Origin of the sequence: Thermococcus henrietii (assembly GCF_900198835.1) — an archaeon.
Classification (GTDB): domain Archaea; phylum Methanobacteriota_B; class Thermococci; order Thermococcales; family Thermococcaceae; genus Thermococcus; species Thermococcus henrietii.
In genome coordinates, this window is record NZ_LT900021.1 from 1,322,963 (window position 1) to 1,432,956 (window position 109,994).

Genomic DNA, 109,994 nt, shown 5'->3' on the forward strand with positions numbered 1-109,994 from the left:
GACTGCGTGTGGCTGAACCCCGGAGTTGAGCTTTTTGATGGAGAACCGCTTATGCACAGCGAGGAAAAGAGCAGCAGGGAAATCAAAAGGATCAGCAGGGGGACTCGCTTCATTTTTGTCACCATATCACACTTCTAACAAAGTATGCGGCCATCTACTTAAAAATTTTTCTATTTTTATAACTTGACATTAGAAGTTAATATGTTATTGGAACATAGCGTTATAGCCACTGGCTTAATAATGGCTTTCACAATTCCCCTAAGTTCCAATTGGAGAGTTTAGCAACGGCGGATTTTCAGAGCACTGCGGGTCCCAGCATGGACACACCTCACAGGGCCATCATCCTCTCAAACAGGGCCCGAAGGTCGTGGTAAAGGTGGGGTTCGGTCTTGCAGAGCCACTCAATGAGTCTCGCACCGCCCTCGTAGAACGTAACCCTTGAGAACGGCCTTTCCCCTCCGGCGTGGTTCTCGGGGAGTCCGAAGAGCGCCCGCAGACGGTTCTCAATGAGCCTCGCAAAACCCTCCTTCCACTCCTCCCAGACCATGTACTCGAAGTCCTTCTCCGAAAGAACCTCCCGGAAGCCCGCCCTTATCTCAGGGATTCTTTCCAGTTCTCCGCCGAGCAGGGCGGAGTAGAGCTCCACAAACCGCCCGTCTTCGTAGGGGAAGGGGTGCTCAAGCTCCCACGAGTAGTCACCCCGCTCCCAGTACTCCCTCGCAATTCTGAGCCCCCTCTTGAGCTCTGTCTCGCAACACTCCGCCTGATAGCAGTGCACGAACTCGTGGAGGATGAAGACGAGCCCCTCCTCCGATGAGAGGGCGCGGCGTGACACGACCGCGGCGGTTTTCCACCCTGTCTCCTTCAGGGGGAACGCGGCGAATATCTCCTCTGGGAGCTCCGCCGGAAAACTGCCGGAGTAGCGGTAGGAACTCCCCTCCGGCTCAAAGACAAGGAGCTCTCCTCCGCTGAACACCGCCAGCGGGTAAATCCTTCTGAACAGGGGGTGCACCTCCACGGCTTTCTTTTTCATTTCAAGGAGCTTTGAGAGCCCGTTTTCAACGTCTTCCGGGAGTGACATGGTAACCACCTCACATTATAGTGGCGGGCGAAACTTAAAGGCTGCGGCGATGGTTATGGCCACCCATTCTGCCACGACGAACCAGTAGATTTTCAACGCCCGCCTTATGTCCTCGTTCTTCGGCTCCCTCCCCGGAAAGCGGTAAACGCCGGGCTTCTCAAGCCAGACTCCGAGGACGGCGCTCATAGCTGAAATCGGCTTGTCGGAGTTTATCTTGAACTTTGCAAGGCGGTAGTGCCTGAGAACCTTCAAACCGCCGAGCGGGAGGTAGAGGAGGACCGTTAATCGAGCCGGAATGAAGTTAAGGACGTCGTCCAGCCTCGCTGAGAACTTGCCGAAGAACTCGTAGCGCTCGCTCCGGTAGCCGAGCATGGCATCGAGCGTGTTCACCGCGCGGTAGAGCAGGGCTCCGGGGAGGCCGAAGAGGAGGAAGTAGAACAGCGGAGCGACTACGGAGTCGTTGAGGTTCTCGGCGAGGCTCTCTATCGAGGCGGAGTTGAGATGGGCCTCGTCGAGGTTTTTAACGTCCCTGCTCACTATCATCGAGACGGCCTTCCGTTTCTCCTTGATGTCCTCAGTTACAGTCCTCTCTATGTGCTCGTGGAGGCTCCTTACCGCGAAGGAGCTTTTCAGGAGGTAAACCGCGAGGGCGTAGTTCAGCGGGAAGGGGAGGTAACGGGGAAGGAGCGAGAGGGCTAAAGCGAAGGCAATGACGGCGAGGGCCGTTAGAGTTCCCGCGAGGAAGTCCGGGAGGGGACCTTTTCGTTTCCATCTCCTGTCGAGAAAACCGGCTATCCTCCCGAACCAGACCACGGGGTGGAGCTTCACCGGTGGTTCTCCGAGAAGGAGGTCCCAGAGGAGCGCGAGGAGAAAAACGATTAGGGCGTCCATCCCCCGAAGGCCCCCCTGATTTTAGCGTACTCGGCGAGCATCTCATCATTCGGCTCGCGGACTCCGCGACGCACGTACCAGGCCGGATGTCTCAAGTACTCCATCTCAAAGCCGAGCTCCCTCAGGGCCCTTTCGGCGGTTCTGCCGAGGGCGAAGACTGCCTTTGGCCTGAGGATTTCGAGTTCCCTCGCGAGTAGTTCGTAAGCGCCTTCCGGAACGCGGGACAGCCTGTTGTTCGGAGGGTTGCACTTCACGACGTTGGTTATGTACACGAAGTCCGGGTTGATGCCGAGGTGAAAGAGAACCTTCCTGAGTAAGCTCCCAGAGGCGTCACGGTAGAAGCACACGCCGGTTTTTCCGCAACCTCTCCTCCCCGGCGCTTCGCCCACGAGGACGACCCTGGAGCCCGTCCAGCCGTTGGCAAAGGGCAGCCCCTCGAACTCCCCTATTTCGAGCTGGTAGCGCAGGTTCTCTCTACCACAGAAGTACTCGGGGTCCGTTAGAAGGGAGCAGTAGAGGGCAGAAAGCTCTATTGCCCGGGCCTCTGAGAGCTCATCGGTTACCAAAAACCTCTCCTTCGGGTTGTAAATCGTCCGTGCGTAGGTTCCGTAGGTTTTTTCGTCTAGACTCATAAAATCGCGCCAGGTTTTCAGCGAGATTTGCCCGGTCAGCAGGTTTTGCGGATTAACGTAGACGTCGCCGACCCTCTGGAGTTCATCAATCCGAATCAGCATAATGGATAAAAGCTCCAAACCATTTATAGGCTTGGTGGTTGAATGAAGGGAGTCGCCTTTTTCTCGGGTGGCAAGGACGGCCTCTATGCGGTTCACCTTGCTGAAAGAAACGGAATCGAGGTCCCCTACCTTCTCGCGCTCAAAACGACTATAGGACTCTCGCCCCACTGGGAGAACTTCTCAGCTCTCAAAACGCTCGCCGATGCGATGGGGAAGGAACTGCTAACCTTCGACATGAGCCGGGGAAGCGAGGCACTGGCGGAATTCATAGCCTCTCTGGAAGTGGACTACCTGATAGCGGGCGACGTTCTCTTAGAGGACCACCTGAGGTGGATTGAGCGCCTCGCGGAAGAAGCCGGAGTCAAACCCCTTGAACCGCTCTGGGGGCGAAACACTAAGGAGCTCGCCGAGGAAATCCTGAATGCGGGCTTTGAGTACGCGATAATAGCCGTGAACCGCGAAAAGCTCGGTAAAGAGTGGCTCGGCTACACCTTCCGCTCGGTCGCCGACCTGGAGCTCTTCCTCGAAAGGAACCCCGGCGTTGACCCGGTCGGCGAGTTCGCGGAGTTTCACACCGTTGTTTTAGCGTCTCCCCTCTTTGAAGGACGTTTTGCCCTCGAAATCCTCTCGACAGAGGAGAGCGAGAGGTATCACTGGGTTAGGTTCGAGCTAAGAAATGAGAAAAGGTAAATAGGGACAGGGCGAAAATAATGGGGGGTGAGAGAATGGGTGAGATAGTGCTCAGGATAACCGTCCCTGAGGGCTGGAGTGAAGAGATGAGAAAAGCCCTGGAGCGAAGGCTTGTCGTGGACGTTGCGCGGGAGCTCCAGAAGAGGGTTGAAGAGGCGAAGCGGTTCGAGGAAATCGTGAGGAACATCAAGATAGAGGACGAAGAAGAGGCCAAGGCGCTTGAAGACGAGATTGCGGGGGAGATAGCCAGGCGCTACGGAGTGGTCTGAATGGAGGTCGTACTGGACTATAACGTCGTTTTTTCGGCCCTTTACAACAGAGGCGTTGCCTACAAACTTTTCATGCTGAACCACGTGACGAGGGACGTTGAATTTTTAGTTCCGGGCTACTTCTGGGAAGAAGTCGAGCGAAAAAAAGACCGTCTCGCCAGATTAACTCGCCTAACAGAGGGGGATTTCGAATTCATTCTCAGAATTATCAAGTCCCAGACGATAACGATGCCGGAGCACATCGTCAAGGCTGGCATAGAGGAAGCCCTCTCCTTGTCTCCCGACCCAAAAGACGCCCCTTACGTTGCCCTTGCTCTCGCCCTGAGTCTCCCTCTTGTTACGGGTGATTTAAAGCTGAAAAACGCCATCAAAGATAGAATTGCCGTCTATTCTCCGTCAGAACTACTAAAACTCATGGGTGGCCCGGTATGACCCCCGAAGAACTCCTCTCTAAGCTTGAATCCAAAGGGGTAACCCTCGAAAAGATGCTCGACACCGCGCTGGAGCTCTACATCGGCGACGAGCGCGAGAAGGTTCGAGAAAGGCTGAGAGAGCTAGTGTTGGGGTATCTGGGCGACATCAACGTTCAAGCTCTGCTCCTATCGGCTCTCCTGCTCGAAGAGAACTTCAAGGTTGAGGGCGACCCCGTGAACCTTGTGGCCGACGAGCTCATCGGCATAAACATCGCCGAGCTTATAGGCGGGAAGATGGCGCTCTTCAACTTCTTCTACTACGACACCAGGAAGCCCGGAATCCTTGCGGAGCTCCCACCGTTTCTCGACGATGCGATAGGTGGCTTTATAGCGGGCTGTATGACGAGGCTGTTCGAGGAGGTGTAGCGGTGCGTAATCTTTTACCCTTCTTCACGCGGATTCCGGTCAAAGGCGACTTCGAGAGGGTTAGAAATGAGCTCTGGGCACTTCCCATTCTCGCACCGGTAACTTCGGCCCTGGCGACGCTCGTTCTTTACCTGGGACTTCCTCTGGGTAACGTCTTAGCCCTCCTTGCCCTCTACCTCACGATAGGCCTCCTGCACCTCGACGGCCTGGCAGACTGGGCCGACGGGATTATGGTCAAGGGCGACCGCAAGAGGAAGGTTAAGGTGATGAAGGACTTAAACACGGGCATAGCCGGGGTCTTTGCCGTCGTTATGGTTCTCTTCCTACAGGTTTACTCCATTCCCTTCCTCCCGTTCTACGCCCTCTACCTGGCTGAGCTGAACTCCAAGTTCGCCATGCTCCTCGCCCTCGCAACGAAGAAACCCCTCGGCCAGGGCCTTGGGGCGTACTTCATGGAGGGCATGAACGGAAGGCAACTGGCCATCGGAACGGCCCTCTACCTCCTCCTGCTCCTGCCAATAGCCTATATCGAACCCTGCTCGCTCGCGTCTCTCTTCGGCCTCCTGGCTGGAGCATATGTTATCAGGCTCTCGCTAAAAAACTTCGGCGGGCTCAACGGTGACTGCATAGGCGCGGTAGCCGAGATAACGAGAGCAGGGGCGCTCCTGGGAATGGCACTGGCTTTGGGATGCTAGCTCAAAGCCCGCCCTGAAGCCATCCGGCGAGCTTCATGCTCGTGCCCTTCTCAATTTCTCCCTTCAGGTTCTCCTTCAGCACGAAGGCCCTGACCTTTCCGATGGGCTCGTTGCTGAGGAGCATCATGTAGCCGGCCCCGCAGGGCGTTTCGACTTCCTCAAGCTCAAGGACATGAGCGGTCATGACGTAGTCGTCTATAAAAGCCCCCTGAACGCTCACCGCCGCTGGAAGAAGTATCTCGGCCTCGTTGAGGTCAATGACGACCTCTTTGCCGTCGGGCAGTTTCGTGGTTTCCCTCTTGAGTTCCTCCGCCGTCCCCGTGTACACAAAGAAAGCCAGCTTAACGTTGAGCTTCTCAGAGTTTAGATAGGCTTTCTTCCTTTCGATGTAGTCGGTTGCGTAGAATGTAACCGCGGGGGAATATTCGTTTAAAACCGCCCCCGAGACGTTAGCTTCGGGCCACTTCTTCCACTCAAGGACTTCTTCAACCTCGAACTCAACCGTTACCCCCTCAAGAACAGGAAAAGCCGTGAACGGTTCCATGTCGCGCTTTACGACTCTGAGAACCAGGCCGCGGGCTAGGGGGACGTCCACAACTTCATAGGAGATCTTTTCCTTTCCGAGGAGCTTCTTCTTCTCGAACTCAACGCGCCTGGCCGGGTACTTCCCGAGAACGGCATCCTCGATAAGATTCAACCCCTCCCTCTGGGAGATGCAGACGGTGTCGAGGTGACTCCCGTGATGGATTCCGTTTATGAATTTTAACTTTTTCCTCCCACCCAAAACCATAGAATCCCACCGTTGTTAGTACAAAAGGGGATTTAAAAACCTAACGTCTCCGGGTGAGTTCAACAATCGCCTCGACGTGGGGCGTGTGCGGGAACATGTCCACGAGAACCGCTTCCTCCACGCGGTAAGCTTTTTTCAGGTGGTTCTCGTAGTCGAGCCTGAACGCCTTTGGGTTGCAGGAGACGTAAACGACCCTCCCAACTCCGCTCCGTACGAGAAGTTCTCCAGCTTCCCTCAGACCCTTCCGCGGTGGGTCCACTATCACGGTGTCGTAGTCGCCTATCGGGGCCTCCTCAGCCCTCCCAACGCGGAATTGGGCGTTTACTCCGTTCAGCTTGGCGTTTCTGTTGGCCATCTCGACCGCGAAGGGATTAACTTCGACCCCTTCAACGGCAAAGCCCCTCTTAGCCAGCCAGACACCGAAGGTGCCGACGCCGGAGTAAAGGTCGAGAACCCTTTCGCCGTCGGCGAAGTCCTCAACTGCCCTGAGGAGAAGCTCAAGGGCGTAGCTGTTGGTCTGGAAGAAGCTGTTGGGGTGGATGAGATACGTTACGTCGCCGATTCTCTCCTGTATGAATGGGTTCCCATCGACGAGCTCCGGCTCCCCGCGTGCGTCGTCTCTGTCGTCAGCCTTTAGGCTCTAGTAGAGCGAGTCCGCGAAGGAGAAGTAGTCTTGGAATGCCTCGACGATTTCTTCGGAGGGCCTGCGATGGGCTATGAGGTTCGCCATGACCTCTCCAGTGAACTTGCCCTCTCTGACCTGGAGATAGTGAACGTCGCCGGTTTTCCTCTTCAGACTCCACGGCCTAAGTCTCGTTTCCGCCAGAAAGTCGCGGAGAACGCGCAGGTATTCGGGCGTTCTCTTCGAGAAGACAGGGCACTCCGAAAGGTCCACAACGCCAAGGGGGTTTCCGTATTCCTTGAGGCCAACGCCGTTAGTCGTCACGATGAAGTTGCTGACGTTGCGGAAGCCCCAAATTTTGGGCGAGCCCTTAATTTCGGCCTTTATTCCGGTGATTCGCTCGAAGAGCTCAGCCTTGAGTTCGAGCTGGGCCTTGTAGTTCAGCCCCTGCCAGAGACAGCCACCGCACTTCCCGAAGTGCCGGCACCTCGGGAGAACCCTCCGGGAGGAAGGCTCCAGAAGCTCGAAGTCCCTCGCGATTAGCCTGCCGAAGCGCCTTCTCTTTGATTTGACCCTAACCCTATCGCCAGGATAAGCGAAGGGGACGTAAACGGTTTTGTTCCCGGCTTGAAGAACCCCGAGGCCGTCGTCACTGAGTTCGCGGATTCTTCTGGAGGGCATGTCCTTCACTTGCGGGCTTCGCTTAAGAATCCTTCGAAGCCGATAATGCACAACTCTGCACGTGTGAACAGGTGTGGTAAGGTTTATATCCCCGTCGTTCGAAGCACAACCGAGGTGTCCACGATGAGCTACCGCGAATACCGCGATAAGGTTTTGGAGTTTATTGAGGACCATGAGAACTGGAGGGCCCACACGATAAACCTCATAGCAAGCGAAAACGTGACTTCTCCGACGGTTACCAGGGCAGTCGCGAGCGGTTTCATGCACAAGTACGCCGAGGGCTGGCCGAAGCAGAGGTACTATCAGGGTTGTAAGTACGTTGACGAGGTCGAGCTCATCGGCGTCGAGCTATTCACCAAGCTCTTCGGAAGCGACTTCGCCGACCTCAGGCCGATTTCCGGAACCAACGCCAACCAGGCGGTCTTCTTCGGCCTCACCCAGCCGGGCGACAAGGCGATAGTTCTCCACACCAGCCACGGCGGGCACATAAGCCACATGCCCTTCGGAGCGGCTGGAATGAGAGGTCTCGAGGTTCACACCTGGCCCTTCGACAACGAGGAGTTCAACATCGACGTTGACAAGGCCGAGAAGCTCATTCGCGAGCTCGAGCCCAAGATAGTCGTCTTCGGCGGTTCGCTCTTCCCGTTCCCGCACCCGGTCAAGGAGCTCGCGCCCGTAGCTAAAGAGGTCGGCGCCTACGTCATGTACGACGGTGCCCACGTCCTTGGACTCATCGCCGGAAAGCAGTTCCAGGACCCGCTCCGCGAGGGTGCCGACATAATCACCGCCTCGACCCACAAGACCTTCCCCGGACCGCAGGGCGGTGTCATCATCTACAAGCGCTTCGGCGAGACAGAGGAGATAGCCAAGCTCCAGTGGGCCATCTTCCCTGGAGTTCTTAGCAACCACCACCTCCACCACATGGCCGGAAAGACCCTCACCGCGGCCGAGATGCTCGAGTACGGTGAGAAGTACGCGAAGCAGATAGTCAAGAACGCGAAAGCTCTGGCCGAGGCCTTAGCAGAGGAGGGCTTCAAGGTCATCGGTGAGGACAGGGGCTACACCGAGAGCCACCAGGTCATCGTTGACGTCAGCGACCTCCACCCCGCTGCCGGAGGCTGGGCGGCACCGCTCCTTGAAGAGGCCGGCATAATCCTCAACAAGAACCTCCTGCCCTGGGACCCGCTTGAGAAGGTCAACGAGCCGAGCGGTCTGCGCATAGGCGTCCAGGAGATGACCCGCGTTGGAATGTTCGAGGACGACATGAAGGAGATTGCCAGGTTCATCCGCCGCGTCCTCATCGACAAGGAGGACCCGGCCAAGGTCAGGCGCGACGTCTACGGCTTCCGCGCCGAGTTCCAGAAGGTCTACTACTCCTTCGACCACGGGCTTCCGCTCAGGGAGTGATTGGGCTCCCTCCAGTTTTTCCATTCTTACTTTGGTTTCTCCCCAAAGTTTCTCCAGCGACTTCGGATTTTCTTGAAGAAAAAGTTATAAGCTTCCTTCTCAAGGCGTTTCCAGCGGTGCCTGGCCTTCATTCACCGCGCACCCCCGCCGGGCACCGTGGCGTGCGCCTCAAATCAGGGGGTCAAATAAGGGGGCTAAAATCCCCGCCGCGGCCTCAAATCAAACCGCTTCAAATCATTTTGAAACGAACGAAAGCGTTAATTACTCTTGTGGTGAGTTCATCTTGGTGGTGTCCGTGAAGAGGGCGGTCCTTGCGGTTCTAATAATCGCTGGGCTGGTGGCGGGTTATTTCCTCGTTGGTTCCAGCGGCTCGGCCGAAGCGTCACAGGGAAAGAAGGCCCCGATTAATCTTTCCCTCGAGGGGGAGCGCTACTCACCGACGGACACGATGGTCCTGACAGTTACCAACAACGGCAACGAGACCGTTACCGTTGGCTATCCCTTCGAGCTCTATCGCGAGGAGAACGGAAAATGGGTCAAGGTAAACGTTGACCTAATGTTCATTCAGTCGGTTGTTCAGCTTGAACCCGGGAAGAGCTGGACCCAGAAGGTCAGCCTCTCCCAGCTGAAGCTCTCATCTGGCCATTATAAGATAGTGAAGAAAGTTTCAACTCAACAAATGACCCTCACCGTGAGCGCCGAGTTCTACATCGAGGGCTGAGGTTTCATTTATCTCCTACCGCCTCTTCTGGCAAAACTTTTTATTCTCCACCCACATACCCAACCCCCGGCTGGAGGGATGGCTATGAAGTTCTGTCCGAAGTGCGGTAACCTCATGCTCCCTGACCGGAAGAAGAAGGTCTGGGTCTGTCGCGTCTGTGGCTACGAGGAGCCCTTTGACGAGGAGAAGGACAGGGCTAAAACCAGAATAACGCAGAAGGTCGAGCACAAGCCGGACGAGGAGATAGTCGTCATTGAGCAGGATGTCAAGACCCTGCCGACCACCAAGGTCACCTGCCCCAAGTGCGGTAACGACACGGCCTACTGGTGGGAGATGCAGACGAGGGCCGGCGACGAGCCGAGCACGATATTCTACAAGTGCACCAAGTGCGGCTACGTATGGAGGGCCTACGAGTGAACGAGCTCGAGCGCGAAACCCTCGTCAGGCTCGCGAGGAAGGCCCTGAAGGAGCTTGAGGAAGCCTACCGCAGGGTTCCTGATACCGACAACGGAAAAGCTTATTTATTCCGCGGAAAAGAAAGGGTTAGGCTCATGCTTAAAATACTGGAGGGATGAAGATGCCGTTCGAGGTCGTTTTTGACGGTGCCAAGGAATTTGCCGACCTTATCGCGACAGCGAGCAACCTGATAGACGAGGCCGCCTTCAAGTTCACCGAGGAAGGCATAAGCATGCGCGCGATGGACCCGAGCAGGGTCGTTCTCATAGACCTCAACCTCCCGGAGAGCATATTCTCCAAGTACGAGGTCGAGGAGCCCGAAACCGTTGGAATCAACATGGACCAGTTCAAGAAGATACTCAAGCGCGGAAAGGCCAAGGACACGCTCATACTCAGGAAGGGCGACGAGAACTTCCTTGAGATAACCTTCGAGGGAACGGCAAAGAGAACGTTCCGCCTTCCGCTCATAGACGTTGAGGAGCTTGAGCTCGACCTTCCGGAGCTCCCGTTCACCGCTAAAGTCGTCGTCCTCGGCGAGGTTCTCAAGGAGGCCGTTAAAGATGCCTCACTCGTCAGCGACGCCATAAAGTTCATCGCCACCGAGAGCGAGTTCGTCATGAAGGCCGAGGGCGAGACCAACGAGGTCGAGATTAAGCTCACCCTTGAGGACGAAGGCTTGCTTGACCTCGAGGTCGAGGAGGAAACCAAGAGCGCCTACGGAATCAGCTACCTCAGCGACATGATAAAGGGCATCGGCAAGGCCGATGAGGTAATCCTCCGCTTCGGCAACGAGATGCCCCTCCAGATGGAGTACATGATTAGGGACGAAGGAAGGCTCGTGTTCCTCCTCGCCCCACGCGTCGAGGAGTGATTCCCCTTTCCTTTTCTCTGAGGTGGTGGCATGGACATCGTCAAGCTCAGGGAACTGCTTGAGGGGGAGCTTTCCAGTGTCGAACTGACGGAGTTAGACGACGACTTTTACAGGGAGTTCGACAGCCTAATCAAGGCCCTCAAGCTGAGCGCCGAGAGCTCCCGCGAGAGGGGCGAAAGCGTCGAAGAGAGACTCTACCTTGCCCAGCTCAAAATAGCGGAGGAGCTGATGAAGGAGATAATCAAGCTCCGCCTCCATAAGATTGTTGACCTCGCCGTCGAGGGAAGGATAGCTGAGATGACCGATGAAGAGAGGAGGATTTTCAGGATTCTCAGGGCCTTCGTTGAGCGCGAGGAGCTTCCAGATGTCGGGGAAGAGCTTCCGGAGGTCGAACCCGAGCCGGGCGAAGCTGAAACACCAACTAAAAGGCCACTGCGGGAAGCCTACATCGTCACCGCCGAGCTTCCAACGATTCTCGGGCCCGACCTGAGGGAGTACGGACCCTTCAGGGCCTGGGACATGGCGGTTCTGCCCGAGGAGATAGGAAAGGTTCTTGTCGAGAGGGACGTTGCCTTCAAGGTTAAGATTTCCCCGTGATTGCCATGCCCTTCTCCGTCTGCATGCGGGACTGCTACGATACCTGCTCGATGGTGAGCGAGCTCAGAGACGGAAGGCTCGGTGTTAGGGGCAATCGGGAACACCCGATAACGGCCGGCTTTCTCTGTCCCAAGGGCGCTCTGCTCCCGAAGTGGTTCCACTCGGAGGACAGGCTAAAGAAACCGCTAATCCGAACCGGCGAGAGGGGGAGCGGTTCCTTCAGGGAGGCGAGCTGGGACGAGGCGATAGGCCTCGTAGCGAAGAAGCTTAAAGAGACCATCGAAAAGCACGGGAGCGAGAGCGTTCTCGTTTACCAGTACGCCGGCGACAGGGGAGTTGTGAACTACGCGTTCCCGCTGAGACTCTTCCACTACCTCAACACCGCCGTGCTCGACTACGGAATCTGCGACAGGGCCGGGCAGGAGGCGTTAAAGGACGTCTACGGAACCGCCGTCGGTCTCGACCCCGAGGAGCTTAAAAACCAGCGGTTAATCGTCTACTGGGGGATAAACGCATTCTGGACGAACCTTCACGGCTTCGCCCTTGCCAAAAGGCATGGCCTTGAAATCTGGACGGTTGACGTCGTCAGAACCGAAACGGCCAAGCGCTCTCACCGGTTCTTCCAGATAAAGCCCGATACGGACGTTCTTTTGGCTTTGGGAGTTGCGAAGGTCATCATCGAGGAGGGACTTTACGATAGGGCCTTCGTCCGCGAGAACGTTTACGGCTTTGAAGAATTCAAGAATTATGTAAAAACGCTATCGCTTGATTATGTAAGCAGGGAAACCGGGTTGAGAGTTGAGGAGATAGAGACCTTCGCGCGGGAGTTCGCGGAGAAGAGGGGGGTAATCCACATCGGCTACGGATTCCAGCGCTCCATTGCCGGTGGGGAGGCGGTTAGGACGATAGCAATCCTTCCCGCCCTCGTCGGCCACCGTTTCGGCTTCATTTACGACATGAAAACGATAGACAAGTCCTACGCTGAAGGTGCGTTCCTGAGAACGAAGCCGGCAAAGAGAATCCCCCAGATGAAGCTGGCAGAATACATCGAGCGGGGTGAGATTAAGTTCCTCTACGTCTACAACTCCAACCCCCTCGCGAGCCTTCCGAACCAGAAACGGCTGAGAAAAGCCCTAAGCGAGAGCGACGTCTTCGTCGTTACGCACGACATCTTTCTCACCGACACGGCCCTCTACTCGGACGTCGTTTTGCCCGCCAATACCTTCTTCGAGAGGCTTGACATAGCGGATTCCTACTACCATCGCTACGTTGCTCTGAACGAGCCGGTCGCGAGGCTGTACGGCAAGAGCAACAGCGAGGTAACGAAACTGCTCGCAAGAGCGCTGGGTATTAAAAATCCCCACCTCTACGAGAGCGACGAGGAGGTAATTCGAAAGGTCCTTGAGCTCAACGGGCTGAGCTGGGAGGAGCTGAAGGCAAAGGGCTTCGTTAAAATCCCCGAAAAGCCGAGAAAGTGGGAAACTCCGAGCGGAAAAATCGAGTTCTTTTCGCAGAGGGCCGTTGAGAGGGGCCTGAGTCCGTTTCCCCAATACAGGAAGTTTAAAGGAAAGTATCAGCTCCGCCTGCTCACGCCAACCTACAGAATGACGATAACGAGCCAGTACCACAACACCCACGGAATGGTCGACCCCAGTCTATACATAAACCCTGCGGACGCCGATGAGCGGGGAATCCGGGACGGCGAGACGGTCGAGGTCTTCAATGACTACGGCCGGATAAAAACCCTTGCAAAGCTCAGCGACGACGTTCCGAGAGGAGTTGTCCTGCTCTACAAGGCCTTCTGGGTTAAGCTCCTCGGCTGGAACGCCAACTTCCTGACGACTGATGAGACGGTCGGGGATTACGGGAACGGCTCAGCGTACCATTCAACGTGGGTCGAGGTTAGGAAGCTTAAAGGCGAATAAACATTCCTGTTCACTGAGTTTTGACAACGGAAATTTGTGTCAGTTTACACAATGACAACCATTTTTAAGCGGGTCTGGACTTCTCCTCACTGGCTTTAAAAGGCCTTTGTTTATCCGCCAAGTTTTTGCCCAAAAACGAACCGAAAGACTTATATATTCGAACCTATGAGGTTTATAGTGAAGACGACACAGGAAAAGAAGAGGTGATGAAAGATGGTCGTCATAGGAGAAAAGTTCCCAGAGGTTGAGGTCAAGACCACCCACGGAGTGATAAAGCTCCCGGACTACTTCGCCGAGAAGGGCAAGTGGTTCATACTCTTCAGCCACCCGGCTGACTTCACCCCGGTCTGTACGACCGAGTTCTACGCCATGCAGAAGAGGCTCGACAAGTTCAGGGAGCTCGGCGTCGAGCCGATTGGACTGAGCGTTGACCAGGTCTTCAGCCACATCAAGTGGATGGAGTGGATAAAGGAGAACCTTGGCGTCGAGATTGAGTTCCCGGTCATAGCCGACGACCGCGGTGAGCTCGCCGAGAAGCTCGGCATGATTCCGAGCGGAGCAACGATAACCGCCAGGGCCGTCTTCATCGTCGACGACAAGGGCGTCATAAGGGCCATCGTCTACTACCCGGCCGAGGTCGGCAGGGACTGGGACGAGATACTCAGGCTCGTCAAAGCCCTCAAGGTCAGCGACGAGAAGGGAGTTGCCCTTCCGCACAAGTGGCCCGAGAACGAGCTCATCGGCGACAAGGTCATCATCCCGCCGGCCAGCACCATCGAGGAGAAGAAGCAGAGAGAAGAGGCCAAGGCCAAGGGCGAAATCGAGTGCTACGACTGGTGGTTCTGCTACAAGAAGCTCGAGTGAGCTTCTTTCCCTATTCTTCAATCTCTTCCAGGTATTTTAGTGTATCGACAAGTGGTTTAAACGCGGTTTCTAAGTTCTCCAATTTACACGATAGGATAAATTTTGTGAGCGTTTTGTATCCATACGTGCGGATGACGGTCATTATCTGACTTTTCAAACTTTTAACATCTGAGTATTCGAGCTTAACTTCCTCCCTTCCAAGCTCAAGGTTGATAAGTTTTCCAACCCATTCTTCAATAGCAAACTTCTCTCCCTGCACAACAATATGAACTTCAAGAGTGTTCGTACGAACAACATAAGGATTTGACCCAGTAACGACATAGTCTTTAAAGAGGTCCTTGCATATCTCGTCAAGTTTCTTCAAGTCAAAATGCTCCTTATCAATTAGAATAACGTATCTTGTGTGTCCTGTAAGCTCGTAGACTTCAGGAACCGATTTAATAACGTTCAGGCCTGTTTTCTTGGATAACGGCCTTTTTGGAAAAAGAAGGATTTTGTCTCTGCCGTTGTATCTCTTCGCAATTGCTGGAAGTACCTTCTCCTCAGTACGACCGTCTCCTGTCAAAACGAGGGCGATAATATCAGCGCCTGTGGGAGACTGTATGAGAACCCTCACGGAAGACACCTCAAATTTTAAGCTCTGTCGCGATGAGTCTTGGGTCTATATTTGACTCTAAGAGAGTTTCTATTTCGTCTGGACTGAGCTCACGGTGATAGAGAGTGTCTTGTGAGTCCTTTCTGAGAAGGATGACCTGCCCATTAAATTCCTCAATTTCTTCACTTAGGTCATTGAAGTAATACAGGACGTCTATGCTGTGAGTTGAGAGAACCACCTGCCATGGACCAAGAGCAAGCCATCTCATGAGCTCATACAACATTCCGGGGTGGAGAGCGGTGTCAAAATCATCCCATAAGACCAGTTTTGGTCGTAGGAGCTCAAGGAGCATCATGACCTTTACGCTCTTTTTAACACCGTCTCCGGCGTCCTCTATGTGAATATAGCTGGCATCACTCCTCCTGAGGTACCAGCCGTCCCTTTTGAGGACTATCTCAGTGAACTCTTCGTCAAGAACCTCGCTTATTCTCCTCGCAGTTTTAGTGTGTATTTCCTTCTTCACAATTTCGGGTTCCTTATCCTCAAGAAACTTGTTGATATGTTTCATGAAATTCGTGTCGTATGGAAGGAAAATTACTGGAGATGTCTTATGGAGGTCAATCTGAACATGTTTGTTCCCACGTAAAAACTCCCCATTATCTGCCAGCGCGTGAGTGATTGTTCCTTTTTCGGTTTCGCATGTTGTCTTGGCTCGTCCTGCGTACTTATAGATGAGCCTGTGTGCTCCATTGTGCCGGTCTCTAATGAATTCAAGAACACTCCTTCCGGTAATTGGCTCCTTATACTCTGGAACCGTTCCAAGAAGTATTGCCTCCATTAGTGTTGATTTCCCTGCGTTGTTCTTTCCGATTAGTATGTTGAACTTTTTGAATGGAATCGGGCTTGAAAGCTTTTTTATTCCCCGAAACTCTGAAATTTCTTTTATCTCACGGATGAACATGATTGTTCCCTCTATTCTCACGTATCAGGTCAGAACTTAAAAAATCATCCCTAAACCTTTCAAAAATCAGCTCGTCCACGAAGCCGTAGCCCGGAACGTGGTGGTGTTTTCTCAGCCTCCCAACGAGTTCGAAGCCGTTCTTCTCGAGGACCTTTATCGAGGCAACGTTCGGCTCGTAAACCCTCGCGTAGACCTTCCGGAGGTTGAGCCAGTTGAATGCGTAATCGAGGGCCAACTTCACCGCCTCGCTTCCATAGCCCCTCCCCCAGTGCTCCCTTCCGAGGAAGTAACCGAGCTCTGCCCTTCCGTCGCGGTGGTCTATCCTGTGGAGCCCTATGAAACCGACGAGGGAAGAGGTTGAGTTCTCCACTATCGAAAAGACCTTCTCGCGCTCCTTTGCCTTTCTAATCCTCTCGTACCACTCCATCTCGTCCTCAAAGAAGAAGACTTCCTCCGGGGCCGTTAAGAAGAGTCTCACGCTCCTGTCGTTGAACCAGAGCCACGCTTTCCTTACGTCGTCTCTCAGCGGAACGGCGAGCGAAACGAGGTTGCCTTTGAGAACGACCGGCCTCATCGGGCGCACCTTAACTTTATTAAGCCCTTACGAGTATTTAAACCCGATGGAAAGGGAGAAGCTCATCAAAACCGTTGAGGCGATACTCAGGAGCGCGGGCTACAAAACAGCCCGCCTTGAGTTTAGAGGTTCCTGCTTTGACATAGTCGCGAGCCGGTTAGTGGTTCTTCTCTTCCTCAAGGTCGTCGCGAACATAGACACCGTTACCGAGGAGCAGGCCGAGGATTTGAAGAGGCTCGCGAAGTTCTTCAACGCTTCCCCCCTCATAGTGGGCCTCCGCTCGAAGAACGCGGAGCTTGAGGAGGGAGTTGTTTACGAGCGCTTCGGAATCTACGCTTTGAGACCCGAAACGCTCTACGACGTCCTCACAAACAACGAGCTACCGGCCATCTTCGCGGAGCGCGGTGGGCTTTACGTCCGGATAAACGGCGAACTTCTCAGGGAGCTTCGCGAGAGGCACGGTTATTCGGTCAACGAGCTGGCACAGCTCCTCGGGGTTTCGAGGAAGACCCTCCTCAACTACGAGCGCGGTGAGCAGGCCGTTTCACTTGAGGTGGCGATTAGGCTCGAAGAGCTCTTCGACGAGGCCCTGGCCGAGCCGATTGACGTTCTGAACGCGAGGGTGGAAGCGAAGCTCGACGTTAAGCCAGAGAGCCCCCTTGAAAAGGAGGTCTTCGAGAGGTTGAAGCGCCTCGGTCTCGGCCTCGTGAAGGTTAAGAAGGCCCCGTTCAACGCGGTTTCAAAGGGCGACGAGTTCAGAATCCTGACGGGGATAGACGAAAGGAAGACCCGCTCGACGGTGAAGAGGGCCGAGATGGTGGCCGAGGTTGGCAGGATAATCAACTCCGACGGCGTGTTCATCCTTGAGAAGACCAAGACCGAAGTCGTCAAGGAGGTCCCCATAATCCCGAAGGAGAGCCTCAGGGAAGTCAGGGACGCCGACGAGCTCATTGAGATGATTGAGGAGCTCAAAAAGGAGATAAAGGCGAAGCTCTTCAGCTGAAGAGCACCTTTCTCCAGCTCTCGCGGAGCTTTCCGACGTACTTCTCCGGCGAGGCTATGAGAACGGCCCACCTGGGAGTCTGTCTCCTCTTGAGGGCGTTCGCAAGGGGCGTTACCTTCGAGAGGGGCTGAACCTCGCCGTTTTCAAGGAGCACCTTTATGCCGGTCTCCTTCAGCCTCGGCTCGCTGAGCATCAGGTCTGCTATGCTAAACTCGAGGATTACCTCTCCCTCGCTTGCACCAACGGCTTCCGCCAGGGCCCTCTCAAGCTCCTGCCTCCTCTTGACGTTCCTGTAAGCCGACAGCAACTCCCTCCTCTCCTCCTGGCTGAGCTCCTCCGCGCTCGCGAGAACCGCGGCCTTGTAGAGCTTCCTGTAAAGGACGCGCCTCGTGAGCTCCGCAGGCAGGCCCTCTAAATCCTCGAGTTCAACTAAAACCCGGCAGTCGGTCATCTTCCAGAAGTCCCATAGGTGGTCCTCTTCAAGGGCGAACTCCAGAGCTCTGGTCAGCATGCCCTCGGCAATCTTCACCGTGTGGTGGAAGTAAACGCGCGAGTACATCAGCGAGCGCGCCACCATCATTCCCTCGACGGCTTCAACACCCTTCTCGTCGACGACGAGCTCGTCATCGTGGATTTCGAGCACCTTGAGGAGCCTCTCAAGGTCTATTATTCCGTGCGCGACGCCGGTGTAGTGGGCGTCTCTGATGAGGTAGTCGAGCTGGTCAACGTCAACCCCCCCGTGAAGCATCTGGCCAAGGTAGGGCTTCTTCGCCCTGCCGAGGATTAGGTCCGCCACTTCCCTCGGCTCAATTCCGTGGTTTTCCAGTATCTCCGGAATCTTCCCTCCGTCCTCGTCGCCGGTTATGTTTATCCGCCCCGTTATGATGTCCTGGCCGAGGCGCATGTGGTCGCGCTCCTTCACGTAGTGCCGGTAGATTCCCTCAAAGGTGTGGCTTAGGGGCCCGTGCCCGATATCGTGAAGTAAAGCGCCGACCTGAAGGAGCAGGCTTTCGTCTTCATCGAGCCCGACCTCGTCGGAGAGGCGCTTTGCTATGTGCCAAGTTCCGAGGGAGTGCTCGAAGCGCGAGTGATTGGCGCCGGGATAGACGAGGTACGCCAGACCGAGCTGTCTTATGTGCCTGAGCCTCTGGAACTCGGGCGTTTTGACGAGTTCAAGGATTACCCCCGTGACCTTCATGCTACCGTGGATTCCGTCGTGGATAATCTTCGCTTTCGCCATTCCCACCACCGGCTGGAAATCTGAGAAGGGCCTTAAATAACTTTTCGGCATTATGACAAGGAGGTTAAAGGAAAGAAAATCAGAAGTCCTTTCCGGCGACGTATATTCTCTTGGTCTTCCCAGGCCTGACTGGAAGGCCCTCGCGGAGCTTTTCCAGCGGGACTGCCTCGATTATGAGCTCCGAGCTCTTCGCTTCCTCGACCTCGTAGCGAACCGGATTGTTGGCCTCGTAGATGAGCTCCCTCACCTCATCCTCGATTCCAGCTGGTTTTTCACCCTCGTAGGCAACCCTTACGACCACCCTGGGCCTCGGGTTGTCCGGCGAGAGCGGGTGGTAGAGTATCACGAAGTCCTTGAGCTCGGGATGACCGTAGACTATCTCCATTACCTGGTCTATGTGGAGCTTTGCCCCGGAGAGAACGACGACGTCCTTAACGCGGATTATGCTGACGACTTCGCCGTTTTCGAGCCTCGCCAAATCACCGATGTCGTAGTTGAAGAGCGGTAATCCAGTTAGCTCGCCCTCGCGCATGACCTTGGTAATGTAGAGCCTCTTGTATTCCGGATAATCCTCGTCGCCGGTGTCCTCAAGGACTATTACGGACTCCCCGAAGTGGAAGGGCGTTGCTCCCTTTCTCGTAACTATCCTGAAGCCGGTAACGTCGTCCTCCGTCGAGCCGAAGTTGTCTATGACGACGGCGTTAGGGAACAGCTCAAGGGTGGCCTTGGCCAGCTCTGGAGTGAGTGTCTCACCGCCGACGACTATCGTTTTAACGTCCTCCCTGAGCTTCTCCGGCAGAATGAGGCCAAGGTTGTAGGCGGTGGCAGTTAGGGCCCATATCGAGGTTGGCTTTATGTCCTCAAGCTCATTGAGAAGGAGTTCCCTGTTCTGGAGGTAGGTAATCGGCACCTGGAAGTACGCAACCCCTGCGTTGTTGCCCTCAAGCCCGCTCAGTGCGAAGTTGCCCGATGAGGACGGCAGTGGCGGGAAGAACGAAGCGACTCGTTCGCCCTTCTCGAAGTACTCGTTGACCCAGGGCGCCATCTGGCGTGCGGTTCGTCTCTTGTCGTCCGGGGTGAAGGGCACCCTCTTCGGCCGGCCGGTCGTCCCGCTGGTTCGCATAACCGCGTGGAAGAGACGGCCCTCCCGTATGTAGTCCGGCCAGACGCGGGACCTCTCGTAAAGGTCGTGGGGCTTGATTGTTACCCTGGCCGTTAGTTCACAGAGGGTTTCCGGAGAAATCCCTTCCAGGTCAAGACCCTCGAATTTCTCTTTCCAGAACGGAGTCGTTTCCACGGCCTTGCTCAGGGTGTATTTAAACCCATCCAGTAGGGTTTTACGATATATAACGGTGGGCATGGCGTCACCCATCAACATTGGGCGTTGGTTTATTTAACCTTATGGGTTCAAAATGCAACTCTCGTTTAGAAAGACGTTTAAGAAAGGCTTATATTCTCCTGTGAACAATTACATGCTATGACGTACGAAGATGTCCCGGAAAGTCTAATTGAGGAACCCCTTAAAGTCGAAGAAGACGAAGTTCTAAGCCACCTCAAAAGAACCATCCGTTATCACCTCAAACACACACCCTATTGGAAGAGCTTCCATGTTGCCGATGAGGAAATTGTGGGGAACACCATCATTGAGACAGTCGAAAACATGCTCAACAGGGACTTTCTCGTAGAGGAAGATTACCTACGTGCCAACTGGCCCGATTTTCTACCAGAGGGCTACCCTGGTAGAGTTCGCTTTTATCAGTCCTCAGGAACTACGCGCGAGAGGGCCATCGGACACTGGGACAGGGAATACGTGAGATACCTCGTCTCGTACCTTAAATCCTCCCTCGACGAACTTTACGGCCTGAACGAAACGTTTCCCCCGGGCAGGATGCGTGCCCTTGCACACGGCCCCTACGGCTGGTATCAGGACGAGATAAGCGAGCTCGTGTGGAGCTACGGTGGTTACCTGTACTTCATAGGCATGGAAACCGACGGGTTGAAGAAGGTTTTGGAGGAGAAAGGAGTTGAGGAAGTCCTAAGAATTCTCAACCCGCTCGTCCGCTACACCGAGCGCGTACTTAAGAGGGACAGGATAAACCTCGCGAGGACCGCACCACCTTTAATCGGGCTCTTTGAAAGCGTATCGGAGGATATAGAAGCAGTTATTCTAAGCGGTGTTGGAACAGACGTCGCTTTTCTCAAGGAAGTTGAGGAAAAGTTCCCAAACGCCCGGGCAATTCCGCTCTACGGCTACTACCTCTTCGGCGACCTCATAGGGATTCCCGGGAAAAGGAAGATATCCTACTACCCCAACTGGCCATTCACACTGGTTCTTCCGGTCGAAAAAACAGCGGATGGATACCGCGTGGTGGACTACGGTGAACGGGGTTTGCTGGCCGTGGTTATAGCCAGACCGGAGGTGCTCGTCGTGAAGGTTGAAGACGAGACTGCCATTCGGGCTCCGCCGGCCGGACCGTTTAGATGGGACGGCTTCGCCGACCCGAGGAGGGTTGTTCATGACCTCCGCTGATTTTATCCCCTACATCAGCGGATTTCTCGTGATACTTGCTGACCTGACGGCCGCTTTCTTAATCCTCCGCGTATACTTGAGGAGGCGTAGAAGGTCTGCCCTATTCTTTTCCGCCGCATGGTTTGCCGATATGCTGATGGTTGTTCTTTCAATGTCGATGAATCCCCTGATACGGATGATTGCTGAATTTTCACTGACTATCTTTGCCATGCTGGTTTTTATGGGGTCCGTGAGACTACTCGATGAAGAGTTGATTCCGGTCCCCCACTATATTCTCCAAAGGATGGCACTTATGGCACCGATTTTTTATATCTTCGTTGCCTCGGTGTATCACTTCACAGGAAATGCCGACTGGGCCCTCACCGCGGGGGTCTCCCTGGGAATAAGTGGGGCTTTTGTGTTTGCCAGCGGTGTCCTTCTGAGGCCCCTTGAGACGGTTTACAAAAAGCCTGCGAAGGTTCTATACCTCAGCGTTCTACTGTTTGGTCTTCACTTAGTTCCAGCGGCACTTTTCGGTCTCTACGAGTGGTACCTTCCCATTGGCTTTACCCTCTCAACGGCGCTCACGATAATGATGGCATATTCAATGCTCAGGTTAACCTCTACAAGGGAATTCCTTGAGGGGAGAGGCGAGGTTAGGGTTCCTGAAATTCATAGCGGGACAATTATACTCCAGCCGGAAGATTTCGAGGAGGTTCTTCCGAAGCTTCGAGAAGCGCCAGTGCTTGCATTTCTTCGCGACTTAAAGTACTCCCAGAAAAGCTGGAAAACCTACTTTATAACTGCAGTCCCTTTTCGGAAGGAGGGAATCTCGGGAACGATAAACCCCACAGAACTCGCTAAGATGACGGAAATCGTCTACCAGTACCTAGAGGAAACCAAACGGATGGGCTTACCTGGGGTTGTTGTTATGGATTGTCTGGAGTACCTCAGCATGTACAACCATTGGGATTCGCTTATGAAGTTTCTGTCCAAGCTTAGAGACTTAGTGCTGGTTAGGGGTGGAACGCTCATCATCGTCGTAGACAGAAACAGCGTGGAAGAACGGCTCTTCAACCAGCTAAGAAAACTCCTCGAGTGAGGGTTTATAAACCACGTCTCATACTTAGAAACGCCCCCGCGCGAGGACCCCGGGGAGAATGAACCGGGGGGCGATGCGGGGGCTACAGCCCGGCCTCAGCGAGGTCCCCGCGGGAGGGCCTTCCGCGTCCCGGAGCGCGATGACCACGGGAAACCCAGGCCGGGCACAGTTCTCGCCCGCCTGGGTTAACCCGCCTGAGTGTGGCGTTGCCTTCGATGAGGGCGGGCGTTACGGGCGGGCGACATCTACCAGCTGTTCTCTGAGTTGATAATGTTCCTTTTAGTTATATATTGTCACACTGTTGGACGGACGATAGAAAGGGTTATTAACCCGAAACGCATAATGAATAATGCCATGACTGAGAGTGATCTTATGAAACCTCCGGAGCAGAATGTTAAAGAACTTATACCCTGGCTTAGGGATAATCCAGTCTACGAAGTATTAGAACAGAGAAAACGCGAAGCCATGGAGATAATTCAGGATATTACCCAAAAAGAGTTGGAAATTATTGAAGAACTTCCAGATGACGTTAGAGAAATTATAAAGGTCCCAGACAGTGGAACCCTGATTAGGGACTTTTAGTATAATGTCACCCAGACTTCTTCTCCCTCAAGGTACCCCTCACTGTCTTCAGGGATTTCCACATAACCGTTGCTCTCCACGAGCGAGCTTATAAGTCCACTGCCCCTCTTCTTGATGGGCTTTGCCTTTCCACTCTCGTACCAGACCTTGACGAACTCGTATCTACCGAGCTGGCTCGGAACCCTATCGATTAGCGCCGCCTTAACCCGCGCCTCGTAGTTTCTGGCTCCAACCAGCTTGGCCAAGGCGTGCTTGACGTAAAGGTGGAACTGGGCAAACACTGCCACGGGATAACCGCTCATTATGAATACCCTCTCGCCGTAGCCTATCGGCCTTCCGGGTTTTATCGTCGTCCCGTGGAAGAGCAAGTTAACGAACCGGTGGGCGAAGTCCTTGTCCCCAAAGGCCGAACCGCCGGTGACGAGCACGAGGTCGTTCTCGGCCTTCGCCCGCTCGATTGCATTCCCTATCGCGTCTTCATTGTCAGGAACGACGCCGTAGAAGATGGGCTCGCCGAAGTACTGCCTCACGAGGCCCTTCAGCATGACGGAGTTGCTCTCAAGGATTTTGCCGGATTTCAAGGCATCTCCGTCGAACTCCTCAATAAGCTCGTCGCCTGTAACGATTATTCCAACCCTGGGCTTCCTCTTGACCTCAACGGTCTTGAAACCCACGCTCTTGAGAAGCGCGAGGTCCTGGGGCCTGAGTACCTGCCCCTTCCGCAGGATTACCTCCCCCTTCTTTACGTCCTCGCCTGCGAAGGCGACGTTCTGGCCGGGAGCAACGGGACGGAGAACCCTTATCACGTCCCCCTCGCGCTCTGCCATCTCCTGCATCAGAACCGCGTTCGCTCCCTCGGGCATCTTCGAGCCGGTCATGAGTTTCACGGCCGTTCCCGGCTCCACCTTCGCCCCGCTTTCCTCGCCAGCGACAATCTCGTCAACGACCCTCAGCTCGACGGGGCTGTATTCCCTCGCGGGGAAGGTGTCCTCAGCGCGTAAAGCGTAGCCGTCAACCGCCGAACGGTCAAAGGGCGGGTTGTCTATCGGTGAAACGATGTCCTCAGCCAGGACCCTGCCGAGGGCATCCTCGAGGGGAACTTCTTCGGTTTCTCTAATTTCGTTCAGGTCATCGAGGAGTAACTTTAGTGCCTCCCTGTAAGGAGTGAGGCGCTTGAACTCTCTCATTTTCACACCCCCAAAACTTTGAGGAAGTCAACCCTCGTGAAGTCGGAATCGAAGGTTGCAATCTTATCAACCCCGTAGCTCTTGCAGGTGAGAACTATCTGAGCATCGGAGGGCATTAGGTGGTATTTCTCCATGAAGACAACGTTCTTCAAATCTCCTCAGCCTCCCGAATAGCCCACTGAATCGTCTCCTCGTCGAACGTTCCAAGTGCCCCCCTGCAACTTTCGAAGGGGCCTTTGCCCTCTCGTCCTTCTGGGGGACATGTTTCTTAGCATCATCAACGCTCTCCATCGGCTTCACCCTTCGGGGATACGGGGTAACAGGCTATAAGGTTACTCCCTCCCGTGCTTGAGGACGTGGCCGGCCTCCCTGAGGATAATCTTTATTCCGGTCTTAGCCGCCCCGAGGCTTCCCGGGAGGCAGAAGACCGCCATCGCCCTTCCCGAGCTCCTGATGACGCCGGCGGTCGCCCTCGTCATTATCGCCGCCGTGCCTATCTCCTCGTAGCTCATCAGCCTGAAGATTTCGCCGAAGCCCGTGAGCTCCTTGTCGAAAAGCGGCCTCAGGCTCTCTATCGTCACGTCCCTGCTCGCTATTCCGGTCCCGCCGGAGGTAACGACAACATCAGCCCCCTTCTCGAAGGCCTCAACTACGGCACCTATTATCGCCATCTTCTCGTCCGGCACGACCCTGTAGAGAACCCGCTCGTGTCCCGCCTTCTCCAGCTCCTCGATGAGGAACTTCCCGCTGGCATCTTCCTTCTCGCCCCTGCTCGCGGTGTCGCTGACCGTTATGACAGCAAATCGAAACTTCCTGGGTGCCTTCCTCTTGTGCTCCTCAACGCCCATGTTACCACCGGGGTAAAATGTTCGGCGGCCTTAATAACCTTTCAGCAAACGGAAGCGTTTAACAGGGATACATTTTCTCTTGAAAGCCTCGCCCGTTAGGGCGGGGAGGAAGTCAGCGCAATGTTTCCGAGGAATCCCACGTAGGTAAGGGCGAAAAGGAGCTTGAAGCGCCTAAGCCAGCCCATATCATCACCCTAACAGCCCCAGTGCAGGCAGAACCGTTATTGCCATGCTCAAAAGCCCGCCGAGAATTAAAGCCGGAACCGTCTGCTTTTTCTCAATTCCGAGGAGGTAAGCCGCCAAAGCCCCGGTCCATATCCCCGTTCCGGGAAGAGGAATGGCAACGAAAATCGTGAGGCCGATGAAGCCCCACCTCTCCACGTAGGGGTGCGCCTTTTTTCGAACCCGCTCCACGTAGTGGAGGTAGAGGTGTGCCACCTTTCTGAGGGGCGTTTTTTCGAGCCAGAGCATTATCCGGTCTATGTAGGGGAGCAGTGCAGGCAGGAGAAGCGAGAGGGTGAGCACGCCGAGGGAAGCACTTAAGAGGGTTTCCCAGAGGGGGTAGCCCCTCCCTATGCCGTAAACTATCGCGTAGCGCCCCTCAAAGGTCGGCACGAGGGAGAGCAGGAAGACCTCGAGGAAGCTATTCAACGTCGAGCACCCCCAGTCCGAGCCTTGAGATTACCCGCCTGTAGAGCGGAAGCCACGAGTCCTGGGTGGCCTTGACGATGCTGTAGACCCACGGAGCTAGCAACAGGCTGAAGAGGACGTCGCCGAACCAGTGGACATGGAGGAGCAGCCGCGTTATCGCAACTCCGACCGCGAAGATAACTGCCAGGGGAGTTGCCCGCTTCCAGCGGTTCGAGGCGTAGACCGCGATTATTGCCCCTCTGTAGGTGTGGCCCGAGGGGAAGGAGTAGCCCCCGTGGTTGCGGGGTCTCGGCTCGTTGATTGCAACCTTGAGAACCCCGACTATGACGAGACCGACGAAGGCCGAGACGAGGAAAACGAGCGTCTCCCGCGAGAGCCTTCCCGAGTTCCTGATGTCGAGGTAGATGACAGCGATTGCGAAGGGAACGAGGAACAGGTCGCTTCCGAAAGCCGTCAGGACGTTCATCAGGCCCGGGTTCGGCGATGGAAGGAGCGCGTCCACCCGGGAGTTCATGCCGGCCATTAAACCCGTGAGCTGAAGGACAAGAACGAGAACCAGCAACGCCGTGTTCAGCAGGAACTTCCAGTTCTTGAGGGATTCGCTGGACATGGATTGGAGAAAGAGTTTGAGCTAAAAAGCTTTTCTAAATCAGCCCCTCGTTGTAGAGTCCGTGGTAAACCTTGAGAAGGGCCCCCCGAACCCTCTTCGGTCCGAAGGTTCTGACGGCCTTTCCGAGGCCCTCGTTGTAGATACGGCGCATTATGAAGTCCGTTTCGCGGTTGAAGTTAAGCCTGTCCTGGTTTTCGAGGTAGAGGCGCGCTATCTCCTCCGGCTCGCGGTAGTTGAGGCCCTTGAGCCACTTGAGGGGGATTCCGTCCCTGAAGGCCTTGACGACCTCGAAGCCTATTACGGTGACCTCGTCGTCCCCGTAAAGCTCGCCGTAGATTTTGTTCAGCTCGCGGAGGAGCTCCTTAACGTCGGAGAAGCCGTCGAGCTTGGCGTCTTCGTTGGTGAGCTCTCTAACCTTCTTCCGCTCAACCTTCGTGATTCTGACCTTCGCTATGGCAGTGTCGCTCGGCGTTACCACGAGATAAACCTCGCTTCCAGGTTTCGCCTCGTAGCTACCGTAGCGTATCGTCGTGACTTTGTCTCCCCTCAGGATTCTTGACTTGTATGAGCTGTCAATCAGCATGAACTTCCGAATCTGAACGCTCTTCTTCCTCATCGTTGAGTCCCCTCACAATCTTCGGAACCTCTTCAAGGCTCTCAATCGTGAAGTCGGCGTAGTCGAGGTAGTCGAGCTCCCTGTCGCGGTATTTTCCATAGCGGAACCAGACGGTCCTCATACCCACCTGCTTAGCCCCGTAGATGTCCGAGTAAAGCCTGTCGCCGACCATCAGGGCCTCTTCGGGCCTGACACCGAGCTTCCTGAGGGCCCGCTTAAAAATCTTTGGATGAGGCTTCTTGACGCCGAGGTAGTCCGAGATAAACACCTCGTCAAAGAACTCGTCGAGTTCGAGGCGGAGTATCTTCTCCCACTGCTTTATCGGGTCGCCGTCGGTGATTATTGCGAGAAGGTAACCCTCTTTCTTGAGCTCGAGGAGGACCTTCCGCGCGCCCCGGACGCTCTTTAGGTAGGCGAACTTCGTGTTGTGGTAGGCTATAACACCGGAGGCAATCCACTTGGGGTTGTTGGGGAGCTCAAGACGCCTGAGGAGGTAATCGAAGTGCCTGTTGAAGTTGCTACCGTACTCGGCTATCAGCTCAAGAAGCTCGCTGTAGGCGGTTTCGAAGTCAACGGGGAGGCCGTGGCGTATCATGTTCTCTATCGCGTTTCGACGTGCCATCTCAGCTAAGCGGGTGGTGTCAACAATCGTGTCGTCAAGGTCGAACAGGACTGCCTTAATCATACCCCGACCCCTTGGTTCCTTCTCCTCACGACTATTTAACGTTGCCGATGTCAAGGAAGAGTCCTCTTTTCCCTCTGGTCTGTTTTTTCGCCTCCCTCACAGCCCTGAAGTACTCGTCTTCTCTTCTCAACTCTTCGAGGAGCTCCTCCAGCGTCCAGCTAAGGTTCGTCTCAGTCGTCGTCGCGAAGATTACCCTTCCTTCAGCCAGCTTCCTGACATCACCTATGACCCTCTTGATACCCTCGTTGTCGAGATCGTGCATGATGACGAACCTTTCACCGGTCCAGTCAAGGTTCCCGTCCTCAGTGGTTCTTTCGAGTATCTCCGTCAGGGTGAGCTTCCTGAAGTGCTCGGGAACCGGCAGAATCGGATAGCCGAGCTTTGCAATCCTCTCGATTTCCTCCTCGGTAAAACCTATCAGGAGCAGCTTCATCTTAACTCCCTCACGAGCTCAACGAGCTTTGGAAGGACTTCAGCCGCCTTCCCGCGCAGGAAAACGTCCGCAATAGGCGTTATTCCGCTCCTCTCGACGTTCACCTCGATAACCCTACCGCCGTGCTCCTTAACTATGTAAGGTATGTACGCGGCGGGATACACTACGCCGCTCGTTCCGACGACGATGACCGCGTCGGCCTTCTCCGCCAGCCGAAAGGCTTCTTCCAAAGTCCCCCGCGGCAGGGCCTCCCCGAACCAGACCACGTCGGGCCTGAGGAGGGAGCCGCAACGGGGGCACCTCGGAAGGTCCTTTGAGTCCACGAACTCATGAACCCGGCCGCTCTCCTTCAAGTTCTCCCTGTAGGGGCAAGAGGTACAGCGAACCCGAAAGATGTTTCCGTGGAGCTCTATGGGGTTCCTTGTTCCTGCCTCGCGGTGCAGGTCGTCAACGTTCTGCGTGATTACGGCTTTGAGAACTCCCATTCTCTCAAGTTCTGCCAGGGCGTAGTGGGCGGGGTTCGGCTTCGCATCCAGAATCCTGCGCATCCTCCACCTGTAAAACTCCCAGACGAGGCGAGGGTCCCTATCGAAGGCTTCGGGCGTTGCGAGCTCTTCTGGACGATAGCGCTTCCACAGGCCGTTGGAGCCTCTGAACGTTGGAACACCGCTTTCGGCACTGATTCCCGCACCGGTAAAGGCTATGGCAAAGCGGGACCTTGCCAGGATTTTAGCGGCGTGTCCCTTCATGCCATCCCCTAATCAAGTGGAATTTAAAAACCCTACTAAAGGTTAAGCTCTATAAACAAAAACATCGAAGGATATTAGAAGCAACCTTCAGCCTTCCGAGCGAGGGTTTAAATTGTGTTCATCGGTGCATTGGACGGAGGTGATGCGAGATGCCGATTACCGATGGAACCCCGAGGAGCAAGGTCACTACCTCACACGGCCGTTACTACTCGGAGAGACTGGCGGCCCAGAGGCGGAAAAAGCTCATCCTGATTCAGAACCTCAGGAAGAGGAAAGCGGTGAGGGGGCTTAGGGTAAGCACGATTCGCGTTGAGAAGAAGCGCATAACAAAGGGAGAAGCTCTGGCAATCCTAGTCGGGACCCAGATAGGCGCTGGAGTGCTCGGCCTGCCCTACGCCGCCAGCAAAGTCGGTCTGATTCCGGCCATGCTCGTCCTCTTTGGCGTCATGGTGCTCATGCTGGCGACTGGCTTCATAGTCCTCAAGTTCTCGGCAGGAATGGGGGGGGCGCAGATGAGCACCATAGCCCAGCGCGTCCTCGGAAAGGCCGGCGGCTGGCTGATGTACGTCAGCATATTCATTATGAGCTTCGGAGCCATCTTAGCTTACATAGCGGGGATGGGAAGCGTTTTCGCAAGCCTCTTCGGGATAAGTGAAACTGCAGGAGCGTTCATCTTTTGGGTTCTCGCCTCGATAGTCGTTTACCGCGGTCTTGAGGCGAGCGGAAAGACCGAACTGGCCATGAGCTACATAATGCTTGCCCTCTTCATAGCGGTCACCGTGATGCTCGTTCCCCATGCGAAGCTGAGCAACGGCCTCTACACCGACCTCTCGGGAATCCTAAGCATAACGGGTGTTGCCATCTTCGCCCTCGGCTGTCACACGGTGATTCCCGACGTCTACAAGGGCCTCGGAAGCTACGAGGAGACCAAGAAGGTCCTCGTCTGGGCCTTCATCATACCGACTGCAATTTACGCCATATTTATGGCGGCGTTCCTGCTGGCCTTCGGAAAGAACACGCCACAGATTGCCACCCAGGGGCTCCAGTGGCTCTATGGAAGGCTTGGAAAGATAATCGGCAACCTCATTCCCCTACTTGCCATAACGACGAGCTACATAGGGATAGCCCTGGCACAGCAGAGCAACAACGAGGAGTTTGTGAAGCTCAAAAGGCCCGTTGCGTGGGCCCTAACCGTTATCCCGCCAGCGGCAGTGTACTTCGCAGGAATCAAGAACTTCGCGGACGTCCTGGCCTTCGCCGGCGACACTGGAGACATGATGGCCTTTATAATCCTGCCGATACTCATCTGGCTCGTTGACAAGCTGAGAAAACGCTAAAAGCGTCCCCTCTTTTCTTTATCCGGTGGTGGTCATGCCGAGGGTCTTCATCACGCGCGCGATTCCCGAGAACGGCATCGAGCTTTTGAGGGAGCACTTCGAGGTCGAGGTCTGGCCAGAGGAACGGGAAATCCCGAGGGAGGTTTTGCTCGAAAAGGTCCGCGATGCTGACGCGCTCGTCACGATGCTCAGCGAGAGGATTGACAGGGAGGTCTTCGACAACGCCCCGAAGCTCAGAATCGTCGCGAACTACGCTGTGGGCTACGACAACATAGACGTCGAGGAGGCAACGCGGAGGGGAATCTACGTAACGAACACTCCAGACGTCCTCACCGACGCGACGGCGGACTTCGCGTGGACGCTTCTCCTAGCGACGGCGAGAAGGTTAATCGAGGCCGATAACTTCACGCGCTCCGGCGAGTGGAAGCGGAAGGGCATCGCCTGGCATCCGCGCTGGTTCTTGGGCTACGACGTTTACGGCAAAACCATCGGAATCATTGGCTTCGGTAGAATCGGGCAGGCAGTGGCGAAACGTGCCAGGGGCTTCGGCATGAGAATCCTCTACTACTCCCGCACGAGGAAGCCAGAGGCGGAGAAGGAACTCAACGCAGAGTTCAAGCCCCTCAACGAGCTCCTGAGCGAGAGCGACTTCGTGGTTCTGGCCGTCCCACTGACGAGGGAAACATACCACATGATAGGCGAGAATGAATTTAGACTCATGAAGGAAACGGCAATTCTCGTGAACATAGCGCGCGGAAAGGTCGTTGACACGGAAGCGCTCATCAAGGCCCTTAGGGAGGGCTGGATTGCCGGAGCTGGTTTAGACGTCTATGAGGAGGAGCCCTACTACAACGAAGAGCTCTTCAGCCTGAAGAACGTGGTCTTGGCGCCCCACATCGGTAGCGCGACCTTCGGGGCCAGAGAAGGCATGGCCGAGCTCGTGGCGAGGAACCTCATCGCATTCAAGAACGGCCAGATTCCGCCGACATTGGTTAACAGGGACGTTGTGAAGGTCAGGAAGCCGGGGTTCGACTGAACCCCGTCCTTTTTGGGCGATGATGACGACACCCTCGGCTGACGGTGATGAGCTGGACCCGTGCCTGAGCCCTAAATGAGTGCTTTGAACCTCTTCGCGTCCCTGCACATGTCGTTGTTGTTGAAGAAGACGAAGCTCTCTCCGCGATTCCAGCCGAGGACGCGCTCTCGAACTTTTTGCAGTTCCCCGTCGCTGTAGGAGTGCCGGTAAATTATCCGCCCGTTCTCGTAGCGCCCATGAAGGCGGTAGTAGTTCGTCTCCCCGCTGTGGAGCGGAATCCTCACGAGCGGGTCGGTCACGTCTATGACGTCGAAGGCCCTAACGAAGCGCTTAACGCCCTTCTCGCTCCAGCCCCTCAGCTCAACGGCTATCTCGAAGCTTCCCCTGTCAATCATCTCGAAGAACCTTTCCGCGCTGGCGAAACTCTCCTCGCTCTCCTTGAAGCTCTTCGGTAACTGAATTAGAATGAAGCGCGCGCCAAGGGTTTCGGCCTCCTTCAGCGTCAGGCGCCAGAAGTGAAGCACTTCGCTCGTTGGCCTGAGAAGGCCGACGTTTTTGCTCGGCTTCACGTTGCTCCTCCGCCACGTCGGGCTGTTCGGTGGGTGCGTTACGCCCTGAAAGGCTTTCATCGCGAAGGTAAAACCTTCCGGAGCTTCCTTCCTCCAGCGCTCGAGGGTTTTCTCCTGGAGGATTCGGTAAAACGTCTGCTGAACCTCGACGGCATCGAAGTCCCGGAAGTATTTTGCCCTTCCTTCGCAGAAGCCACACGTTCCGACCTTAATCATTTCCATCACTCCAGCGGTTCCCTTCCGTAGCGCAGGAAGTTCAGGTAAGCCTCGTCCTCGCCAACTATCGCGCTCAGGATTGCGTCAACGTATGCATCAAACTCCCTCTTCTTGATTACGACCGAGTGGTGCGCGTACTCGAGCGGAATCACGTATTCGTCTTCGGCCACCGAGAGGATTTTTGCCAGCGTCTCCTCGAAGTCCTGCCCCTCCGGAACCTCGAGGAGGTAAATCAATCCTCCATCGGCGAAGCGAACGTAGGCCGGCCTTATCCTCGCGCCCTCTATCTTCCTTCCGTCGAGGACGAGAATCTCTCGAAGGTTCTCGAAAAAGCCGTGCTCCATGAGGTCGAGGATTAACTGAGCAAGGGCCTCCTTCTTGCCGACCTTCGACGAGAAGCGCAGGTAACCGCTCTTATCGGTCAGTGAAGCAACGACCGGCGTGTCCACCATTATTGGGACCTTCTTCAGTTTCTCCCTCTCGGCTACCGTCCCTATGACGTCGGAGCGGTAGAAGGTCTTGGCTATCGAGGCTATCTCGTTTCCCAAAAGCCTGTCGAGGGCGTGGAGGTATTCAAGGTATTCGAAGAGGACTATCAGGTTTTCGGCATCCACAACCCACCAGATTTTTCCACGAATGCTCCTTGAGCCCTTCTCCTCCAGTATCTTGAAGATTGACTTTCCTTCCCTCCCGCGGGCGAGCAGAGATGGACCCGAGATGACGCCCTTTTTGAGCTCCCGCTTCCACTCCCTCCACTTGAGGTTCAGGGCATCAAGGAAGTCCAGTGAGGCCTCCAAGAGCGTCCTCCCGTGCCTCTCGTAGAGCTGGTTCGTGGTTGAGTTCGCGTAGCTCGGCGGTCTTATGAGGGCCCCGCTTATCGTGCCGTCCATGAGCACGAGGTCCGACATTTCCCCGACGAGGGCACCCATTCTCTTCTCCAGAGTGTCCATGTGAACCCTTATCCTGTCGTCCGCGTTGCTGTAGGGGAAGAGCGCCCCGATGTCGTTCCAGTAGTAGAGGTCGTCGCCGACAGCCGATGCGGAGACGGCGTAGATTATCGCCCCACTGAGCCTCTTGGCCATTCTACTGCCGTCAACGGCGTAAACCTTAGCTTTCTTCGGCTCGGGCAGGCTCTCCCAGCGGTAGTGCTTTCTCACAAGGGGAACGAGCTTTCCGAGCTCTTTCCTGCTCTCCCTGAGGAAGTGCCTGATTTCCTCGAGGTGCCTGTCGTCAATACGCTCCAAGGCTCTCCACCTCCACCCTCGCTTCACCGGCGTTGGTAACCCTTATCACGTAGTCAGCCGCGTCCTTCAGCTCCTCGTCGTGCGAAACGATGATTACCTGAGGTATCTTCCTCAGCTGGCTCGATATAATCTCCACGAGCTTCTTCCTCCTCTCCTCGTCGAGAAACGGTGTCGGCTCGTCCAGTATGAGGAGCTCAAGGTTGCCCACCTTGTAGAGCGAGAGGGCAAGGCGGAAGGCCAGACCGAGCGCTATCCGCTCCCCACCGCTGAGGAAGTCTATTCCCACCTCGTTGCCCGCGTAGAGGACTTTGAGCTCAATCCTCTCCTTTCCGTACTTCTTCTCGCGCCTCAGCCTTATCCCCTGATACTTGCCCTCGGTCATCTCCGAGAACAGCTCTCCGGCCAGCTTTTGCACCTCTTCAAGGCCCCTCAGCTCTTCCTCCGCCTTCAGCCGGGCTACCTTCTCCCTGAAGGCCGTCAGGTCTGCCAGCGCCTTCTCGACGAGTTCGAGCTCTTTCTCGGCCTTTTCAATCTCCGCGAGGTTCGCCTTCAGCTCGTCTATTAAGCGAGCTATCTCATCCCTCAGGTTTTCTGCCCCCTCACGCTCGGCCCTCGCCCTCTCAAGCGCCCGCGACTTCTCAAGGTATTCCCTCTCGGCCCTCTCAAAGTCCTCCTCCGAGAAGTCCTTTTTAGCTTCCTCGAGCTCACTCCTTACCTTTCCGAGCTCGGCCTTCAGGCGCTCCATGTTCGCCCTTGATTCATCGGCCTTCCTCCGCTCGACGTCGAGCTTCTTCTCGAGGGCTTCAATCCTCCTCGGAACGTCCTTCAGCGAGAGGAACTCGCGGTAGGGCTTCTCAAGCTCCTTAATTTTGTCTTCCACTTCCTCGAAGGACTTAAATCCCCTCTCGGAGAGCCTCTTTAGAATGTCGGCCTTTCTCTCCTCGAGGGCCTGGAGTTGCTTCTTTACTTCTTCCGTTTCCTTCTCAAGGCCCTCGAGCTCCTCAAGCCTCTCCCTCACGCCCCGGATTTCCTTCTTGAGGCCGATGAGCTTCTCCTTCGTTTCCTCGAAGAGCTCGGCGTCCTTTTCCAGTTCTTCAACGCCAAGTTCCTCAAGCCTCTCCTCGGCTTCTCTGAGCAGGTCAGCCGTCTTCTTGAGGCGGATTAGCTTTGGCTCCCTCGCGAGGAGCTTCCTGAGCTCGAGCTCGCGCTTTCTCAACCCTTCGAGTTCCCCCTCGAGGGTTTTAACTTCTCCCTCAATCCTCGATATCTCCGCCCTGTATTCTGTCAGGATTTCGCCTTCCTCGTGCTCGTCTATGGGCCTTCTGCAGAGGGGGCAGATTTTGGCCCCTTCCAGTCTCTCCATGTTGGCCATAAGCTCCGCCTTTTTCCCCTTCAGCGAGGCTATTTTCTCCCTGACCTTCGAAATCTCCTCCTGGAGTTTTTCAAGCTCCTCCTTGGCTTTCTCGATTTCGCCAAGCTCGTTCTCAAGCTTCTCGACGGTGTAGCCGGCCCTCTCAAGCTCCTTTCTGTGCTTCTCGACCTCGCCAAGGATTGACAGGGCGCGCTGGTAGAGCTTGTGCCTCTCCTTGAGCCTCTCGTATTCCTTCCTCGTCTCGACCTCTTTCTTCTTCAGCTCCTCAAGCCTCTTCTCCAGCTCAGCGCGCTTCGCGGTTTCCCTCTCGAGGGAGCGGAGCTTTTCCCTCAGCGAGGAAAGCCCAACCTCGACCTTCGAGAGCTCGTCCTTCAGTTTGAGAAGTCTGCCGAGCTCGGTGTACTCCTCGGCGAGGGGCTTCAGCTCCTCGAGTCTCGCCTTCTTCTCCTTCAGCTCCTCCAGCTCGAGCTTCAGCTCCTCAATTCTCTTATCCCTCTCCCTCAAAAGTTTCTCCTCGCTCGCCAGCGATTTTTCGAGGAGCGCTATCCTCTTTTCGAGGCCGGCTATCAGCTCCTTTCTTTCCTTCATCTCTTGATAGAGCTTGGAAAGCCTCTCGACCTCGGCCGAAAGCTCCCTTTCCCTCTTCCTCAGCTCGCTAATCTTCCTCAGCGTCTCGGCGAACCTCTTCTCGGCCTCGCGGAGGTTCTCCTCGATTTCGGCTTTCCTCTCGATGAGCCTCTTGAGGTTCTCCTTCCTCCTCTTCAGCTCGCGGATTACCTCCCCCGAGTTCCTCTCGGCGTTCTCGTAGTCCTCTATGCCGAGAACCTTGCGCAGAACCTTCTCCATGACCTCGCGGTTGGTGATTATGCCCTCAATCTCGCCCTGTCGAATGTAGAGCGCGTTCGTGTAGACCTGCAGGGGATAAACGTTCCGCTCGACCCAGCGCGCTATATCTGAGCTCTTCTCCGCGATGAGCCTTCCGTTCTCGAGGAGCTCGCTCTTCTTCGTTGTTCTGGTTATGCGGTAGGTTTTGCCGTTGTGCTCAAATTCCAGGCTCAGGGAAAGCTCCCCGGTTCCGACGCGGGCGTTGGCCTTCAGGTAACCCTTCGGGAAGCTCGGGTGTCCGAGGTAAAGCGAGGCGAAGATGGCCTCAAGGATTGAGCTCTTTCCCGCTCCATTCTGGCCTATTATCAGGTTTATGCCGTCGCTGAACTCGACAACGCTTTTCCTGTGGGCCCTGAAGTTCCGAATCTCGATTTTCCTGACCCTCATCGCCTACCACCCCTCAGCCACGCGTCGAGGCTCGACGGCTTTGCCGGCTTCGGTTTCTTCTCGGTCTTCTTTTCGGGTTTTGGCTTTTCCTGTTTCTCTCCCTTCGGAGTTGCTTTCACGTGCTTTTCCTCTTTCGGCCGTTTCTTTTCGACAACCTCTTTCTTCGGCTCTTCCACTGGTTTGCGGGCCCTTGCGCTCATCTCCGCCGGAACGCCGAGGCGGTACTTCTCAAGGAGCCAGTCCATGAACTCGTCGAGCGGGAACTCCTTCGGTTCGCTCCTCATGTGGAGGAAGAGCTCCCTCTCCCACTCGGTCAGTATCTCCTCGCCCACGCGCTCCTTCGAGATTATCGCCTCGCCCGTGACCCTGCTCCTGAAGGCGTAGTAGGCTATGCCCGAATCCTTCAGCAGGTCGTTGAACTCCGCCAAACTAACGCCACCCTTCACCGTTCCCTCGAGGTAGATGATTGCAACGGCATCTTTCGGAATCAGTCCCGCTACCTCCTCAACCTTTCGCCTGAGCTCGGCCTTTGAGTTTCCCGACACCGTAACGCGGTAGAAGGGTCTCGTTTCGACCTCGACGAACTCCGGCCGGAAGTCCTCAACGATGTAGAAGCCCTTCGGCTGGTTGTTTTCCCTGACCTTCGGCTTCTTGTCCTTCTCGCCGTAGACTATTACGTGGCTCGCCTCCCTCACGTCGGTTCTCTCGAGTGAACCGGGATAAACGACTGGCCCGTTCAAGCCGGTCTGCTCCGGTTCGGCTATTTTCCTCACGTGTATGTGCCCGAGGGCGTAGTAGGAGAAGCCCTCTGGGAGTTCGCTCAGCCTCAGGTCGAAGGCGTCCTGATAAGGGGTGTCCTTCGCGAGGTAGTCAACGGCCTGATGGAGCATCAAGATATCGCCTTTCTTGAAGAGGGCCTTCAGGACGTTGGTGTTGCCCCTTATGAGTTGCCAGCGCGTGTGATGCCTCAGGCCGTAGATTTTGAGGTCTCCAACCTCGGCCCAGACGAGGTAGCGGTCCGCTATTTTTTTGCTCCGCAGGAACTCGTCCCTCTTTTCCTCCCTCCTGAGGCCGAGGGTCCTTAGAAGGCCGAGGTGCTCGAGCAGGTCGAAGACGGAAGCTTCCCGAATCGTCTTGTCGTGGTTGCCCTCGATGGCAAAGACCGGGATTTCCCTTCTCCTCGGGATTTCGAGTATCTCAACCGCATCGCGCAGGGCCTTCGGCGACGGCCTGCTCACGTGGAACAAATCGCCGGCGATGAGTATGAAGTCCACGTTAGCTTTAACGGCCTTCTCAACCGCCTCGCGGAAGGCCCTAACGTAGTCCTCGTAGCGGAAGGGCTGGTTGAACTGCTCTCGGCCGAGATGGGCATCGGCTATGTGCGCGAACCTCATCTTAACACCTCACAGCGGGAGGGCGCTTATGGCCTCTTCCTCGCTAACCTCTTCCTCCTTTCCTTCAAGCCACTCCTCAACGATGTCTATGTCCCTGCCACCGTAGTGGCCGTTGAAATCCTTCTCGAAGTTATAAATCTTTACCATCGCCGGAATTGTGATGGCGTAGCCGACTATAACCGCTTCACCGACGCCCAGGGAGGCTATATCGCTCAGCAGGTCCTCGCTTATCTGCTCGCTCGCCTGCTGGACGTAGCGCTGGTCGTTGGGCTCAACCAGCTTGAGTATTATCTTGGTGTTGGTCTGGCTGAGTATGTCGTCGTCCAGCTTCTTCGGTCTCTGGGACACTATTCCAAGGCCGACGCCGAACTTCCTGCCCTCTCGCGCTATCTTGCCGAGCCACAGGGTTGCGGGGTTCTTCTCGCCCCTCGGCGCGAATATGTGTGCTTCCTCAACTATGACGAGGATTGGCTTTTTCACGGCCGGGTAAGCTTCCAGTATCTCCCTCGCGGTGAGCCTGTCGTTGGTTCTGACGGCTTTGAGGTACTCGATGCGGTTTTTGAGTATGCCCCTCAGAACGAAGCTCGCGAGCGTTATCATCTGCTCCTCTTCCATTCCGCTGAGGTCTATGACGTTCACCATGCCGGGCCTTATCTCGCCGAGAACATCTACCGGGCTTATGAACTCGCCGAAGTTGGCCTTCAGCTCGCCTATGTAGTCCTTCAGCCTTATCAGGGAGTCCAAATCCCTCGCCTGAATCTTTCTCGGCGTCTCTATGCCCTTCTCGTTGTAGTAGTAGATTACCTTGTCGTCGGTGTTCTCGTAAACCCTAATCCACTCCTCTATCTTGTCCTCCATCGCCTCAAGAAAGGGCAGACCGCCGACGACCTTTCCGTCCCTTCTCATCTCCTCCTTAACGGTTCTGTAAACGAGCCCGAGGAAGCGCCTCTGAAGGCTCGCGTTTTCGGCTATTCCCAAAAGCGTTGCCAGCTCGCTCAGCCTTATCCTTCCGGGGTCTATCGTGGCCTTTATCGGGTTGACGCGCGCCCCGGGCCAGCTCAACCTCTGATACTCGCCGTGGGGGTCGAGGATTACGACGGTCGCGTTCACGTTGTCCACGAGCTCCTTGGTGAGAACCGCTATCGTGTTGGACTTGCCCGCTCCGGTAACGGCCAGAACCGCGAAGTGCCTCGAAACGAGCCTGTTGGCGTCGAGGCGGACCTCTATGTTGCCCCTCGCGATGAGCTTTCCAATCCTGAGGTGGCCGTTGGCGAAGATTCTCTCCAAATCCTCGTCTCTGGCCAGATAAACTCTCTCGCCGGGTTTTATGGGAACGCGGTTTGGCGCCGGTTTCACCAGAAACTCGCCGTCCCTCGTTCTAAGCACGCCGAGAACCTTGGCGGTAGCCAGTATCTCCTCGCTCTTGTCGAGGATTCCGCGCGAGAAAACGTTGACGGTTTTTTCAACGTAGTCGTAGCTTCCCCTTCCGGCTTCCATAAGCCAGTTGAGGTTTCTGATGGACTTAAGGAGAGCCAAAACCTCGTCTCCCTCGCGGTTTTTGACGACGAGGAACTCGCCGAAGCGCGGGAGCTCGTTCTTGGGGTTGACTATGAAAGTGAAGTGGTCGGTGCTCGATTCACCGAACACTATTCCAACCGAAGCGTCGCGACCCTCCATATTACCACCTTGAGTTGATTCGCCCGGCCGAAAACAAAAACCTTTCGATGCCGAAAGGGTTTTTATTGGCTTCCCCAATCCACCACGCCCGATGACGAGCTACTCCCGGCTGAGCGGTGATGAGCCACCTACCGGCCGAGGGCTTTTAAGGTCAAAGCGGAAGTTCCAACCATGAGAATCCTCCTCGTCACGGGAAAACTTGCCGAACCACTCGTGAGGAAGTACGGGAAAGGCTGCGACGTCCTCGTTACGCCGGTCAGCGTCGCGGCTTTCTTAACTCCCGAGCTGATAGTCCGCTACCTGAAGAAGGCCGGCGTTAGGAGTGAGGACTACGACTTAATTCTGATTCCCGGTCTCGTCAGGGGTTCAGCTCAACCCATCGAGGACGAAATTGGGATTCCAACGTTCAAGGGGCCGAGAAATGCGATGGATTTACCTGCCGTGCTGAGGGCATTGGAGAAGGGTTTCAGGCTGAGCAAGGAGAAGCCGGCGGACGAGCTCTTCTCCCTCGATGGCCTAAAGAAGGTCGAGGACATCAGGAACAAGACTAAGGACAGGCGCTACATCGAGAGGGCCCTTAAAAGGCCCTGGAACGTCCTCATCGGCAACCTGCCGGTTGGAAGGGACTTCCCGACGAGGATTCTCGGCGAGGTCGTTGACGCCCCGAAACTCGGCGTAGATGGTACCGTTGAGAAGGCCCTCTACTACCTCCGTGAGGGGGCGGATATAATCGACATTGGAATGGTTGCTGGAGAAACGAACCTCGATTTCATTGAGCTGATTCCCGAAATCCGCGGGAGGCTCAAAGAGAGGGGCTTTGAGGTTCCAATCAGCTTCGATTCTCTCAACACCGCTGAAATCGAGAAAGCCTTAAGCTATGCGGACCTCTTCCTCAGCGTTGATGAGAGCAACATTGGGGAACTCGTCACCGATAAGCCGGTCGTTCTAATCCCGACGAACCAGAGGAAGGGCTTCTTCCCCATCAGGCCCTCGGAGAGAGTTGAGTTCCTTGAGAGGCTCAGGGAGAAAGCTCTGGATTTGGGCTACAGGACTCTAATCCCGGATTTAATCCTCGAGCAGGTTCCCCACTTAGCGCGCTCAATTACGGCATTCCAGCTCTACCGCGGGAGGAACCCGGACGACGTTCTCTTAGCTGGAGTCGGCAACGTGGTGGAGCTCTACGACGCGGACAGCGTGGGGATGAACGCCCTACTGGCAGGAATCGCGAAGGAGCTCTCAATAAACCTGCTCCTCACCACTGAGACGAGCGCAAAGGCTAAGGGCTCCGTCAGGGAGCTGAGAAGAGCAGTAGATATGAACCTCTTCGAGACCCCGAAGGATTTGGGCTTCGACCTGCTCATCCTGAAGGAGAAGAGAACCAAGGAGTGGCGCTTTGAGCCGGCTCGGGAGGTCGTTGAGGCGAGGGAAAGACCCGTCCAGCTTGAGCCCATCTACTTCCGCATCTGGGTTGAAGGCGGGAGAATCTGGGTGAACGCCCATAGAGGAACGGAAGCGGTTCTCACCATCGTCGGCGACGAGCCGAACGCGATAATAGACACGATTCTTGAGCGCTTCGAGATAAGCCCGAGGCACTCCTTCTACCTCGGCCGGGAGCTGGAGAGGGCATACACTGCGTTAAAATTGAGGAGGAGCTACGTTCAGGAGGTTGAGCTGTTCCCGGAGTTTTATCTGGACAAACTTGAGTAATGATATACATGTAATTTTTGGTCGATTCCTTCTTTCTGGCGTTGCGTTGATGAGCCAAGTGCTTTTAATGAATTGGGGTTTTGCGTTAAGATTTCAGCCAAGAATTCACCATAAATTTTTGTTTTTCCAAATGTATTCATTGTTAATTATTACCTTACAAGACTTTTTAGCCAGAATGGAGACGCAATAACACTTGCTGTTCAATAGTTTCTTATCTGAGCGTTTTAAACTGCAGAAGGTGGTCTGAAAATGCCCGTTCATATTTTACGTTATGTAAGAGTATTAACATGTACAATTTTGACAAAACAGGCTTTGTCTTCCGTTTTATCCCAATATGGGGCAGTTCCAGAGAATTTTAAACGAAAAAACCGAGATGCGCTGGTTTTCAAACTTCAAACAAACAAAGCAGGATGACACCTTTTCTCGGATTCTTGCGCTGTTTCCGAGGAGTGCGGTGGGACGAAAACAGCTGACCTATGGACGTTCCGTGAAACACGCTTTGATAAAGCCAAAATTACAAATTCTACGGGTGCTGTTCCTTACTCACCCTATTCCCTTCGGCAGATTTCCCAGATTGCATTTTTACAATACGTAATAGTCTAAAAAGCGACCCCTAATCTCTCTGAATCCAAAGCATTCAAAGGCGCAAAACTTATATACCAGTTTCGCTCTCTCCTTTAATGTCCAGAGGACGAAAAAATCGGACCGTTTCAGAACTAGCGTAGCTTTGGAAACCAGGTCTTTCTTTATCTCTTCGAGGTTTTCCTTTAGGTTTCAGAACTAGCGTAGCTTTGGAAACCTTTATTACCGTTTCTATCATACAGCAACACCTCCAAATAGTTTTTCACAGTTTCAGAACTAGCGTAGCTTTGGAAACTTGGAAACACGGTGGGATGGCAGGGATTTAAGAAAAAGCCGGGACTTAGGTCGTTACCGAAGGTTCTGCATCGCCGGCTTCCTGAAGAGCTCGTCGAGCTCCGCCCGCTTGGCCCTGATTTCCTCGTATAAGTCCACAACCTCACCTTTCCCTGGGTACTTCATCTTCAACGTCATCAGGAGTCCCTCCAGGAAGCTCAGAATCGAGAGCTTTATGTAGTCCTCGCCCTTCTTGGTCTCAAGCCCCTCGTTTAAAGCTATGAACGAGTCCAGCCTCGCTATTAAAGCCTCTTCACCGAGTTCCTTCAAAAGCGCCCGAACCTTTTCGGCCTCTTCGACCTTCATACTTTCACCCCCAGAGCAAAGAACTCGATGGCCTTTTTCTCGGTTTCCCTCTCGACATCTTCAAACTCCAGCCCCTGAAGCTTGGCTATCCACTCAACCGCAACGCGAACGTTGCACGGGACGTTGCGCTGTCCCTTGAAGGGGCTCATGTATGGACTGTCTGTCTCGGCTAAAAGGTAATCCACGTCTATAGCCTCGGCAACGGCCCTCACCTCGGGGATGAAGACTATCCCTGTGTTTATCCCTATGACGTGGCCGTTCTCGACTATCTCTTTAGCAAGCTCGACGCTCCCGGCGTAGGAGTGGAAGTAAGCCCTAACGCCCGCCCTTTGAACCAGTTCGTACGCCTCTCCCTCGGCCTCCCTCGCGTGTATCACGACCGGAAGGTCGAGCTCAACGGCCAGCTCGAGGAAGTGCCTGAAGATTTCGCGCTGGTTTTCCCTCTGCCTTTCGTTCTCGGCGTAGTGGTAGTCGAGGCCTATCTCCCCGATGGCGACTATCTCTTTCGAGTGCTCCCTGATGAAGTCCTCGACCTTCCTCACCTTCTCCCAGTTGCCCCTCCTGGCCTCGTTGGGGTGGTAGCCGAGGGTCGGGAAGATGAAGCCGAAGTATGGCCTGAGCAGTTCCCAGCTCTTCCAGACGTGGGCCTTCCGGTACTCGGTTATTGAGTCTACCACTGCCCTGAGCTCTTTCCGGCACTCTTCGATAACCTTCGGAGCGTCCTTTTTGTAGAACTCGAAGTGGGCGTGTGCGTCAATCATGCTCCCTCGTTAAGTCGGGAACAGAAAAGCTTTTCCCTGGTGTGTCCAAGTAACTTTGGGCGTTGGTCATGGAGCGGGACCCGAGTGAGGTAATGAAGGAAATCGTGAATCGTCTGAAAAATCTTTCAGCTAAAGAGTTGCTGAGCTACGCGATTTTCAATGAGAGGGATGAGGTTGAGTACTACGCCGAACTCGCAAAGAGGGCCAAGCGCAGGAGTGTGAAGGTCCTCTTCAGGAAAATGAGCGAGGAGAGCAAGGTTCATGAGAACATGCTTCGCGAGCTCTTCAAAAAGCTCTTCCCCGGTGAGGAGCCTGTGAAGGTTGACGCCCCTCCGGTGGAGGTCTACCCGTTCTACCCCGAGTTCGAGAGCGCCGAGGATTACGTCTCCGCCCTGCGCTACTGTATGGAGAGCGAGCTCTTCGCAAAGCAGACCTACGAGCTCCTTGCGAGCGTTGCCCGGGACGAGGAGGTCAGGAAGCTTGCACTCGACCTCGCGGCTATGGAGCAGGGGCATTACGAGGAGATAAAGCGGGTCTACGACCTTATGGAGGCCTTTGAGCGGAGGCACAGTTCTCCCTGGGAGCTCGACTCCGGAGCTTACCTGCTCACGGACGACGTCAAGGCGAGGTACTTCCTCCTCGACTTTCTCGACGAGCCGAAGGAGCTCCTTGCCCTCGTCCGCGAGAATCCCCACAGGTTCAGGGAGTTCATAGAGGGCTCCGGAAGGGTGTTCTGGATTACAAAGACGGACGTGGAGGGTGCCGTTCCTCCAGAACTCCTGCCCGATATGAGGAACGAGCTGTCCCGCTTCTTCAGGGAATGCTCGTCGCGGGAACGGCGCGGCGTCGTGTTCCTCCAGAACCTCGGCTACCTCGTTAGCCAGCTCGGCTTCAAGGACACCCTTGACTTCGTTCTCTACGTCAAAGACCTCGCAATCATCAACGACGGCTACCTCATAGTGACGGCGATTCCAGAGGCGTTCGAGAAGAAGGAGTGGGCAATTCTCACGTCGGAGCTCGAGCTAATCTCTTGAGCGCCTCTCCCACACCACTTTCCCGTCTTTCCGGACAACCCGAATTATCCTGTGGTATGGAATCTGTGTCTCGCCGATGAAGAAGTAGCCGTGTCCCAGCTCAATAATCTCGACGGGGATTTTCTTCTCGTTTCCATACGCTCCCCGATGCTCGATAACAATGTAGTAGTCCCTCTCGTCCTCCCTCGGGTCGTGCTTAATCTTCGCCAGAACCTCCTTCAGGGAACCCTTCCTCATAGGAACCTCCTCACGGTTTCTATGTTCCCGCGCCAGTCCTTTATCACCCACCCGTGCCCGGGCAGGCCGAAGTCGACTTCAAGCTCCGCCAGCCTCTCGATGCTTCTCTTCAGCTCCTCCCTGTTTCCGGTTGGCAAATCCGTCCTCCCGACGGTTCCATTGAATATCGTGTCGCCGGTGAAGATTAGCTTGACTTCCCCGTCAAGGTAGAGACAGGAGCTTCCCGCTGTGTGGCCCGGCGTGTGGAGCAGGAGCAGTTTTCTCTTGCCAACCCTAAGGTAGTCGCCATCATCGAGCTTGATGTCAACATCATGCCCCGGAAACCTCTTCCCGTAGGCGTAGTCGAGGATTATCCTTCCATCGGCGCGCTCAAGGGCTTCTGCTGTTTTCCTGTGCGAAGCGAAGAGAACCTCGACGCCGAGCCTCTCGAAGAGCTCCTTCATTGCAAGGTTTCCGCCAACGTGGTCGAAGTGCTCGTGCGTGTTGAATATCACGACCTTCCTTAGGCCGTCGAGATAGCCCTCACCGAGCCACAGGGAGAAATAGCGGTCGACGTTCTCGCCCGTGCCCGTGTCGATGATGAGGGCTTCCTTTCCGGAGCGGAAGAGGTAGACGTTGGAGTCCCAGCCAAGGCCCTTCAGCATCACCGTGTTGGGCGGAATCTCGATTGGGAACAGGTCGGGGTAGATTACCTCAAGGTTCTCCAAGCTCCCACCTCCAAAAGGGCTCGAGGGGGGACCGCGTCTTCATCTCGGGGGGAGCGAGTCCCCGTCAGGAGGGATGAATCTCATCATCGCCCGGAGTGGTTTTGGGGCGGTGGTTTATAAGGTATTGGTTTTAGTCACTGACATGAGCCTCTCGAAAATAAAGGTCGAGCTTGAGAAAATTGGGAGAAAATATGGAATGGGCTGGGAGCGCTTCTACTATCACGCTGAAGTCACAAACGACTGGAAACCTTTGCTTGAGGTGGCCACGCCAGGGGGATACTCGATGATTTGATGCGGCTCTTCGAGCTGGACGAAGAACACAGAAAGCTCACCGGCAGAAGTCTTCTCAAGCCGCTCGACGAGAGATGGCACAAATAGTCATCGGAGGCCCCACTCGGTCCCCTCCGCGGTCTCTCGGGCGGGCCAACGGGGGAACGGCGTTCGCCAAACCCGCCTCACGAGGACACTGGGCCTCACTCGGCAGGTAGCCCCCGCATACCGGGTTTGCTTCAAGACTCTATTTATACCGTTCGAGGTGGGTTTATAAACTCCTCTCCCAAAACCCATTAGGTGAACCAAATGAAGACCGAGAGAGCAAAGGAGATACTCCTTCAGCTTTTGAAGATACCCTCGCCTTCGGGCAGGGAGGACAGGCTCATGCTCCACATCATGGAGTTCCTGCACAGGCTCGACTACGACGTCAAGATAGAGAGCGATGGCGAGATAATAGACCTCGTCGTGAACCCGGAAGCCGAGCTGTTTTACGAGGTCCACGTTGACACCATACCGATTCGCGCAGAGCCCTTCGTCAGGGGCAACATAATTTACGGCACCGGCGCGAGCGACATCAAGGGCGGAGCGGCCGCGATTCTGCTCATGCTCGAGGAGCTGAGGAAGGAAAACAAAGACCTCAACGTCGGCATCGTCTTCGTCAGCGACGAGGAACTCGGCGGTCGCGGGAGCGCGCTCTTCATGGAGCGCTACAGGCCCAAGATGGCCGTCGTTCTGGAGCCGACCGACCTTGAGGTCCACATAGCCCACGCAGGCAACATCGAGGCCTACTTCGAGGTGGACGGCAAAGAAGCCCACGGCGCCTGCCCGGAGAGCGGTGTGAACGCGATTGAAGAGACATATAAGATGCTAGAGGAGCTCAAGAAGCTCGAACCCTTCAAGGCCAGGGGCGAGTTCTTCGACCCGCACATAGGGGTTCAGGAGCTCGTCTGCGAGAACCCCGTCTACTTAATCCCCGCCCTGTGCAAGGGAAGGCTCGAGGCGAGGCTTCTGCCCGAGCAGGAGGTCGAGGACGTTCTAGATTTAATGGACCCGATACTCGATGAGTACACCAAGAGCTATGAGTACACCGAGATATGGGACGGCTACAGGCTCGAGCCGGACGAGGAGATAGTCCAGCTGGCCAAGAAGGCGATGGACAAGACGGGCCTCGACGAGTTCGGCGGAATGAGGAGCTGGACGGACGCGATAAATTTCATGTACAACGGAACGAGGACGATAGTCTTCGGCCCCGGCAACCTCGACATCTCGCACACCAAGTTCGAGCGCATAGACGTCAGGGACGTCGTTACCGCCAGCGAGTTCCTCAAGGCCCTCAACGAGATTTACGGTGGAAGTTAGAATATCCTGCACTATCCTGCCATGGAGCTCTCGCCTTTGCGGACCGTTGAAACGTTACTCTGAGACGCTTTTCCTCGCCCTGCCTTTCCTTTACCGCCCCCAACCTTTACCATTCCAAAGCCCACCGAATTCTTCTCACCGAAACCAACGAGGTAACCGACCCGGAGGAGCTCCTCGCTCCCCCTTGCCCTGAATATCAAGTGCCAGGCGCGCTGGAAGATTCCGGGTTTGACTTGGATGCGTTTTGGCTTTGCAAGGAGAACTTTGAACTCGATGTCCCTCTCATCTGGGAGTATCCCGTAGAGGGCCGTGTACTTCTCCATCAGGTTCTCGACTATATTTTCGTAGAACTCCGGCTCCGTTGGGTTGAGGTCGTAGCGTTTTACTCTCCCAATCTCCTGTCTCAGTGTCGTCACCGCTATGGGAGAAAGGGTTATCATCTTTTTTCCGCTGAACCTCTTTGGTTCAGCTATTGATTTAACGCTCTCGACCGTGAAGCGCTCCCCCCAAAGGACAACCTCTGGCTCCTGGAGGAGTCCTCCGAGAAACGCCTCCGCTATCTCTGGGACGGCAGTGGAGAAGTAGAAGTAGCCCCTACCGTAGCCATAGAAGTAGAGCTTGCCGTATTCAAACTCACGCCTCTCGGCCATGAAGAGGGAGAACGTGAAGAACTTGGGGACTTTTGGGTTGTGTAGCCTTAAGCTGAGCTCCGGATTGGTACGCTGGACCCTCCGGTATATCAATCCCTGAAGGTAGTGCAGATGATTAAACGGTACCTTGAAAGGTTCACTCTCAGGTGTTAGCCGTATTGCAAATCTCAAAGTATCACCTCACGTACTATTTGGTTAAGGAATTATCATTGTAGGATGAATTTTAGAATTTATAAAGTTTTCCAGAAATTGTAGAATCTACAACGAAGCTGCAAGGAGGTTATCCAAAGAGTTAGGTAGAAGTAGAAGTTAAAAAGGGAGGGAACTTCAAAGAAGCATCCTCGCGTCGACGGCCACAGCAGAGTCCTCGTAGGCGAAAATCGGGTTGATGTCGAGCTCCCTAATCTCGGGGAGCTCGAGGGCGAGCTCGCCGACCTTGACGATGATGTCGGCCAGGGCCTCGATGTCCACCGGCTTCTCACCGCGCGCTCCGGCGAGAATCGGGTAGGCCTTGATTTCCTTAATCATCTCAAGGGCTTCCTCCTTGGTAATCGGGGCGACGCGGAAGGAAACGTCCTTGAGAATCTCGACGAAGATTCCACCGAGACCGAACATGATGGCCGGACCGAACTGCGGGTCGCGTATCATACCGACGATGACTTCCTTGCCGAGCGGGAGCATCTTGTAGATTATGACGCCCCAGAGGTCGGCGTCGGGCTTGTACTTCCTGGCGTTCTCCATGATGGTTCTGAAGGCCTCCCTGGCTTCCTCATCGTTCTTGATGTTGACCTTAACACCACCGGCGTCGCTCTTGTGGATAATCTGCGGAGAAACGATTTTCATGACGACGGGGTAGCCGATTTCACGGGCGAACTTAACAGCCTCCTCCTCGTTGGTCGCGACCTTGAAGTCCGGAACCGGGACGCCGTAAAGGCGGAGTATCTCCTTCGCCTCGGGCTCAACGAGGGGCCTGTTCTCGGCCTTGGCCTTCTCGATTATCTTCCTTGCCTCTTCGACACGGCTCATCTCAATCACCTCGTAAGCTTGACGTTTATCACTCAGAGGGGAAGGTTAAAAGGGTTTCCATTTGCAAAGTTTTGGTTCAAGCCCAGTTGAAGCCATGGGTGACTATAAATAGGACAATGGCCAAAGTTAATTGGTGAACAGTATGAGGAAAAGGTTCTTTCCCTTGGTCGTTTCGCTCGTTGTCATTGTTCTCGTTGCCCTCTCCTTCCAGGGTGAGAAGGCCTCGACGAGCGACGTTACGGTTGCACTCTACAGCTCGGCGAGCGTTGGGGTCGTCGAGCGAACCCTTGAAGTGGAGCTGAAGGCCGGGATAAACGAGGTTCCGCTGAAGGAGCTTTCCGGCCTGAACCTGGCGGAGGTCAGCGTCAGACCCCTCGACGACGGCGTCTCGGTCATGGGGCTCTTCGGTAGCGGTGAGAGCAAAGTTGGGGGCGATGTTGAGGTCGGCCTGAAGAACGGGAAGGTTATAACAGGGAAATATCTCGGAACCAGGGACGGGAAAATAGCGGTCGAGGGGGACGGCTACTACCTGATAAACCCGAACGAGGTCGCCTACTTCAAAACGAAAGACCTCGAAGGGTCGAGCGTTTACGCCGTCCTCAGGTCGGAGAAGACCGGAAAGTTCAGGGTGAGCGTCACCTACCGCGTCTCGGGAATAAGCTGGGAGAGCAGGTACAGGCTGTACATCGGCGACCAGGCCGAGCTCAGGGGTTACGTTGTCATAAAGAACCCCACAGCCAGGGAGTTCAGCGATGCCAAAGTTCTCCTCGTCGCTGGAGACGTCAACTTTTACTCCACATACTCACAGCCGGTGGTTCTCTACGCTAAGGCCGGGGAAACGAGCGAGGTAACGGTTGGCTCCCCTGAGAAGGTCGAGGCCTTCTACCTCTACCGCCTCGGCGTTGCGGACATCAAAGCGGGGAGCACGATGGTCTACCCCTACATCGAGCTGAGGGCTCCTTTCACGAGGGAGTACCTCTACGAGAGCTGGGCCTACAGCGGTGAGAGACCCGTCTACGAGTCGATTTCCTTCAAGACGGACAAAGTTCTTCCAGCTGGAATCGTGGAGATTTTCAGGGAAACTCGGGACGGGGAGCTCTTCATAGGCGAGTCGAGAATCGAGCACACACCCGAGGGCGATACCGTCAGGATAGGCATCGGCAGGGACTACGAGCTCAAAGGCACTACGACCGTCCTCGAGCGGAGCGACGACGGCAGGCACTACAAAATCAGGATAACCCTCCAGAACTTCGGGAACGAGACGAAAACCGTCATCGTCAGGCACCACAAGTGGGGTAAGATGACCTACGCCAGCCTTCAGCCCCTCGACGAGACGGCCGACTACGTCGAGTTCTCGGTGACCCTGAAGCCTGGGGAAAAGAGGGAGATAACCTTTGAGTACGGGAGCTAGCTCTTTCGCAGGGTTATCTCGAAGCTCTTATCCCCTTTTGTCACGTCCATGACGAGGCTCTTGTCGTAGTCTATGAACTTCGTGCCCACGATGTTGTAGCCCTCCTTCCTGAGGAAGTCGGCCATCTTGAGCCCGAGGTCGTCGAAGAACTCGGCCGCCATCGTGGCCAGGCTCGGCTCCTTTATCCCAAGCTCGTCGTGATACCTCCTCGCCAGCTCAAAAACGTCGCTCATGATGACCACCGACATGAATAACTCGTTAACACATAAAATCCTTACCCTCAATAGCTGAGCCTTGGGTTGTACTCGAGGAGCATGAGGCCGTTCTTGAAAATCCTTATCGTCCCGCTCTCCGAGAGGCTTATGGCCATTGCCTTCGTCAGCTTGGTTATTCCGGCGGCCGCGATGTGCCTGCTTCCCAGGCCAGGCGGGAGCATCAAATCTATTACCTTAGGTTCAACCTCGAGATACCTCCCGGCCGAGACTATCCGTCCATCCTCCCTTATGACGAACGCACCGTCGAGCTGGGCGAACTCCTTTATTATCTCTTTACTGTTCCTGTCGAGGACGTTTATCTTGTGACCCTTGAACGGGTTTGGAATGAGCTGGTGTGAGTGCTTTAGAACCCTCCTCGTGTCGCCGATAACGAATATCGTCCCGACAGGCGTCCCCTCTCTGCCTTCTATGCTGAGCTCGATTGCAATCTCCAGCATCCTCTGAAGGACGCTTTGGTTCTGGGCAAAGAAGCTCTTCATGGCCGAGATTCCTTTCTTGACGGTCTTGACTCCGATTGAGTTCTCGGTAACGTAAACGAAGGAATCGCCCTCACTTACGATGTTATGCTCCAGGAGAAACGCGGAGAGGAGGTTGAGGACGTTGTTGAGGTCGAGGTTCTGGGGAATGGACACCCTCTTCACTTTCTCGTCCTCAACGTCGAAGGAGGACCCGACGAGAACGACGGGCAGGTCAGTTGTAGGCATATTCTCGTCCTCAATCTCTTCCATTATTACAATTGCCTTGGCTCCGAGTTTCTTCGCTATCTCAAAGGCGCTCTCAATGAGAACTGGGGGTATCTTCATGGTACCTCAACGTTTTTCGGCCAAAAAGGTATAAAAAGGTAGCGGGGAAACCAGAACGGTGGTGGCATGAGAGTAGTGGTTGCAATAACCGGCGCGAGTGGAACAGTTTATGGAATCCGGCTCTCCGAAGTTCTTCGGAAACTTGGCCACGAGGTGATTCTTCTCGCAACGGAAACAGGGATAAAGGTTGCCCGCCACGAGCTCGGCGTTGAACTCATGCCAGATTACCCAGAGGACAACCTCTTCGCTCCCACGGCATCGGGTTCGTATCCCTTTGACGCGATGGTAGTCGCCCCCTGCTCGATGAAGACCCTCTCAGCGATAGCGAACGGCTACGCCGACAACCTGATAACCAGAACCGCGGACGTTGCGTTGAAGGAAAGACGAAAGCTCGTGCTCCTCATTAGGGAGACACCACTTAACTCCATTCACATTGAGAATATGCTTAAGGCAAGCAGGGCGGGTGCAATTGTTATGCCAGCATCCCCTGGATTTTACACAAAGCCCAAAACTGTGGATGATATAATAAACTTTATAATCGGCAAAATCTTAGATATTCTGGAAATCAAACATGATATTTACCAGCGCTGGGGGATTCCCCATGGTACAGTTGGATGACCTTGATAGGGCAATACTCAGACTCCTCAAGGAGGACGCTCGCCTGACGATATCCGAGATAGCGGAGAGGTTAAATAGACCAGAATCAACCATACACTTTAGAATCAAAAAGCTCCTGGAACGAGGTGTAATCGAGCGGTACACGATTATCCTAGGTGATTCACTTCGTCCAAAGGCAGTGGCGCTGATTTATATTCAAGCTGAAACCCCAATCATCGAAGACTTCCTTGAAAAGTACATCAGCTACATCATGAAGACGCTCTCGATTCTCCCCAACGTTCTTGCAGTCGCGAGGAGCGGCAAGGACAGCGTTATCGCGCTGGTTGGTGAGGAGAGCGAGGATAAACTCAACAAGTTCATAGACGAGACGATAAAGGTTCTACCAACGCTGAAGCGCGTGGAAGTGATTCCACTACAGGACTTCGTCAAAGGCGAGGATTTGATAGGTTTCCTCGTGAGGGTCTGAGATGGAGGTTGAAGTGAAGTTCAAGGTTGATTTTGAGGAAGCAAAGCAAAAAATCGAGTCCCTTGGGGCCCTCTTCGTCAGGGAGGAGCTCCAGGAGGACGTTTATTTCTCCCTACCCCTCCCAAAGCTCCTCCGCGTGAGGAAGCTCGAAAACCTCGGGAAGGCTTTTCTGACCTACAAGGAAATCAAGGATCCGGGCAGGAACGAGGAGTTCGACGAACTTGAGGTCGAGGTCTCGGACTTCGACACAACCGTCGAGATTCTCAAGCGCCTCGGCTTCGAGGAAGACATAGTCGTGAGGAAGAGGAGACTCGTCTACCTCCTGGGCGATGTTACCTTCGAGCTCAACGACGTTGAAGGCCTCGGCGGTTTCCTCGACATAGAGGTCATCTCTGATGACGTTGGGGAAGCGAAGAAGAAAATCTGGGAAGTTGCCAAGCTCCTCGGCCTGAGCGAGGAAGACGTTGAGCCCAGACTCTACCAGGAGCTCATAAGGGAAGCTATGAGAAAACAAGAAGGATGAAAAAAGCTGACCTAGGACCCGTTTCTCACTTGGCCGTCGCGACTATCTTGATTATGTCGTTGAACTCCAGCTCGTAGTCCTCTCCGACGCGCCTCTTCGTTCTGGCGTTTACCGCGTAGAGGAACGTCTTCCCGAGGTCGGTGTGGACCTTATACGCTAAATCCCTTGGCGTCGAGCCCTTCGGGAGCAGGTAGACGTGGGGCAAGACGTTGCCGAACTGGTCGGTGAGCTTGTTCTCGTCCTGAACCGGGTAAACCGGAATGAGGTTGAGCAACTCGAAGACGGCCCGGTTTATGACCTCCTGAACGCCGGTCGAGCCGAACCTCTTGAGGACCTTCTCCCTGATGAGCTCCAGAGCCTTTTCCTGCTTGGGGTTCATCTTCTTGACAATTTTGAAGTCGCTCGAGCCCGGAATGTATTCGATGAAGCCTGCCTTTGCCGCCTTCCTGAGGGTCAGCTCCGCTGCCGCTGAAGTGGGAACGACGATGTAGCCCCTTTTCCTTCCCTCCTCGATGAGCCTCTTGATTTGCTCGTCTGTGGCGGCATCTGCCTTGTTCGCGGCTATTATTATCGGCTTGTTGATTTTTCTCAGCTCGCGGACGAAGGAGAGCAAATCCTCATCGCTCCACTTGGTGGGGTCGCCCGGAAGGCCCACCTTGTGAATCGCTTCCCACACATCCTCCTCAGTCACCCCAATTCCGGAGAGGTGGTCGGCTATGGCCTGCTCTAATTTCATGTGCTGGAGTTTAATCCTCTTCGCAAACTTCTCCCAGCCCTTCTTGAGGATTCCGTAAATCCAGTAGTCTATCTCCCTCTCAAGGAACTCGATGTCCTCAACGGGGTCGTGGTAATCCGTCGGCTGGCCTTCCGCATCGGTCTTTCCGGTGGCGTCTACCACGTGGATTAAGGCGGAGGCCATCCTCAGATCGTCGAGGAACTTGTTGCCCAGACCGCGCCCTTCGTGAGCTCCAGGAACGAGACCGGCAACGTCAATCATCTTTATCGGAATCAGGGCCTTCCCATCGCGGTACTCGTAGTTCTGAGGGTTCGGCTCACAGCCGAGCTCCTTGCAGGGGTGCTCCGCTATGGCATAGCTCACGCCGACGTTGGCGTCGATGGTGGTGAACGGATAGTTCGCTATATCAACGTCAACGAGCGTCGCCGCTGAGAAGAAAGTTGACTTTCCGACGTTTGGCTTTCCCACAACGCCTATCTCCATTCCTCCCACCGGCCTAAATTGGGGAGAGGGTTTTAAGGGGTTTCGGCCGAAAGGCATAAACGCTCCCGTGCCCATTATACCCGGTGGTTCCCTTGAGGGTTTACGTCCTGGTCGAGGATTACTCGGGTTATGAGAGCCCGTTCCTTGCCCAGCACGGTGTCAGCTTCCTAATCGAGGCCGATGGGAAGAGAATCCTCTTCGATGCCGGCCAGAGCGCAGAGCCAATACTCCACAACATGAGGCTCCTTGGGATAGAACCGGCCTCAATAGACTACGTCTTTCTGAGCCACTGCCACTACGACCACACCGGCGGGCTCTTGGGAATTTTAAGGGCCATTGGGAGGCGCGTTCCGGTTGTAGCGCACCCCTCGATTTTCAGAAGGCACTTCATCACGAAGCCATACCTCCGCGAGGTCGGCCTTCCCTTTGGGCGGAAGGAAGTTGAAGAGCTGGCAGACCTCTACCTCACCGCCGACCCGCTTCCAATAACGGAGAACGTCCTCTCAACCGGCGAAATAACCGCGAGGGAGGACTTTGAAAGGGCCGAGCTTGAGGTTTACACCATCGAGAACGGAAAGGTCGTGAGGAACGAACTGAGGGATGACATGAGCCTCATCGCTAAGACTCCAGAAGGACTCGTTGTTATAAGCGGTTGCAGTCACGCGGGGATAGTGAGCATAGTGAAGCACGCGGTACGGCTGACGGGGGAGGAGCGCGTTAAGGCGGTCATCGGGGGCTTTCACCTGATTGAAGCGGGCGATGAGAGGATAAGGAAGACTGCCGAAGAGTTTCAGAGGCTCGGCGTTGAGGAGGTCTACACCGGGCACTGCACCGGCCTGAGGGCAGAGGCAGAGTTCCTGAAGGCCTACGGCGAGCGCTTCCACAAGCTCCACGCCGGAATGGTCATCGAGCTCTGAGCTCCTCAAGTCCGAGGGCAAGCCTTACGGACTTCTCGGCTATGACGTCCATCGGGTCAATCAGGGGGACGCTCAGGTCGTCCGGCTTGAGCGCGACGCTGACCTCAGTACAGCCGGCTATTATTCCGTCAACCCTCTTTTCGAGCTTCTTCGCGACCCGCAGGAGGAGTTCCCGCCCGTAGGCAACGTTTCCGGCCTTGACTCCCCTGTATATCCCCTCCATTACAAGCTCCTGCCCGGTCCTGTCCGGCGTCGCAATGGCTATTCCTCTCTTCAGGAGTGCGCGGTGGTAGACGAGGCCCTTTATCGTTCCGTCAGTTGCGAGAAGGCCCACCTTCCTGAGGCCCATCTCCCTCACGCGTTCTGCAGTTTCTTCGACCATGTTGACGAGTGGAATCCGTATGGCCTTCTGAATGTCCTCTGCGAAAAAGTGAGCCGTGTTGCAGGGCATTATTATGAAGTCTGCCCCCCAGCTCTCAAGCTTCTTCGCGCCCTCTATCAGCTCGGGCCTCGGGTCCTCGCCTCTGCCGAGGATATATGCCGTTCTGTCGGGGATTTTCGGGTTGTTGTAGATGATGATACGCGGGTGCTCCTGGTCCCTCTTTGCAGGGGTTTTCTCAACTATCCTCCGGAAGAGCTCGGCCGTCGCGAGCGGGCCCATCCCGCCGAGAATTCCGATGATTCTTTCGGTCATCAAACCACCGTTACACGTTTTTGGGAAACATTTTTAAACTTGGCTACTATGTCCAAATCAAACATGTCTCTACAAGACATGTCTGGGTGAGGAATATGCTGAACTACAAGAGGACGACCCCGAAGAAGGTTCCGGACATCGAGGAGAGGAAGGCCTACATGGTCGGTGGGGGCATAGCCTCCCTCGCGGCGGCGGTTTTCCTCATAAGGGACGCCAGAATGCCTGGAGAGAACATATACATCATCGAGAAGACCCCCGTAAACGGAGGCTGTCTGGACGGCTCCGGGGACCCTGAGAACGGCTACCTCCTCCGCGGTGGCAGGATGTTCGAGGAGCACTACGAAGCGACCTGGGATTTGCTTGGAAGCATCCCCTCCCTTGACGACCCTGAAAAGACAATCCTCGACGAAGTGGTCGAGTTCAACAGGGAGTACGTTGGCTCCTCCAAGTGCAGGCTCGTCGGAACTCCAGGCAAAAAGGTTGACTTCTCCAAGTACGGGTTAACCCTCAGACACCTTAACGAGATGAACGAGCTCCTCATAACGCCGGAGGAGGGGCTCGGTGGGGTAACAATCGAACAGTGGTTCTCCAAGGACTTCTTCGAGACGAACTTCTGGTATTTCTGGGCAACGATGTTCGCCTTCCAGCCCTGGCACAGCGTTGCCGAGATGAGGCGCTACATGCTCCGCTTCATGCACCTCGTTCCGGGAATGAACAGAATCGAGGGCGTCCTCAGAACCCCCTATAACCAGTACGATTCAATAATCCTTCCAATCCAGAAGTGGCTCCAGGAGAGGGGAGTCAACTTCATCATGGGCACCAAGGTAGTTGACGTTGAAATCGAAGAAATCGACGGCAGGAAATACGTCACCAAGCTCTACACGAAGGGCCAGCATGAAGGGGTTATAGAGGTCAACCCAAAGGACCTCGTTTTCATAACCCTCGGCTCGATGGTTGACAACTCCACCTACGGCGACTTCGAGCACCCGCCCGTTCTCAACAGGGGCGAAGGCGACAGCTGGAGGCTCTGGCGGAACCTCGTCAAGAAGGACCCGTCCCTCGGAAACCCAGATGCGTTCGCCTCGAATATCGACAGGACCAAGTGGGAGTCCTTCACGATAACTTTCAAGGGTGAGGAGTTCATCAAGATGCTCGAAGAGTTCACCGGCAACAGGACCGGAACCGGCGGACTGGTGACCTTCAAGGACTCCTCCTGGCTCATGTCGATAGTGGCCTTCAGGCAACCCCACTTCAGGAACCAGCCGAAGGATGTAACAGTAATCTGGGGCTACGGCCTCTTCGTGGACAGGGAGGGCGACTACATTAAGAAGCCGATGAGCCAGTGCACGGGGAAGGAGATATTCCTTGAGCTCCTCTACCACCTCGGCTGGCTTGATAAGAAGGACGAACTCCTTGAGACCGTCATAAACGTCAGAACCGCGATGATGCCATACATAACCGCCCATTTCATGCCGAGGAAGCCCGGCGACAGGCCTCCGGTGGTGCCCGAGAACTACGGAAACCTCGCCCTCATGGGCCAGTACGTTGAGGTTCCTGGCGAGTGCGTCTTCACCGTCGAGTACTCCGTCAAGTCGGCGATGATTGGCGTTTACAGTCTCCTCGACCTCGGCAGGGAGGCGCCGGAAGCCTACAAGCCCTACAGGAGGATAGACTACCTCCTCAAGGCGGCGGAAACCCTCGTTGACGACGACAAAAAGGAGATGCTGAAGAGGAGCCTGAACCTCTTCCTCTTCGGCTGACCCCTCTTTTTTTACTCTTCCAGCCACACCGAATCGTCGCCCTGGTAGTTAAGCTTCACGACGAAGAGCCTGAACGGTTCGTCCTTCTCGTTGACGACCCAGTGAACGGTTTTCGGCTTGACGAGGAAGATGTCGTCCGGCTTCGCGAGGTACTCGGTCTCACCGATGCCGAGCTTAGCTTCACCGCTCATTATGTAGAACAGCTCGTACTGGTGGAGGTGGTAGTGCTTCTTAACAGTCTGCCCCGGCTTAACCTCGACTATCTGGGCGTACGAGCCTTCGGGGAGCTCTCCTTCAAAGAGTGGGAGCTTTCTGTAGGTGCCCCTGTCTATGAGGTTTTTGATTTCGGCCTTCATGTAGTGAGATGGGGGGAATAAAAAATAAAGCTTTTCCATAAGAGACGGTTCAATGAAGGATGGGCTCTACAACAACCTCATCAACGACTTCAATCTTTGAACTCCAAACACTTCCCTGCCCTCTGGCCTCGATGTGAACCGAGGACAGAAATGGCCCGGTTAACCGGTTTTCGGCCTTTCCACGGAATATAACCCACACTGCAGGACTGCAACCTTTTGCCGACAGACTCATGGTCACCTCTCTGCTCGAATTCCCCGAGAAGTCACTCTCGTAGTATGCCCCGTCGCTGTAGAGGCCCGATAAGTCGAGCGGGCGCTGTGTGTACACCAAATCCCCGGGAGCTGAGAGCTCGGCGCAGTAGCTATCGGGTGGCTCGGGGCCTTTTGAGTCCGGTTTTTTCAGTGCACCCAGCGGTTGGATGCCCTTTTTGAGCCCGTCAAGCATCGAAGACAGGTAATTCTCAAGCTCCAGCCTGTAGGTCTCGTTTCTCCCGAGCCTCCTGGGGACCAGCACGGACAGCGACCAGTTGCCATAGTCCCAGGGAACCCAAACTTCAAGCCCGTAACTTCTGTTTTCCCCTTTAAGGGTAACATCCGGCAGGGCAAACTCACTAACTCCCAGTTCACTGACTTTAATCCTCTTGGGAAGGCCCGGTTCTCTAAACACGGCCCTTATGGATAAAACTGTGCATTCGCCTTTCTTTAGATAACCCCTGTACTTTATCATCCCGTTTTCATAGCTGAAGTTTGAGATTGTGGTGTTGACCATACGAAACTTCCCCACTTCCTTGGGGATATTTTCGAGAAATCCCGGCGGATACGCGCCGGATGGAAGAAGGACATAGGCAGCGGCTCTATCATCTATCCATCCCCGGGGTGTTATGTTGACGGACACCCTTCCGCCGGCCAGTGAGCACAGGAGAATGTGGATGGTGTACCCCGTGCTGTCGAGCACTTCAAGGGATTTTGAATACACCCCACCCGCGAACTTCACGTCCTCAGTTTTAGTGTTTGGCCCCGGAGTGTTATGAGAACTCTCGCTAAAAATCGCGACCAAGAGGATGAGAAAGAATAAAATCACCACGGAGTATTTTTTCATGCCGCTCACCCAAGCCTCCAGTTCTTATCCCCATCCAGCTCGAACGCCGCTTTTCCCTCAATGTACCGCTCCCACCAGCTGGGTTGGATAGATTCCATAGCTTCATAGGCTGTTTTCCCGCGGTCGAGCATTTCCCAGAACCTCTTACCTTTCTGTTTTATTACACTGAGAGAGATTGGCTTGTCAGTTCCAATGTAGACTTGATACTGTGCTCCGCGCCTGAGCTTAAATGAGTCACAGCCCAAGACAAAGATTAATGCACTACTGAAGTCTGCATGGACATAGGAATATAAATCCCACATCCCCCTTGACGATACCCCATAGTTGCCCGAGGGAGTTTCTAGGAGTATGAAGCCAGAAACCTCGTTATCCTGATTTAATTCGGCAGTGTGCCCGTAGTAATACCACACCTTAATCTTAGCGTTACGAGCAGCGTTATAATACTCTGCCATGCATCTATCCCTGTGTGAGATACAACTCTGGTCGTGTCCTCTTGACCACGCATTCCAGACAAAAACTGGGTATCCATGCCGAGAAAGTATCTGTGTAACGTAGGATGTGTGGTCATAATCGACAGACGGGTCCGGGATGAATGTTATCACGGCAAGTACACCACTGCTTCCACCGCCACCGGGTGTCACCGCCTTGATTGAGGTGCCATCAATGCCTTTTCCAGGGGCGAAGACGCCTAACCAATGAAGGATGCTCCCCGAATCAACTTGGGTTGCGTTCTCCATGGCAACTTTGGTAGCACTTGCCAGACTGTACGCTCCAACCAACACCAAAACCACAAACACGGCCAGCAGTGCACGCCTCCGCATCGATTCCCCTCCAACGGGTTCTTTCGTTAACTTCTTTGCAATTTATTGCATATAACATTTTCGCTCGGAAAGAATTAGTAATGAACGTTGTTATACATCTGTCTTATAATTGAGTAATACTTACCTTTCGATTCCCATCGAAAGGCTCAAAAGACTTTTATAGTTGTTCATCCCACAGGTATTTGGACAAACGTCAACGGTGATGACCATGGAGGCACTTGAAAGGGCCCTTAAGTGGGCTGAGGAAAACCTGAAGGCTGAGTACATCGAGCTGCGCTACGAGGACCTCAGGAAGACCACGCTCGGCCTCAAGGATGGAGTCTTCACGAGCTTTACAGGGAAACTCCACAGGGGCGTTGCCATAAGGGTTCTGGCGGACGGTGCCTGGGGCTTCGCCTCGACCAGTGAGCTTGAGAACCTCGAGAAGAAGATTGAAGAGGCCTACAAGCTCGCCAGAGCGGCCGCGCAGACGAAGAAGGAGAAAATCCAGCTGGCCGAGATAAAGCCGGTCGAGGACTTCGTGAAGAGCAAGATGAAGCTCAAGCCGAGGGAAGTGGACATCGAGGAGAAGGTTTCCCATCTCAGGGAGCTTGAGAGGCTCCTCAAGGAGGACAGGGCAGTTAAGAGCGTTCAGATTCGCTACGAGGACGGCGGTGGAAGGAAAATCCTCCTCACCAACGAGGGAACGAGGATAGAATGGGACTACAACTACCTCTACCAGGGAGCATACGTTACCGGAAAGGCCGATGGAAAGCTCGCGATGGCGAGGGACAGCATTGGCGCGGTGGATTACGGCTGGGAGCTCATGACTGAGATAGAGCCGAACGAGAAGGTCACCGAGAGGGTTCTGAGAAAAATGCACAGCCAGCTTAAGGGCGTTGCCCCGAAGCGCGGTGAGTTCCCGATAGTTGCAGGTCCGATAGTCGTCGGAATCATCGCCCACGAGGCCCTTGGCCACCTCGCCGAGGCAGACCTCACGATAAACTCGCCCTTCAAGGACCTAATCGGCAAGCAGATTGCACCGGAGTACGTCACGATGAGCGAGCGCTACGTCGAAGGTGGCTTCGGAAACGACAAGTACGACGACGAGGGCGTTCCGGTTAAGGACATTCACATCATCGAGAACGGGATCCTGAAGGAGATAATGCTCAACCGCGAGTACGCCCACAAGTGGGGCATGGAACCCAACGGCCACGCGAGGGCCGAGAGCTACCGCTACCCGCCGATAATCAGGATGCGCAACACGGTCTTCGAGCCCGGCGACCACTCCTTCGAGGAGCTCATCGAGGACATCAAGTTCGGCTACTACGTCGTCGACTTCCGCGGCGGCCAGGCCCAGCTCAACAGCGCCTTCCAGGTCGGCGTGCAGGAGGGCTACGTCATCAGGAACGGCGAGATAGCGGAACCGATAAGGGACACCTCGATTACCGGCGTCGCGATAGAGGCCCTCAAGAAGATAAGCGCCGTCGGCAAGGACTTCGGCCTCGAGGTCGGCTTCTGCGGAAAGGGACAGACCGCCTTCGTGAGCTCAGGAGGGCCGCACATGAGGTTTGACGGAGGCATTCTTATCGGGTGAGGTGATGACGATGGAGAATCTCATACGCTACGCTGAGAAGCTCTTCGATGAGGTTGAGATTGCCGTTTACCGCTCGAGGGAGGTTAGCGCCAACGTCGAGCTCAACGAGATTTCGATGGCCTCGACGAGAAGCGGTGCGGTAACGATAATCCGCGGTATAAAGGACAAGCGCCTCGGTCTGGCCATAGTGGACAGCGACGAGGAGAAGCGCGTCAGGGAGGCCATAGAGCAGGCCGCGAAGATGGCGAGGCTCAACAGCAGGGACGAGAAGTGGGTCTCCCTGCCGGAGCCGGGGAAGTACAGGGAGAAGCCCAAGCCCAACTACGAGCTGAAGGAGGCCTCTCCCGACGTCCTCGTCGAGATGCTCGTCAAGGGCATAAGGCTCGCCCGCGAGAAGGACGAGCACGTGATCGTCGCCGGCGGGGAGGGAGGCGTCAGCTGGGAGGAGAGGCAGATAGTGAACTCCCACGGAATAGACGTCTTCCAGGAGGGCGGCGCGGCGTTCTTCTTCGTCGAGCTGGTAGGCAGGAAGGGCGACGTTGTAACGCCGGGCATCTTCGACTTCGACGCGAAGAGGAATTTGAATCTCGACGTTGAAGGCGTCGTCGAGAGGGCAGTCCAGAAGGTCAAGTGGGCCTACAGCGTCAAGCCGAGCAGGAACGAGGAGGTTCCGATAATCCTCGGTCCCTGGGCAATCGCCGGCCTCTTCAGCTACGCGCTCCTCCCGGCCTTCAGCGGTGAAAGGCTCGTCAAGGAAACAACGCCCCTGGCCGGCAAGGTGGGCGAGAAGATCGCGAGCGACGTGATAACGCTCTACGACGACCCGTTCCACGAGCTCTCGCTTGAACCGGTAATAGCGGACGGCGAGGGCGTTCCGACGAGGAAGAACGTCCTAATCGAGAACGGAACCTTCAGGGGCTTCGTCTGGGACAACTACTGGGCGAAGGTTTACGGAACCGAGAGCACAGGAAACGGGAAGAGGGACTTGAGGAGCGGCGGAATCAACATCGGCTTCCACAACGTCGTCATAGAGAAGGGCAAGCGCTCGCTTGAGGATATGATAGCCGAAATCGAGCGCGGCTACTTCGTGGACGGATTCCAGGGCGCGCACTCCAGCAACCCGGACAACGGAAACTTCGCGGTGACGGCGAACCCGGCGTTCCTCATAGAGGACGGTGAAGTCGTCGGCTCGAGCGTCTTCCTCATCGCCGGAAACGTCTACGAGCTCCTCGGGCAGGCGAGCGAGGTAAGCAGGGAGCAGACCGTGATGCCATTCATGAACATCCTAACGACGCCCTTCATAAGGTTCGAGAACGTGAAGATAGCGGGGAAGTGAACAGACCATTCTATCCTCTTCCATCATCTTTCTATTTTTCTCCTTGCGGGTGTTTTATCGGGAAAACACCCACTTTAAAGTCCCGTTCTCCGCGCAAAACATTACTTAAGAACCCTGAAGTCAATTGAGATGTTGAACTGCCTCGGCGCGTAGGGGCGGACCTTTCTCCGCTCAAGGAACTCGACCGAAAAGCCCAGCTCCCGCGCGACGGCCTTAATCTTCGCTTCGTGCTCCGAGTAGAGGCCCTCCTCCGGACCGAAGCCGTAGTAGTGGATTACGCCCCCGCCTCTAACGCTCAGCATCGCTTCCCTCAGAAAGCGGTCCGCGAACTTGGGCAAGTTCATTATCACGCGGTCGGCCCTGAGCTTTCCGGCAACTTTTCTCACGTCCCCGAGGATTGGCACGACGTTGTACGCTTTGTTCAGCCCGATGTTCTCCTCGAGGTAGCGAACCGCCCATGGGTTCAGGTCACAGGCAAAGACGAGCCTCGCCTTCCTCGCGAGGAGGATTGAATATGGCCCAACCCCGGCGAACATATCGAAGACAACCTCGCCATGCTTCGCCTTCCTGAAAATCCTCATTCTCTCCGTGGCGAGGCGGGGTGAGAAGTAGACCTTGGCGACGTCGAGCCTGAGCCGTATCCCGTTCTCGCGGTGGAGGGTTTCGGTTCTCTTCTCTCCAGCGAGGTGGATTAGCTCCCTAACGCGGTATTCGCCTTCAACCTTACCCCCCTTGGCGAAGACTGCTTTGATGTGCCTGTGAACCCTGAGGATTGCCTCGCCGATTGCCTTGCCGTAGGGCATCAGCTCGTCGGGGAGCTCGATTATCGCGATGTCGCCGATTATGTCGAAGGAACTTGGGAGGAGGGATTTAACCTCATCGGGGACGTCAACTACCTCGCGGTAGCTGTGGGGTCTTCTCTCAAGCCTCTCGAACTCGGCCTCGACCAGCTCGAAGCCTTCAACCTCTCTCGTGATGGGAAACAGAACGAACTCACCCTCCCGCTTGACAGCGTATCCCTTCGCCAGAACGCCAAGCTCGATGAGCTTCCTCCGTACTTTCTCGGCCTCTTGCTTGGGGACTTTGACGGCGAGCATCGGAGGATGTTAGTGGGGAGGTTTTTAAAAATGCCTGTCGCTGAGGGTTTAAAGTTTTTCAAAAAGGAACTCCTCCACAACTGTTGAATTTCAAAAGAGCACCTTATCTTCCGCCAGCGCTGAAGCTTTTGGAAAAAGCTTCACCAAGGAAACTTTGCCTTCGCAAAGCTTCATCAAAGTTTGTGATTCCTTCATCAAGGGCTTCTTTTTGGATGTTTGCACTTTTAATAGACTCGTGTAAAATGCGAATTCCTATCTTTTGTGAAGCTTTCTCGCTTGGGTTTGCTTTTTTTCTCGCGCTCCGAAGGAGCGTCTCTTAGAGAAACCCCTCCCTAATGGCTCCTTTGAAAAGAATTCTCTGAGAGTACTGCCACTTAAGAGTACAAACTCCTTAAAATTTCATTCTTAGAGAAGAATCACAAACCTTGGTCAAACTTCGCCTGCGCGAAGTTTGAATGGCGGGCCCGGCGGGATTCGAACCCGCGACCTCCGGCTTAGAAGAGGTAAATAATTTTTTTGAAGAAGTTACCGAGAGTTTCAGAGAGAGAAGAGTATCATCAGGGGAGAAATCGCAAGTAGAACCCCTGCCCTACGGGCTCGGATACTCACGGGAAAGTGATTCACGGAGGAATTACAGTCGGGGCATATGGTATGATTTCCCCGCTTGGCGGGACGAGTTCTACCAGTATTTAACTCAGGAGAAGGGCATCTCAAGAAAAACGGCCAGAGAATATCTTAGACGCCTCGATAAGTTCTTCTGGGAGCATAAAGGGTTGAGAACTCTGGAAACCCTGAGAAGGGCCCTCAAGAAAGAAAACTACCCACAAAACCTCTCAAAAGGACTGAGAAACTACTTCCACTTCCTGATGAGTAGAGGGGTTTTGAACAGGATTGAGCACGATGAACTCGTGGCAGTGTGCAAACTCAAGAAAGGCGGCGTGGACTGGAAACTCCTCGATGACGAGGGCGTTAGAGCGTGGAAGAAAACAGTTGGTGACTTCGCTCCAAGATACAGAATACCCTTCAACCTCATACTATACGGGGGATTGCGGCTGACAGAAGCCGTAAAAATTTACACAGAATTCAACCCTGAAAAGCTCCACTGTGAGAAAAACTACTGTTTTTACGAACTCGGCTGGAGAAGAGGACAGAAGAGGAGCTATTACGCTTTTATGCCCCGCTTCTTAGGAGAAGAACTCCTCAAACACGGTGGCGAGAAGGTCAGCGAGCACACCATAAGAAAACACTACCACAGGCACGGAATTTACCCCAAATACCTGAGAAAGTGGTTCGTGTCCAAAGCCAGCGAGGCAGGAGTTTTAAGCGACACTATCCGCTTCATCATAGGTCACTCCATATCAAAAGACACCCTCAGCCTTCACTACCTCGACCTCCTCGGGCAAGCAAAACGGAATTACCCAAAAATCCTCAAAACCATAGAGGACGCCCTAACAGAAAAAGAACCCCAAACAAACCCAGAAACAGCAACAACCGAAACGGCCTTACTAAAAACCTTCATCAGCGGAAAACTGGCCCAAATCCCCGCCAATCTCTAACTTCCACCATCTCCCCAATTTTAGGTTTTATAAAGGTTTCAGTGGAGGACACACCTTCTTTCGGGATTTTAGGTTTTATAAAGGTTTCACTTGGGAAATAAAGGACAAATATGGGATATTCAACTGGTAGCCTTTAAAAAAGCACAACGGGGCAAACTTTATGGTGAAGGTGATGAAAAACGAGACCCTCACACAGATGAATATCGAAACGGTAGCAAACGCGGCAGTGACGAACGCACAGGCTGGTACTGTTCTGGACAATTTTGTCCAGAATTGGGACAGGAGGCTTAAGCAATTTTCAACTTCCGTATATACGGAAGTGCCTATGCTGGTGTCGCTCGGAAAAGAAGTTTGTTCGAAACAAAGAGAGGACTTCCCCTACTACAACAGCGACCCCACAAAAAGAAACGGAGACATCTTTATATGGAAAAGGGAACTCACCGAAGAAGAGAAAGAGAAACTAAAGGAGTGGCGCGACGAGGAAAAATTCGCAGTTCTCCTCGTCGGAAAAACCCAGCTCCCAATAACTGTGAAAGTAAAAGAGAACCAGTGGGCTTTTAGAGTCAGGATTCCCGCCTCAGTGAGCAGACTGTTCTTTATGGGCAAGCACTCAGCCCAGGTAAAAGTCTTCGAGAACGGCCTCCTCATCAAACTGCCCAAGAACATCCTGAACCCCCAATTCTTCGACTTCAAAAACGGAGAAGAATTACTGAAAGGAGGGAGCAACGATGAGTGAAGCCCCCACCACAACACAAACCACCAACCAGTCCCCAGTTAGAACAGAGAAAAAACCCCTTAAAAAGACTGCCCTCACCGTCCAAGTCGAGAAGATACTCGACTACCTGAACCAGTTCTACTTCGAGTGGCAGGGCTATCCAAAGGACAACCCCGATTACCTCGTCCGCATATGCAAGAACAAAAAAGACCGCTGGGAAGAAAAACACTTCTCCCTCCCCCAAGTCGCAAGAAGGGATGAGGAGCTAAAAAACTTCATAACGGACGCCATATGGAACAAAAAGAGTCTGTATAACAGCATCAGAGCTTACAGTAGGGGAGCGAGCTTGAAAAAGTGCGGTGGAAAAGCCTGTTTTAAGGCGTTCAAAGCCATCCAAAAAGGGAGCAGTAGGGTTCTCCTGCTGGATATTGACAAGGAGGGTCACGAGCCGTTCACCATCGAGGAGTTTGAGAAGGAGTTCAGGGAGCTCCTAAAGGAGATGAAGGATGCGGGCATCAAGTTCGTGTATTACAACAGCGGGCGTGGCGTCCACATCCGCATACTGCTTGATGAGCCACTGAGCGAGAACGAATACGGCAAAGTGATAGAAACACTGGCCCAGTATCATCGGGAGATACTCAAGGAGGGGAGGCCTACTCTAACCATAGACACACAGGTTGGCGACTTGGCGAGAGTCTTCAGGACAGTCGGCTCTTACAACCACAAAAACCCGGTAGCACTTGTGGGCTCCGATATGAGGGGCATCGAAGGGGTCACTGAGAAGAAGAAACTCCTCCAGTTTGTGAAGGAAAAAGAGGGACTTCTCCAGAGGGTGAACGAAGCGGAAAAAACTCCGGATGAGAAATTCGATATATACAGTAACGATTTTGAAAACATCGCTAAGAAAATTGCCGAGATATGGAAACCCTATTACAGAGAGGGGACGAGGCAAAACCTCGCCCTGCTACTGGCCGGCATCCTGAAAAAATACACAGTGTTAGATGAGGACAAAGTGGAGAAACTCTTCAGGGAAATTATCGAGAACTTGAAAGATGACGAAGAGGCTGTCAGATTAGGTGGCTTGCAAAATACCCTGAAAAAAGACAACCCAGCAACGATTACCCTCTTCTTCCTAAAGGGAGATAAAGGAGAAATTATTGACAGGAGCGGGCGGTTAGAGCAATTCTGCAGTGTGAACAACCTTAGCAAAGAACAGGGAGCAAAGACCCTCGAAGAGCTCATAGAAAAAACAAGGGGAGCTTTGAAGGAAAAAGGATTAGCAGTCAAAGCGAGAGGGCTCATAGGCAGGAAACAATTTCAAAGAAAAATAACCCGGAAAGGGGTCGTGATAAGCTCTCTCGAAGTTTACAAGGATAAGGTAAAACTGTCCACAGCAAGATACAACGAGGAGGAGGGCAGGTGGGAAGTAATAGGCGAAGACGCCGTTTTTGATGGGAGCTTTAGGCTAAGGAAGATTGAAGTAATAAGAAGCGCAGACAAAAAAGCACCAACAAAATACTTTACAATAGACTTCGTCAGCAAAAACGGGGAAAAAGAAACCTTGGAAAGAGTAACACTCCCCGAGATGGCGAATATCTTCGCCTCAACAGAATATGCAGTTATGAAGTCTACAAGCGAACTCAAGAAAATATTCCAGGGGATTATCTCCATCCTAAAGGACAAAAATAACATACAAGAAGAGAGCCTTTTCGAAGGCTTTGAATTCGAGATTATACACGAAGATGACTACCAGCTCGTCACGCAAAAAAGTGGCGAGATTCTGAATAACCTCGTGAAAATTGACGAAACCGCAGGAGAAGTCAAGAATATGACAAAGCTCCTAACCGCTATGAACTGCATAAAAGACGACAAGCTATTATTCTTGCTCGCAGGCACGAGCTTCTCAGCACCCCTAAACGAATTCATAGAATACAAACCAATAATATGGATATACGGTCCCCCATCAGTCGGCAAAACAAGCTCAGCGAGAATTTTCACAGAAAAAGCCTGGGGAGTAGAAGCCCCGGATGCAGTGAACATCACGGGAAGCAACTTCAGACTGGACTACTACCTAAAAGTTGGCTCCGTCCCACTTCTCGTAGATGACATATCTGAAATTTCATACGGAAAACTCGTAGACTCCCTAAAGTCCTATGCAACCAGAAACACATCAAACATAAGGGGAAAAGCGGACTTGACGATAGAACAATACAAGCGGACTGCAAGCTTGATATTCCTCTCAAACTACAAATTAAAACTCAAAAGGAAAGACGAGGCCTTTTTGGATAGGGTATTCCAGTATGAAGTCCAAGAACAAGTATTTGACGAAAACTGCCCAAGAGGACTGGTAAGCTCCCTCCCAAGAGGAATTTTTCCAAAAAGCGATTTCTTCGGCCTCATCTTCTACAAACACCCAAAAGATTTATTCTACGAAAAAGCGGGCGAAATAGAAGAAAAAGTTGGGAGCATCATACCAAGCGTCACTGGAAGGAGAGCAGAATTTTGGGCAAAACTACTTGTGGGGCTTATTGGCTTCAGGAACTTCTTGCAAATCGCACTTGAAGGGTTCCAGAACTTAGACCCAAAAGAAAACAAAGAACTGGACCTACCCGAACTGAAAAAAGCCACCGCAAACTTTGAAAAACGGCTCGACAGCATCATCGAAAAAGCTCCCGAGTTAATAAAAGAAATTGAGAGCACCCAAGACGACGACACTGTGCTTGCGATATATGCAAAAGACATACTGAGAGCCATAGTCAAAGACTCCGACCTACGCATAAGCAGGACGAAAAGAGGAAAAGAATACTTCTATGTGACGAGGGTAGAACTCGAAGAAGGAAGAAAAAGAGACAGGCAAAAAATACGGAGCCTCTTTGAACGGATAGACAGCCTCAACCAACTTAAAAAAGCCCTCGAAGCCCTCGACTCAGACTTCGTTGAGATTGGCAGATACAAATTCAACAACAAAAAAATAACAGCACTCCAGATAGACGCCGAAGTCGCAAGAAACCTGATAGAAGAAGATGAGTGGGGAGGAAGAAGCATAGAAAAAGAGCCCACAGACACCGACATAGGATACGCCCTAACCGATGCCCTTGACGCCTTCTCAGAACGGGGCACGAAAAAAATAGTGAGCCCCTTCATACTCTACAACCACCTAAACGAAAAGCTAAGCCACTTCGGCCCCAAGTGGTCCACCTGGACAGAAGAAGATATGATACTCCTCCTGGAACAATTAGCAAAAGAAAAAGCCATAGAGAAAGTGCTGGGGCTTGATGGGACGCCGACCTACCTTGTCGCAGATAAGAAGAAATTCCTTGAGAAGTTCCCAGAACTCCTCAAAAAAGAGGCTGAAAACAAACTCAAACTCACAGAAACCCCCGAAACAGAAAACACGAACGAACCGATGCCCCCAGACGACCTACTCAAAAGAGTCATCACCAGCGTCCTCGGAGCCACCACAGAAACTGACGAAGAAGGCCACAAACGCCTCAAAATAGACGACGCCGTAAGAGCCTACAACACAATTATGCCCAGAGAAGGCTACCCCACTTGGGGCCACTGGACAAGAGGAGACTTCCTCGATGTCGTTTACTACCTCAGAAAAGACGGCCTCGTCAAGAAAACAAAACGGGGCAGTATGACTTACTACTACATCATCGGGGACGAGGAGAAGACGGTCGAACGCTTCGTCGAAGCCCTAAAGATGATTTACCAAGAACGCTGGGGAGACGATTGGTAAGCTTTTTTTCTTCTCCCTCCTTCTCCATAAGCGGGACAAAAATATGAGATACACTGTGCCTTTCATATTTTCTGGGGACACTGGGACAGTATGGGGACACTGCCAATATTTCTTTAACTGTCCCATCCAAACGATAGCCTGGTGAACTCCCACTCAAAAATTCTTCAAGGGGGGCACTGGGACAGTGGTTTTTCGAGCATCGCATATTGTGGTAGGATTTGCGCAAAGGGGACACTGGGGCAGTGGGGGACACTTGTCGAAAAATTTTTAGTGTCCCCCGAATTTTGAGGCTGTGTGCTCTCTCGCTTAAGAATTCTTCAAAGGGGACAGTGGACAGTTGATTTTGGGTATCCAAAAATATAATTTGCACCCCTCTGTGAAAAAAATTAATCCCAAAAACTGCAAGTTCACTGTCCCCCCACCCCTTTGAATTTGAAGGCTATATTGCATACAGACCCAGAATCTGAGGGGGGACACTGGGGACAGTAGACTTTACGATTGTAAACTATATTTGAATTTTGAGGCTGTATGCCCTCCAGCCTAAGAATTCTTCAGGGGGGACAGTGGGGACAGTAGAAGGGGTAAACAGGGGTGTCCCCTTTTTTATCACCCCTCACGCGGGGAAGCTTAAGGCTTTTTGTCCCTTATATTAGTGGTGAAAGCCTGTGGAAGTGGGCGATATTCTAAAAATTATAGCGGCCATCGCCATCATCGGCCTGATACTGCAATACGGTTACAAGACGATGAACAAGGGCAACAGTCAGACCAACACGGTCGTCAGCACGGCCCAGAACACGATTAACAGTCTGGCCAGTAAGGCTGAGGTTCAGGCGAAGCTCACTGACCCGAAGATTTCAATAAGCTATGTTGTTTACAAGGATTCGACTAACCCTGGCCAGTTCGACTTTGAGAGCGGGACTGGTGACCAGATTCTTGTTTCAGGGTCTGGTTGGGATGGCCTTCAGACGGCTTCACAGAACTATAACTTGGTATTTTTCACAAAGGCTTCATCACTGCCAACGAGCGGTAAGTCCTTGAAGAGTGTCGTTTCAGGAAACTTTATTTCGTTCTCAGGGTCATCGTTCTACCAGCAGTTAAAGGCCGACTATACCTCAGCGGGTTCGTTTCCGATGACTGAATACTTTATCCTTGTAGACCCCCAGGAGAATTCAATAATTTCCTCAAGCGCTTCTTCAACTTCGGGCGGATATTATGCCATCATTACCGTTAGTATTCAGCAGGGATGGCTCGGGTGAATTCTTCTTTTTTCTCGCTTTTTCTTTGCGTGAACTTTAAAAAAGGGGAGTTCTAAGTGTATCTGTCTTAATTACGGGCCTACAATCTCCGCCCACAAACAGTTCACGAAGAGTGGTGGTGTCCACTATGAGACGAAAGGCTGGCCTCAAAGGAGCTTTCAAGAAGTTCTTGGAAGTTTTGGGAGTCATATTCCTGCTTTTGTTTGCTATTGGTGCCTACACCGTGTATGAAGAGAACAAAAACCCCTCAGGAAAGGTTTACACTCAGAAGGAAGTGCTCCAGGGCTGGGTGAACGCACGGGTCAAGTATGCACTTAATCACGATATAGAGATTGATTTCACTATATATCGGGACACTTCTAACCCGGGTCACTACAACCCCAAACTCGACCGTGCAATCGCAAGAGGTGCAGGGTGGGCCTTTTTGAACGTAACCGTCGAAAGGTATAAACTATTCAAATTTGCTTATGTCCCGAAATTGACTAACGGAACGGACATATCCTCGCTCCAGTTTGAAAATTTCACGGCCAAGAATTTGTATGATGAACTGCACAAACTGGCCAATTCCAAAGGTCTGCCCCTAAACGCTGTATTTGTTCTCGAACCAAACGATGGCACGGGAGCAAACGGGTATTATGGTATCGTCAATATAACCTTGTCAAGGAATTGGATTGGTTGAGTTTTTCGTTTTTTCCTCTCTTGTGGTATTTTGGTGCACTTTCTGGATGGAAAGTTTGAAAAGTTCAGAAAACCAAGGGCCGCCTTGGTGGTTTCTCGTGGTGAAGCTTGATGAGGTGCTCAAGGACCGGGATGTTGATAAGGCCCTTGTCGAGGGCTGGATTAGGACGGATGGGACTGGGAGTTGGGGGCACTTTTCAAGGATAATTCGCCAGCACTTCGGGCTTGATGATGAGGACGAGGAAGTCCGCTCGAAGGGTCGGGATGAGCTCCTTGGTATGGCGCACACTCTTGCCCTTGAGATTCTGGGTTATGAGCCTCTTCCGGCCCTGGCGGCTCTGCCTCAGGTTGCTTGGTCGGCCCTTTTCTGGGCCAAGGTTGATGAGTTGAACGGTCTCTTGTCCCAGGCTGATGTCATAGCGTCTCGCTGGGATTTTGGGCAGTTCAGGGATGAGGACGAGTTGTTCGTTATGAATATCCTGAACGGGCTTGTGATTCTGAGTGATGATATTGCTCAGATTCGGAAGGAGTTGCTGGATTTGGGTGTTGATGAGCCCATCAGGATTACGAACCCTCTGCTCGTGGCCCTCTTCATAGAGGCTGGTATTGAGAGTGGCGTGTTCAGTGAGGATTTGGTGTGCGATTTGCCCGAGATGGATGATGATTCCGGGGATGATGGTGGCGAGTCGGTCGAGCCTTCACAGGAGGGTGAGTGATTATGAAGCCCACAGGTTGCTTCAATTCTTCCGAGGTCCTTCACTTCAGGGGTTGCACACGAGGCGTTAAAACTTTCTCACAGTTGTTTGGGTGGTGGTGTCTTTGAAGCGTAGGGCAGGTTTCAAGGGTGCCATCAAAAAGCTGTTGGAGGTCCTGGGTGTCATCTTCATCCTCATAGTGGCCCTCGGAGCGTATGCCGTTTATGAGGAAAGCAAGACGCCTTCTGGGAAGGTGTATACTCAGAAGGAAGTGTTCCAGAACTGGGCGAACGCCCGGGTCAAGTTTGCACTTGAGAACGAGATAGTGCTGAACTATACTGTTTACAAGGATACGGCTGAGCCCGGTCGGTTCAACCCTCAGCTTGACCGTGCTGTGTCCGTTGGGCAGGGTTGGGAGTTCCTCAACGACACCGCTCATCGTTTCGGCCTTCTCCAGTTTGGTTATGTGCCGAACCTTGCTCCTGGGTCGAAATACAAGCCGTCCGCTTTGAAGAAGTTCACTGCTAAGAACTTTTATGATGAGCTTGTGAGTTTGGTGAAGGTGCAGGGCCTCCCGTTGAACGCTACTTTCGTCCTTGAGCCTTTCGGGGGAGAGGGTGGCTATTATGCTGTTGTTTCGGTTCACTTGGAGCGTGGGTGGGGCGGTTGAGCCTCCCCGCTTTTCTGTTTTCTAAGTGGCTTTTTCAAAAAAGCAGAGAAAAAGAATTCTTCAGGACTTTGCGGGGCTTAGTTGGACTTTCCAGCCCAATATCCCAACATCGGGAGTGGGAGAAACGGTTATCCCGTGCCCAGGAGCTTCGTTCACGAATTCTCTTGCCCTTCTCTGTAGGGCCTCGCCCATTTCCGTGTGCCCGAGGGCTTTGAGCACTTCGATGACTTTAACTTCGCCTCTCTCTGTGATGAGCGCTCTCACTTTCTCCCAGAGGTCGTCGTTAGCCGAGTTGATGCTCAACTCCAGTTTTTCGAGTTTCTCCTTCAGTTCGGCGAGCTCCTTCTTGAGCTCCTTATTTTCCGCCTTCAGCGCCATATTCTCAGAAAGGAGTTCTGCCTTTTCTCTTTTTTCAAGGAACAATTGTGAGAGAAAATCGCCCAGCCCTATGGAGGGGGGTTTTGCCTTCATCATCTCATCGTAGATGTCCGACTCAAGAACGAGGCTTATCAGTCTGGGCCTGTCATACTTCCTCGGTCTTCCCACACTTTCACCGAAGTTAATTATATAAAAAAACAACTTAACCCTCCGAGAATCAGGTTGAGCTACTCGCCCCTCTCCTCGTTCTTGTTTATCTGTTATCTGTTCTGTCTGTTCTGTGGGGATTTTTTATTTATATAAATAAAAAACTCCTCAAGATAGAGAACAGACTGACTTCCTTCCTGTCCTGAGGCGTGGGGTTTGAGAGGAAGTCAAGTGTTCCCGAGGAAAAAGAGAAGAAGAGAATAATTGGGAACTTCTCAAGTGAAGAGTGAAGGACTGCCCTCTTCCCCGCTGGTGTGGTGAGGCTTAAGGCTTTTTGGCCCCTTTATTCTTGGGGGTGTGGTATGATTGATGTCCTCTCGTTCCTGCTCGCCTTCCTCGGGGGTTTTGTTCCGGCCTACACTATCAACCATCCTGTTCCCGTCATAATTCCTCCCTCGGCTGTCCTCTCATCAGCTTCGCCCCACCAACTTGCTGGTGGCAGTGCGGGGGCAGGGAGTCCTGGGAGTTTTTTCACTGTGTTGGTGGTCCCCGATTCCGGGTCCTCTTTCCACTATGTTGAGGTTATTTATGAGGCCGATAAGCCAGCGAGTATAAGTGCGAACCTGTCCAATTTGAGCACTATTTGTGCGTATATTCGTTTCCCAAAACTGCCTTCGGGGTATAAGGACGAATACCCAAGTATTAAGCTTTTGGGGTGGGGTGTGACTTTCATCACTCGGTTGAAGGAGAGGGTGCTGACGGTGACTCCCAGGGGCCCTGCGTTTGTTTACAGGGATGTGCTCGTCCACGCTTCTCGGATTATCTTTTACAATACTTCGGAGATTCGCCTTTATCCGCCTTCGGCTTTCAGTTGGGGTATTGTCCCCACTAAGAAGAAGGGAGAGGCCTGGCGACTCATCAGTTTCTATGCGGGTAATATGACCCTTTATGTTTTTGCGAGTGGTGTCGGGCCTGTTTGGTATACTGGACAGCTCAGTTTCAGCAAGAGTGTCGAGCTTCAGTGGATACAACTGTGGGATAAGGCGAACAATTTCTCTTCCGTTATTGAGAGTCAGCCTCTTGATGATGGGGGCAATTCGTCAGGGGCTTCGGATAATTCTACTAACTCGACGGGCAATAACAACGGCACAGGCCCATCGAATTCTTCTAACTCGACTAACTCCTCGGTGAGCGTGGAGCCCGATGACCCGAGTTATGTTCTCAAGCAGGCCGTTCAGGAGATGGAGCGGGATTCCCACAGTTATGATGACGCCAGCTCGTTCTCGAATATTTACAGCACTGGGCCGTTCCACTACAAGTTTCCGAGGCTGTGGTTTTATCATCATACTGAAAAGTGGTCTGTTTCTGATGGAGTGACCGTCAAGCATCGGAGTATTAAGGAAGCGTATTTGCCGATTGTTCCGCTCTCGCAGGTTGCGGAGTATTTGAACCTCACGGTGCCCGATTACTGGAAGAATAATTTGACTATGATGGATTTGGCCGTTTTGGCCAATAAGAGCTTGACCTATATTGAGGACCTTGTGGTGAACCTCACCGTTCGAAAGTATGAGGCTTTGATGGGGAGTTCAACCAATTTGAGGGCCGAGGGCTTGAGTTATATTGACGGGCACTGGCTTGTTAAGGTGAGTGGCTCCGAGTCGGTGATGGTAACGCTCACGGTTTCAGAGGGGAAGACTATTGTCGGCACCCTTCACCCGATTGCTCGGTGGACTGTTGTAAGTGCCTTTCCCGCATCTGGCTATATCCTCGTGAACAAGCATACTGGCGAGGCCTATATTCGGGTTTACCCAGAGGGTGACTTGCCCACTTCACAGTTCGGGGTTATCACTGGCACAGTTGTGTTGTATGGTGGCGAGGCCATCGTGACGACTTGGAAGGATGGGCTCCCAACGGGGGTTTTCACGAAGTATATTTACCGTTACAAGGCCAGCGTGAAGTTGGGGAGCAAGGCCCTCATAAAGGCTCACTTGAAGGACCTTCACCTAACTTCCGTGCTCAACCAATTGGGCTACAAGTTGTATGCCCAGAACGATGATTGGGCCCTCTACCGTTTCGGCCTCTCGAAGAAGGAAGTAAGAGCCCTTCAATATGAGCGGGAAGCGGGGGCTTTTCGTCTTTTCTGGGCTTATTTGGAAGATTCGGGTTTGGTCTGGGTGTTCGACCCGTCGTTGAAGAAATTGTCTGATGATGTGAAAAAACGGGTGTGGGTGAACCCGGCCCGTTTGGTCCTTTCCTCAAACGACCTGGTGGATGGTGCAGTTAGCCGTAAGGGTGTTTTCTTCGTCTACACTGATACCTGACTTTCCACTTTTTTTGAAATTGAAAATAGAGAAGAACAGGCCACTTCAGAAGAAGACATCTTTGATGGCATCAACGATGCCCCTGCTGTCTATGAGGAGTTCCTTCGAGATGGTATACTCCTGACCGTCAGCGGTCAGCAACCTAATCTTGAAGCGGAAATCCATCTTTTCACCAGTTATCAAGCTCCACTTCTTCTCGGTTGTGACGACGAGGGAGAGAGTGCAGTCATAGTAGGTGGTTGCGGGGGTCGTGTTAGTGGCCTTCGTGGTGAAGGATGCGTTGCAGAGGCCGAGCTTGTTGAGGTAGTTGAAGTTGAAGTCAATCGGGATGTAGTTCATAGCCGTGTTTATGTTGAACTCCTTAACGACATCCTGAGAGGGGATGTTTAGGGTGTCCCCGTGTAGTCCTTCTGCTATTTTTGTCCCCAGGTCGCCCTTGAGGATGGCTATCTTATCGAAGAAGAACTGGCCGTTCGCCGTCTTGTAGAAGCTCATCAGCACTCTGTCCCCGGGCTTTATGTTGTAGACTTCGACTTCAATTGGGATGACGGTTTTCTGGTCTTTGAAGTAGCCGCCGCCTTCGAAAACGGCCTTGTCTCCAGTGTCGGGGTGGAGCAGTTTTATGTTTGGGCTGTGAGTGGTGGCTGGTGTCGTGTGCTGGGTGAGGTTTGAGAGGTAGCCGTTCTTGTAGGCCCAGTATCCTACGGCGAGTAATAGGAGTAAAAACAACAGGTCGCTTGAATTGGCTCGGCGTTTCACGCTTTCACCACTAATACTTGGGCTGAGGCACTTTAACCCTCCCCGCGTGTCTGGTGAGGCTTAAGCAATTTTGTTACTATTTTATTTGGTAAGAGCTGTGGAAGCCCCCCAGTCCCCCAATAGTGTGGTTTCGGATTTTGTGGAGCAGGCCTTGAATATCATCCTTCACCGTTCCTCGGATTTCTCCTCGCTTTCCCAATCAGAGCTTGATGAACTGGCCGATAGGGTTGAGAAGAGGGCCCGCAAGAGCACGCACAAAGTTCGGGATGGCTACCTTCCGATAAGCCTCGTCGGCAGGTGCGAGGTTATGGCTTACTCCAAGGTGAAAGCGGCCCTTTCAAAGGCCACCCGCTCAGGGAACGGTGAGAGCACAAGATACCTCTGGGGAAGGGCCGAGGGATTGAACACAAAGAGCAGGTTCAGGGGCTCGCTCCTTGAAGAGTTCGTTGGTGAGGCCCTTGAGGATTTTGCAGAATTTTACAGCGAGAAGACTGGCACGAAAGTTGTGTTTCAACACAACAGGCTTCTCGTGGGCACGATACCTGGGTTCAAGGAAGCCCGCTTCAAGGGGTTCGTGAGCGAGGTTGATTTCTCCTTTGAGTTCTACTCCGAGGAGGGCCTGACTTTTGAGCTTGGTATTGAGTTGAAGAGGAAGAACAAGTCGCCCGAGTTCGACCAGTTGAGCAAACTCTGGTATCACGACTTTTTCTCGATGAAGTTCTTCGCCCTGAAGTTCGACCGCCTGTGGATGGTGAACGCTCACCCGAGGAATTCGTTCCAGATGGAGTTTTATCTAAGTGGACCTGAGCGGACGGCCTTCGCTTATGAGCTCGCTGAGATTTTGAAGCGGTGGAACGCTGATGAGCCCTCACTACGCCCAAACTCGTGGTATTGCAGGTATTGCGATTTTGGCCGTTCGGGAAAGTGCCCTCTGCTGATGAGCAGGCCGTCGTCGGAGTTTTCAGGCGTCAAGTGGCTCGATGCCAAAATTGTTTTCAACTGATGGGGGGCCGAGTCCCCCTTTTAAAGTGGTTCCCCGCAGGACAGCGGGGAGGTTAAGGTGTTTGAGTGAAGATTATTATGGTGATGGTGATGGGAAAGCAGAGGCCGAAGGATGAGGGGACGGCCACCACTGGCCGATTTTACATCAGGCAGGATTGCGCCTCAGTCAGCCCGAGGTTTGATGTCCATATCTACCCGTCGGCCATAGAGGAGAAGCCTGCCTTGAGAAGTTTCCTCTTTCGGTGCTCAGACTGGGAGTATACCCCTGTGGAGCTCCGGATTTACGGGGTCAGTGATGAGCCCATAACGACGCTCTTTGGGGCGAAAGTCAGTTATGTGGATTTGGCCCGTTTCAAGAAGAACACGAACAGTTACCGCTTTCAGCTCTCTATCCCAGCCCGCTTTTTGACCCTGATTAAGAAGGTCCTCAAGGATTTGCCCTCTTCAGGGCCCATAACGGTGAGGGTTGAAAAGAGGGATGGGTTCAGGAGGAAACTCATAGTCCTTGAACTTCACGCCGACGAATTCGATTGAGTTTCCACTTCCCGATTGGACAAGTTTGTTCCTACAGAGAATATAGTTGAACACCCAAACGGCCCTCTGCGGCCTTCTTTTCCTGTTCTTGCCTTGTTGCCCGCAGGTGAAGTTCCACTTCGCAACGGGTATAAGATTAGGTTAGCCTAATTGGTTTTTACATAGTTCACCTATTTGACCATACTCCGACCCAGACTTTTCCCGACTTTTCAACTTCAACTCACTACTTCGACCTGACTGACCGATGACTGACTATCAAGTTATTTCTTCGGGAAAATCTTGGAGTTCAGTATGGGCAAACTGCTGAACTATGTAAAAGCCTCACTCGCTCGGCATCTCTCCACTTCGCAACTGGTTTAAGATTAGGGGCCTCTAACTGCCTTCAAATTGTGAACGGCACAGGCCCCTTCATATCCATCCAGAGGAGAAACAGTCCGAAGGCCACTCCAAGAATCGTTAGTTTGAAGGCCTCAACGGCCCCTACCAAGTGGCAGGTGGCCGCTTCGAGGGCTATCACGGCTGAAATTCTAACGAGGGCTTCGCTCAGGTTGCGTTTTTTCACGCCTCCCCCTAACTCATCTTGGCCTGTGGTCCTTTAAGCCTCACCACTCACGCGGGGAGGCTTAAGCAATTTCATCCCCTATATTAGTGGTGAAAGTTGTGGAGAAACTGGTAATAGGCCTGTTGCTTGTTGGTGTAGCCGTCCTCGTGACTTACCACTACAAGGCTTCGGTTGTCGGCATACTGGGGATGTTCAGCGACAAAACGAACCGCCAGGTGATAGGAACCAACGATGAGCCTGCTTATCATCTTGAAGTCGTTGCGGCCCCAGGGCAGGAGCTCAAGATGGTGCCCGACAACTCCTCAAGTGGGGTTTACAAAACCACAGTCCTCGTCATATCGGACAGGCCTTTGAAGGTGAACTCCAGTGTCCCGCTCGGGACGGACTTCCCGCTTGCTGGAGCCCCAAAGGTCGAAAAGCTGGTGAAGGTTTCAAACACGAGCGATGGCAAGAAGGAGTATCTGTATGAGATTTCCCTGAAGGTCAGGGTTCAGAACGAGAGCAAAGTCCAGGGGTTCATCGGTGGCCACTTTGTTTACCTCACGGCAGATAAGGGCACTGTGGGCTCCTCAACCTCGGGCTCTTCATCTCCTATTGCGAAGCCAATAACGAAAGTCTTTCAGGTGAATTCGAGCGATGAGATTATCAGGTTTGGCTTTTACCCAGCTCAGGGTGTCGCTGACGGTCGGAGTGTGACTTTGGAGTATTTTAGCCCCAGTGGCGAGGTCCTCAAGAACGGAACTCTCTACCAGCTCTCGGTGAACGACTCGCTCACGATAGCGAACATAACTGACGGTGCGAGCATCCAACTCAATTTCCCGCTTAACACGACTCTGAAGCAGGATGTCGAGTATTATGTCCAGATTGAAATTGGGAACTTGTCCTCGGGAACCATAGTGGCCAATTACACTATTCCGGTCCCGCTCGATGAATACAAGAGTGTGGTCTTTTGCTTTGATAAGACCACTACGGTGAATTCGATGAGTTCGCAGTTCGTGGCGAACTTGGAAGAGCCTGACCCGGTTAGTGGGGTCATCTTTAGTGATGCTGAGGGTGGCCCGCTCTTGAAGTTGGGCGTCATCCTCGTGCCTCGTGGATGATTGCCCTGGTTCATCTTCTCTTCCTTTTTTTCTGTGTTGGTTCTTGGGTTTTTCTTTGCGGTTGAAGGCCGTGTTCGGGCATCACCACTGGTTGGTATGCTTAAGGTGACAACGCTATGATTTTAGTGGTGTCGGTAGTGGGTCGGGATAAGAAGGTTGGTGTAAGTGAAGCCCGTTTGATACGGTCGCAGGAGGACTGGGGGAGATACTCATACAGGGTGTATGCTTATGTTGGGAAGATTCATCCTGATTTGACGGCGAGGCTTAATAAGAAGGTCAGCGAGGAGCTGGAAGTGAAGTTGAGGATTCTGAAGGGCAGGAAAAAGCTGGTTGAGGTTCCGTTCACGGCGACCCTTTTGAGGGTTGTTATGCTTGGGGTGAACAAGGAGGGGAGGAGTATTCATAAGGGGACGAGGTTTCAGTTCACTATTCCTCAGAGGGTGGTTACTCCTCTTGAGGATGTGCTTGGGTGGGAGCGGAATAGTTGGCCTGTTCAATTGTTTTTTGAGCACGATGAGCGGTTCGGTAGTGATTTTCTCGTGTGCGAGTTGAAGCTTTGAGGGAGTTTTCTTCAATTTTTCTTCTGTCCCTGGACCTTAGCCCCGCTGAAGAGGTCCTGTTTTCACATAAGTTCTTTTTTTTGACTGGTTATCCGAGTCCTATCTTGAGAGCCCCGCTGTGCTCGTCTCGTGCGCAAAATTCAAGCCTGCCCCGAAACCTTAGGAGCGAGGGCCCGTAGCCTTAGCAGGATAGGGCGCCGGACTTCTAAGCCGGAGGGAGCGTAAAAAAATTACTTTTGACCCGTGTGCCCGTTTCGCAAGTTTTGACCCCAAATCGGAGCCCTTATAAGGCTGGAATTTGTACAACTTTTGTACAACACGGGTTTGGAGGTCACGGCTTTGGTGGTTAAGTTTTCTAAAACTCGCATAAAGAAAGGCCGTAGGGAGTATGAGTATGCGGTTGCTCGATTTCCGTCAATCCTTGCCGGTAGAAGTTTCCAATACACTATTACAAAACTGGGTGGGCGTTTTTTGGTGGTGCTTTTGGAGGTTGGGCCGGGGGTTGTACAACCGTTGTACAACCAGCTTTTTGTGGAGGAGGGTTTTGGGGCTTCGGTGTTGGAGGTTTTGTTGGGTGCGTTGTTAACTCCGGTGAAAAACGGCAGTTGCTCCGTGAATTCGTCAAAAAACGCTTTGTTGGCGGGCCCGGCGGGATTCGAACCCGCGACCTCCGGCTTAGAAGGCCGGCGCCCTATCCTGCTAGGCTACGGGCCCTCGCTCCTAAGGTGCCAGAGCAGTTTTATAAAAGTTGCGGTGGGAATGAAAAGAAAAGAAAGCTCAGCGCCTTCTCCTGAGGAGGAGCGGTATTATTGCGAGTCCGACTATTGCGGCCGGACCGCAGATGCCCTTGCTGCTCTTCGAAGTAGTAGTGCTACTCGTCGGAGCCTGAGTGCTGGTGGCACTGACCTCGTTCGATGATGTCGCTCCACCCTGTCCCGCGGGCGTTATCGACCTCGTGGCGACAAAGCTTCCAAGGCCACTTATTGGGTCGGGCATTGCGACGTTAACCCTGCTGTTTGTGAGGAAGAACCTCCAGGTTTCGACTGTGTATATCCTTGGGGAGTTGTAGACGTGAAGAGCATAAGCGAGCTTGTAGAGGTCCCAGAACTGGTTGATGTTGCTGATGCTAACGGTGAAGTCATTCTTAGTCCATGTGTTCTGAACGAGGAGCATGTCGAAGTCGTATCCGGTCCAGTTAAGGAGGGGTCTAAGCTTGTCGGGGGTGCTGTAGTAAGTGAGGCCAAGCGAGGTTATGAACTTGTTGAGGTCGCCGTTGGAAACGGCATCAACGACCTGTCTGAGTTTGACCGGGTTGTGGTAGCCGGCACCCATGTTGGGAGCAACGTAGTAATCGAGGAGCCAGAAGTCGGTGGCGGTGCTGGTAACCGGGTGGATTCCCCTAACGACCCAACCCTCGGTGTAGACCTGCCACTGGAGGGTGCGCGGGTCCTGGTTGTAAACGTTCTTGTTGGCTATCGTCCTGTCCCACTTTACGAGGTCCACCTTGAAACCTGCCTTCTCGAGAACCTGGGCGACGTATTTACCTTCATCTAGCCTCTTATCTTCGGGGCGGGCAACGACCTTTATGGTGACTGGCTTGCCGTCAAAGTACCAAACACCATCCTTCTTTACGAGGCTGTGGCCAGCGGCCTTGAGCCTCTCGGCCGCGGCTGTCATAGTGCGGTCAATCATGTCGAGGGCGTACTGCTCGTCACCCTGTGGCGTGAGACCCAGGGCTCGTCTAACCGTGTCAATCCTCGCGTAGGCATCGGCCTGCCCGCTGACTTCGGGGCCGAAGAGGGGGGCGCCGCTTCCCTGAAGTATCTGGTTGACGAGGTACTGTCTGTTGATGAGCCAGTTGAGGGCGTACCTGACGCCGCGAAGGGCAAGCGGGTTGAACTTGATTCCAGAGGGGGTTTTAACGAGTCCGGTGCTCTCGTTGCCCACGAAGTTGAGGTTGAGGCTCCACCAAACGGCGATGCTCTTAATCGGTTTGAGGCTGTCTTTGTACTTCTGCAGGAGGCCTTGGAACTCGTTGTAGGTGATTGCGTACCAATAAACGTCGTAGTCCCCCTTGGCAACGGCCAGAATTGCAGTCTGGGGGTTGAGGGTTCCGTAGATGTCTATCTCTTTCCAGTAGGGCTCCCAAGGAAGCTTCTTGCCGTTGACCTCACCGGGGAAGCCAATCCTCTCGTCGTCAGCGAGTCTGAGGACGACTGTCATGGACTTCGGGTTGTAGCTGTAAACGTAGTAGGGACCATCGCTTATTATAGCGTTCTTGTACTTCTCGGTCCAGCTTATTATACCTTCGTAGCCCTTCTTAGCGAGCTCAGGGGTGAGTCCAGCCTTATCGGGGGTGAGTCCCCACATCCGAAGGTAGGAGTTAAGCTCGCTCTCGTTCCCCAGCCAGATGGGTATCAGCTTTCCGCTCTCGAGTATTTTCTTTGCCTCGGCCGCGAAGTATGGGGCTTGGTTCGGGTCAATCATGTCGAGGTGGAACCCGTTCTGGGGCTGGGTATCCCAGGAGAACGCCTTGCCGTTGACACCGTTGGCCACCATCTGAACCGAGACGTAGAACAGCTCCCATGGGAATGAGGGCTTAACGAAGTAGTTTCCAACGGCAGTTCCCCACTTGCTGTACGGGACCACGTAGTTCTGGTAGATTGTATACTCAACGTACCTGTCGGTGACGTTGTCAATCTTAAGGCCGAGAACCTTTGGAAGGGACGTCAGAAGTGCGTTAGCCCAGGCCTGGTCGTAGTACCTGTCGTTCTTGCCGTTCTGGTAGCTCCACTCCCAGTCCATGGCGTAGCTGAAGAGGTAGTCTGCGAGGGTTATTGGCTGGCCGTCTTGCCAAGTTCCGAGGCCGCACTTCCATGTGACGGCGCTCTTGGCTATCTTCCCGGTGTTGGGGGAGACCCACTTCTTCTGGGTTCCGTTCCAGATTATAGCATCGGCTGGAACCTGAACGTTGTACTTGATGCCAACGAGCTCACAGCGGTAGTTGTGGAACTGGACGTCCGAACCGGTGACCACTGCGGGGTCGCTGAGGAAGTACCAGACCCTGCTCGTGTAAGTGTCGGTCATCCCGTTGGGAGATGGATTGAACACACCCATGAAGAGGCTGCCCTGGGCGGCGAGCTGGACTATCTTGAGCTTGTCCCCTGGGACGTTCTGAGCATTGACCGGATTTGAAACTGCAAGTACGCTCGCGAGAACGAGCAGGGCGAGTGCTACTCCAATGCCCTTCTTCATGTGCTCACCTCCATACATGCCATTACCCCTAGTTATAGGCCTTCTTAAATCTTACTGTCACATTTTTAGTCTTAGAATATCTCTAATAGACACAATTTAGCGTCAATGTCTTGCCAATTAAAGCGTGGGATTAATAAGTCTCTAAATGTTCCTTCATTGAATACGTGGGTTCTGTCACCTCATTGCCACCCATAGTTTTACAACAATGTAAAACTTAGGGCGCCACCGGGTTTATAAACCCCTCCCCCATTTCAGCCTCAGGTGAGAGCATGGGGAGACCGGTTTTCCTCGGAAAGGCTTACATAAACTGGTGCGAGAAGTGCAACGTCCCGCTCATCGGCGATAGCTGTGCCGTTCACGGGAAGGAGGGCGTATTCCGCCTTAACATTACTCCTCCCGGTGACCTTCGATTTGCCTTTGAAAAGGACCTGGAGTTCATAAAGTCGGTATTCGCGGAGCACTTTGGCGTTGACGTCGGGGAAGTCCTCGACGGAAAGGTCGTTCTCCTCAATAAGCTTCCGAGCGAAGATGAGGCCTACGAAATCATTGTGGACGGCTACGTTTTCGGCTACGTCAAGTTCGACCCCGTTGAGCTCCGCTGGAGGGCAGGCCTGAAGGTTGAAGGCGCCATAGCCCTCTGGAAGCGCTTTGGAAAGAGCATGAAGAAGTGGGTTATAGTCGATAAAGGTGCCGTCGAGCCGATAAAGAACGGGGCGAACCTCTTAGCTGTCGGCGTTCTCGAAGCGGAGCAAAGCATAAGGGTGAACGACGACGTAATCCTCGTTTCTGAGGACGGCGAGGTCTTTGCGACGGGAATAGCGAAGAAGGACTACGAGGCCCTAATACGGGGCGAGCGCGGAACGGGGGTCAAGCCCAAGAGGCAGAAGAGCATCAACTACCGCGAAGGCAGGAAGGCGACGATGGAGGACGTTCTGAGAGCCAATTCGATAGCGCTCGAGGAGAAGGTTGTGAAAAGCAGGGAGTTCATGCGGAGGGTTGTCAGCAAATACTCGGACCTTCCCGTTGCCGTTGCCTTCTCCGGCGGAAAGGACAGCCTGACCGTTCTCGGGCTGGCCCTGGAGGAGTTCGGCGAGGACTTTACGGTGTTCTTCAACAACACCGGAATAGAGTTTCCCGAAACTGTGGAGTACGTGGAGAAGCTGAGGAAGGAGCTTGAGCCGAAGGGTATAAAGTTCGTCGTTGCGGACGCTGGAGACGCCTTCTGGAGGGCGCTCTACGTTTTCTCACCGCCGGGTCGCGACTACCGCTGGTGCTGTAAGGTTACGAAGCTCGGCCCGATAACCCTCGCTATAAAGGAGAACTACCCGAAAGGAGTCCTCATGTTCGTCGGCCAGAGGAAGTACGAGAGCATAAAGAGGTTTAAGCAGCCGCGCGTGTGGAGGAACGAGTGGGTGCCCAACGAGATAGGTGCGTCGCCGATATTCCACTGGCGCGCGATTGAGGTGTGGCTCTACATATTCAGCAGGAAACTGCCCTACAACCCGCTCTACGAGCGTGGATTTGACAGGATAGGCTGTTTCCTCTGTCCGAGCGCTTCCTTAGCTGAATTTGAGAGGCTCAAACGCGAGAAGCCCGAGCTCTGGGAGAAGTGGCGGAAGGCTCTGGAGCACTGGAGGAAGCGCTTCGGCCTTCCGGAGGAGTGGGTTACCTACGGCTTCTGGCGCTGGAAGAAGCTCAGCAGGGGCGAGAAGGCCATAGCGAGAAAGCTTGGCGTCGATATTCCCGAGGAGCGCTCGTGGGAGCCGGTTAAGGTCAAAATTGAGGAGACAGGCGAGAGCTATGAACTGGAGTTTAACACAATTCTCAACAAGAAGCGCCTCTTACAGGTCGCGCCGATACTTGGCGAAGTGAGCGTCGAGGAAGATGTCATAAGGGCTGGAGACGTCGAGTTCTTTACCGGGACGAGAAGAACAAAGGCCCCCGACGAGAGGGAAGCGATTAGCGCCTACTACCTCGTCAAGAGGGCCTACGAGTGTGTCGGCTGTGGCGTCTGCGTCGGCAAATGCCCGGAGGAAGCTTTGAGCATAGACCCGCTCAGCAGGAAGATAGTGGTGAACTACGAGCTCTGCACGCACTGCAGGGAGTGCATGGAGGTCTGCCCGCTGTTGAAGATTAAGAACCCCGAGGAAGGGAGCCAGCTTTAATGATTTTGCGAACTTTGTCTACCTAAGCTTTTAATTTTTAAAATGTAAAATTTGCCAATAGATAGTACAATATTCTAAACAATGACTACATTAAGCATGTACTACAATTAACCAAAAATTTTAAGTACTTTTAATGTGCTACATTAAAATGACCACTTATATTGAGGTGGTCAAATGCGACAGAAAGTAGTATGGTTTACGGCACTGTTGTTGGTAGTGGCCGTGTTCCAAGGAGTGAGCGCCACCGGCTACAGCAAACAACTTGGAGTCGGCACATACACGCTGTATGTACATGACCAGAAGATTCCAATAATTGCAAAGAACGGGGTAATACAGATTCCCAACACTCCTGGACTTGACAGAAAAGAGGTTTTCATGGCAGTGAACAGATACTTTTCTCTCAGACACAGACAACTACTAGGAGCATCAAGTCATTGGATAGGGTCAAGCTCTGACTACGAACAAAGAGAGGCTTTCAGCATACCACATCAAGGCGACGTTTACATCTCTGCATATGCATCTCTGAATATTGAAAAGGACCAATTTTCCGTGGTGGCAGTAGGCGGATACTCTTCGGCGGCCTGCTGGATTCAGCCATACGACTACTGGTGGTCCCAGGACTATCGGGCAGAGAATTTAACCCTAGGGGTTGAATTGAGGTTCGTTGCCATTAGGGGTTCCGTCCACATCTCAATACCACCAGGGATAGATTTTCAGGGAACTTCCGATGAAACGAAATACAGCATAACACTTCACAACACTGATTATGCTGGGGTAGACTTTGATAACATAGAGGCAACTGCACTTTTTGGCATATGGCGTGTGGAGGACCATACTATCGGGACATTTTATTTCAGCAAAGCCCGGGGGACTGAATATATACAGGGGGCTAACGTTATTAAGGTTAGGAGGGAGTCACATTGAAAAGAAAATTTTTCCTTTCTTCTCTTTTAGTATTAATTTTGTTGTTGGGGATGTACTGGGAGACCGGATGGAGCGGGAGCAATAGAAACAACGCTATTGAAAACAGTGGGACAACAACAAAACTCAGCTGTCTCCCAACGCGTCTCAATCTCTCCACGTTTCTTGGTGAATCATGGATTAACTACACCTCCCGGAGGTTGCATCTTGCCGAGTGTCCGGAAGGGGGTTTCACTGAAATTGACGATACAATAACCCCCGACATTGTCTCAACGTACTACTTTGTGGCGGCACTAAAGATGATTAACCAAACCCCATACAACAGACTTCAGACTATAAAATGGCTTCATGAGAATGAGAGAAATCTTTTTGAAAATACGACAAGTGATTATACCGCTGACTTCCCTAAATTCTGGATAGTCTACTATGGTGTTATAACTCTGTCAATGTTAAACTCTTCTCCCAAAAATCCAGATAGAATTATAAGTTTCATATTAAGTATGAAGCAGAGAAACGGTTCTTTTGTGTACAAAGGAATGGACTTTACTCCACAATCCATCGAGCTTCTCCATGTCCTTGGATACAATTTAAGCAGTCTCACCAAGACAAGGGAATATTGTATTGAGCAGTTTGAAAACCTGACGGTGCCAGATGGATATGATGGCCTCCAATTTATGAACTTTCTCTTTAACTTTCCCTATTATACAAAGTGCCTAAAACTATTGGGTGTCAACTATACAAAATTGAGAGGATACCACCGAGACCTCTTGTTCATACAAAACCTTTCCAGAAACATAAAGACAATAATAAGCTACCGGCCACCGCTTTTTATCATAGCCCATGTAGCCCAACTACTCAGGGAGTATCACCTGCTGAATAGCACTGTCTCCAACGAGATTTACAATTATGTTATCTCCCAAGAATTGCCCGATGGGGGCTTTAACCTCTTTGGAAAGAACTACGGAGAGTTTCAGGGAACGTATTATGCAGTGAAAGCTATTGTAGCAGTTGGCAGAAAACCCGACAGAAAAACAATAGACTTTATACACAGTTGGGAGAGTCCCCTCGGAGGCTTTGGCTTTCCATTTCAAAAAACCTGCGGACCAATATTAACATACATGGCTGTTTACGTTGCTAAGAAAATAGGAATGCCCCTTAACAAAACTAAGCTGGAGGGGTATCTTGAAAACGCTCTCCGCAATAGATGGCCCTACGGCCAGGATGATCCCGGTGCTTTATACGCCGTCTACTTTACGTATAAAGAGCTTAACCTCACAATTGATTCCAATGACTTGAACTACCTAAAAAATGAAACGATACGGCTGATACGATTGTACTTAACTCATAAACGGGAGGACCTTTTGATGGACGATGGATGGATATCACTCATAGAGCTTGGAAATTCAATAGGGATTAAGCTAAGTCCAAAGACCAAATCTGAACTGATTAGGGAGATACTTTCCAAGAAAAACGATGATGGAACGTTTGGAATCGAGAATGGAACTGGAGTAATCTTCTACCAAACAACAAATGCAGTAATGCTCCTCTACGCCCTTGGGTACAACTACAATGACACTGACACTCTTCAGTATCTCTTAAGAACAATGCACGATGGAGGTTGGGGTTACCCAGACCTCTACAATACCTATAGAGTTGTAGAAGCGCTGACACATATGGGCCACTGTCCAGAAAATATCCAGAGTTTGATAGGCTTTATCCACTCATTAAAATATAAATATGGAGGTTTCCTGTTTTATAGAGGGGCAGATTACTATGGGGGACTTCAGGAAACCTACTATGCCCTTAGGATTTTGGAGCTGATAGGGGCCATTAATTAGGCACCTTTATAAGCCCCTTCTCTTTTCCCTACTCCGGTGAGAGACATGGAGGAGTACTTCATCTGTCCCGAGTGCGGTAGCGATGACGTTGAGGTCATCAAAGAGCGCGGAAGGGAACTCACCCTTCGCTGTAACGAGTGCGGCAACGTCTGGCACGTGACTCTTCCAAAGCTCGTCAGGGTCCCGCTCATCGTCAGCAAGCACGAGAGGAGCTTCAAGAGCGAGGCAGAGCTTCCCGAGGGCGAGGAGATTAGGGTCGGTGACATCGTCGAGACCGAGGAGGACGAGGTCAGGATTACCGGGATTGAGCTTGAGGGCGGAAAGAGGGTGAACCGGGCGAAGGTCGGCGAGATAGTGACGCTCTGGGGCGAGAGCCTGACGTATCCAAAGGTCATCAAGGTGTCCATATACATGCCGAAGGGACTCACGCAGTCCTTCCGCGTGAAGGTGCCGAGGGATGAGGAGTTCGCGGTCGGAGAGGTGGTTGAAGTCGGGGGCTACACCTTCAGGATTGAGAAGATTAAGACCGAGAGGAAGATGCTCCACCACGGAAAAGCTAAAGCCGACGAGATAGTCGCCCTCATGGGCCACCACATTCCCCGCGCGAGGGCGAGGAGAAGCCTTGAGCTTTACAGGGGCTACGACAGAGAGAACAGTTAACCGAGTGACGCCGTGATGAGTTTCTTTGTTTTCTGACCTCTGGGATGATGAGCTTGGCCGCTCCTGAGGTTGGGCATACGCTTCATTTTGTATTCCAACCTCTCGTGTTTCCTTTCTAATGTTCATCGTACTACACGCAAAGGTTATAAGATGGCACAGTAAGCCCCCAATGGTGATAAAATGCTATCACTGGGAGTGAGACAACTCGATGATATACTGGGTGGTGGGGTCGAAGAAGGGTCAAGTGTTGCGTTCGTTGGTTCAATAGAGTACGATAACGTCATACTCATGCACCAGGCAGTTTTACAGGCCCTCCGAGACGGCAAGAGGGTCCTTCTCGTGGATTTCAGGCAGCCTCCTCCAACCCTCCTAAAGGAGTTAAAAAACCACGGTATAGATTACGAACCCTTCATGGGGAAATCCCTCACGATTCTCGATGGTTACTCCAACCTTTACGGTCAGGCTACCCAGTCCGGAAAAGATGTTCTACCAAACCCCCTTGACCTTGGAATCACGACGGCGATAATAAAAGAGGCACTCCAAAAGATGAACTATGAAATCCTGGTTATAGATGATGTGACATCTCAGTACACCCTTCAGTCGAACCCGAAGATTTACATAAAGGCTGTTGTGAGACTCGTCAATTCGGTTAAGTCCCTCGGCAAGACGACGTTCGTTGCCGTGTGCTCCGATGTCTTTGAGCGTTCAGACCTCGCGGCAATACTGATACCCTTTGATTACATAATCGAGGCATCCAACGGAAAAATCACCATCAAAAGGACCCTCCAGCCCCTCCGTGTTCTTGAGCCAAAATTTGCTTATGTGCGGACCAAAGCCGGCATAAACCCTGTGAAGGAACACTATCAGAGCCTTGAGGGTCTGAAGACCCACTTAAAAGCTGAGGAAGATGGGACCATATGGATTGGGGATGTGCGAGTCCAGATAACAGAAGAACCAGCAGAAAGAAGTTTGATAGAAACTGTTTATGATTTTCTTGGACCTGAAAAAGGGAAGGAATTGCTCTACGCTTGGGGCAAAAAGCAGTTCCTTGGCTATGGAGGGTACTCAAAGAAGCACAGCTCAAACGTGGAAGAAGCTCTTGAGGACCTCTTCAAGTTCACGATGGCAGGAGGGGGAGGAAAGCTCGAACTCGTTGAACTTTCAGATTCCGTTGTCATAGTTAGAGGCACCAACCTGTTCCCGGGTGGAAAAGGCTATCCCTATCCGTTTCACCCCCATTACGCGGGTTCACTTGCGCAGTTTTTAACTGAGTTCACAGGCGAGCGCTGGGAGGGAGAAGAGACCAAGTGCGAGGCGATGGGAGCGGAACACTGCGAGTTCGTGCTGAGAAAAGTTGACTAGCGAAACCCTTTTAAATTCTCGCCCAAACTCCCCTCGCAAAACCGGATGAACGATGAGGTTTCGGAGGGATGAAAGATGGCGAAGCCGAGCTACGTGAAGTTTGAGGTTCCCCAGGAGCTTGCCGAGAAGGCCCTTGAGGCCGTTGAGATAGCCAGGGACACCGGAAGGATAAGGAAGGGCACCAACGAGACCACCAAGGCCGTCGAGAGGGGCCAGGCCAAGCTCGTTATAATTGCCGAGGACGTTGACCCCGAGGAGATCGTTGCCCACCTTCCGCCACTCTGTGAGGAGAAGGAGATTCCGTACATCTACGTTCCGAGCAAGAAGGAACTCGGCGCCGCCGCTGGAATCGAGGTTCCGGCCGCGAGCGTCGCCATCATCGAGCCCGGCAAGGCCCGCGAGCTCGTTGAGGAGATTGCCACGAAGGTTAGGGAGCTCATGAAGTGAGCTCCTTTTCCTTCCTTATCACGAAAGGTTTAAGGTTCATCCCGCGAGTCTTTACGAGGTGTGAGGTATGAGCGACGAAGGCTACCCCGCCGAGGTTATCGAAATCGTTGGAAGAACCGGCGTCACCGGTGGCGTTACCCAGGTCAAGGTCAGAATCCTCGAGGGGCGCGATAAGGGTCGCGTCATCAGGAGGAACGTTAAGGGTCCCGTTCGCGTCGGCGACATAGTCATCCTCAGGGAGACCGAGCGTGAGGCGAGAGAAATCAGGAGGAGGCGTTGAAAATGGCCCGCTGGAACGTCTGCTCCTACTGTGGAAGGGAGTTCGAGCCGGGGACGGGCAAGATGTTCGTCAGGAACGACGGCAGAGTGCTCTTCTTCTGCTCCAGCAAGTGCGAGAAGCTCTACTTCATGGGCAGGAACCCGAGGAAGCTCAAGTGGACCAAGGCCTTCCAGGAGGCCCGCCTTCAGAGGGCCAAGAGGAGGAAGTGATTTCTTTCTTTTCAATCCTTTCCAACTTTGACGTTTCTGGCACGACTCCAAAAAACCTATTAACCGCGCGCCCCATTCTATAAGCGGTGTTGCCGATGGCCGAGGAGCAGATAGAGAGAACCCTTGTGATTCTGAAGCCGGACGCCGTTGTCAGAGGCCTCATGGGCGAAATCATAAGCCGTTTTGAGAAGAGAGGCCTCAAAATCGTCGGAATGAAGATGATATGGATTGACCGCGAACTCGCCGAAAAGCACTACGAGGAGCACAGGGGCAAGCCCTTCTTCAACGCCCTCATAGACTACATCACCAAGGCCCCAAGTGTCGTGATGGTCGTGGAGGGCAGATACGCCATAAGCGTCGTCAGGAAGATGGCCGGTGCGACCGACCCGAAGGATGCGGAGCCGGGGAGCATAAGGGGCGACTACGGCCTCGACGTCGGCGATGCGATATACAACGTTATCCACGCCTCCGACAGCCCCGAGAGCGCCGAAAGGGAGATAAACCTCTACTTCAAGCCCGAGGAACTTCACAGCTACTGCAAGGCAGCTGACTGGTTCTACCACACCCACGCGAGGGCCAAGAGGGAATACCTTGACACTATGGACTGCCTTGAGAGGTGAAGCGTTAGTCCACGATAAATCCCAGCCGTTTTCTCTTCTTCTCCCTGAAGAACTCCAAGTATTCACCAGCAAGCGGTCTGCACTCCTCTCCCAAGGCGGTTTTCGCCAGCGAAACAGTCAGCTTCAGAGTGGCGTAGTATGAGAGCAGGACGAGAACCAAGAGTACCAGCGCCGTTGTAATACCCCTCCCGAGCAGGACTCCGATGGGAACCACCGAGAGGTAGAGCGCGTGGAGGAAAAGGTTGACATTCCCTCCTGGCTCGGGAACCTCGGCAACGCACTCAACTAGCTCCCGCCACCGCGGAAATTCCCTGAGCGAACCACCAATCAGAAGCGTTCCCTTGACCTTGTAGACACCATAACTGGTCTTATCGGTCAGGCACCCAAATCCGAGTTTTTGGGAAAGCTCTTTGAGCTCATCGGAGCAGGGAACGGCTTTGAGGAAACGGAAGGGATTTTTCCAGCCCCTCCAAGCGAGGAGTACGTAGATTACCAGCCCGGGGAGAGCTAAGGCGGGCCACGCGCTTGCAGAAAGCCCGAGTCCGAAGGCAGTGATTGCCCAGAAAAACGCGGAAAGACCGGGGAACTCATCAATTTCAAAGGCACCTCTGCCCCCTAAGCCCGACGTACGCGAGCATAATCAGCCACGCGATGAACGTCTGAAGTCCTATGAATTCAGAGGTTGTGAAATCCCCGATGGGAGTTGAGAAGTAAACGTAATCGCCGAATCCGCCGTAGATGCCGTTCGCCATCTCATAGGTCAGAAGGGGCATGAGAAAGGATACTGCCAGCTCCGACTTCCGGTCTTTAATCTTTCCGAGGGCGAGGGCCGTTCCAAGGCCAACAATCACGCCGAGTGTGAGCGCTATCATTTAACCACCGTTAAGGGTTACCACCACTCTTTTTAATCCTTGCCCCGAACCCTTTAAAAGGCCAGCCATGAGTTATGCTCAGGTGATGAAGATGGCAAAGAGGATTAGACAGCCCATCATAGCGGTTCTCGGTCACGTTGACCACGGAAAGACGACGCTCCTTGACAGGATTAGGCGGACGAACGTCGCCGGCAAGGAAGCGGGCGGAATAACCCAGCACATCGGAGCGACGGAGGTTCCGATTGACGTCGTCAAACAGCTCGCCGGACCGCTCATAAAGCTCTGGAAGGGCGAGATAAAGCTTCCGGGCCTGCTCTTCATCGATACCCCCGGCCACGAGGCGTTTACAAGCCTGCGCGCGAGGGGAGGTAGCTTAGCCGATTTGGCAGTTCTCATTGTTGACATCAACGAGGGCTTTCAGCCCCAGACCATAGAGAGCATCGAGATACTCAGGAGGTACAGGACGCCCTTCATAGTCGCCGCTAACAAGATAGACAGGATAAAGGGCTGGGTAGTCGAGGAGGACGAGCCGTTTTTGGTTAACATCAAGAAGCAGGACCAGAGGGCCGTTCAGGAGCTCGAAACCAAGCTCTGGGAGCTCATCGGCAAGTTCTACGAGCTCGGCTTCCAGGCGAACCGCTTCGACCGCGTTCAGGACTTCACGCGCGAGCTGGCGATAGTTCCAATCTCCGCCAAATATGGCATAGGCGTTCCGGAGCTTCTCGTTCTCATCGCAGGTCTCAGCCAGAAGTACCTCGAGCAGAAGCTCAAGATAGAGGTCGAGGGGCCGGCGCGCGGAACGATTCTTGAGGTCAGGGAAGAGCTGGGCCTTGGAACAACGATAGACGTCATCATCTACGATGGAACGCTGAGGAAGGACGACACAATCGTCGTCGGCGGAAAGGACAAGGCGATAGTGACCAAAATCCGCGCCCTGCTCAAGCCGAAGCCCCTCGACGAGATTCGCGACCCGCGCTTCCGCTTTGACCAGGTTGACGAGGTCACCGCGGCGGCGGGTGTGAAGATAGCCGCACCGGGTCTCGAAGAGGCCTTAGCGGGTTCGCCGGTAATAGCCGCGAGGAGCGAGGAGGAAGTGGGGAGGGCCAAGCAGGAAATCCTGAACCAGATACAGAGCGTCGTCATAAGCACTGGTAAAATAGGTGTCATCGTCAAGGCTGACACCCTCGGAAGCCTCGAAGCTTTGAGCAAGGAGCTCCAGGAGAAGGGCATTCCGATAAGGAAGGCCGACGTTGGAAACATCAGCAAGACCGACGTCATGGAGGCTTTGAGCGTCCGCGAGGAGGAGCCGAAGTACGGAGTGGTTCTCGGCTTCAACGTCAAGGTGAACGAAGATGCAGAAGAGGTCGCGAAGGCCAAGGGCGTGCCGATTTTCGTCGGGAACATTATCTACAAACTCATAGAGGACTACGAGGCCTGGGTCAAGGCGGAAGAGGAGAAGAAGAAGCGTGAGCTCCTCAAGAACGTCACCTTCCCGGGCGTCATCAAGCTCTACCCAGACGAGCGCTACGTCTTCAGGAGGAGCAAGCCGGCAATAGTCGGTGTCGAGGTCCTTGAGGGCAGGATAAGACCGGGAGTGACCCTCATCAAGGAAACGGGCGAGAAAGTCGGCGTCATCAAGTCCATCAAGAACAAGAACGACTTCGTTCAGGAGGCAAGGAAGGGAGACGCTGTTGCCATAGCGATTGAGGGGGCGATAGTTGGCAGGCACATTCACCCCGGCGAGACCCTCTACGTTGACCTGACCAAGAACGACGTCATAATACTTCTCAAACAGCTCAAGAACGAGCTCGATGAGAGCGACCTGAGGGCCCTCAAGATGACCGCCAAGGTCAAGGCCAAGGAGGACCCCTTCTGGAGGGCGGTTTGAGTTTTCTTGCCCTTCAATTTTAGTTCTTTGCAGAGGCCGATGTGTATGCACTCGCCAGGGGTTTCCCATGATAGTTATCATGGCCGGCGGGCGTTCCAGCAGGATGGGGAGGGAAAAGCCTGTCCTGAAGGTCGGCGGAGTGCCGATGCTACTCCGCGTTTATAGCGAGGCTGAGAAGGTCGGTGAGACAGTCGTTGCCCTCTCCAAGAGCACGCCGAAAACGAGGGAGCTGTGCCTCCGCGAGGGGATTCCCTTCGTTGAGACGCCTGGAAACGGCTACGTTGAGGACGTTAAGTGGCTCCTCCGCAAGTTCGGGCCATTTATCAGCGTCTCCGCGGATTTGCCCTTCGTCAAGGCGAACGACATAGCGCGGATTTCAGGGGCCTTTGATAGAAAAACGAGCCTGACGGGGGTTCTACCGCTAAAGCTGGTTCCGAAGGATGTGAAGCCCGTCGTTTACAGGGGCTACGCGATAGTTGGCCTTAACGCCGTTGGAACCGAGGGCGAGCGGTTCTTCGAGCTGAGAAACCCGCTGCTCGCTTTGAACGTCAACACGCCGGAAGAGTTAAAGCTCGCAGAGAAGATAGCGGGGCTGGTGGGAAGATGAGAAGGAGCGAGGTTAAAGGGGCGGTGGCCTTTTTCCTCTTCCTAGCACTCGCCGTGCTGTTCCTCCTTGGCTTTCTGCTCTTTGCGGTAGTGTTAATCGCGGTCGGTCTGCTGGTCTTCCTCGGCTTCTACGTCTACATCCGCCTGAAGCTCTGGTGGGCAAGGAGGCATCCGCCGAAGGAGCTGGAGAGGCCGGAGGATTATTTCTGAAGTCCAAGCTCCCCCAAAATCCTCCCAACGTCGAGGTTCTCCTCAACAACTCTTGCAAACCTCTCGATTTCTCCCTCGATGCTCCAGCGCTCAACTGATATCGGCTCAAGGCCCTTCTCCACCCTCAAGAAGTTGAGGAAGCGCTCCGTGAAGGCGAAGTTGTGGAAGATTCCGTGCAGGTAAGTCCCGAAGGCCCTCTCGCCTATCGCCCCCTCAGGCTCGAAGGTTTTGGCGCCGTTAATAGCCTTTATCACCGAGAACGGCCTCTCCGAGACGCTCCTTCCGAAGCGTATCTCGTAACCCTCGACGGCCGTTCCTTTAGCGGGCCCCCATAGAACCTCAGCCTTGAGGTGGTTCGTCCTCTTGGTTTTCTCGAAGACGGTCTTGGCTGGGAGAAGGCCCATTCCCCTCACGGTTCCGCGCTTGGACTCGACGGTGTCGATAATCTTCTCCCCCAGCATCTGGAAGCCGCCGCAGATTCCAACGACGAACGCTCCCTCGCGGTGGGCCTCGATTATAGCGTCCTCAAAGCCTTCTCTTCTCAACCAGAGCAAATCCTCGACCGTGTTCTTGCTTCCGGGGATTATTATCACGTCTCCATTGAGCTCCTCCGGCTTCGTCACGTAGTCAACGCCGTTCGCCCAGTGCAGGGGCTCGAAGTCCGTGAAGTTGCTTATGTGGGGGAGCTTGATTATCTGTATGTGGAGCTCGCCCTTCACCTTGGGGAACTCCGTCAGGGAGTCCTCCTCGGGAAGGCGGTGCTCGACGTAGGGGATAACGCCGAGGGTCGGCTTCCCGTAGCGTTTTTTGAGGTAATCAAAGCCCGGCTTTAGGAGGGAAGCGTCCCCGCGGAACTTGTTGAAGACGAAGCCGATTATCGCATCTCTCTCCTCCGGCCTTAAAAGCTCCATCTTGCCTACTATCGAGGCAAAGCTTCCTCCCCGGTCTATATCGGTAACAAGGATTCCCTTCGCCTTTGCGTGGAGCATGACGCGCGTGTTGGCTATGTCATAGTCCCTGAGGTTAATCTCGACAGGACTGCCGGCCCCCTCGATTATGACGAGGTCGTGGTTCTCCTTCAGCTCGTCCAGAACGGCCATCGCCTTCCTGAAGAGTTCTTCCTTCCGCGAGAGCATGTAGTCCCTTGCAGAAACGCTCCCAATAGGCTTTCCCATGAAGACAACCTGGCTCCTCATATTTCCTTCTGGTTTGAGCAGAACCGGGCTAAACTTCACGCTCGGCTTTTTTCGGCACGCTATCGCCTGCAGATACTGTGCCCTGCTTATCTCACCGCCCTCGATGCTCGGTGCGGAGTTGAGGCTCATGTTTTGGCTCTTGAAGGGGACGACGTCGTAGCCCAGGTTCGAGAAAATCCTGCATAAGGCCGTAACGAGGAGCGACTTACCTGCTCCTGAGGACGTTCCGAGAACCATTAGCGCTTTTCCCATCTCCAACCCCAAAGCCTATAAGCGGGACTGGATAAAAACTCCACGGTGGTTGGAATGGAGAGCCTCTTCCTTCTCGTTCTGGGCAACACGGAGATAAGCACCGTGCCTGGAATAAGCATGGCCGGAGCGACGCCTGAACTGACGAAACTGACACCGGTGGCCGACGCGGAGTATCTATTCCACGAGAAGCCCCTGACGATTGACGTAATCCCTGTAACGCCTGAGGGCCACCCGACGCCGGCCATAATCACCAAAGCCGCGAGGGAGCTCGCCAGCTTCCCGGTTCTCGTCGTCAGGGGTGGAACTTATCTTGCCCCGCTCGTCCCGCACGTCCACATCAGCGATGCCGTCGGGCGGGACTTCAGGAAGGAGCCGGCACTTCCGGAGTTCGGCGACATAATCAAGCGCGCCAAGCTCTTCGGTGAGGAGCTGAACAAGACACCGGTGAAGGAGCTCGTAATCGGCGAATCGACGCCGGGAGGAACGACAACCGCTCAGGCCGTCCTATGGGCGCTCGGCTACGAGGCGAGAACCAGCTCGGCCTCACCGGACAATCCCCAGAGCCTGAAGGAGAAAGTCATCGCCGAGGCGTTCGAAAGGGCGGGAATTGAGAAAGGTCAGCTGAGGGACAACCCCCTCGAAGCCCTCAGGCAGTTCGGCGACCCGATGATGGCGACGGTAATCGGTATTGCGCTCGGCTTTAGGGGGAACATCGTTTTAGCGGGCGGGACGCAGATGCTGGCAGTTTCGGCGCTTCTCAAGGCTCTCGGCGAGGATTTAAGCAGGTTCATGATTGCCACAACCAAGTGGGTCGCCAACGATAAGAGCGCAACCTTCCTCGAGACGGCGAAGGAAATCGGAATAGTGACCTATTCGGCCGATTTGGACTTCTCGAAGAGCGAATTCAAGGGGTTGAGGGACTACGAAAAGGGCTACGTCAAGGAGGGCGTTGGAGCGGGAGGCGCGACGTGGCTGGCCGTTAAAGCCGGCTTCTCGCCGGAAGAAGTCAGCGCGAAGGTTGAGGAGCTGTACAGAAGGCTCATGGAGATGGGGTGAGTTCTCGCAGGAGTTCAGCTTTTATTTATCCAGCTTTTCCGACTTTTATAAGGTTAGAAACGTCAGTACTCAAACATTAATAGGAGGCGGAACTGTTTAACCCTTCCCGCATCACGGAAGCACGGCACTTCAAACCCCCGGTTCTCGCGCGCGCTCCCCATTCAGGGCGTCTATCGCGTGGATAAGCACGAAGGCGAGGGCAGAGACAGCAGCAACCCCCGCGGCCGGCCGGGAGCGCTCCGCGAGGAGGGCCGCGGGAATGGCAAAGGCGTAGAGAAGGGCAACGTCGAGAAGTGCCTTCTTCAGGTGTAGCTTCCGCCCAACGAGCGCGCCGATGTTGATGAGGATGTATCCTAACGCAAGTATCGTGCCGGCGTAGAGGGGAAGCAGGGCAACGCCTCTGCTTGAGCCCACGAGGTAGTAGAAGATTGCTCCGATGGCGATTGCTCTCGCGACGTTCACCAGTAACCGCCGCAAATGTCCCCACCGATGAAGCATTACAAAAAGAAGTATTTAAATCTTTTTCCGGTTAGTATGCCTGGCGGTAGCCCAACATCTCGTCCCCCTCCCACTTTCTTAAACTCTCCTCAAGCGCCCTCCTAACCGCCCTGCCGATGTTGAGGCCGAGTTTCGTCGCCGTTCCCGCCCACTCCGTTTCGCCCTCGAGGGCAAAAACCCCGATGCCGTCGCTCGTCGTCCCGGTGGCATTGTATCCGAGGCTCAGGAGGGTGTAGGTTTTTGCCTCCGTCGCAGTCATTATCGCGTTCGCCATCGCGCCGACCGTAAGGCCTTCTTTGATGACAAGGGCGATGTTTATCGTTCCCGGCTTCCACGGTGGCGGCTCTTCGCCTGCTATTGCCGGGTTGGTTATTCCTGCGGTAACGTAGGCAGTAACGCTCCCGCTCCTCGAAACCGAGAGCACCTTGCCGATGTCTGCGGCCGTCATGAAGCCGACGAAGTTTTTCAAACCGTTTTCGCGCTCGAAGGCGAGGCAGTCGGCTTTGTAGTCGCCGGAGTAGTTCTTGGGAACCTTCATAAAGAAGAAGCCGTTTGCCCGGGTTAAACCTCCCCTGTGGGGCGCGTTGCTGAGCGAAAGCATCGGCTTCTCGAAGGGCAGGATGAAGTGGTCGGACATGGCATCACCCTCTGTTTTGACCGGTTAGTTTTACCATCCTCAAGGTCCCAGACTAATCGGTCTTCGACTTTTAGGGATTCTCCCCTCAATGCGCCTGTCAGTCGACTCCTGACCTCCTCCCCCGACCTTTCAGCCCCACAGGCTCGGCCTTTCTCTCAAAGGTCATAGGATTCCCATTGCTTTCCTCTCGTTCGACTCCTTCCACCTGACCTCACCGAAAAGCACCTTCTTCGCCCGTTCAAGGCAACCCTTCCAAAGAGCTTATCTCTCAAGGCTTCCCTCAACGTCAGAGCACGGCGTCGAAGTCACGCAAATCCCAGACGTGGTAGCTTTCATTATTGAGTCCTTCCTTTCCTTCCACTCTCTTCGCAATCAACCCGTAGCCCTTTTCCCATCCATCAAGACCTACAAGCTCCGCCTTTCTTTTTAAATCTTTCAAAATCCCCCGCGCTTCCCTCTCACACAAGTCCTTCCACTTAACCTCGACAAAGAGCGCCCGCTTCTCCCGCTCGTTCAAAGCAACAAGGTCAATTTCCTCCCCCTTCCTCCACCAGCGGCCAATTTTTGTAAAGCGGAACGGCAGCTTTCCAGCTTTATTGAGTTCGACGAGGAACTGCTTGGCAACTTTCTCAAACACCGGGCCGAGGTAGTGGGTGTAGTCCCGCTTAATCTCCCCGATGTCAAAGACCCCCTCCTCGATGGCCGAGAGGTTTGGATATATGAAGCGGAACCAGAAGACGAGGAAGTTGTCAGCCACGTAGTAGCGGCCCCTCTTCGAGTTCGGTTTTTCGGTTACCGGAACCTCCCTAACGACGAGGCCAGTCTCGATTAGGTTTCTCAGGTAGGGGGTTACATCTGAGTGTCTCATACCGATGAAGTCTCTTATCTCCTTCGGCGTCGTTCTGCCGAGGGCTATCGCCTCAAGGATTCGCCTGTAAGTTCTCGTCTCCGTGAACTCGTACCTCAGCAGGAAATCCACCTCGTCGCGGAAGAAGCTTACCGGGTTTCTCAGCTCCCCCTCAAGCCACTTCCAGAAGGGCAGCCGGACCTGCATTATGTAGAACGGAATCCCATCGGTCATGCCGTAGACCTCTACGAGCTCCTCCCAGCTTGCGCGGGGAAAGAACTCCCTCAGATGGAAGAACCTCAGGGGTTTGAGCTTCATTGAGCCCGTCCTCCTCCCATAGAGGGGACTCTTGTAGCTGAGCACCTTCTCCGTCATCATGCTCACAGAGGAGCCGAGGAGGATGAGCTTCGTTTTTGAGTTCAAAAGGTCGGTGTCAATTGCCCGCTGGAAGAGACTCAAAACAGATGGGTCTTCCTTAATCAGGTTGGGAAACTCGTCGATGATTATTACCCTGCCCTTGAGGGCGTGGAGCAAACTCTCCCAGTTCTCTCCAGCGTATTTCACCTCCGGAAAAACTCTGCTCGCCGTTTCTCGAAAGTGCCTCAGGTTGTCCCCCTCAACGGCCAGGTAATAAACGTGAGGGACGTCTTTAACGGCTTCGAGAACGAGACGAGTCTTTCCGACGCGCCTCCGGCCGTAGATAACGATTAGCTCAAAGTTCTCGCCCGAGAGCCGTTCTCTCAGTGCCCTAAGCTCCTCCTCCCTGTCAACGAACCGAACCATGTGATAATCACCGTTATGATAATCTTAATTATCACTTTAAACATTTCGCCCCGGCCGCAAGCCTTTTATAACTGCGGGACGTATTGAGGTCATCACGATGATGAAGTGGTAACAATGTTAAGACACCAGATGAGCGTTGGTCTGCTCTGTGCGGCAGCGGGCCAAGCAGTGGGTACGCTGGCGGAGTGGAGCCATGTGAACCCCAACGCGGACAGGTACATAACGGTGGAAGGAAACCTGGCAGATGGATTGACAATAGTGGCAAAGGCGGGAGGAGGGCAGTGGACGATTAAGCTGGGGTGATCCCCTTCTTTTTTATACTACTGAAGTGTAGTTAAGAGTAGGTGAGGTGGAAAAGAATGGTGCCGGTACCTGACAAATTGTACAATAAAAGAGTAGGAAGGCCCAGCGAGCACATTCACGAAGGAGATGCGTTAGCAACTTGCTGCCCGGACTGGCACGGTCTCGTGCTCCCTCCGCTAAAGGAGGCCGCAAAGAAAGACTGGAGAGGGATATGGGGAGACGTCTATAGTCCAGACTACACGGCCGCGGAGAAAGAACAGGACCGCTGGAGCTACGCCGCACTGAACGTGATGATGCGCACGCTCCTGAAGAAGAAGTACGATCCGGGCCACTGGCTCTATGTGTCACGGCCAGTGGATGAAGCTCTTCGTCACGTTAAGAAAGAAGATAAAGAGATATACTCAGGAAAACCGTTCTGGGTGTACAAGGATTTTGACGAGATTGACGTGAAGAAGGCGCTCAGGGATGTAGAGGCGTGGATGAGGGCGAATCCAGATAAATTCCCGCCAGAGGCTATAGAGGACTTTAAGAAGCTGTTCCCGGTGGCGGTAGAGGCGGCAAAACCCATTGGCAAGTTCATGAAGGTATTGGCAGAGAAGGCGCGGGAAGAGATGAAAAGAAGGGGCAATCCGCGCTATACTCCTGCAGACTACCTGAGGGACATGGTAAAGGAGCAGGGAATACCTCCGCAGCTGCACCTGCCCAACTACCTGACGCAGGAGGAGATAGAGAAGATACATCTGGCGCACAGGCTGTTGTACGAGCTCCTGGGGATGCATGCGAGGGTCATGTTTGAGAAGAAGAGCGGGATGGAGGAGCTGCTGGGAGAGGAGAGGGTCAGGGAATTGGAAGAGGAAGTGCAGCGGCTGAAGAGGGGAGAACACCTGAAGAAGATCTTCGGGGAGACACCCACGAGAAAAACCGCTGCAGTGCCAAGACCGCCTGTTGTGCAGAAGCGAACAGCGCCTCCACGGCGGGTTCAAGAAGAGAAACAAAAGACTACAACGCAGCAACCAGCGAAGAAGGTGCCATTCACCATAGATGACGTAGATATGAGTAAGGTGGAGAAGCCACAAGTTACCGGTAGAATCGTGGCGATATTCGAAGAAAGAACGTTTGCCGAAGAATTCGCATCACTCAAGGGAGGCAAAGTGATTCAGACACCCGAAGGGAAATACGCTGTTGTACTGGAAGACCGTGCAAAGCAGCAGATGTCCGGGAAACAATCTGCCCCAAAACCATCGGAGGGCCTAAAAGGAGGGGATACAGCGGAGAAAGAAACGCACACACCAGCGAAGCCTAAAAGGCACTGGGTTGAAGAGGTGTTGGGAGTTCCAAAGGGACTGATAAAGAGGCATCCCGAGACCGGCTATGAATACGTGGAGAAGGATGGGAAGATTATCGTGCTGCCAACTAAGGACCCCCGGGAGCTGGGAATGAAGGGGCCAGATCCTGCCAAGTCCGCGATTTTTAAGATAGTCCTGCCCTCAATTGTCGCGCACAGCAAAAAGCCTGCCGAAGAAATTCTGGAGCTTGCTAAGATATACAAAGAACTGGAAGAGGAAATACGGGCGGGAAAAATAAAATCAGAGAATGAGGTGAAAGAACAAACGAAGAAAAAAATCAAAGAGCTTGAACAAAAAGGTTACACCACGGCCAGCGTACAGGCAGGATTCCTCACTCAATCTGTTTGGAGCGGACTTGAAAAAAGTATAGAAATGGAGCACGTTGCGGGGGAATACAGATATATCGCGCTAGTGCTGTACGACGCAGCGAAACTTGTTAATGATATGCTCAAAAATCCGGAGAAGTACGGCCTGAAAAAGAGAAACCTAGAAAAGGCACTATACAGAGGCTCGGCGTCAGAGAAGATATTCAAGAAATACATAGTCGGTAGATACCTCAGATTCCACGGATAAAACAACTTCCTCCGGAGCTCGGACAGTAGGCGAAAGCCGCCCTTACCTTCGGCTCGAAGAACAGCACTGGTTTCATGGTACCACCATGACGGGTAGGTAGAAGGATAAAAAACATTTCCCATACAAAAATAGGGAAATTGACGGCGAAGCTCACTTCGTCGCCCTCGTTATTCCAACGTCCTTGACGAGGACGTAGGGCGTAATGACAGGCCTCGAAACCTCCCACCAGTGCACCTGGAACGGCTCGTTGCCTATGGCAACTACGTTGCTCAGAATCCTCTGAAGGTTGTCGCTGACGCGGATGTTCCTTATCGGCTTGAACTCGCCGTTCTCGACCAGGAAGATTCCGTCGCGTGGTATCGTCGAGAAGTCGCCGGTCACGTAGTTCTGGAATCTGGTGTACCAGACGTTGGTGATGTAGATGCCCCGCTTAACCTCGCTGAACAGCTCTGCCTTGGAGTAGTCGCCGGGCTCGAGGACGAGGTTCCAGGGTCTCGGCATTATCAAGCCGGCGTTGGCGGTTGTCTCCGTTCCGTACTTCTTGGCGAGGCTCGTGTTGAGGAGGAACGTCTTGAATGTCCCGTTCTCTATGACGGTGGTTTCCCTCGTCGGAACGCCCTCGTCGTCGAACTTCCTCGTGCCGTAGCCGTTGGGCAGGTTTCCAACGTCCTTGAGCGTTACCAGCTCGCTCGCGACCTTCTGGCCCAGCTTTCCGGTCAGGAACGAGAAGCCCGCCTCGGCCGCGTAGGCTGAGAGCATGAAGCCCATGTAGCTGAGCAGGTTCGCGAAAGCGAGCGGGTCGAAGATGACATCGAACCTTCCCTCAGGCCCCTGAACCGGGTCCTTGGCCATGTGGGCAATCTCGCCGGCCTTCCTTCCTGCCAATTCGGGGTCGAACTTCTTCAAAACCCTCGCGGAGCACGTCCCGTGTCCGCTCTCAAGGTCGCCCACGAAGGCCCTGACGCTTATCTCTATCCCCGTCCCCTCGTCAAAGGCTTCCACCCCGTTGCTCGTGGTCAGGTAAAGCCTGTTGTGGTCGGTGTAGAGAACCCCTGCCACGCGCTTGGCACCTTCGCTCAGGGCGGTGTTTATGGCAATCTCGACGTAGTCGTTCGGCTCGTCGAGCTCAACTATCGCCTTATCGAAGGTCTCGGGGATGTCTTTATACTGGAACGGCCCCTCGGCGATGCCGTAGTAGTCCTCCTTGGGCGAGAGGTTCTCGATGTTCTTCTTGAGGGTCTTCAAAACCCGCTCAACGTTCTCCTCGCTCAGCTCGGTTATGGTTGTGCTCGCTATCCTCTTGTCCTTCTCGACGAAGAGTTCAACCTTCCTCTCGTGCCAGTGCTTGGCAACGGTAATCTCGTTGTTGGCAAAGCGCACCTGCCTACGGTTCGTTTCGTAGCTCAGAACGACGACGTCGCCGAAGCCAAGCTCTTCAGCCTTCTTGAGTATGAACTCGTTAAGCTCGAACATCGCCACCACCTCACGGCCTCCTCAGCGGTATGTCCCTAAGCCTCGCGTGCGCTCCGCCCATCCAGACGGGGACGCCCTGTCCCGGCTCGCCCTTGCCACAGGTTCCGGGGTAGAACTCAACCTCCTTACCAACGGCGTCAACACTGCTCCACAAAGCTCTCGTGGTTATCTCGAGGATTGGCCTCCTGACCGGGTGTTTTATCTCTCCGTTCTCGATGAGATAAGCTTCCCTGCCGATGTACCTCTGCTGGTAGCGCCTGTCGTCTATGTTCCACTCGTTGAAGGACACCATGTAGACGCCGAGCTTTACGTCCTCAATCAGCTCCTCGAAGGAGTGGTCACCGGGGGCTAAGTAAGTGTTGGCCATCCTCACTATCGGCTCGCGGTTGTAGTTTATCGCCCTCGCGGCCGCGTTCGAGCGCTGGCCGAGCTTTCTGGCGTACTCCCTGTTGGTTAGGAACTCGGTTATGATTCCGTTCCTTATGAGGTATCTCGGGCGAGCCTTAACGCCCTCGTCGTCATACAGATAGAAGCCCCAGCTGTTCGGAATCGTCGGGTCGTCTATGACAGTGACTACCTCGCTCCCGATTCTCTCGCCGAGCATATCGGGCTTGACAAAGCTCTCCCCTGCCTGCGCCGCCTCCCTTCCGAAAATCCTGTCGGACTCGTAGGGGTGGCCGACGCTTTCGTGAACCGCTATACCAGCAACTTCCGGGCTTATGACGAGGTCAACCCTTCCCTCCGGTGGCTTCTTGCCCTCGGTTATGAGCCTCTTCAGGGCTTTGACGTCCTTCACCGCCCAGTTCCAAGGCTCGTCCCTCTCGATTAGCTCAAAACCGCCGGAGAAGGCCCTCTGGACGAAGGGCGCCTGCTCCATCTGGCCGTTCTCGAAGACGACGAGGTTGTAGACAACGGAAACGCGCGGGATTTTGCTCTTCACGTAGGCGCCTTCGCTGTTGACGAAGACCTTCTTCCAGAGCTGGTCGGAGTACATTAAATAGCGCATCGGCACGTTGACACCGGTGGCCTTGACTTCCTCCTCGATTTTCCTGAGGATTTCGAGCTTCTCTTCAGGGGAAATGTCGCGGAAGTCCTTCTTCATCTTGACCTTGTAGGAAACGCGGTGGAAGTCCTCCTCGCTGAACTCAATCGGCTCGTTTCTAACCTGGGAAGCCGCTTTCGCCAGCTTGACGGCCCTCTTAACGGCCTCGGCAACGCTTTCCCTTGTCAGAACGTTCGTGCTCGCGAACCCCATTCCGCCGTCGGCGAGAACCCTTATCCCGATTCCCCTGTCGGCCTCAATGTCCATTCCCTCGGGAGAACCGTTCTTCATGGCCAGGTGAGTCCCGCTCTTCTCCTCGTAGCGGGCCTCGGCGTAGCTGGCCCCAAGCTCAAGGGCCTTTTCGACCGCGAACTCCAAAAGCTCCATGCACATCACCTCGGATTACTGCATAGAATAGTTCACGGAGGAGTATAAAAGTCTTTTCGTTCAGATGGCGGTCGAAAGGAAGCGCAACTTGAGCAGGTGCACCAACTCGGAAAACGAAAACGTTTAATGAAAAAACCCGCACCTTTCACCATGGACTACGTGGGGCGGTTCTACCTCTCAAGCCTCCTTCACCTGACGTTCTACTCGGGCTTCTACCTAATCTACCTCCGGAGCCTCGGCCTCACCGACGGGCAGATTGGCCTCCTCATCGGCCTCTCGCTCGTTCTCGTGGCCCTGCTTGAGGTTCCAACTGGAGTGGTCGCAGATAAAATCTCGAAGAAGGCGAGCGTCCTTCTCTCTAAACTCCTGCTGGTTCCCGGGACGCTCCTCCTCTACCTAGCGCACTCCTTTACAGGCGTTCTCATCGCAACCCTCTTTAATTCACTCGCGCTGGCCTTCCTAACCGGTGCGGAAACCGGCTGGCTCTACGAACTCCTTTCCAGAGACGGAAGGGAAAGCGAGTATCCAATGATTTACGGAAGGTTGAGGTCGTTTGAGATGGCCGGAGGCTTCGTCGAAGCCGTTAGCGGAGGCTTCATTGCTCACTCCTTCGACATGCGTTTCGCGGTTCTCCTGAGCGTCCCCTTCGCGCTCCTCTCGGCGCTAATCCTCGCCACGGTTCCAGCAGACACCGCGAGAAGTGGAGCTTCCTACGGTAGGCACCTGCTCGAAAGCCTCCGCTTCGTTAGAAACTCCCCGGAAATTCTCAGGCTTTTCGTCTACGCGAACCTCATCGGGCTTCCCCTAACGGCTTTCACGTCCTTCATGCAGCTCTACTTTTACGCCGTCATCGCTTCCGTTATAATAGTCTCGTGGATTTCCGCCGGCTACACTTTGATAGGCGGAATCTCGTGGTACGTTGACTTTGGTGAAAAGCTCAGGACCGTCATCTACAAGTGGTCTCCGGTTTTAATTCCCTCCCTAACCCTCCTCGCGGGGGTGAACGGCTGCCTCGGCTTCCCCACGCTGGTTTTTGGGAGCCTCTTCTTCGCCCAGGCGTTCAAGGAGTGGCAGGGCCGATTTCAGAGGACCATTCCCGACGAGAAGAGGGCAACAATCGGCTCGTTCTACTCGCTGTTCACGGCGACGCTGAGCGGAGGGTTAAACGCTTTGGCCGGCTGGCTCTACGGGCGCGTTGGGATAATGAAGGGTCTCGTTCTGCTGTCCATCGTTTTCCTCCTGCTCGGAGCAGGAACAGCCCTGAAAAAAGACATATAAGTCAGAACTTCTCCTCACACTCGCACGGCTTCTTCCCGCAGTAGGGGCAGACGCCCGGATATTTTTTCTTCGCGGCCTCCTCAAGGTCAACGCCGAGAAGGTTGGCTAAACTCGCGAGCCAAGCTAAGACGTCGGCAAATTCTTCCTCCATAGCCTCGCGGTCGTTCTTCCTTATCGCCTCGCTCAGCTCTCCAACTTCCTCGACGAACCAGAGGAAGGTTCTCTCAACGCCCCTCTTCGAGTCCTTGTGGAAGTAGATTTCCCTAATCATCTCCTGAAATTCCCTGAGCTCCATTCTCTCACCCGGGGAAAGGGAAGAAGAGGGCCTTAAAAATCACTCGCTCGCGAGGTCGATGAGCTTGCGCATATGAATGTCGACTGTGTCGAAAACCTCGGCATCGACGTCTCCGGCCTTAACGATGAGGGGAAGCTCCGTGCAACCGAGGATGACCCCCTCGATGCCCTCCTCCCTGATGTAGCGGTTGATTAGGTCTATTATCCAGTCCCTGCTCGCGAAGTTGCCAAGAGCGAGCTCCTCCTTGATTATCCTCTCAACTTCCTCGATTTCCTCCGCGTTCGGCGTCAGGACTTCGAAGCCGGCCTCGCGGAGGGCGTTCTTGTAGAAGTCCGCGGTCATGGTCGTCTTCGTTCCAAGGAGGAGGACCCTTTTAACGCCCCTCTTTCTCATTTCCTCGATGAGGGCGTCGATTATGCTGACCATCGGCGTGTTAATTGCCTTCTGGACGTCGGGAAAGACTATGTGGGGCGTGTTCGCGGTCAGGGCTATTATCTCCGCCCCGGCCCGCTCAAGGGCCTTCGCCGCGTTGATGAGTATCTCCTTCCTGCCATCCCAGCCCCTCGGGTTGTCCACGAACTCCTTGAAGTTTATGGAGTATATTATCAGCTCGGGATAAACGTTGGGCTCGAAGCGCTCCCTGCTGACCTCAAGGTACTTCCTGTAATAATAGCAGGTCGACTCCGGGGTCGTTCCTCCTATAAGGCCTATCTTCTTCATCCGGCTTCACCGGAAGTAGTAAACCGGGGTTGATATGAACCTTTTGGTTTAAAACGAAAGGTTTGAGAAGGGACCCGCACACAAACTGCGGGAAAAGGAGGAAAAATACGAAAATCATTCGTTCTTCAAGTGGACGTCGAGCTGCGGGAACGGAATCTCTATGCCCTCCCGGGTGTAGAGCTCGTAGATTCCCCTCGTGAGGTCGCCCTTGACGGCCCAGTAGTCCTCCGTCTTGGTCCAGGCGCGGAGCTGGAGGTTTATCGAGGAGTCCGCGAGGGCCGTTATGACGACGCTTGGCTCCGGATCGCTGAGAACCTTCGGGTGGCTCTTCATGAGGTCCATCGCGAGCTTTATCGCCCTGTCGAGGTCGGTCCCGTAGGCGACGCCTATGTCAACGTTCACCCTCCTCGTGGGCATCCTCGTGTAGTTGGTTATGACGCTCCCCCAGACGAGCTTGTTGGGGATCGTTATCAGCTTGTTGTCAGGCGTCAGGAGTTCGGTTCCCATCAGGCCGATTTTATTTACCTTGCCAGTTTTGCCCGCGACCTCCACGACCTCCCCTATGTCAACGGGCCTCAGCGCGGCGAGCCAGACGCCGGCGGCGAGGTTGGTCAGCGTGTCCTGCAGACCGAAGCCGAGGATTAGGCCTACCACCGCCGACAGACCGAGGATTACCGGCGATACCGAGATTCCAACGGCCCCGAGGGCCACGATGAGGACGATGAGGTAGAGGCCAATGGCCAGAAACCTGCCGAGGAACTCGACGACCAGCGGCGGGAGCTTGGTCTTTCTGAGGGTCCGCTTGAAGGCCCCTACGACGGCTCTCGCAATGACGTAACCCACGATGAGAATTGCGAGAGCAGAAATCAGCTGAAACGGCGTCACCCCAACGTAGGGGAGCGCCTGGTTTAGGTTCACCATACCAACGACCTCCATACGAAGTTTTATCAAGAAAGGTGGGAAAAAGGACTTAAAAAGGTTCGGGTTAGATAAGGCGCTCAACCTCATCCCAGAGCCGCTCAGCAAGCTCGCGCTTGTCCATTCTCGGGAGCTTCTTAACACCATCGTGGGTGACGAGAAATACCTCATTCTCCTCGCTTCCGAACGCTTTGAGAGTGTTGGCAACGACGATGTCGCTTCCCGCGCGTTCAATCTGCTTTCTGGCTTCTTCGATGAGCTTATCCTCGCTCGTCTCGGCCTTGAAGCCCACGAGGAATACGTCTGGCTGAAGCTCTTTAACGCGGTCTATTACCTTCGGCGTCGGTTCGAGTTCGAGGGTAAGGCTCTTCCCGCTCTTGATTTTTTCACCGGCTTTGTTCTTAACGCGGAAGTCGCTGACTGCAGCGGCCAGAACGACGACGTCGTATTTCTTCGCCTTCAGCTCGTTCTCTATCGCCTCGAGCATCTCCTCCACCGTTTCCACTTCAATCTGGTTCTCGACGAAGCTCGGGACGCTCCCCTTCGTCCTGATGAGCGTAACCTCCGCTCCCCTGAAGTCCGCCTCTTCGGCTATTGCAACTCCCATTCTACCACTGCTCGCGTTGGTGATGTAGCGAATCGGGTCTATATACTCCCTCGTCGCGCCTGCCGTAACTAAAACGCGCTTCCCCACGAGGCTCTTGGGGTGGAGCTTCCTGATGACGCGGTAGACTATCTCGTCTATCGAAGCTACCTTCGCCTTGCCCTCCTCGAAGCGGGGGCCGATAAACTCGACGCCCAGCTTTTTGAGCTTCTCGATGTTCTCAACGACTATTGGGTGCTCGTACATGCTGGAGTGCATCGCGGGGGCTATCATAATCGGGGTGTGGGCGAAGGCAGTTGTTACAACGGTCGTGACGGGTGTGTCGTCTATGCCGCAGGCTATCTTGCTTATGGTGTTCGCCGTCGCGGGGCAGACGAGAATCAGGTCGGCCTTGTTCTCGTGGTCTCCGGCCAGCTCGACGTGCTCTATGAAGCCAGTAATCTCGGTCACGACGGGATTCCCGGTGGCGAACTCCATTGCGTAGGGGTGGATTATTTTTTGAGCGTTCTCGCTCATCACCGCGTGCACTTCCGCGCCGTGTCTTATGAGCTCCCTTGCCAGCTTGACGCACTCAACCGCGGCTATGCTCCCGGGAATCGCGAGAACGATTTTCTTGCCGACGAGCTTTCTACTTTTGGTCGCGTAAATCAGCCTAACGTGGTGAAGCATCGGAACCACCGAGAAGAGTTGGGAGGGGAGGTTAAGAAGTTGTCGAGTTAAACAAGGGCTATCTCCTTCCCCGATGAGTTCGAAACGTTCGCCCTGAGCTGGATGAAGAGTCCCCCATCAACGATTGAGCTTCTGACCTTCTCGGTTTTGAGGAGGTTCACCTTACCAATCGTCAATTTAAGCACGGTGTCTATGAGCTCCTGTGGAGCGTCCGCGGAGGTGCCAACTATTATAGTGTCTGGGTAGAACTTGCTGACGTTGTAGAACAGGAGCACGACGACTGGGTATGAGCCCGTTGAGACGTCTACCCTTAGGAGAAACGCCTCGTGAATCAACCTCGCCCCGGTTTTCTCCTCCACTATCGTGACCTCAACCGGAAGCTCCACCACCGACGCCAGTCTGAGTAGGAACCTTTCAAGCGTTCCCTTTGAGATGGTCGTCCTCACAACGACGCTCTTCGCATCGTCACGATAGTACACCCACTGGAGCTTGGCGTCCTCCCTGAGGATTACCCCCATAACGTCGTTGAGCCTCTTCACGGGAACTTCGAACTCAAGCGACATCATCT

Annotated in this window: 114 protein-coding genes, 1 tRNA gene and 1 pseudogene (1 of these 116 cut by a window edge); 59 read left to right on the forward strand and 57 right to left on the reverse strand. The window is 53.8% G+C overall.

The features are described from left to right. From CS910_RS07330 to CS910_RS07345, 4 genes are all read right to left on the reverse strand, one after another. A protein-coding gene (locus CS910_RS07330; RefSeq protein WP_099210741.1) for a hypothetical protein crosses the window boundary here: on the reverse strand, positions 1-113 show its 5' end (the start). 466 nt of this gene lie to the left of the window's left edge; the window shows 113 of its 579 coding nt (coding positions 1-113); the start codon lies at positions 111-113; its stop codon lies off the left edge, out of view. A gap of 215 nt (positions 114-328) precedes the next feature. Continuing rightward, a complete protein-coding gene (locus tag CS910_RS07335; protein WP_099210743.1) occupies positions 329-1,081 on the reverse strand; it encodes a hypothetical protein in 753 nt (250 codons plus the stop codon). 15 nt (positions 1,082-1,096) lie between these two features. Beyond that, on the reverse strand, positions 1,097-1,972 hold the full coding sequence (cbiB, locus tag CS910_RS07340; protein WP_099210745.1) for an adenosylcobinamide-phosphate synthase CbiB: 876 nt from the start codon (positions 1,970-1,972) through the stop codon (positions 1,097-1,099). Next, complete coding sequence (locus CS910_RS07345; protein WP_099210747.1) at positions 1,960-2,706, reverse strand: uracil-DNA glycosylase family protein; 747 nt, start codon at positions 2,704-2,706, stop codon at positions 1,960-1,962. The genes cbiB and CS910_RS07345 overlap by 13 nt, the downstream gene beginning before the upstream one ends. A 42-nt stretch (positions 2,707-2,748) precedes the next feature. Between CS910_RS07345 and CS910_RS07350 the strand changes: the two genes are divergently transcribed. From CS910_RS07350 to cobS, 5 genes are read left to right on the forward strand one after another with little or no spacing between them, the layout of a single operon-like run. Then, positions 2,749-3,396 carry a PAB0415 family putative ATP pyrophosphatase gene (locus CS910_RS07350; RefSeq protein WP_099210749.1) on the forward strand — a complete coding sequence of 216 codons (648 nt, stop codon included), beginning with the start codon at positions 2,749-2,751 and terminating at the stop codon, positions 3,394-3,396. Between the two features lie 35 nt (positions 3,397-3,431). Continuing rightward, positions 3,432-3,665 (forward strand): hypothetical protein, encoded by a 234-nt coding sequence (locus tag CS910_RS07355; protein ID WP_173866236.1) that lies wholly within the window; start codon positions 3,432-3,434, stop codon positions 3,663-3,665. After that, complete coding sequence (locus CS910_RS07360; RefSeq protein ID WP_099210753.1) at positions 3,666-4,097, forward strand: PIN domain-containing protein; 432 nt, start codon at positions 3,666-3,668, stop codon at positions 4,095-4,097. After that, entirely contained in the window at positions 4,094-4,504 is a 411-nt protein-coding gene (gene cobZ, locus CS910_RS07365; RefSeq protein WP_099210755.1) for an alpha-ribazole phosphatase CobZ, read from the forward strand. The genes CS910_RS07360 and cobZ overlap by 4 nt, the downstream gene beginning before the upstream one ends. Positions 4,505-4,506: 2 nt before the next feature. Continuing rightward, positions 4,507-5,199 carry an adenosylcobinamide-GDP ribazoletransferase gene (cobS, locus tag CS910_RS07370; protein ID WP_099210757.1) on the forward strand — a complete coding sequence of 231 codons (693 nt, stop codon included), beginning with the start codon at positions 4,507-4,509 and terminating at the stop codon, positions 5,197-5,199. 1 nt (position 5,200) lies between these two features. On the opposite strand, the gene CS910_RS07375 is transcribed toward cobS, so the two are convergent. Next, on the reverse strand, positions 5,201-5,989 hold the full coding sequence (locus CS910_RS07375; RefSeq protein WP_099210759.1) for a hypothetical protein: 789 nt from the start codon (positions 5,987-5,989) through the stop codon (positions 5,201-5,203). Positions 5,990-6,029: 40 nt separating this feature from the next. Further along, positions 6,030-7,292, reverse strand: a pseudogene (gene rlmD, locus CS910_RS07380) (23S rRNA (uracil(1939)-C(5))-methyltransferase RlmD). A gap of 123 nt (positions 7,293-7,415) precedes the next feature. Here rlmD and glyA point away from each other — a divergent pair. From glyA to CS910_RS07415, 8 genes are all read left to right on the forward strand, one after another. After that, positions 7,416-8,699: a serine hydroxymethyltransferase gene (gene glyA / locus CS910_RS07385; RefSeq protein WP_099210761.1), complete on the forward strand. Its 1,284-nt coding sequence runs from the start codon at positions 7,416-7,418 to the stop codon at positions 8,697-8,699. 286 nt (positions 8,700-8,985) lie between these two features. Continuing rightward, entirely contained in the window at positions 8,986-9,420 is a 435-nt protein-coding gene (locus tag CS910_RS07390) for an immunoglobulin-like domain-containing protein (RefSeq protein ID WP_145955382.1), read from the forward strand. 84 nt (positions 9,421-9,504) lie between these two features. Beyond that, positions 9,505-9,837 (forward strand): transcription factor S, encoded by a 333-nt coding sequence (locus CS910_RS07395; protein ID WP_099210765.1) that lies wholly within the window; start codon positions 9,505-9,507, stop codon positions 9,835-9,837. Beyond that, positions 9,834-9,995 carry a hypothetical protein gene (locus CS910_RS11990; RefSeq protein ID WP_167914929.1) on the forward strand — a complete coding sequence of 54 codons (162 nt, stop codon included), beginning with the start codon at positions 9,834-9,836 and terminating at the stop codon, positions 9,993-9,995. Before CS910_RS07395 ends, CS910_RS11990 begins: the two co-directional genes overlap by 4 nt. Before the next feature lie 2 nt (positions 9,996-9,997). Beyond that, entirely contained in the window at positions 9,998-10,747 is a 750-nt protein-coding gene (locus CS910_RS07400; protein ID WP_042689803.1) for a DNA polymerase sliding clamp, read from the forward strand. Positions 10,748-10,777: 30 nt separating this feature from the next. Continuing rightward, complete coding sequence (locus CS910_RS07405; protein WP_099210767.1) at positions 10,778-11,344, forward strand: DNA replication complex subunit Gins51; 567 nt, start codon at positions 10,778-10,780, stop codon at positions 11,342-11,344. Positions 11,345-11,349: 5 nt separating this feature from the next. Next, complete coding sequence (locus CS910_RS07410) at positions 11,350-13,269, forward strand: molybdopterin-dependent oxidoreductase (RefSeq protein WP_099210769.1); 1,920 nt, start codon at positions 11,350-11,352, stop codon at positions 13,267-13,269. Between the two features lie 213 nt (positions 13,270-13,482). Continuing rightward, entirely contained in the window at positions 13,483-14,133 is a 651-nt protein-coding gene (locus tag CS910_RS07415; RefSeq protein ID WP_099210771.1) for a peroxiredoxin, read from the forward strand. A gap of 10 nt (positions 14,134-14,143) precedes the next feature. Here CS910_RS07415 and CS910_RS07420 read toward each other — a convergent pair whose 3' ends face one another. From CS910_RS07420 to CS910_RS07430, 3 genes are read right to left on the reverse strand one after another with little or no spacing between them, the layout of a single operon-like run. Continuing rightward, positions 14,144-14,749: a hypothetical protein gene (locus CS910_RS07420; protein WP_099210773.1), complete on the reverse strand. Its 606-nt coding sequence runs from the start codon at positions 14,747-14,749 to the stop codon at positions 14,144-14,146. A gap of 10 nt (positions 14,750-14,759) precedes the next feature. Next, on the reverse strand, positions 14,760-15,689 hold the full coding sequence (locus CS910_RS07425; protein WP_099210775.1) for an AAA family ATPase: 930 nt from the start codon (positions 15,687-15,689) through the stop codon (positions 14,760-14,762). Further along, positions 15,676-16,263, reverse strand: a complete 588-nt coding sequence (locus tag CS910_RS07430) for a GNAT family N-acetyltransferase (protein ID WP_099210777.1) — start codon at positions 16,261-16,263, stop codon at positions 15,676-15,678. Before CS910_RS07430 ends, CS910_RS07425 begins: the two co-directional genes overlap by 14 nt. A gap of 46 nt (positions 16,264-16,309) precedes the next feature. On the opposite strand from CS910_RS07430, the gene CS910_RS07435 reads away from it, so the two are divergent. Next, entirely contained in the window at positions 16,310-17,266 is a 957-nt protein-coding gene (locus CS910_RS07435) for a transcriptional regulator (RefSeq protein ID WP_042689790.1), read from the forward strand. Here the strand turns inward: CS910_RS07435 and CS910_RS07440 are convergent. Beyond that, complete coding sequence (locus CS910_RS07440) at positions 17,259-18,506, reverse strand: HD domain-containing protein (RefSeq protein ID WP_099210779.1); 1,248 nt, start codon at positions 18,504-18,506, stop codon at positions 17,259-17,261. The genes CS910_RS07435 and CS910_RS07440 overlap by 8 nt on opposite strands. Positions 18,507-18,585: 79 nt before the next feature. Then, positions 18,586-19,866 carry a phenylacetate--CoA ligase family protein gene (locus CS910_RS07445; protein WP_099210781.1) on the reverse strand — a complete coding sequence of 427 codons (1,281 nt, stop codon included), beginning with the start codon at positions 19,864-19,866 and terminating at the stop codon, positions 18,586-18,588. A gap of 117 nt (positions 19,867-19,983) precedes the next feature. Between CS910_RS07445 and CS910_RS07450 the strand changes: the two genes are divergently transcribed. From CS910_RS07450 to CS910_RS07460, 3 genes are all read left to right on the forward strand, one after another. Continuing rightward, positions 19,984-21,036, forward strand: a complete 1,053-nt coding sequence (locus tag CS910_RS07450; RefSeq protein WP_099210783.1) for a hypothetical protein — start codon at positions 19,984-19,986, stop codon at positions 21,034-21,036. Further along, the gene (locus CS910_RS07455) at positions 21,023-22,117 is read left to right on the forward strand and encodes a DUF835 domain-containing protein (protein WP_099210785.1); all 1,095 of its coding nucleotides are present in this window, start codon (positions 21,023-21,025) and stop codon (positions 22,115-22,117) included. The genes CS910_RS07450 and CS910_RS07455 overlap by 14 nt, the downstream gene beginning before the upstream one ends. A gap of 354 nt (positions 22,118-22,471) precedes the next feature. Next, complete coding sequence (locus CS910_RS07460) at positions 22,472-22,699, forward strand: hypothetical protein (RefSeq protein WP_145955383.1); 228 nt, start codon at positions 22,472-22,474, stop codon at positions 22,697-22,699. Here CS910_RS07460 and CS910_RS07465 read toward each other — a convergent pair. The 9 genes from CS910_RS07465 to cobB form a co-directional block, all read right to left on the reverse strand. Continuing rightward, a complete protein-coding gene (locus tag CS910_RS07465; RefSeq protein ID WP_099210789.1) occupies positions 22,696-23,886 on the reverse strand; it encodes a molybdopterin molybdotransferase MoeA in 1,191 nt (396 codons plus the stop codon). The genes CS910_RS07460 and CS910_RS07465 overlap by 4 nt on opposite strands. Positions 23,887-23,888: 2 nt before the next feature. Beyond that, complete coding sequence (locus CS910_RS07470) at positions 23,889-24,038, reverse strand: PIN domain-containing protein (RefSeq protein WP_223211944.1); 150 nt, start codon at positions 24,036-24,038, stop codon at positions 23,889-23,891. Between the two features lie 180 nt (positions 24,039-24,218). Next, complete coding sequence (locus CS910_RS07475; RefSeq protein ID WP_099210791.1) at positions 24,219-24,734, reverse strand: MogA/MoaB family molybdenum cofactor biosynthesis protein; 516 nt, start codon at positions 24,732-24,734, stop codon at positions 24,219-24,221. Positions 24,735-24,923: 189 nt separating this feature from the next. Continuing rightward, complete coding sequence (locus tag CS910_RS07480) at positions 24,924-25,385, reverse strand: COG2426 family protein (RefSeq protein WP_099210793.1); 462 nt, start codon at positions 25,383-25,385, stop codon at positions 24,924-24,926. Continuing rightward, a complete protein-coding gene (locus CS910_RS07485) occupies positions 25,378-25,995 on the reverse strand; it encodes a phosphatase PAP2 family protein (protein WP_099210795.1) in 618 nt (205 codons plus the stop codon). Before CS910_RS07485 ends, CS910_RS07480 begins: the two co-directional genes overlap by 8 nt. A gap of 34 nt (positions 25,996-26,029) precedes the next feature. Then, the gene (locus CS910_RS07490; RefSeq protein ID WP_099210797.1) at positions 26,030-26,611 is read right to left on the reverse strand and encodes an ASCH domain-containing protein; all 582 of its coding nucleotides are present in this window, start codon (positions 26,609-26,611) and stop codon (positions 26,030-26,032) included. After that, entirely contained in the window at positions 26,568-27,296 is a 729-nt protein-coding gene (locus CS910_RS07495) for a TIGR02253 family HAD-type hydrolase (protein WP_099210799.1), read from the reverse strand. Before CS910_RS07495 ends, CS910_RS07490 begins: the two co-directional genes overlap by 44 nt. Positions 27,297-27,327: 31 nt before the next feature. After that, positions 27,328-27,729, reverse strand: coding sequence for a DUF3783 domain-containing protein (locus CS910_RS07500; protein WP_099210801.1), 402 nt, complete (start codon positions 27,727-27,729; stop codon positions 27,328-27,330). Continuing rightward, positions 27,726-28,478 (reverse strand): NAD-dependent protein deacetylase, encoded by a 753-nt coding sequence (gene cobB, locus CS910_RS07505; protein WP_099210803.1) that lies wholly within the window; start codon positions 28,476-28,478, stop codon positions 27,726-27,728. The genes CS910_RS07500 and cobB overlap by 4 nt, the downstream gene beginning before the upstream one ends. Positions 28,479-28,627: 149 nt before the next feature. On the opposite strand from cobB, the gene CS910_RS07510 reads away from it, so the two are divergent. Continuing rightward, positions 28,628-29,815 carry an aromatic amino acid transport family protein gene (locus CS910_RS07510; protein WP_099210804.1) on the forward strand — a complete coding sequence of 396 codons (1,188 nt, stop codon included), beginning with the start codon at positions 28,628-28,630 and terminating at the stop codon, positions 29,813-29,815. A gap of 34 nt (positions 29,816-29,849) precedes the next feature. Further along, positions 29,850-30,851 carry a glyoxylate reductase gene (gene gyaR, locus CS910_RS07515; protein ID WP_099210806.1) on the forward strand — a complete coding sequence of 334 codons (1,002 nt, stop codon included), beginning with the start codon at positions 29,850-29,852 and terminating at the stop codon, positions 30,849-30,851. 71 nt (positions 30,852-30,922) lie between these two features. Here gyaR and CS910_RS07520 read toward each other — a convergent pair whose 3' ends face one another. The 5 genes from CS910_RS07520 to CS910_RS07540 are packed head-to-tail and all read right to left on the reverse strand — an operon-like array spanning position 30,923 to position 38,595. After that, complete coding sequence (locus tag CS910_RS07520; RefSeq protein ID WP_099210808.1) at positions 30,923-31,636, reverse strand: DUF72 domain-containing protein; 714 nt, start codon at positions 31,634-31,636, stop codon at positions 30,923-30,925. 5 nt (positions 31,637-31,641) lie between these two features. Continuing rightward, the gene (locus CS910_RS07525) at positions 31,642-32,880 is read right to left on the reverse strand and encodes a DNA double-strand break repair nuclease NurA (RefSeq protein ID WP_099210810.1); all 1,239 of its coding nucleotides are present in this window, start codon (positions 32,878-32,880) and stop codon (positions 31,642-31,644) included. After that, on the reverse strand, positions 32,867-35,524 hold the full coding sequence (gene rad50, locus CS910_RS07530) for a DNA double-strand break repair ATPase Rad50 (protein WP_099210812.1): 2,658 nt from the start codon (positions 35,522-35,524) through the stop codon (positions 32,867-32,869). Before rad50 ends, CS910_RS07525 begins: the two co-directional genes overlap by 14 nt. Beyond that, a complete protein-coding gene (locus CS910_RS07535) occupies positions 35,521-36,918 on the reverse strand; it encodes a DNA repair exonuclease (RefSeq protein WP_099210814.1) in 1,398 nt (465 codons plus the stop codon). The genes rad50 and CS910_RS07535 overlap by 4 nt, the downstream gene beginning before the upstream one ends. Before the next feature lie 9 nt (positions 36,919-36,927). After that, complete coding sequence (locus tag CS910_RS07540; protein ID WP_099210816.1) at positions 36,928-38,595, reverse strand: ATP-binding protein; 1,668 nt, start codon at positions 38,593-38,595, stop codon at positions 36,928-36,930. Between the two features lie 171 nt (positions 38,596-38,766). Between CS910_RS07540 and CS910_RS07545 the strand changes: the two genes are divergently transcribed. Next, complete coding sequence (locus CS910_RS07545; RefSeq protein ID WP_099210818.1) at positions 38,767-40,302, forward strand: dihydropteroate synthase-like protein; 1,536 nt, start codon at positions 38,767-38,769, stop codon at positions 40,300-40,302. 930 nt (positions 40,303-41,232) lie between these two features. On the opposite strand, the gene CS910_RS07550 is transcribed toward CS910_RS07545, so the two are convergent. Then, the gene (locus CS910_RS07550; protein WP_099210820.1) at positions 41,233-41,523 is read right to left on the reverse strand and encodes a DUF3216 domain-containing protein; all 291 of its coding nucleotides are present in this window, start codon (positions 41,521-41,523) and stop codon (positions 41,233-41,235) included. Then, a complete protein-coding gene (locus CS910_RS07555) occupies positions 41,520-42,284 on the reverse strand; it encodes a YchF/TatD family DNA exonuclease (protein ID WP_099210822.1) in 765 nt (254 codons plus the stop codon). Before CS910_RS07555 ends, CS910_RS07550 begins: the two co-directional genes overlap by 4 nt. A 68-nt stretch (positions 42,285-42,352) precedes the next feature. On the opposite strand from CS910_RS07555, the gene CS910_RS07560 reads away from it, so the two are divergent. Next, positions 42,353-43,318, forward strand: a complete 966-nt coding sequence (locus CS910_RS07560) for a DUF835 domain-containing protein (RefSeq protein WP_042690489.1) — start codon at positions 42,353-42,355, stop codon at positions 43,316-43,318. Here CS910_RS07560 and CS910_RS07565 read toward each other — a convergent pair. Next, on the reverse strand, positions 43,307-43,555 hold the full coding sequence (locus tag CS910_RS07565) for a DUF504 domain-containing protein (protein ID WP_099210824.1): 249 nt from the start codon (positions 43,553-43,555) through the stop codon (positions 43,307-43,309). The genes CS910_RS07560 and CS910_RS07565 overlap by 12 nt on opposite strands. Then, positions 43,552-44,199, reverse strand: coding sequence for an MBL fold metallo-hydrolase (locus CS910_RS07570; protein ID WP_099212476.1), 648 nt, complete (start codon positions 44,197-44,199; stop codon positions 43,552-43,554). Before CS910_RS07570 ends, CS910_RS07565 begins: the two co-directional genes overlap by 4 nt. Positions 44,200-44,404: 205 nt before the next feature. Between CS910_RS07570 and CS910_RS11905 the strand changes: the two genes are divergently transcribed. Both CS910_RS11905 and CS910_RS07575 read left to right on the forward strand, forming a co-directional pair. After that, positions 44,405-44,554: a hypothetical protein gene (locus CS910_RS11905; RefSeq protein ID WP_158523822.1), complete on the forward strand. Its 150-nt coding sequence runs from the start codon at positions 44,405-44,407 to the stop codon at positions 44,552-44,554. A 287-nt stretch (positions 44,555-44,841) separates the two neighbouring features. Next, a complete protein-coding gene (locus tag CS910_RS07575; RefSeq protein ID WP_099210826.1) occupies positions 44,842-45,894 on the forward strand; it encodes a M20/M25/M40 family metallo-hydrolase in 1,053 nt (350 codons plus the stop codon). 11 nt (positions 45,895-45,905) lie between these two features. Here the strand turns inward: CS910_RS07575 and cas6 are convergent, their stop codons facing one another. Both cas6 and CS910_RS07585 read right to left on the reverse strand, forming a co-directional pair. After that, positions 45,906-46,715, reverse strand: coding sequence for a CRISPR-associated endoribonuclease Cas6 (gene cas6, locus CS910_RS07580; protein WP_099210828.1), 810 nt, complete (start codon positions 46,713-46,715; stop codon positions 45,906-45,908). A 156-nt stretch (positions 46,716-46,871) separates the two neighbouring features. Then, positions 46,872-47,570 carry an acetate--CoA ligase family protein gene (locus CS910_RS07585; RefSeq protein ID WP_099210830.1) on the reverse strand — a complete coding sequence of 233 codons (699 nt, stop codon included), beginning with the start codon at positions 47,568-47,570 and terminating at the stop codon, positions 46,872-46,874. A gap of 142 nt (positions 47,571-47,712) precedes the next feature. Here CS910_RS07585 and CS910_RS07590 point away from each other — a divergent pair, with 142 nt between their 5' ends. After that, on the forward strand, positions 47,713-48,981 hold the full coding sequence (locus CS910_RS07590; RefSeq protein ID WP_099210832.1) for a DUF4139 domain-containing protein: 1,269 nt from the start codon (positions 47,713-47,715) through the stop codon (positions 48,979-48,981). Here the strand turns inward: CS910_RS07590 and CS910_RS07595 are convergent. Both CS910_RS07595 and CS910_RS07600 read right to left on the reverse strand, forming a co-directional pair. Then, the gene (locus tag CS910_RS07595) at positions 48,978-49,214 is read right to left on the reverse strand and encodes a hypothetical protein (protein ID WP_099210834.1); all 237 of its coding nucleotides are present in this window, start codon (positions 49,212-49,214) and stop codon (positions 48,978-48,980) included. The genes CS910_RS07590 and CS910_RS07595 overlap by 4 nt on opposite strands. 47 nt (positions 49,215-49,261) lie before the next feature. Beyond that, on the reverse strand, positions 49,262-50,059 hold the full coding sequence (locus CS910_RS07600) for a DNA integrity scanning protein DisA nucleotide-binding domain protein (protein ID WP_099210836.1): 798 nt from the start codon (positions 50,057-50,059) through the stop codon (positions 49,262-49,264). A 66-nt stretch (positions 50,060-50,125) separates the two neighbouring features. Between CS910_RS07600 and CS910_RS07605 the strand changes: the two genes are divergently transcribed. Genes CS910_RS07605 through cyaB form a run of 3 tightly spaced genes read left to right on the forward strand, consistent with a single transcriptional unit; the run spans position 50,126 to position 51,666 of the window. Next, on the forward strand, positions 50,126-50,677 hold the full coding sequence (locus CS910_RS07605) for a UbiX family flavin prenyltransferase (RefSeq protein WP_099210838.1): 552 nt from the start codon (positions 50,126-50,128) through the stop codon (positions 50,675-50,677). After that, positions 50,661-51,143, forward strand: a complete 483-nt coding sequence (locus CS910_RS07610) for an Lrp/AsnC family transcriptional regulator (RefSeq protein WP_099210840.1) — start codon at positions 50,661-50,663, stop codon at positions 51,141-51,143. The genes CS910_RS07605 and CS910_RS07610 overlap by 17 nt, the downstream gene beginning before the upstream one ends. A gap of 1 nt (position 51,144) precedes the next feature. After that, positions 51,145-51,666, forward strand: coding sequence for a class IV adenylate cyclase (gene cyaB / locus CS910_RS07615; RefSeq protein ID WP_099210842.1), 522 nt, complete (start codon positions 51,145-51,147; stop codon positions 51,664-51,666). 25 nt (positions 51,667-51,691) lie between these two features. Here the strand turns inward: cyaB and CS910_RS07620 are convergent, their stop codons facing one another. Further along, complete coding sequence (locus CS910_RS07620) at positions 51,692-52,885, reverse strand: redox-regulated ATPase YchF (RefSeq protein ID WP_099210844.1); 1,194 nt, start codon at positions 52,883-52,885, stop codon at positions 51,692-51,694. Positions 52,886-52,968: 83 nt separating this feature from the next. Between CS910_RS07620 and CS910_RS07625 the strand changes: the two genes are divergently transcribed. Then, positions 52,969-53,802, forward strand: coding sequence for an MBL fold metallo-hydrolase (locus tag CS910_RS07625; protein ID WP_099210846.1), 834 nt, complete (start codon positions 52,969-52,971; stop codon positions 53,800-53,802). On the opposite strand, the gene CS910_RS07630 is transcribed toward CS910_RS07625, so the two are convergent. Next, the gene (locus tag CS910_RS07630; RefSeq protein WP_099210848.1) at positions 53,789-54,496 is read right to left on the reverse strand and encodes a cysteate racemase; all 708 of its coding nucleotides are present in this window, start codon (positions 54,494-54,496) and stop codon (positions 53,789-53,791) included. The genes CS910_RS07625 and CS910_RS07630 overlap by 14 nt on opposite strands. 95 nt (positions 54,497-54,591) lie before the next feature. On the opposite strand from CS910_RS07630, the gene CS910_RS07635 reads away from it, so the two are divergent. After that, a complete protein-coding gene (locus CS910_RS07635; RefSeq protein WP_099210850.1) occupies positions 54,592-56,256 on the forward strand; it encodes an oleate hydratase in 1,665 nt (554 codons plus the stop codon). An 11-nt stretch (positions 56,257-56,267) separates the two neighbouring features. Here CS910_RS07635 and CS910_RS07640 read toward each other — a convergent pair whose 3' ends face one another. From CS910_RS07640 to CS910_RS07650, 3 genes are read right to left on the reverse strand one after another with little or no spacing between them, the layout of a single operon-like run. Continuing rightward, positions 56,268-56,612 carry a cupin domain-containing protein gene (locus CS910_RS07640; protein ID WP_099212478.1) on the reverse strand — a complete coding sequence of 115 codons (345 nt, stop codon included), beginning with the start codon at positions 56,610-56,612 and terminating at the stop codon, positions 56,268-56,270. A gap of 49 nt (positions 56,613-56,661) precedes the next feature. Next, positions 56,662-57,711: a hypothetical protein gene (locus CS910_RS07645; RefSeq protein ID WP_099210852.1), complete on the reverse strand. Its 1,050-nt coding sequence runs from the start codon at positions 57,709-57,711 to the stop codon at positions 56,662-56,664. A 5-nt stretch (positions 57,712-57,716) separates the two neighbouring features. Next, complete coding sequence (locus CS910_RS07650; protein WP_099210854.1) at positions 57,717-58,532, reverse strand: hypothetical protein; 816 nt, start codon at positions 58,530-58,532, stop codon at positions 57,717-57,719. Between the two features lie 208 nt (positions 58,533-58,740). Here CS910_RS07650 and CS910_RS07655 point away from each other — a divergent pair, with 208 nt between their 5' ends. After that, positions 58,741-60,108, forward strand: a complete 1,368-nt coding sequence (locus tag CS910_RS07655) for a TldD/PmbA family protein (protein WP_099210856.1) — start codon at positions 58,741-58,743, stop codon at positions 60,106-60,108. Positions 60,109-60,118: 10 nt separating this feature from the next. Next, a complete protein-coding gene (locus CS910_RS07660; protein ID WP_099210858.1) occupies positions 60,119-61,444 on the forward strand; it encodes a TldD/PmbA family protein in 1,326 nt (441 codons plus the stop codon). 101 nt (positions 61,445-61,545) lie between these two features. Here CS910_RS07660 and trm5b read toward each other — a convergent pair whose 3' ends face one another. After that, on the reverse strand, positions 61,546-62,541 hold the full coding sequence (gene trm5b / locus CS910_RS07665; protein WP_099210860.1) for a tRNA (guanine(37)-N1)-methyltransferase Trm5b: 996 nt from the start codon (positions 62,539-62,541) through the stop codon (positions 61,546-61,548). A gap of 455 nt (positions 62,542-62,996) precedes the next feature. Between trm5b and CS910_RS07670 the strand changes: the two genes are divergently transcribed. The 7 genes from CS910_RS07670 (at position 62,997) to CS910_RS07700 (ending at position 71,853) form a co-directional block, all read left to right on the forward strand. After that, entirely contained in the window at positions 62,997-64,097 is a 1,101-nt protein-coding gene (locus CS910_RS07670; protein WP_099210862.1) for an integrase, read from the forward strand. Between the two features lie 160 nt (positions 64,098-64,257). Then, on the forward strand, positions 64,258-64,833 hold the full coding sequence (locus CS910_RS07675) for a hypothetical protein (protein ID WP_145955384.1): 576 nt from the start codon (positions 64,258-64,260) through the stop codon (positions 64,831-64,833). Then, the gene (locus tag CS910_RS07680; RefSeq protein ID WP_099210866.1) at positions 64,826-68,554 is read left to right on the forward strand and encodes a hypothetical protein; all 3,729 of its coding nucleotides are present in this window, start codon (positions 64,826-64,828) and stop codon (positions 68,552-68,554) included. The genes CS910_RS07675 and CS910_RS07680 overlap by 8 nt, the downstream gene beginning before the upstream one ends. 665 nt (positions 68,555-69,219) lie before the next feature. Continuing rightward, entirely contained in the window at positions 69,220-69,810 is a 591-nt protein-coding gene (locus CS910_RS07685) for a hypothetical protein (RefSeq protein ID WP_099210868.1), read from the forward strand. A 127-nt stretch (positions 69,811-69,937) separates the two neighbouring features. Further along, positions 69,938-70,489: a hypothetical protein gene (locus CS910_RS07690; RefSeq protein WP_099210870.1), complete on the forward strand. Its 552-nt coding sequence runs from the start codon at positions 69,938-69,940 to the stop codon at positions 70,487-70,489. A gap of 97 nt (positions 70,490-70,586) precedes the next feature. Next, entirely contained in the window at positions 70,587-71,204 is a 618-nt protein-coding gene (locus tag CS910_RS07695; protein ID WP_099210872.1) for a hypothetical protein, read from the forward strand. A gap of 94 nt (positions 71,205-71,298) precedes the next feature. Next, entirely contained in the window at positions 71,299-71,853 is a 555-nt protein-coding gene (locus CS910_RS07700; RefSeq protein WP_145955385.1) for a hypothetical protein, read from the forward strand. A 60-nt stretch (positions 71,854-71,913) separates the two neighbouring features. Here CS910_RS07700 and CS910_RS07705 read toward each other — a convergent pair whose 3' ends face one another. After that, a complete protein-coding gene (locus CS910_RS07705; RefSeq protein ID WP_099210876.1) occupies positions 71,914-72,399 on the reverse strand; it encodes a hypothetical protein in 486 nt (161 codons plus the stop codon). Positions 72,400-72,740: 341 nt separating this feature from the next. Between CS910_RS07705 and CS910_RS07710 the strand changes: the two genes are divergently transcribed. Further along, positions 72,741-74,699: a hypothetical protein gene (locus CS910_RS07710; protein ID WP_099210878.1), complete on the forward strand. Its 1,959-nt coding sequence runs from the start codon at positions 72,741-72,743 to the stop codon at positions 74,697-74,699. A gap of 45 nt (positions 74,700-74,744) precedes the next feature. On the opposite strand, the gene CS910_RS07715 is transcribed toward CS910_RS07710, so the two are convergent. After that, positions 74,745-75,458 carry a hypothetical protein gene (locus CS910_RS07715; RefSeq protein ID WP_145955386.1) on the reverse strand — a complete coding sequence of 238 codons (714 nt, stop codon included), beginning with the start codon at positions 75,456-75,458 and terminating at the stop codon, positions 74,745-74,747. Positions 75,459-75,609: 151 nt separating this feature from the next. On the opposite strand from CS910_RS07715, the gene CS910_RS07720 reads away from it, so the two are divergent. Both CS910_RS07720 and CS910_RS07725 read left to right on the forward strand, forming a co-directional pair. Beyond that, positions 75,610-76,461, forward strand: coding sequence for a hypothetical protein (locus tag CS910_RS07720; protein ID WP_145955387.1), 852 nt, complete (start codon positions 75,610-75,612; stop codon positions 76,459-76,461). A 65-nt stretch (positions 76,462-76,526) separates the two neighbouring features. Then, complete coding sequence (locus tag CS910_RS07725; protein ID WP_145955388.1) at positions 76,527-76,994, forward strand: hypothetical protein; 468 nt, start codon at positions 76,527-76,529, stop codon at positions 76,992-76,994. Positions 76,995-77,376: 382 nt separating this feature from the next. Here CS910_RS07725 and CS910_RS07730 read toward each other — a convergent pair whose 3' ends face one another. Next, complete coding sequence (locus CS910_RS07730; protein WP_099210886.1) at positions 77,377-77,556, reverse strand: hypothetical protein; 180 nt, start codon at positions 77,554-77,556, stop codon at positions 77,377-77,379. Positions 77,557-77,645: 89 nt separating this feature from the next. On the opposite strand from CS910_RS07730, the gene CS910_RS07735 reads away from it, so the two are divergent. Both CS910_RS07735 and CS910_RS07740 read left to right on the forward strand, forming a co-directional pair. Next, entirely contained in the window at positions 77,646-78,656 is a 1,011-nt protein-coding gene (locus CS910_RS07735) for a hypothetical protein (RefSeq protein ID WP_145955389.1), read from the forward strand. 116 nt (positions 78,657-78,772) lie between these two features. After that, complete coding sequence (locus CS910_RS07740; RefSeq protein WP_099210890.1) at positions 78,773-79,216, forward strand: hypothetical protein; 444 nt, start codon at positions 78,773-78,775, stop codon at positions 79,214-79,216. 637 nt (positions 79,217-79,853) lie between these two features. Here the strand turns inward: CS910_RS07740 and CS910_RS07745 are convergent. Together CS910_RS07745 and CS910_RS07750 are read right to left on the reverse strand one after the other, a co-directional pair. Further along, positions 79,854-79,930, reverse strand: a tRNA-Arg gene (locus CS910_RS07745). A 63-nt stretch (positions 79,931-79,993) separates the two neighbouring features. Further along, positions 79,994-82,471, reverse strand: coding sequence for an ABC transporter substrate-binding protein (locus tag CS910_RS07750; protein WP_158523824.1), 2,478 nt, complete (start codon positions 82,469-82,471; stop codon positions 79,994-79,996). Between the two features lie 269 nt (positions 82,472-82,740). Here CS910_RS07750 and CS910_RS07755 point away from each other — a divergent pair, with 269 nt between their 5' ends. The 9 genes from CS910_RS07755 to ndk all read left to right on the forward strand — a co-directional run bounded on the left by CS910_RS07755 (position 82,741) and on the right by ndk (position 90,973). After that, the gene (locus tag CS910_RS07755; protein WP_099210894.1) at positions 82,741-84,636 is read left to right on the forward strand and encodes a phosphoadenosine phosphosulfate reductase domain-containing protein; all 1,896 of its coding nucleotides are present in this window, start codon (positions 82,741-82,743) and stop codon (positions 84,634-84,636) included. A 174-nt stretch (positions 84,637-84,810) separates the two neighbouring features. Next, positions 84,811-85,560, forward strand: a complete 750-nt coding sequence (locus CS910_RS07760; RefSeq protein WP_099210896.1) for a hypothetical protein — start codon at positions 84,811-84,813, stop codon at positions 85,558-85,560. A 50-nt stretch (positions 85,561-85,610) separates the two neighbouring features. Next, positions 85,611-87,395 carry a prenyltransferase/squalene oxidase repeat-containing protein gene (locus CS910_RS07765; protein ID WP_145955390.1) on the forward strand — a complete coding sequence of 595 codons (1,785 nt, stop codon included), beginning with the start codon at positions 85,611-85,613 and terminating at the stop codon, positions 87,393-87,395. A gap of 45 nt (positions 87,396-87,440) precedes the next feature. Further along, on the forward strand, positions 87,441-88,055 hold the full coding sequence (locus CS910_RS07770; protein ID WP_099210900.1) for an HVO_0476 family zinc finger protein: 615 nt from the start codon (positions 87,441-87,443) through the stop codon (positions 88,053-88,055). A 180-nt stretch (positions 88,056-88,235) separates the two neighbouring features. Then, positions 88,236-89,417 (forward strand): V4R domain-containing protein, encoded by a 1,182-nt coding sequence (locus tag CS910_RS07775; protein ID WP_099210902.1) that lies wholly within the window; start codon positions 88,236-88,238, stop codon positions 89,415-89,417. 75 nt (positions 89,418-89,492) lie between these two features. Then, a complete protein-coding gene (gene rpl7ae, locus CS910_RS07780; RefSeq protein WP_042689830.1) occupies positions 89,493-89,864 on the forward strand; it encodes a 50S ribosomal protein L7Ae in 372 nt (123 codons plus the stop codon). A gap of 67 nt (positions 89,865-89,931) precedes the next feature. Further along, the gene (locus CS910_RS07785) at positions 89,932-90,144 is read left to right on the forward strand and encodes a 30S ribosomal protein S28e (RefSeq protein WP_011250261.1); all 213 of its coding nucleotides are present in this window, start codon (positions 89,932-89,934) and stop codon (positions 90,142-90,144) included. Positions 90,145-90,146: 2 nt separating this feature from the next. After that, a complete protein-coding gene (locus CS910_RS07790; RefSeq protein ID WP_015859485.1) occupies positions 90,147-90,353 on the forward strand; it encodes a 50S ribosomal protein L24e in 207 nt (68 codons plus the stop codon). A gap of 95 nt (positions 90,354-90,448) precedes the next feature. Beyond that, positions 90,449-90,973, forward strand: coding sequence for a nucleoside-diphosphate kinase (gene ndk, locus CS910_RS07795; protein WP_099210904.1), 525 nt, complete (start codon positions 90,449-90,451; stop codon positions 90,971-90,973). Positions 90,974-90,977: 4 nt separating this feature from the next. Here the strand turns inward: ndk and CS910_RS11805 are convergent, their stop codons facing one another. Further along, complete coding sequence (locus tag CS910_RS11805) at positions 90,978-91,187, reverse strand: hypothetical protein (protein ID WP_145955391.1); 210 nt, start codon at positions 91,185-91,187, stop codon at positions 90,978-90,980. Between the two features lie 382 nt (positions 91,188-91,569). Further along, positions 91,570-91,845, reverse strand: a complete 276-nt coding sequence (locus tag CS910_RS07800; protein ID WP_099210906.1) for a hypothetical protein — start codon at positions 91,843-91,845, stop codon at positions 91,570-91,572. A gap of 85 nt (positions 91,846-91,930) precedes the next feature. Between CS910_RS07800 and infB the strand changes: the two genes are divergently transcribed. From infB to CS910_RS07815, 3 genes are all read left to right on the forward strand, one after another. Further along, the gene (gene infB / locus CS910_RS07805) at positions 91,931-93,733 is read left to right on the forward strand and encodes a translation initiation factor IF-2 (protein ID WP_223211976.1); all 1,803 of its coding nucleotides are present in this window, start codon (positions 91,931-91,933) and stop codon (positions 93,731-93,733) included. Positions 93,734-93,800: 67 nt separating this feature from the next. Beyond that, a complete protein-coding gene (locus CS910_RS07810) occupies positions 93,801-94,340 on the forward strand; it encodes an NTP transferase domain-containing protein (RefSeq protein ID WP_099210910.1) in 540 nt (179 codons plus the stop codon). Next, positions 94,337-94,549 (forward strand): hypothetical protein, encoded by a 213-nt coding sequence (locus CS910_RS07815; RefSeq protein ID WP_099210912.1) that lies wholly within the window; start codon positions 94,337-94,339, stop codon positions 94,547-94,549. The genes CS910_RS07810 and CS910_RS07815 overlap by 4 nt, the downstream gene beginning before the upstream one ends. On the opposite strand, the gene CS910_RS07820 is transcribed toward CS910_RS07815, so the two are convergent. Beyond that, positions 94,540-95,997: a cobyric acid synthase gene (locus CS910_RS07820; RefSeq protein ID WP_099210914.1), complete on the reverse strand. Its 1,458-nt coding sequence runs from the start codon at positions 95,995-95,997 to the stop codon at positions 94,540-94,542. The genes CS910_RS07815 and CS910_RS07820 overlap by 10 nt on opposite strands. A gap of 54 nt (positions 95,998-96,051) precedes the next feature. Here CS910_RS07820 and cobT point away from each other — a divergent pair, with 54 nt between their 5' ends. Further along, positions 96,052-97,053 carry a nicotinate mononucleotide-dependent phosphoribosyltransferase CobT gene (cobT, locus tag CS910_RS07825; protein ID WP_099210916.1) on the forward strand — a complete coding sequence of 334 codons (1,002 nt, stop codon included), beginning with the start codon at positions 96,052-96,054 and terminating at the stop codon, positions 97,051-97,053. A 129-nt stretch (positions 97,054-97,182) separates the two neighbouring features. On the opposite strand, the gene CS910_RS07830 is transcribed toward cobT, so the two are convergent. The 3 genes from CS910_RS07830 to CS910_RS07840 form a co-directional block, all read right to left on the reverse strand. After that, entirely contained in the window at positions 97,183-97,515 is a 333-nt protein-coding gene (locus CS910_RS07830) for a hypothetical protein (RefSeq protein ID WP_099210918.1), read from the reverse strand. Positions 97,516-97,582: 67 nt separating this feature from the next. Continuing rightward, the gene (locus tag CS910_RS07835) at positions 97,583-98,188 is read right to left on the reverse strand and encodes an adenosylcobinamide amidohydrolase (protein ID WP_099210920.1); all 606 of its coding nucleotides are present in this window, start codon (positions 98,186-98,188) and stop codon (positions 97,583-97,585) included. Positions 98,189-98,474: 286 nt separating this feature from the next. Continuing rightward, positions 98,475-99,818, reverse strand: coding sequence for an ATP-binding protein (locus tag CS910_RS07840; protein WP_099210922.1), 1,344 nt, complete (start codon positions 99,816-99,818; stop codon positions 98,475-98,477). A gap of 114 nt (positions 99,819-99,932) precedes the next feature. Between CS910_RS07840 and CS910_RS07845 the strand changes: the two genes are divergently transcribed. Then, a complete protein-coding gene (locus CS910_RS07845) occupies positions 99,933-100,121 on the forward strand; it encodes a hypothetical protein (RefSeq protein WP_099210924.1) in 189 nt (62 codons plus the stop codon). A 56-nt stretch (positions 100,122-100,177) separates the two neighbouring features. Then, complete coding sequence (locus CS910_RS07850; RefSeq protein WP_099210926.1) at positions 100,178-102,040, forward strand: hypothetical protein; 1,863 nt, start codon at positions 100,178-100,180, stop codon at positions 102,038-102,040. A 150-nt stretch (positions 102,041-102,190) separates the two neighbouring features. Here CS910_RS07850 and CS910_RS07855 read toward each other — a convergent pair whose 3' ends face one another. Further along, positions 102,191-103,513, reverse strand: a complete 1,323-nt coding sequence (locus tag CS910_RS07855; RefSeq protein ID WP_099210928.1) for a TldD/PmbA family protein — start codon at positions 103,511-103,513, stop codon at positions 102,191-102,193. 10 nt (positions 103,514-103,523) lie between these two features. Continuing rightward, a complete protein-coding gene (locus CS910_RS07860) occupies positions 103,524-104,942 on the reverse strand; it encodes a TldD/PmbA family protein (protein ID WP_099210930.1) in 1,419 nt (472 codons plus the stop codon). A 150-nt stretch (positions 104,943-105,092) separates the two neighbouring features. Here CS910_RS07860 and CS910_RS07865 point away from each other — a divergent pair, with 150 nt between their 5' ends. After that, positions 105,093-106,220 (forward strand): MFS transporter, encoded by a 1,128-nt coding sequence (locus CS910_RS07865; protein WP_099212480.1) that lies wholly within the window; start codon positions 105,093-105,095, stop codon positions 106,218-106,220. A gap of 1 nt (position 106,221) precedes the next feature. Here CS910_RS07865 and CS910_RS07870 read toward each other — a convergent pair whose 3' ends face one another. The 5 genes from CS910_RS07870 to CS910_RS07890 all read right to left on the reverse strand — a co-directional run bounded on the left by CS910_RS07870 (position 106,222) and on the right by CS910_RS07890 (position 109,992). Then, the gene (locus tag CS910_RS07870) at positions 106,222-106,515 is read right to left on the reverse strand and encodes a MazG nucleotide pyrophosphohydrolase domain-containing protein (RefSeq protein ID WP_015858969.1); all 294 of its coding nucleotides are present in this window, start codon (positions 106,513-106,515) and stop codon (positions 106,222-106,224) included. A 39-nt stretch (positions 106,516-106,554) separates the two neighbouring features. After that, positions 106,555-107,235 carry an aspartate/glutamate racemase family protein gene (locus tag CS910_RS07875; RefSeq protein ID WP_099210932.1) on the reverse strand — a complete coding sequence of 227 codons (681 nt, stop codon included), beginning with the start codon at positions 107,233-107,235 and terminating at the stop codon, positions 106,555-106,557. Between the two features lie 114 nt (positions 107,236-107,349). Further along, positions 107,350-108,156, reverse strand: a complete 807-nt coding sequence (locus CS910_RS07880) for a mechanosensitive ion channel family protein (protein WP_099210934.1) — start codon at positions 108,154-108,156, stop codon at positions 107,350-107,352. Positions 108,157-108,220: 64 nt separating this feature from the next. After that, complete coding sequence (coaBC, locus tag CS910_RS07885; RefSeq protein WP_099210936.1) at positions 108,221-109,426, reverse strand: bifunctional phosphopantothenoylcysteine decarboxylase/phosphopantothenate--cysteine ligase CoaBC; 1,206 nt, start codon at positions 109,424-109,426, stop codon at positions 108,221-108,223. A gap of 47 nt (positions 109,427-109,473) precedes the next feature. Continuing rightward, on the reverse strand, positions 109,474-109,992 hold the full coding sequence (locus tag CS910_RS07890; RefSeq protein ID WP_099210938.1) for a hypothetical protein: 519 nt from the start codon (positions 109,990-109,992) through the stop codon (positions 109,474-109,476). Positions 109,993-109,994 lie beyond the last annotated feature (2 nt).

What these genes read in the sequence shown, in the direction of transcription:
- CS910_RS07455 (WP_099210785.1), top strand. Translation starts at nt 21,023, where the DNA reads ATGACCTCCGCTGATTTTATCCCCTACATCAGCGGATTTCTCGTGATA.
- CS910_RS07760 (WP_099210896.1), top strand. Translation starts at nt 84,811, where the DNA reads ATGCGACAGAAAGTAGTATGGTTTACGGCACTGTTGTTGGTAGTGGCC.
- cobB (WP_099210803.1), bottom strand. Translation starts at nt 28,478, where the DNA reads ATGAAGGGACACGCCGCTAAAATCCTGGCAAGGTCCCGCTTTGCCATA.
- CS910_RS07555 (WP_099210822.1), bottom strand. Translation starts at nt 42,284, where the DNA reads ATGATTGACGCACACGCCCACTTCGAGTTCTACAAAAAGGACGCTCCG.
- infB (WP_223211976.1), top strand. Translation starts at nt 91,931, where the DNA reads ATGAAGATGGCAAAGAGGATTAGACAGCCCATCATAGCGGTTCTCGGT.
- CS910_RS07710 (WP_099210878.1), top strand. Translation starts at nt 72,741, where the DNA reads ATGATTGATGTCCTCTCGTTCCTGCTCGCCTTCCTCGGGGGTTTTGTT.
- CS910_RS07485 (WP_099210795.1), bottom strand. Translation starts at nt 25,995, where the DNA reads ATGTCCAGCGAATCCCTCAAGAACTGGAAGTTCCTGCTGAACACGGCG.
- CS910_RS11905 (WP_158523822.1), top strand. Translation starts at nt 44,405, where the DNA reads ATGAGCCTCTCGAAAATAAAGGTCGAGCTTGAGAAAATTGGGAGAAAA.
- CS910_RS07335 (WP_099210743.1), bottom strand. Translation starts at nt 1,081, where the DNA reads ATGTCACTCCCGGAAGACGTTGAAAACGGGCTCTCAAAGCTCCTTGAA.
- CS910_RS07570 (WP_099212476.1), bottom strand. Translation starts at nt 44,199, where the DNA reads ATGCTGAAGGGCCTTGGCTGGGACTCCAACGTCTACCTCTTCCGCTCC.
- CS910_RS07355 (WP_173866236.1), top strand. Translation starts at nt 3,432, where the DNA reads ATGGGTGAGATAGTGCTCAGGATAACCGTCCCTGAGGGCTGGAGTGAA.
- CS910_RS07350 (WP_099210749.1), top strand. Translation starts at nt 2,749, where the DNA reads ATGAAGGGAGTCGCCTTTTTCTCGGGTGGCAAGGACGGCCTCTATGCG.
- CS910_RS07440 (WP_099210779.1), bottom strand. Translation starts at nt 18,506, where the DNA reads ATGGCGAAAGCGAAGATTATCCACGACGGAATCCACGGTAGCATGAAG.
- CS910_RS07535 (WP_099210814.1), bottom strand. Translation starts at nt 36,918, where the DNA reads ATGAGGTTCGCGCACATAGCCGATGCCCATCTCGGCCGAGAGCAGTTC.
- CS910_RS07860 (WP_099210930.1), bottom strand. Translation starts at nt 104,942, where the DNA reads ATGGAGCTTTTGGAGTTCGCGGTCGAAAAGGCCCTTGAGCTTGGGGCC.
- CS910_RS07415 (WP_099210771.1), top strand. Translation starts at nt 13,483, where the DNA reads ATGGTCGTCATAGGAGAAAAGTTCCCAGAGGTTGAGGTCAAGACCACC.
- CS910_RS07675 (WP_145955384.1), top strand. Translation starts at nt 64,258, where the DNA reads ATGGTGAAGGTGATGAAAAACGAGACCCTCACACAGATGAATATCGAA.
- CS910_RS07345 (WP_099210747.1), bottom strand. Translation starts at nt 2,706, where the DNA reads ATGCTGATTCGGATTGATGAACTCCAGAGGGTCGGCGACGTCTACGTT.
- CS910_RS07425 (WP_099210775.1), bottom strand. Translation starts at nt 15,689, where the DNA reads ATGTTCATCCGTGAGATAAAAGAAATTTCAGAGTTTCGGGGAATAAAA.
- CS910_RS07790 (WP_015859485.1), top strand. Translation starts at nt 90,147, where the DNA reads ATGGCCCGCTGGAACGTCTGCTCCTACTGTGGAAGGGAGTTCGAGCCG.
- CS910_RS07785 (WP_011250261.1), top strand. Translation starts at nt 89,932, where the DNA reads ATGAGCGACGAAGGCTACCCCGCCGAGGTTATCGAAATCGTTGGAAGA.
- CS910_RS07750 (WP_158523824.1), bottom strand. Translation starts at nt 82,471, where the DNA reads ATGAAGAAGGGCATTGGAGTAGCACTCGCCCTGCTCGTTCTCGCGAGC.
- CS910_RS07630 (WP_099210848.1), bottom strand. Translation starts at nt 54,496, where the DNA reads ATGACCGAAAGAATCATCGGAATTCTCGGCGGGATGGGCCCGCTCGCG.
- CS910_RS07865 (WP_099212480.1), top strand. Translation starts at nt 105,093, where the DNA reads ATGGACTACGTGGGGCGGTTCTACCTCTCAAGCCTCCTTCACCTGACG.
- CS910_RS07410 (WP_099210769.1), top strand. Translation starts at nt 11,350, where the DNA reads ATGCCCTTCTCCGTCTGCATGCGGGACTGCTACGATACCTGCTCGATG.
- CS910_RS07655 (WP_099210856.1), top strand. Translation starts at nt 58,741, where the DNA reads ATGGAGGCACTTGAAAGGGCCCTTAAGTGGGCTGAGGAAAACCTGAAG.
- CS910_RS07640 (WP_099212478.1), bottom strand. Translation starts at nt 56,612, where the DNA reads ATGAAGGCCGAAATCAAAAACCTCATAGACAGGGGCACCTACAGAAAG.
- glyA (WP_099210761.1), top strand. Translation starts at nt 7,416, where the DNA reads ATGAGCTACCGCGAATACCGCGATAAGGTTTTGGAGTTTATTGAGGAC.
- cyaB (WP_099210842.1), top strand. Translation starts at nt 51,145, where the DNA reads ATGGAGGTTGAAGTGAAGTTCAAGGTTGATTTTGAGGAAGCAAAGCAA.
- CS910_RS07870 (WP_015858969.1), bottom strand. Translation starts at nt 106,515, where the DNA reads ATGGAGCTCAGGGAATTTCAGGAGATGATTAGGGAAATCTACTTCCAC.
- CS910_RS07565 (WP_099210824.1), bottom strand. Translation starts at nt 43,555, where the DNA reads ATGAGGAAGGGTTCCCTGAAGGAGGTTCTGGCGAAGATTAAGCACGAC.
- CS910_RS07510 (WP_099210804.1), top strand. Translation starts at nt 28,628, where the DNA reads ATGCCGATTACCGATGGAACCCCGAGGAGCAAGGTCACTACCTCACAC.
- ndk (WP_099210904.1), top strand. Translation starts at nt 90,449, where the DNA reads ATGGCCGAGGAGCAGATAGAGAGAACCCTTGTGATTCTGAAGCCGGAC.
- CS910_RS07395 (WP_099210765.1), top strand. Translation starts at nt 9,505, where the DNA reads ATGAAGTTCTGTCCGAAGTGCGGTAACCTCATGCTCCCTGACCGGAAG.
- coaBC (WP_099210936.1), bottom strand. Translation starts at nt 109,426, where the DNA reads ATGCTTCACCACGTTAGGCTGATTTACGCGACCAAAAGTAGAAAGCTC.
- CS910_RS07840 (WP_099210922.1), bottom strand. Translation starts at nt 99,818, where the DNA reads ATGGTTCGGTTCGTTGACAGGGAGGAGGAGCTTAGGGCACTGAGAGAA.
- CS910_RS07775 (WP_099210902.1), top strand. Translation starts at nt 88,236, where the DNA reads ATGCTATCACTGGGAGTGAGACAACTCGATGATATACTGGGTGGTGGG.
- CS910_RS07490 (WP_099210797.1), bottom strand. Translation starts at nt 26,611, where the DNA reads ATGAGGAAGAAGAGCGTTCAGATTCGGAAGTTCATGCTGATTGACAGC.
- CS910_RS07495 (WP_099210799.1), bottom strand. Translation starts at nt 27,296, where the DNA reads ATGATTAAGGCAGTCCTGTTCGACCTTGACGACACGATTGTTGACACC.
- CS910_RS07475 (WP_099210791.1), bottom strand. Translation starts at nt 24,734, where the DNA reads ATGGGCGTTGAGGAGCACAAGAGGAAGGCACCCAGGAAGTTTCGATTT.
- CS910_RS07835 (WP_099210920.1), bottom strand. Translation starts at nt 98,188, where the DNA reads ATGTCCGACCACTTCATCCTGCCCTTCGAGAAGCCGATGCTTTCGCTC.
- CS910_RS07875 (WP_099210932.1), bottom strand. Translation starts at nt 107,235, where the DNA reads ATGAAGAAGATAGGCCTTATAGGAGGAACGACCCCGGAGTCGACCTGC.
- CS910_RS07585 (WP_099210830.1), bottom strand. Translation starts at nt 47,570, where the DNA reads ATGAGCCGTGTCGAAGAGGCAAGGAAGATAATCGAGAAGGCCAAGGCC.
- CS910_RS07690 (WP_099210870.1), top strand. Translation starts at nt 69,938, where the DNA reads ATGAGACGAAAGGCTGGCCTCAAAGGAGCTTTCAAGAAGTTCTTGGAA.
- CS910_RS07435 (WP_042689790.1), top strand. Translation starts at nt 16,310, where the DNA reads ATGGAAAGGGAGAAGCTCATCAAAACCGTTGAGGCGATACTCAGGAGC.
- CS910_RS07670 (WP_099210862.1), top strand. Translation starts at nt 62,997, where the DNA reads ATGGCGGGCCCGGCGGGATTCGAACCCGCGACCTCCGGCTTAGAAGAG.
- CS910_RS07770 (WP_099210900.1), top strand. Translation starts at nt 87,441, where the DNA reads ATGGAGGAGTACTTCATCTGTCCCGAGTGCGGTAGCGATGACGTTGAG.
- CS910_RS07815 (WP_099210912.1), top strand. Translation starts at nt 94,337, where the DNA reads ATGAGAAGGAGCGAGGTTAAAGGGGCGGTGGCCTTTTTCCTCTTCCTA.
- CS910_RS07540 (WP_099210816.1), bottom strand. Translation starts at nt 38,595, where the DNA reads ATGGAGGGTCGCGACGCTTCGGTTGGAATAGTGTTCGGTGAATCGAGC.
- CS910_RS07405 (WP_099210767.1), top strand. Translation starts at nt 10,778, where the DNA reads ATGGACATCGTCAAGCTCAGGGAACTGCTTGAGGGGGAGCTTTCCAGT.
- CS910_RS07650 (WP_099210854.1), bottom strand. Translation starts at nt 58,532, where the DNA reads ATGCGGAGGCGTGCACTGCTGGCCGTGTTTGTGGTTTTGGTGTTGGTT.
- CS910_RS07520 (WP_099210808.1), bottom strand. Translation starts at nt 31,636, where the DNA reads ATGATTAAGGTCGGAACGTGTGGCTTCTGCGAAGGAAGGGCAAAATAC.
- CS910_RS07560 (WP_042690489.1), top strand. Translation starts at nt 42,353, where the DNA reads ATGGAGCGGGACCCGAGTGAGGTAATGAAGGAAATCGTGAATCGTCTG.
- CS910_RS07590 (WP_099210832.1), top strand. Translation starts at nt 47,713, where the DNA reads ATGAGGAAAAGGTTCTTTCCCTTGGTCGTTTCGCTCGTTGTCATTGTT.
- CS910_RS07610 (WP_099210840.1), top strand. Translation starts at nt 50,661, where the DNA reads ATGGTACAGTTGGATGACCTTGATAGGGCAATACTCAGACTCCTCAAG.
- CS910_RS07550 (WP_099210820.1), bottom strand. Translation starts at nt 41,523, where the DNA reads ATGAAGGTCGAAGAGGCCGAAAAGGTTCGGGCGCTTTTGAAGGAACTC.
- cbiB (WP_099210745.1), bottom strand. Translation starts at nt 1,972, where the DNA reads ATGGACGCCCTAATCGTTTTTCTCCTCGCGCTCCTCTGGGACCTCCTT.
- CS910_RS07605 (WP_099210838.1), top strand. Translation starts at nt 50,126, where the DNA reads ATGAGAGTAGTGGTTGCAATAACCGGCGCGAGTGGAACAGTTTATGGA.
- CS910_RS07595 (WP_099210834.1), bottom strand. Translation starts at nt 49,214, where the DNA reads ATGAGCGACGTTTTTGAGCTGGCGAGGAGGTATCACGACGAGCTTGGG.
- CS910_RS07465 (WP_099210789.1), bottom strand. Translation starts at nt 23,886, where the DNA reads ATGAGAGAGTTCAAGCGCCTCACTCCTTACAGGGAGGCACTAAAGTTA.
- CS910_RS07820 (WP_099210914.1), bottom strand. Translation starts at nt 95,997, where the DNA reads ATGGGAAAAGCGCTAATGGTTCTCGGAACGTCCTCAGGAGCAGGTAAG.
- CS910_RS07375 (WP_099210759.1), bottom strand. Translation starts at nt 5,989, where the DNA reads ATGGTTTTGGGTGGGAGGAAAAAGTTAAAATTCATAAACGGAATCCAT.
- CS910_RS07845 (WP_099210924.1), top strand. Translation starts at nt 99,933, where the DNA reads ATGTTAAGACACCAGATGAGCGTTGGTCTGCTCTGTGCGGCAGCGGGC.
- CS910_RS07450 (WP_099210783.1), top strand. Translation starts at nt 19,984, where the DNA reads ATGACGTACGAAGATGTCCCGGAAAGTCTAATTGAGGAACCCCTTAAA.
- CS910_RS07680 (WP_099210866.1), top strand. Translation starts at nt 64,826, where the DNA reads ATGAGTGAAGCCCCCACCACAACACAAACCACCAACCAGTCCCCAGTT.
- rad50 (WP_099210812.1), bottom strand. Translation starts at nt 35,524, where the DNA reads ATGAGGGTCAGGAAAATCGAGATTCGGAACTTCAGGGCCCACAGGAAA.
- CS910_RS07460 (WP_145955383.1), top strand. Translation starts at nt 22,472, where the DNA reads ATGACTGAGAGTGATCTTATGAAACCTCCGGAGCAGAATGTTAAAGAA.
- CS910_RS07400 (WP_042689803.1), top strand. Translation starts at nt 9,998, where the DNA reads ATGCCGTTCGAGGTCGTTTTTGACGGTGCCAAGGAATTTGCCGACCTT.
- CS910_RS07810 (WP_099210910.1), top strand. Translation starts at nt 93,801, where the DNA reads ATGATAGTTATCATGGCCGGCGGGCGTTCCAGCAGGATGGGGAGGGAA.
- CS910_RS07620 (WP_099210844.1), bottom strand. Translation starts at nt 52,885, where the DNA reads ATGGAGATAGGCGTTGTGGGAAAGCCAAACGTCGGAAAGTCAACTTTC.
- cobZ (WP_099210755.1), top strand. Translation starts at nt 4,094, where the DNA reads ATGACCCCCGAAGAACTCCTCTCTAAGCTTGAATCCAAAGGGGTAACC.
- CS910_RS07575 (WP_099210826.1), top strand. Translation starts at nt 44,842, where the DNA reads ATGAAGACCGAGAGAGCAAAGGAGATACTCCTTCAGCTTTTGAAGATA.
- cobT (WP_099210916.1), top strand. Translation starts at nt 96,052, where the DNA reads ATGGAGAGCCTCTTCCTTCTCGTTCTGGGCAACACGGAGATAAGCACC.
- CS910_RS07855 (WP_099210928.1), bottom strand. Translation starts at nt 103,513, where the DNA reads ATGTTCGAGCTTAACGAGTTCATACTCAAGAAGGCTGAAGAGCTTGGC.
- CS910_RS07545 (WP_099210818.1), top strand. Translation starts at nt 38,767, where the DNA reads ATGAGAATCCTCCTCGTCACGGGAAAACTTGCCGAACCACTCGTGAGG.
- CS910_RS07765 (WP_145955390.1), top strand. Translation starts at nt 85,611, where the DNA reads ATGTACTGGGAGACCGGATGGAGCGGGAGCAATAGAAACAACGCTATT.
- CS910_RS07755 (WP_099210894.1), top strand. Translation starts at nt 82,741, where the DNA reads ATGGGGAGACCGGTTTTCCTCGGAAAGGCTTACATAAACTGGTGCGAG.
- CS910_RS07445 (WP_099210781.1), bottom strand. Translation starts at nt 19,866, where the DNA reads ATGCCCACCGTTATATATCGTAAAACCCTACTGGATGGGTTTAAATAC.
- CS910_RS07740 (WP_099210890.1), top strand. Translation starts at nt 78,773, where the DNA reads ATGATTTTAGTGGTGTCGGTAGTGGGTCGGGATAAGAAGGTTGGTGTA.
- CS910_RS07880 (WP_099210934.1), bottom strand. Translation starts at nt 108,156, where the DNA reads ATGGTGAACCTAAACCAGGCGCTCCCCTACGTTGGGGTGACGCCGTTT.
- CS910_RS07850 (WP_099210926.1), top strand. Translation starts at nt 100,178, where the DNA reads ATGGTGCCGGTACCTGACAAATTGTACAATAAAAGAGTAGGAAGGCCC.
- CS910_RS07500 (WP_099210801.1), bottom strand. Translation starts at nt 27,729, where the DNA reads ATGAAGCTGCTCCTGATAGGTTTTACCGAGGAGGAAATCGAGAGGATT.
- CS910_RS07600 (WP_099210836.1), bottom strand. Translation starts at nt 50,059, where the DNA reads ATGAAGATACCCCCAGTTCTCATTGAGAGCGCCTTTGAGATAGCGAAG.
- CS910_RS07635 (WP_099210850.1), top strand. Translation starts at nt 54,592, where the DNA reads ATGCTGAACTACAAGAGGACGACCCCGAAGAAGGTTCCGGACATCGAG.
- CS910_RS07360 (WP_099210753.1), top strand. Translation starts at nt 3,666, where the DNA reads ATGGAGGTCGTACTGGACTATAACGTCGTTTTTTCGGCCCTTTACAAC.
- gyaR (WP_099210806.1), top strand. Translation starts at nt 29,850, where the DNA reads ATGCCGAGGGTCTTCATCACGCGCGCGATTCCCGAGAACGGCATCGAG.
- trm5b (WP_099210860.1), bottom strand. Translation starts at nt 62,541, where the DNA reads ATGCTCGCCGTCAAAGTCCCCAAGCAAGAGGCCGAGAAAGTACGGAGG.
- rpl7ae (WP_042689830.1), top strand. Translation starts at nt 89,493, where the DNA reads ATGGCGAAGCCGAGCTACGTGAAGTTTGAGGTTCCCCAGGAGCTTGCC.
- CS910_RS07430 (WP_099210777.1), bottom strand. Translation starts at nt 16,263, where the DNA reads ATGAGGCCGGTCGTTCTCAAAGGCAACCTCGTTTCGCTCGCCGTTCCG.
- CS910_RS07800 (WP_099210906.1), bottom strand. Translation starts at nt 91,845, where the DNA reads ATGATAGCGCTCACACTCGGCGTGATTGTTGGCCTTGGAACGGCCCTC.
- CS910_RS07660 (WP_099210858.1), top strand. Translation starts at nt 60,119, where the DNA reads ATGGAGAATCTCATACGCTACGCTGAGAAGCTCTTCGATGAGGTTGAG.
- CS910_RS07645 (WP_099210852.1), bottom strand. Translation starts at nt 57,711, where the DNA reads ATGAAAAAATACTCCGTGGTGATTTTATTCTTTCTCATCCTCTTGGTC.
- CS910_RS07890 (WP_099210938.1), bottom strand. Translation starts at nt 109,992, where the DNA reads ATGATGTCGCTTGAGTTCGAAGTTCCCGTGAAGAGGCTCAACGACGTT.